Annotated in this window: 87 protein-coding genes and 2 tRNA genes (1 of these 89 only partly in view); 45 read left to right on the forward strand and 44 right to left on the reverse strand. The window is 68.9% G+C overall.

Going from position 1 to position 115343, the window contains the following annotated elements:
• Positions 1–122: 122 nt before the first annotated feature.
• Positions 123–1850 (forward strand): M28 family peptidase, encoded by a 1728-nt coding sequence (locus tag ABJF88_00625; GenBank protein MEP0545415.1) that lies wholly within the window; start codon positions 123–125, stop codon positions 1848–1850.
• A gap of 76 nt (positions 1851–1926) precedes the next feature.
• Here ABJF88_00625 and ABJF88_00630 read toward each other — a convergent pair whose 3' ends face one another.
• The 4 genes from ABJF88_00630 to ABJF88_00645 form a co-directional block, all read right to left on the reverse strand.
• Complete coding sequence (locus ABJF88_00630) at positions 1927–2871, reverse strand: L,D-transpeptidase (protein MEP0545416.1); 945 nt, start codon at positions 2869–2871, stop codon at positions 1927–1929.
• A gap of 125 nt (positions 2872–2996) precedes the next feature.
• Positions 2997–4091, reverse strand: coding sequence for an endonuclease/exonuclease/phosphatase family protein (locus ABJF88_00635; protein MEP0545417.1), 1095 nt, complete (start codon positions 4089–4091; stop codon positions 2997–2999).
• A 71-nt stretch (positions 4092–4162) separates the two neighbouring features.
• Positions 4163–5140 (reverse strand): rhomboid family intramembrane serine protease, encoded by a 978-nt coding sequence (locus tag ABJF88_00640; GenBank protein ID MEP0545418.1) that lies wholly within the window; start codon positions 5138–5140, stop codon positions 4163–4165.
• Positions 5141–5260: 120 nt separating this feature from the next.
• Positions 5261–5971 carry a rhomboid family intramembrane serine protease gene (locus ABJF88_00645; protein MEP0545419.1) on the reverse strand — a complete coding sequence of 237 codons (711 nt, stop codon included), beginning with the start codon at positions 5969–5971 and terminating at the stop codon, positions 5261–5263.
• Between the two features lie 279 nt (positions 5972–6250).
• Between ABJF88_00645 and ABJF88_00650 the strand changes: the two genes are divergently transcribed.
• Positions 6251–7027, forward strand: a complete 777-nt coding sequence (locus tag ABJF88_00650) for a UDP-2,3-diacylglucosamine diphosphatase (protein MEP0545420.1) — start codon at positions 6251–6253, stop codon at positions 7025–7027.
• Positions 7028–7220: 193 nt separating this feature from the next.
• Positions 7221–9572, forward strand: coding sequence for a PBP1A family penicillin-binding protein (locus ABJF88_00655; protein ID MEP0545421.1), 2352 nt, complete (start codon positions 7221–7223; stop codon positions 9570–9572).
• 34 nt (positions 9573–9606) lie between these two features.
• On the opposite strand, the gene ABJF88_00660 is transcribed toward ABJF88_00655, so the two are convergent.
• Complete coding sequence (locus ABJF88_00660) at positions 9607–9963, reverse strand: four helix bundle protein (GenBank protein MEP0545422.1); 357 nt, start codon at positions 9961–9963, stop codon at positions 9607–9609.
• 69 nt (positions 9964–10032) lie between these two features.
• Here ABJF88_00660 and ABJF88_00665 point away from each other — a divergent pair, with 69 nt between their 5' ends.
• Positions 10033–11280, forward strand: a complete 1248-nt coding sequence (locus tag ABJF88_00665) for an exonuclease SbcCD subunit D (protein ID MEP0545423.1) — start codon at positions 10033–10035, stop codon at positions 11278–11280.
• On the opposite strand, the gene ABJF88_00670 is transcribed toward ABJF88_00665, so the two are convergent.
• Positions 11277–12113, reverse strand: coding sequence for a 4-(cytidine 5'-diphospho)-2-C-methyl-D-erythritol kinase (locus ABJF88_00670; GenBank protein MEP0545424.1), 837 nt, complete (start codon positions 12111–12113; stop codon positions 11277–11279). The genes ABJF88_00665 and ABJF88_00670 overlap by 4 nt on opposite strands.
• Positions 12114–12241: 128 nt before the next feature.
• On the opposite strand from ABJF88_00670, the gene ABJF88_00675 reads away from it, so the two are divergent.
• The 8 genes from ABJF88_00675 (at position 12242) to ABJF88_00710 (ending at position 23759) form a co-directional block, all read left to right on the forward strand.
• Complete coding sequence (locus ABJF88_00675; GenBank protein ID MEP0545425.1) at positions 12242–14083, forward strand: SLBB domain-containing protein; 1842 nt, start codon at positions 12242–12244, stop codon at positions 14081–14083.
• 32 nt (positions 14084–14115) lie between these two features.
• The gene (locus ABJF88_00680) at positions 14116–15339 is read left to right on the forward strand and encodes a Wzz/FepE/Etk N-terminal domain-containing protein (GenBank protein MEP0545426.1); all 1224 of its coding nucleotides are present in this window, start codon (positions 14116–14118) and stop codon (positions 15337–15339) included.
• A gap of 64 nt (positions 15340–15403) precedes the next feature.
• Positions 15404–16831 (forward strand): O-antigen ligase family protein, encoded by a 1428-nt coding sequence (locus tag ABJF88_00685; GenBank protein ID MEP0545427.1) that lies wholly within the window; start codon positions 15404–15406, stop codon positions 16829–16831.
• Between the two features lie 434 nt (positions 16832–17265).
• Positions 17266–18666: an oligosaccharide flippase family protein gene (locus ABJF88_00690; protein ID MEP0545428.1), complete on the forward strand. Its 1401-nt coding sequence runs from the start codon at positions 17266–17268 to the stop codon at positions 18664–18666.
• A 78-nt stretch (positions 18667–18744) separates the two neighbouring features.
• Positions 18745–19512, forward strand: coding sequence for a methyltransferase domain-containing protein (locus ABJF88_00695; protein ID MEP0545429.1), 768 nt, complete (start codon positions 18745–18747; stop codon positions 19510–19512).
• 46 nt (positions 19513–19558) lie between these two features.
• Entirely contained in the window at positions 19559–20800 is a 1242-nt protein-coding gene (locus tag ABJF88_00700) for a glycosyltransferase (GenBank protein ID MEP0545430.1), read from the forward strand.
• 888 nt (positions 20801–21688) lie between these two features.
• Entirely contained in the window at positions 21689–22879 is a 1191-nt protein-coding gene (locus ABJF88_00705) for a glycosyltransferase family 4 protein (protein MEP0545431.1), read from the forward strand.
• 85 nt (positions 22880–22964) lie between these two features.
• Positions 22965–23759, forward strand: coding sequence for a class I SAM-dependent methyltransferase (locus ABJF88_00710; protein ID MEP0545432.1), 795 nt, complete (start codon positions 22965–22967; stop codon positions 23757–23759).
• A gap of 20 nt (positions 23760–23779) precedes the next feature.
• Here ABJF88_00710 and dut read toward each other — a convergent pair whose 3' ends face one another.
• The 3 genes from dut to meaB all read right to left on the reverse strand — a co-directional run bounded on the left by dut (position 23780) and on the right by meaB (position 27012).
• Complete coding sequence (gene dut, locus ABJF88_00715) at positions 23780–24235, reverse strand: dUTP diphosphatase (GenBank protein MEP0545433.1); 456 nt, start codon at positions 24233–24235, stop codon at positions 23780–23782.
• A 64-nt stretch (positions 24236–24299) separates the two neighbouring features.
• Complete coding sequence (locus ABJF88_00720) at positions 24300–25910, reverse strand: peptide MFS transporter (protein ID MEP0545434.1); 1611 nt, start codon at positions 25908–25910, stop codon at positions 24300–24302.
• 148 nt (positions 25911–26058) lie between these two features.
• Positions 26059–27012, reverse strand: a complete 954-nt coding sequence (meaB, locus tag ABJF88_00725; protein MEP0545435.1) for a methylmalonyl Co-A mutase-associated GTPase MeaB — start codon at positions 27010–27012, stop codon at positions 26059–26061.
• A 263-nt stretch (positions 27013–27275) separates the two neighbouring features.
• Between meaB and aspS the strand changes: the two genes are divergently transcribed.
• Positions 27276–29138, forward strand: coding sequence for an aspartate--tRNA ligase (aspS, locus tag ABJF88_00730; GenBank protein MEP0545436.1), 1863 nt, complete (start codon positions 27276–27278; stop codon positions 29136–29138).
• A gap of 159 nt (positions 29139–29297) precedes the next feature.
• Here the strand turns inward: aspS and ABJF88_00735 are convergent, their stop codons facing one another.
• The 3 genes from ABJF88_00735 to ABJF88_00745 all read right to left on the reverse strand — a co-directional run bounded on the left by ABJF88_00735 (position 29298) and on the right by ABJF88_00745 (position 36635).
• The gene (locus ABJF88_00735; protein MEP0545437.1) at positions 29298–32498 is read right to left on the reverse strand and encodes a S8 family serine peptidase; all 3201 of its coding nucleotides are present in this window, start codon (positions 32496–32498) and stop codon (positions 29298–29300) included.
• A 151-nt stretch (positions 32499–32649) separates the two neighbouring features.
• Entirely contained in the window at positions 32650–35187 is a 2538-nt protein-coding gene (locus ABJF88_00740) for a YCF48-related protein (protein ID MEP0545438.1), read from the reverse strand.
• Positions 35188–35291: 104 nt separating this feature from the next.
• The gene (locus ABJF88_00745) at positions 35292–36635 is read right to left on the reverse strand and encodes a choice-of-anchor B family protein (GenBank protein ID MEP0545439.1); all 1344 of its coding nucleotides are present in this window, start codon (positions 36633–36635) and stop codon (positions 35292–35294) included.
• A 369-nt stretch (positions 36636–37004) separates the two neighbouring features.
• Between ABJF88_00745 and ABJF88_00750 the strand changes: the two genes are divergently transcribed.
• From ABJF88_00750 to ABJF88_00760, 3 genes are all read left to right on the forward strand, one after another.
• A tRNA-Lys gene (locus ABJF88_00750) sits at positions 37005–37080 on the forward strand.
• Positions 37081–37115: 35 nt separating this feature from the next.
• Positions 37116–37199: transfer RNA gene (locus ABJF88_00755), tRNA-Leu, on the forward strand.
• A 216-nt stretch (positions 37200–37415) separates the two neighbouring features.
• Positions 37416–38465 carry a cytochrome c family protein gene (locus ABJF88_00760; GenBank protein MEP0545440.1) on the forward strand — a complete coding sequence of 350 codons (1050 nt, stop codon included), beginning with the start codon at positions 37416–37418 and terminating at the stop codon, positions 38463–38465.
• A gap of 230 nt (positions 38466–38695) precedes the next feature.
• Here the strand turns inward: ABJF88_00760 and ABJF88_00765 are convergent, their stop codons facing one another.
• Positions 38696–42676, reverse strand: coding sequence for a CHAT domain-containing protein (locus ABJF88_00765; protein MEP0545441.1), 3981 nt, complete (start codon positions 42674–42676; stop codon positions 38696–38698).
• Between the two features lie 201 nt (positions 42677–42877).
• On the opposite strand from ABJF88_00765, the gene ABJF88_00770 reads away from it, so the two are divergent.
• The 3 genes from ABJF88_00770 (at position 42878) to tesB (ending at position 48083) form a co-directional block, all read left to right on the forward strand.
• A complete protein-coding gene (locus ABJF88_00770) occupies positions 42878–44101 on the forward strand; it encodes a beta-ketoacyl-[acyl-carrier-protein] synthase family protein (GenBank protein MEP0545442.1) in 1224 nt (407 codons plus the stop codon).
• A 126-nt stretch (positions 44102–44227) separates the two neighbouring features.
• Complete coding sequence (locus ABJF88_00775; protein ID MEP0545443.1) at positions 44228–47092, forward strand: AMP-binding protein; 2865 nt, start codon at positions 44228–44230, stop codon at positions 47090–47092.
• A 121-nt stretch (positions 47093–47213) separates the two neighbouring features.
• Positions 47214–48083 carry an acyl-CoA thioesterase II gene (tesB, locus tag ABJF88_00780; protein ID MEP0545444.1) on the forward strand — a complete coding sequence of 290 codons (870 nt, stop codon included), beginning with the start codon at positions 47214–47216 and terminating at the stop codon, positions 48081–48083.
• Between the two features lie 32 nt (positions 48084–48115).
• Here tesB and queF read toward each other — a convergent pair whose 3' ends face one another.
• Positions 48116–48658 carry a preQ(1) synthase gene (gene queF, locus ABJF88_00785; protein MEP0545445.1) on the reverse strand — a complete coding sequence of 181 codons (543 nt, stop codon included), beginning with the start codon at positions 48656–48658 and terminating at the stop codon, positions 48116–48118.
• 155 nt (positions 48659–48813) lie between these two features.
• Here queF and queC point away from each other — a divergent pair, with 155 nt between their 5' ends.
• From queC to ABJF88_00800, 3 genes are read left to right on the forward strand one after another with little or no spacing between them, the layout of a single operon-like run.
• Positions 48814–49542 (forward strand): 7-cyano-7-deazaguanine synthase QueC, encoded by a 729-nt coding sequence (gene queC, locus ABJF88_00790; protein ID MEP0545446.1) that lies wholly within the window; start codon positions 48814–48816, stop codon positions 49540–49542.
• A complete protein-coding gene (locus ABJF88_00795; GenBank protein MEP0545447.1) occupies positions 49533–50267 on the forward strand; it encodes a 7-carboxy-7-deazaguanine synthase QueE in 735 nt (244 codons plus the stop codon). The genes queC and ABJF88_00795 overlap by 10 nt, the downstream gene beginning before the upstream one ends.
• A gap of 1 nt (position 50268) precedes the next feature.
• Positions 50269–51249 carry a zinc-dependent alcohol dehydrogenase family protein gene (locus tag ABJF88_00800; GenBank protein ID MEP0545448.1) on the forward strand — a complete coding sequence of 327 codons (981 nt, stop codon included), beginning with the start codon at positions 50269–50271 and terminating at the stop codon, positions 51247–51249.
• Between the two features lie 53 nt (positions 51250–51302).
• On the opposite strand, the gene ABJF88_00805 is transcribed toward ABJF88_00800, so the two are convergent.
• From ABJF88_00805 to ABJF88_00830, 6 genes are all read right to left on the reverse strand, one after another.
• Positions 51303–52850 carry an acyl-CoA dehydrogenase family protein gene (locus tag ABJF88_00805; GenBank protein ID MEP0545449.1) on the reverse strand — a complete coding sequence of 516 codons (1548 nt, stop codon included), beginning with the start codon at positions 52848–52850 and terminating at the stop codon, positions 51303–51305.
• Positions 52851–52948: 98 nt separating this feature from the next.
• The gene (locus ABJF88_00810; GenBank protein ID MEP0545450.1) at positions 52949–55534 is read right to left on the reverse strand and encodes a transglycosylase domain-containing protein; all 2586 of its coding nucleotides are present in this window, start codon (positions 55532–55534) and stop codon (positions 52949–52951) included.
• Between the two features lie 243 nt (positions 55535–55777).
• Entirely contained in the window at positions 55778–56179 is a 402-nt protein-coding gene (locus ABJF88_00815) for a hypothetical protein (protein MEP0545451.1), read from the reverse strand.
• A 109-nt stretch (positions 56180–56288) separates the two neighbouring features.
• Positions 56289–57473 (reverse strand): hypothetical protein, encoded by a 1185-nt coding sequence (locus ABJF88_00820; GenBank protein MEP0545452.1) that lies wholly within the window; start codon positions 57471–57473, stop codon positions 56289–56291.
• Between the two features lie 97 nt (positions 57474–57570).
• Positions 57571–58449, reverse strand: coding sequence for a hypothetical protein (locus ABJF88_00825; protein MEP0545453.1), 879 nt, complete (start codon positions 58447–58449; stop codon positions 57571–57573).
• Positions 58450–58558: 109 nt separating this feature from the next.
• Complete coding sequence (locus ABJF88_00830; protein MEP0545454.1) at positions 58559–59278, reverse strand: response regulator transcription factor; 720 nt, start codon at positions 59276–59278, stop codon at positions 58559–58561.
• Positions 59279–59441: 163 nt separating this feature from the next.
• On the opposite strand from ABJF88_00830, the gene ABJF88_00835 reads away from it, so the two are divergent.
• Both ABJF88_00835 and ABJF88_00840 read left to right on the forward strand, forming a co-directional pair.
• Positions 59442–60605, forward strand: a complete 1164-nt coding sequence (locus tag ABJF88_00835) for a helix-turn-helix transcriptional regulator (protein MEP0545455.1) — start codon at positions 59442–59444, stop codon at positions 60603–60605.
• Positions 60606–60676: 71 nt separating this feature from the next.
• The gene (locus tag ABJF88_00840) at positions 60677–61756 is read left to right on the forward strand and encodes a hypothetical protein (protein ID MEP0545456.1); all 1080 of its coding nucleotides are present in this window, start codon (positions 60677–60679) and stop codon (positions 61754–61756) included.
• A gap of 152 nt (positions 61757–61908) precedes the next feature.
• Here ABJF88_00840 and ABJF88_00845 read toward each other — a convergent pair whose 3' ends face one another.
• The 7 genes from ABJF88_00845 to ABJF88_00875 all read right to left on the reverse strand — a co-directional run bounded on the left by ABJF88_00845 (position 61909) and on the right by ABJF88_00875 (position 69564).
• Positions 61909–63888: a von Willebrand factor type A domain-containing protein gene (locus tag ABJF88_00845; protein ID MEP0545457.1), complete on the reverse strand. Its 1980-nt coding sequence runs from the start codon at positions 63886–63888 to the stop codon at positions 61909–61911.
• Positions 63889–64097: 209 nt separating this feature from the next.
• On the reverse strand, positions 64098–64616 hold the full coding sequence (locus tag ABJF88_00850; GenBank protein ID MEP0545458.1) for a GNAT family N-acetyltransferase: 519 nt from the start codon (positions 64614–64616) through the stop codon (positions 64098–64100).
• A gap of 4 nt (positions 64617–64620) precedes the next feature.
• On the reverse strand, positions 64621–65520 hold the full coding sequence (locus ABJF88_00855) for a DUF4097 family beta strand repeat-containing protein (GenBank protein ID MEP0545459.1): 900 nt from the start codon (positions 65518–65520) through the stop codon (positions 64621–64623).
• Between the two features lie 14 nt (positions 65521–65534).
• Positions 65535–66416 (reverse strand): ABC transporter permease, encoded by an 882-nt coding sequence (locus ABJF88_00860; protein MEP0545460.1) that lies wholly within the window; start codon positions 66414–66416, stop codon positions 65535–65537.
• 121 nt (positions 66417–66537) lie between these two features.
• The gene (locus tag ABJF88_00865; GenBank protein MEP0545461.1) at positions 66538–67374 is read right to left on the reverse strand and encodes a prephenate dehydratase domain-containing protein; all 837 of its coding nucleotides are present in this window, start codon (positions 67372–67374) and stop codon (positions 66538–66540) included.
• Positions 67375–67449: 75 nt separating this feature from the next.
• The gene (gene argS, locus ABJF88_00870) at positions 67450–69192 is read right to left on the reverse strand and encodes an arginine--tRNA ligase (GenBank protein MEP0545462.1); all 1743 of its coding nucleotides are present in this window, start codon (positions 69190–69192) and stop codon (positions 67450–67452) included.
• Between the two features lie 141 nt (positions 69193–69333).
• Positions 69334–69564: a hypothetical protein gene (locus tag ABJF88_00875; GenBank protein MEP0545463.1), complete on the reverse strand. Its 231-nt coding sequence runs from the start codon at positions 69562–69564 to the stop codon at positions 69334–69336.
• A gap of 208 nt (positions 69565–69772) precedes the next feature.
• On the opposite strand from ABJF88_00875, the gene ABJF88_00880 reads away from it, so the two are divergent.
• The gene (locus ABJF88_00880) at positions 69773–70204 is read left to right on the forward strand and encodes a hypothetical protein (GenBank protein ID MEP0545464.1); all 432 of its coding nucleotides are present in this window, start codon (positions 69773–69775) and stop codon (positions 70202–70204) included.
• Positions 70205–70258: 54 nt separating this feature from the next.
• Here ABJF88_00880 and ABJF88_00885 read toward each other — a convergent pair whose 3' ends face one another.
• Entirely contained in the window at positions 70259–71527 is a 1269-nt protein-coding gene (locus tag ABJF88_00885) for an FtsW/RodA/SpoVE family cell cycle protein (protein MEP0545465.1), read from the reverse strand.
• A gap of 64 nt (positions 71528–71591) precedes the next feature.
• Positions 71592–73445, reverse strand: a complete 1854-nt coding sequence (mrdA, locus tag ABJF88_00890) for a penicillin-binding protein 2 (protein MEP0545466.1) — start codon at positions 73443–73445, stop codon at positions 71592–71594.
• Between the two features lie 449 nt (positions 73446–73894).
• On the opposite strand from mrdA, the gene ABJF88_00895 reads away from it, so the two are divergent.
• The 3 genes from ABJF88_00895 (at position 73895) to ABJF88_00905 (ending at position 79155) form a co-directional block, all read left to right on the forward strand.
• Positions 73895–77131, forward strand: a complete 3237-nt coding sequence (locus ABJF88_00895) for a peptidase S9 (protein ID MEP0545467.1) — start codon at positions 73895–73897, stop codon at positions 77129–77131.
• Positions 77132–77214: 83 nt separating this feature from the next.
• A complete protein-coding gene (locus ABJF88_00900; protein MEP0545468.1) occupies positions 77215–78303 on the forward strand; it encodes a quinone-dependent dihydroorotate dehydrogenase in 1089 nt (362 codons plus the stop codon).
• A gap of 63 nt (positions 78304–78366) precedes the next feature.
• A complete protein-coding gene (locus ABJF88_00905) occupies positions 78367–79155 on the forward strand; it encodes a CPBP family intramembrane glutamic endopeptidase (GenBank protein ID MEP0545469.1) in 789 nt (262 codons plus the stop codon).
• A gap of 31 nt (positions 79156–79186) precedes the next feature.
• Here ABJF88_00905 and ABJF88_00910 read toward each other — a convergent pair whose 3' ends face one another.
• Positions 79187–81469 carry a sodium transporter gene (locus ABJF88_00910; GenBank protein MEP0545470.1) on the reverse strand — a complete coding sequence of 761 codons (2283 nt, stop codon included), beginning with the start codon at positions 81467–81469 and terminating at the stop codon, positions 79187–79189.
• A gap of 388 nt (positions 81470–81857) precedes the next feature.
• On the opposite strand from ABJF88_00910, the gene ABJF88_00915 reads away from it, so the two are divergent.
• The gene (locus ABJF88_00915; protein MEP0545471.1) at positions 81858–82808 is read left to right on the forward strand and encodes a T9SS type A sorting domain-containing protein; all 951 of its coding nucleotides are present in this window, start codon (positions 81858–81860) and stop codon (positions 82806–82808) included.
• A 6-nt stretch (positions 82809–82814) separates the two neighbouring features.
• Here the strand turns inward: ABJF88_00915 and ABJF88_00920 are convergent, their stop codons facing one another.
• The 7 genes from ABJF88_00920 to coaD form a co-directional block, all read right to left on the reverse strand.
• Positions 82815–85016: a T9SS type A sorting domain-containing protein gene (locus tag ABJF88_00920; GenBank protein ID MEP0545472.1), complete on the reverse strand. Its 2202-nt coding sequence runs from the start codon at positions 85014–85016 to the stop codon at positions 82815–82817.
• Between the two features lie 96 nt (positions 85017–85112).
• Positions 85113–86132 carry a hypothetical protein gene (locus tag ABJF88_00925; GenBank protein ID MEP0545473.1) on the reverse strand — a complete coding sequence of 340 codons (1020 nt, stop codon included), beginning with the start codon at positions 86130–86132 and terminating at the stop codon, positions 85113–85115.
• 159 nt (positions 86133–86291) lie between these two features.
• On the reverse strand, positions 86292–88055 hold the full coding sequence (locus ABJF88_00930) for a hypothetical protein (GenBank protein MEP0545474.1): 1764 nt from the start codon (positions 88053–88055) through the stop codon (positions 86292–86294).
• Positions 88052–88831, reverse strand: coding sequence for a hypothetical protein (locus ABJF88_00935; protein ID MEP0545475.1), 780 nt, complete (start codon positions 88829–88831; stop codon positions 88052–88054). Before ABJF88_00935 ends, ABJF88_00930 begins: the two co-directional genes overlap by 4 nt.
• A 287-nt stretch (positions 88832–89118) precedes the next feature.
• On the reverse strand, positions 89119–90378 hold the full coding sequence (locus tag ABJF88_00940) for a site-2 protease family protein (GenBank protein ID MEP0545476.1): 1260 nt from the start codon (positions 90376–90378) through the stop codon (positions 89119–89121).
• Positions 90379–90465: 87 nt separating this feature from the next.
• Positions 90466–91680, reverse strand: coding sequence for a pyridoxal phosphate-dependent aminotransferase (locus ABJF88_00945; protein MEP0545477.1), 1215 nt, complete (start codon positions 91678–91680; stop codon positions 90466–90468).
• Between the two features lie 435 nt (positions 91681–92115).
• Complete coding sequence (gene coaD / locus ABJF88_00950; GenBank protein MEP0545478.1) at positions 92116–92610, reverse strand: pantetheine-phosphate adenylyltransferase; 495 nt, start codon at positions 92608–92610, stop codon at positions 92116–92118.
• 238 nt (positions 92611–92848) lie between these two features.
• Here coaD and infC point away from each other — a divergent pair, with 238 nt between their 5' ends.
• The 11 genes from infC (at position 92849) to ccsA (ending at position 105638) form a co-directional block, all read left to right on the forward strand.
• Positions 92849–93364, forward strand: coding sequence for a translation initiation factor IF-3 (gene infC, locus ABJF88_00955; GenBank protein ID MEP0545479.1), 516 nt, complete (start codon positions 92849–92851; stop codon positions 93362–93364).
• A 201-nt stretch (positions 93365–93565) separates the two neighbouring features.
• A complete protein-coding gene (rpmI, locus tag ABJF88_00960; protein MEP0545480.1) occupies positions 93566–93766 on the forward strand; it encodes a 50S ribosomal protein L35 in 201 nt (66 codons plus the stop codon).
• A 48-nt stretch (positions 93767–93814) separates the two neighbouring features.
• A complete protein-coding gene (rplT, locus tag ABJF88_00965) occupies positions 93815–94162 on the forward strand; it encodes a 50S ribosomal protein L20 (GenBank protein ID MEP0545481.1) in 348 nt (115 codons plus the stop codon).
• 80 nt (positions 94163–94242) lie between these two features.
• Positions 94243–95307, forward strand: coding sequence for a phenylalanine--tRNA ligase subunit alpha (pheS, locus tag ABJF88_00970; protein ID MEP0545482.1), 1065 nt, complete (start codon positions 94243–94245; stop codon positions 95305–95307).
• 84 nt (positions 95308–95391) lie between these two features.
• Positions 95392–97923, forward strand: a complete 2532-nt coding sequence (pheT, locus tag ABJF88_00975) for a phenylalanine--tRNA ligase subunit beta (protein ID MEP0545483.1) — start codon at positions 95392–95394, stop codon at positions 97921–97923.
• A 68-nt stretch (positions 97924–97991) separates the two neighbouring features.
• On the forward strand, positions 97992–98354 hold the full coding sequence (locus ABJF88_00980) for a hypothetical protein (GenBank protein MEP0545484.1): 363 nt from the start codon (positions 97992–97994) through the stop codon (positions 98352–98354).
• Between the two features lie 25 nt (positions 98355–98379).
• Entirely contained in the window at positions 98380–98676 is a 297-nt protein-coding gene (locus ABJF88_00985) for a cell division protein ZapA (GenBank protein MEP0545485.1), read from the forward strand.
• Positions 98677–99114: 438 nt separating this feature from the next.
• The gene (gene rny, locus ABJF88_00990; GenBank protein MEP0545486.1) at positions 99115–100809 is read left to right on the forward strand and encodes a ribonuclease Y; all 1695 of its coding nucleotides are present in this window, start codon (positions 99115–99117) and stop codon (positions 100807–100809) included.
• Between the two features lie 130 nt (positions 100810–100939).
• On the forward strand, positions 100940–102274 hold the full coding sequence (locus tag ABJF88_00995; GenBank protein ID MEP0545487.1) for a hypothetical protein: 1335 nt from the start codon (positions 100940–100942) through the stop codon (positions 102272–102274).
• On the forward strand, positions 102271–102897 hold the full coding sequence (locus tag ABJF88_01000) for a glycerol-3-phosphate acyltransferase (protein ID MEP0545488.1): 627 nt from the start codon (positions 102271–102273) through the stop codon (positions 102895–102897). The genes ABJF88_00995 and ABJF88_01000 overlap by 4 nt, the downstream gene beginning before the upstream one ends.
• 254 nt (positions 102898–103151) lie before the next feature.
• Entirely contained in the window at positions 103152–105638 is a 2487-nt protein-coding gene (ccsA, locus tag ABJF88_01005; protein ID MEP0545489.1) for a cytochrome c biogenesis protein CcsA, read from the forward strand.
• Positions 105639–105691: 53 nt separating this feature from the next.
• Here ccsA and ABJF88_01010 read toward each other — a convergent pair whose 3' ends face one another.
• The 6 genes from ABJF88_01010 to ABJF88_01035 all read right to left on the reverse strand — a co-directional run bounded on the left by ABJF88_01010 (position 105692) and on the right by ABJF88_01035 (position 110959).
• Positions 105692–106141: a hypothetical protein gene (locus ABJF88_01010; protein MEP0545490.1), complete on the reverse strand. Its 450-nt coding sequence runs from the start codon at positions 106139–106141 to the stop codon at positions 105692–105694.
• Between the two features lie 114 nt (positions 106142–106255).
• On the reverse strand, positions 106256–107365 hold the full coding sequence (locus ABJF88_01015) for a metal ABC transporter permease (GenBank protein ID MEP0545491.1): 1110 nt from the start codon (positions 107363–107365) through the stop codon (positions 106256–106258).
• A complete protein-coding gene (locus tag ABJF88_01020; protein MEP0545492.1) occupies positions 107362–108564 on the reverse strand; it encodes a metal ABC transporter permease in 1203 nt (400 codons plus the stop codon). Before ABJF88_01020 ends, ABJF88_01015 begins: the two co-directional genes overlap by 4 nt.
• A 33-nt stretch (positions 108565–108597) precedes the next feature.
• Positions 108598–109350: a metal ABC transporter ATP-binding protein gene (locus ABJF88_01025; GenBank protein MEP0545493.1), complete on the reverse strand. Its 753-nt coding sequence runs from the start codon at positions 109348–109350 to the stop codon at positions 108598–108600.
• Positions 109347–110300 (reverse strand): zinc ABC transporter substrate-binding protein, encoded by a 954-nt coding sequence (locus tag ABJF88_01030; protein MEP0545494.1) that lies wholly within the window; start codon positions 110298–110300, stop codon positions 109347–109349. The genes ABJF88_01025 and ABJF88_01030 overlap by 4 nt, the downstream gene beginning before the upstream one ends.
• Positions 110297–110959, reverse strand: a complete 663-nt coding sequence (locus ABJF88_01035; GenBank protein ID MEP0545495.1) for a metal-dependent transcriptional regulator — start codon at positions 110957–110959, stop codon at positions 110297–110299. Before ABJF88_01035 ends, ABJF88_01030 begins: the two co-directional genes overlap by 4 nt.
• Positions 110960–111045: 86 nt before the next feature.
• Here ABJF88_01035 and ABJF88_01040 point away from each other — a divergent pair, with 86 nt between their 5' ends.
• Positions 111046–111789 carry a transporter gene (locus tag ABJF88_01040; protein ID MEP0545496.1) on the forward strand — a complete coding sequence of 248 codons (744 nt, stop codon included), beginning with the start codon at positions 111046–111048 and terminating at the stop codon, positions 111787–111789.
• Here the strand turns inward: ABJF88_01040 and ABJF88_01045 are convergent.
• Complete coding sequence (locus ABJF88_01045) at positions 111773–112957, reverse strand: hypothetical protein (GenBank protein MEP0545497.1); 1185 nt, start codon at positions 112955–112957, stop codon at positions 111773–111775. The genes ABJF88_01040 and ABJF88_01045 overlap by 17 nt on opposite strands.
• A 130-nt stretch (positions 112958–113087) precedes the next feature.
• Between ABJF88_01045 and ABJF88_01050 the strand changes: the two genes are divergently transcribed.
• The 4 genes from ABJF88_01050 to ABJF88_01065 form a co-directional block, all read left to right on the forward strand.
• Positions 113088–113897, forward strand: a complete 810-nt coding sequence (locus tag ABJF88_01050) for a tetratricopeptide repeat protein (protein MEP0545498.1) — start codon at positions 113088–113090, stop codon at positions 113895–113897.
• Positions 113898–113907: 10 nt separating this feature from the next.
• Positions 113908–114318, forward strand: coding sequence for a thioesterase family protein (locus ABJF88_01055; protein ID MEP0545499.1), 411 nt, complete (start codon positions 113908–113910; stop codon positions 114316–114318).
• Positions 114318–114773: a MaoC family dehydratase gene (locus tag ABJF88_01060; protein ID MEP0545500.1), complete on the forward strand. Its 456-nt coding sequence runs from the start codon at positions 114318–114320 to the stop codon at positions 114771–114773. Before ABJF88_01055 ends, ABJF88_01060 begins: the two co-directional genes overlap by 1 nt.
• 131 nt (positions 114774–114904) lie before the next feature.
• A protein-coding gene (locus ABJF88_01065; protein ID MEP0545501.1) for an SDR family oxidoreductase crosses the window boundary here: on the forward strand, positions 114905–115343 show its 5' portion. Its footprint extends 389 nt past the window's final position; only the first 439 of its 828 coding nucleotides appear in the window; it begins with the start codon at positions 114905–114907; its stop codon lies off the right edge, out of view.

The raw sequence follows: 115343 nt of genomic DNA on the forward strand, positions 1-115343 counted from the left end.
ACGGGCTCGGGGGCCGAGCCGTCCACCTCGTCACGCCGTAGGCCGTCCCGCCACACGGCCCGCGACGCCCGACTCGTCGGCGACTACCTTTGCCCGATTCCACGCCAACCCTCCGACTCCGCATGAACCCCCGTCCTGCTCTCCTGCTCGTCGCGCTCGCGCTCGCTAGCTCCGCCGCGTGCGCGCAGCCCGTCCCCACGCTCGACGCCGACCCCGAACTCGCCGTCCGCTACGCCGAGACGATCACGCCGTCCGACCTCGCCGCCCACCTCTACGTCTTCGCCTCCGACTACTTCGAGGGCCGCGAGACGGCGACGCGCGGACAGAAGCTCGCCGCGCAGTACCTCGCCGGACAGTACCGCAAGATCGGCGTGTCGCCGAAGGGCACGGCCGCGACGGACGACCCGCTGAGCCCGGCGGCCTACTTCCAGCCCTTCGCGCTCACCGAAGCCTACGTCGCGAGCGCCGGGCTCACGGTGCAGCGCGGCGGCGAGACCGTCGCCACGAGCACGTTCACGCCCGAGCGGCAGGACGGCCTCGCCTACCTCCGCAGCGGCGGCGACGGTAGCATGACTGGCGGCGTGGTCTTCGCCGGCTACGGCATCGGCGGCAACGAGGCGTACGACGACCTCGCCGCGCTCCGCGACGCGGGCCTCTCCGTCGCTGGCAAATGGGTCCTCGTCCTCGGCGACGAGCCGCTCTCGGCCGAGGGCCGCAGCCTCCTCACCGAGGACGGCGTGCCGACGGACTTTTCGACGTCGTGGTACCGGAAAGCGCTCGGCTTCCTCCGCAGCGACCTCGGCGCGCCCGCCGGCTTCCTCGTCGTCGCCGACACGAGCCCGCTCCAGCCCCTCGGCGTCGCCGAGCAGGCCGCGGCGACGGCGCAGAGGCTCGGCTCCCTCTCGCTCGCCGGATCGGAGAGCGGCGGCGGCAGCCGGTTCCCCGCGATGTTTAACGTCTCGTCGGACTTCGCGAACGCTATTCTTGCCTCGTCGGGCCGCACCGTCGCCGAGTTGCAGCGGGCCATCGACAGCAGCCTGATACCCGTCGTGTTCGCCGTGGACGACGTGAACGTGGAGGCCGCGGTCGAGCGCGCGACGCGGACGGTCGAGAGCGAGAACGTGCTCGCGTTCATTGAGGGCTCCGACCCCGTGCTCAAAGACGAAATCGTCGTCCTCTCATCGCACTACGACCACGTCGGCATGGACCCGCTCGCGATTGGCGACGGGATCTACAACGGGGCCGACGACGACGGCTCGGGCACGGTTACGATCCTCGAAATCGCCGAGGCGTTCGAGCAGGCGCGGCGCGACGGCCACGGCCCCCGCCGCTCCGTCCTCTTCCTCAACGTCTCCGGCGAAGAGAAGGGCCTCCTCGGCTCGGCCTACTACGCCGACACCGAGCCCGTCTTCCCACTCGAAAACACCGTCGCGAACCTTAACATCGACATGATCGGGCGGTACGACCCCGAGCTCGACGGCGCGACGAACTACGTCTACCTCATCGGCTCGAAGATCGTCTCCGACGACCTCGACCGGATCTCGACGGCAGCGAATGCCCTCGTCGGCGGCGGGCTCGAACTCAACGACCGCTTCAACACGAAGGACGACCCGAACCAGTTCTACCGCCGCAGCGACCACTGGAACTTCGGCAAGCACCGCATCCCGTTCGTGTTCTACTTCACCGGCACGCACGAGGACTACCACGGCGTCGGCGACGAAGCGCACAAGATCGACTACGAGCGGATGGCGCGGATCGGCCGGCTGATCTTCGCGACGACGTGGCAAATCGCCAACCAGGACGCGCGCCCGGCGATCTCCGGCGCGGGCTTCTGGGACGGCGAGGGCTGAGCGAGAACTGGCACTGCGCTCGGGCGGAGGTAGAGACGCAGCATGCTGCGTCTCTACGGCGGGGTCGGCGCTGGGTTTACGATTTCGAGGCGCGGAGGCGGTCGAAGTGGACCTGCTGGTCGGTGCCGGGCGGGACGCTGAACGGGTCGGCGGGGAGGTCGGCGAGGTTCGGGCGCGGGCCGGCGGGGGTGTGGACGAAGCGCTGCGGGCGGCCGTCGGGCTCCTCGCCGTCGCCGAGCACGAGGACCGTCGTGCCCTGCTCGACGACGCGGCCGGCGCTGTCGCGCTTCCAGCCGTCGGCCCAGTCGTAGATCCACTTCGCGTCGGCGGCGATGAGGCGGACGCAGCCGTGGCTGGCGGGCGCACCCGTCGGCATCGTGTACTGGTGGATGTGGAAGCCGCGCGGGGCGTGGAAGTTGAACACCCACTTCATCAGCCACTCCTCACCTTCCGGGCTCTCGGACGAGATGCGCTCGGGCTCCTGCCAGTTGAAGTTGTACCGGCCGCCCGGCGTGCGCGAGCCCTCCGCGCCCGTGTTCACGACGCCCCACCGCTGGAGCCGGCCGTACTCGTAGGCCGCCCACGCCTGCACCTTCTTATCGATGACGAACAGCTTGTCGAAGTCCGCCGCGCCTTCATAAAAACGGGGGAACGGGGCATACGCGCGGATGTCGAGGTCCGCCCGGCTCGGGACGATCAGCGTGTCGCCAACGCTGAGCTCGGGCACGCGGACGTAGTTGATGAACTCGATGAGCGGGAGGTGCTCGCGGCCCGCGCGGGCGTCGCCCTCGCCGAGCTCTTTGTAGAGCCGGTGGCGGGCCCACACCGAGTTGCCCTCGGGGTCGCTGAGCACCGCGTAGCGGTACGTCACCTCCGGCAATGCGTCGAGGTCGCCGTGCCGAGCGTAGAGGAGCGCTTCGAGGTCTTGCTGGTCGTAGTAGCGCTGGTACGAGCCCTGCGCGGCGGCCGGCGCGGCGAGTGCCGTGCAGCCGAGCACCAACAAGAGAAGGGGACGAAACACGAGCGGACGCATTATGAGCAGGGGAATGATTGCAGAAGGGGGCATACTACGGCGGAGCCGGGAGCAGGCTCCGGCGTCCTGCGGTTTCTGGCCTTGTGCCGTACAAGATTCCCGCCAACTTCCCGCTAGCCGCCGTCGCGCCAGCGGAGGCGGACGACGAGCGGGCGGTGGTCCGAGAACGTGACGGCGGGGACGTGGGCCTCGACGACCTCCCACGCGGGGTCCACGAGCACGTGGTCGATGCGGACGACGGGGAAGTCGGCGCGGTACGTCCCGCCCCAGCCCGAGCCGGCGACGGCGAAGGCATCGGTCCGGCCCTCGGCGAGGCGGTGGTAGCCCCAGTTGTTCGCCGTCGCGTTGAAGTCGCCCGCGACGATGACGGGGAGCGTCTCCGCCTCGATCTCGCGGACGATCTCCTCGACCTCGGCGGCGCGGCGGCGGTACGCCTCGCGGTAGCGGCGGACGAACGGGAGCCACGTGCCCGGCTGGAGGAGGCGGACGTCCTCCTCCCACGGCTTCTCCTGCCCGAAGTAGCGGAGGTGGACATTGTAGTGGACGCCCTCGCGCCCCTGCCACCGGAACCGGGTGCGGACGTACTGCGACGCGCCCCGGTCCTCCGGCCCCGTCTCCAGCGTCCGCTGCAACTGCTGAACAACGACGAGCCCGCCCGGCGCGTCGGGCCGGATCAGGACGGGCTGGTGCGTCACCCAGTCTGGCGGGATCGCGAGTAAGTACCCCAGCGAATCCACGGCGGGGCTGACGTACGACGCGATCGTCGGTCGGTACGGTGGCTGCGTGCGGTGGCGCGCGACGGTCTCCTGGAGCCCCACGAACACGGGCCGCTCCGCCACGAGCAGATCGAACACGTCGGCCGCCAGTTGCTCGGCGCTCGGGCCGAAGCGCGGGACGTTCAGCGTCATCACCACGAGGTCATCGTCGGCGGCGGGGCCGGCCTGTTGGAGCCGCTCGAACGGGACGAGCCGGAGCGCGAGCACGACGAGCGCCACGACGTGGAGCGCCACCCAGCCCCACCGTTTCATCGCCACGGGCACGGCCGTCAGCACGAGGAGGGCGACGGCGAACGCCGGGAGCGCGACGGCGAGCAGTTCACTCCACCAGAACGTCCGAGGGTCGACGTGGACGGCGGCGTAGCCCGTCGCTGCGGCGAGCAGGACGAGCCCGTCGAGCAGCACGAACAGGGCCCAGAAGAAACGGCGCACGAGGGAAGGGGATGACGGTGGGAAGGTGGAGGATACCGCCGTATCGCCTCGCCCTGCCACGCCGCGCCCGTTCAATCGTTCTGGCTCGCTTCGTAGAGCGCGCGCTTTTCCTCTTCGGTGAGCGCGTCGTACCCCCGCTCGTTGATCTTGTCGAGGATGCGGTCGATGTCCGCTGGGCCTACGACCTCGACGTCTTTCTTGGGCACCCGTTTCATGCGGCGCCCCGTGTCCGACTTCCCGGACGAGGCGGCGCGGCGCGGCGCGTCCTCGTCGCCTTTCCGGCCGGCCAGCCAGCGGTCGAGCCGGGCGAGCACGCCGCCCTTCTCCTCGCCGCGCGCCGGGGCGCTGTAACCGCCGTAGGCAGAGCGTTGTGGGAAAAACGCCTGCGCCCACGCCGCGAGGTCGGTGCCGCGCTGCTGCGCCCAGCCGAAGAGGAAGCCGATGCCCGCACCGCCGAGGTACGTCAGGAGCAGCGCGGGATGGCCGAGCGTGAACAGGACCGAGAGCAGGAGGAAGCCACCCGCCAGCCACTTCAGCGGGACGACGCCGATGATGAACAGCCCGATGCCGCGGTTCGGGTAGAGCGCCGCCACGCAGAAGAGCACGCCGAAGACGGGCGCCATCGCCCCGTCCACCGGGAACAGCCGGCCGTCGGGGATCACCGCGCCGAGGAGCACGGCGAGGAGCGCGCCACCGATCGCGGCGAGCACGTAAAGCCCGAAGAGCCGGTGGCTGCCGTAGGTCTCCTCGAAGTCCCGGCCCATCCAGTAGAGCCAGAGCATGTTGAACCCGAACGAGATCAGCCCCCAGAACCCGACTTGCAAATGGACGACGCTGTACGTCAGGAGCTGCCACGGCCGGAACAGCGGCGTCGGCAGCGCCGGGTTCAGCGCGAGGTACTCCACGACGAACGTCGCCGCCGGCCCCGAGAGGCGGACGAAGAACCACGCGACGTAGATCACCGTGTTCACGGTGAGCAGGAGGCGCAGCGCCGGCGGCAGCAGGCGGTACCACCGCTGAAATCGGTCCAGGGGAGATTCTCCGGTCATAAAGCCGCGGGGAGACCCGCTATCAATCCGACGGTCCGGCGGGGAAGGCTCGCAGGGCCCCTCCCGTCCCCGGATGATACCACGCGCGCAACGACGCGCCGAGGCAGCAAGCGGAAAAGTTTAGTACCCAGCGCGGCGCGGTTGCGGCCCAATCGGGAGCTTCCCGCGCCAGTACTGGATGAGGAGGAAGCCGGCGAGCGCGCCGCCGAGGTGGGCGAAGTTCGCCACGCCCGCCTGCGTGCCCGTGACGCCGGCGTAGAGCTGGAGCACCATCAGCCCCGTCACAAACCACTTCGCTTTGATCGGGATCGGGGGAATGAGCAGCATCACGCGCTCCTCGGGGTACATCATCCCGAAGGCGAGGAGCACGCCGAACACGCCGCCCGAGGCCCCGACCGTCGGCACGATCACCGGGTCGCCGATGCCGAAGAGGAACGGCGACGAGGTCACGAGGAGCTGGAGCAGGCTAGCTCCGATCACGCAGAAAAAGTAGAAAAACAGGAAGCGCTGGCTCCCCCACGTGTTCTCGATCCGCATCCCGAACATCCAGAGGCCGAACATATTGAAGAAGATGTGGCCGAGCCCGCCGTGGAGGAACGCCGTCGTGACGAGCTGCCACGGGTAGAACTGCGGAACCGCGTTCACCTGCCCGAACCGGCTCGGCGCGACGTCGGGCGTCCCCGCCGGCCACAGCGCGAACCACTGGAAGAGGAAAGCCTGCATCTGAGGCGCGACGGTGGCGAAGTACACGAGCCCGTTGATGATCAGGAGGTTCTTGATCACCGGTGGCATTACGCTCCACGTCGGCGGCTGGTACGCGGTCTGGTTCATTGACTAAAACAGGGGTGACGGAGTAGGGGTAGAACGGGGCCCCCGATGCGGGGGTTGCGTCGAACGAGCCGAGCCGGGGAAGGTTGCGAACGGTCGGATAAGGGGAAAGGGTGAGGGGAAAAGGGTAAAATGAGCGCATCTGCCGGGACCGCATTACGCTCCCCGTGCGCTCGCCCGTACCGACTCGACGGTGCCGTACCGACTCGGCTGTGCCGCTTCAATGGCTTAATCCGATCTCCCCTCTTTACCCTTCACCCTTTTCCCTTTTCCCCTTCGACTGTGTACCTCTTCCTCTCCGACCTCCACCTCGGGCGCGGCACCGCTGCCGAGAGCCGCGCCGCCGAACGCGACGCGCTCGCCCTCCTCCGCGCGCACGAATCAGACGTGCGGCCTGCCGGGGGCGACGGCGGCCTCTTCCTCGTCGGCGACGTGTTCGACCAGTTCATCGAGTACCGCCGCCTCGTCCCGAAGGGGTTCGTCCGGCTCCAAGGCCTCCTCGCCGAATGGACGGACGCGGGCGTCCCCGTCACGTATGTCGTCGGCAACCGCGACCCGTGGCACCTCGACTACTTCGAGCGCGAACTCGGCGTGCGCGTCGTGCCCGACGGCGTGGCGGCGAGGCTGGCGGGGCGCGAAACGTATATTGCCCACGGCGACGGGCTCGTCCCGACGGAGCAGGCGTACAACCGGCTGAAGCCGCTGCTGCGCCACCCCGTGCCCTACCGGCTCTACCGGAACCTCTTCCCCGGCGACTGGGGCTACCGCCTCGCCCGGCACATCGCCCGCCGGGGCAGCGGCGCGCCCGACGCCCCCACCGTGGACGCCCTCCGCGACGCCGCCCGACGCCGCCTCACCGGCCCCACCGACCTCGTCGTGTTCGGCCACGGCCACCGCGCCGAACGGATCGACGGGCCCGGCGGGACCTACCTCAACCCCGGATACTGGTTCGCCGACCGCACCTTCGCCCGCCTCGACGCCGCCGGCCCGGCCCTTCTCCGCTGGACGGCCGGCGAAGCCCGACCGCTCGACGCGACCGAATACGCACGCCACGAATAAAGAGTAAAGCACAAAACGAGCGGGAGCCCGGCCCAACCCGCTCCCGTAGACCCGCCGCATCGTAGGTTTACCGGAGTTCACTCCCGCAGCCTGTCCCACAGGGCATGCGTAATAACCCCGCGCGCCCGGCCGTTTCCCCACCGGCCCTCCCCTTGAATCCAGGCGGTTTTACCGCTCGCCGATCCCGCCACGCATGCCCAGCGATCCCTACTCCGAAGACGAGTTGCAGCGCTACTTCGACGACCCCGAGGCGCGCCGCACCGCCACGTCCGACGCCGAGGTCAAGCGCCGTTCGTTCACCGCGCTCAAGTGGGTGACCCTCGGCATCGGGGGCATCGCCCTGCTCTTCGTCCTCTGGCTCGTCATCCTCTCCTTCACGCTCCCGCCGACGGAGTTGATCGAGAACCCCGAGCACCTCGAATCGACCGTGGCCTACACTGCCGACGGCGTCGAGCTCGCGCGGTACTACCTCGGCCAAAACCGAACGTGGGTCGCCTCGAACGAGATCTCGCCGACGATGACCGAGGCGCTCGTGGCGATGGAGGACCGGCGGTTCTACGACCACTGGGGCGTGGACATGCGCGGGTTCGCCGCCGTCGCCTACGGCGCGCTCACCGGCCAGGGCGTCCGCGGCGCGAGCACGATCACGATGCAGCTCGCGCGTAACCTCTACGAACAGATAGGCTTCGACCGCTCCGTCACGCGGAAGGTGAAGGAGATCCTCACCGCGATCCAGCTCGAACGGCGCTACACGAAGGACGAGATCGTCGAGATGTACCTCAACACCGTCGCGTGGGGGAACAACGCGTTCGGCGTCGAGGCCGCGGCTCAGACCTACTTCGACAAGTCCGCCGCCGAACTCGACGTCGAGGAGTCCGCCGTGCTCGTCGCGATGCTCGCGGCGACGACGCGCTACAACCCCGTCCGCAACCCCGAGGCCGCGATGCGCCGGCGCAACCTCGTCCTCGCTGAGATGGTCGAGAACGGCTCACTCGACCGCACCCGCTACGACGAACTCAAGGCCGACTCCATCGCGCTCACGTTCCGGCCGTACTCCCACACCGACAACCTCGCGCCGCACTTCGCCGAGATCCTCCGCGCCGAGCTGAAGAAGTGGGGCAAAGAGAACGGGTACGACATCTACACCGACGGCCTCGTCGTCCACACGACGATCGACAGCCGGATCCAGCAGATGGCGCAGGCCGCCGTCGACGCGCAGACCGACAAGCTCCAGGCCGTCGTCGACGTGGAGTGGAGCGCGCGCAACTCGTACCGCTCGCAGCGAGAGGACGACTACGTCCGCTACGCCGCCGCGAACGACTACGAGCCGTGGGGCTACTTCTGGAACAGCCAGACCCGCCTCGTCGATGCCTTCATCCGCGACACCGACCGCTGGCGCCGCCTCCGGGACGAGGGCGCGAGCCGTGAAGAGGCCGTGGCCCAACTGCGCGGGGACGAGGCCTTCATGGACTCGCTCAAGACGGACAAGACCCACCTCGAAGCCGGCTTCCTCGCGATGGACCCCAACACCGGCTACGTCCGCGCGTGGGTCGGCGGGCGCGACTTCGTCGCCGACAAGTTCGACCACGTGAAGACGGCGCGGCGCCAGCCCGGCTCCACGTTCAAGCCCTTCGTCTACATCGCCGCCATCGACAACGGGTACTCGCCGTACTACCGCCTCATGGACTCGTCGTTCGTGTGGCGCCAACCCGGCCTCCCGGACTGGCGGCCGACGAACTCCGGCGGCACGAGCGGGAGCTACGTCACGCTCCGCACGGCCCTCGGCCAGAGCAAAAACATCCCGACGGCGCGACTCACCAAGGAAGTCGGCCCGGCGACGGTCGCGACCTACGCCCGCCGCCTCGGCGTCGAGAGTGACATCGACGCCGTCCCGTCGATCGGCCTCGGCGTGAGCGACGTGACGCTCCTCGAGATGGTCTCGGCTTACGCCACGCTCGCCGACGGCGGCGTCCATCACGAGCCGCAGTTCATCCTGCGCATCGAGGACCGCCAGGGGAACGTGATCGCCAACTTCGAGCCGCAGGGCCGCGAGGCGCTCAGCGCGTCGACGGCCTACACCGTCGTCGACATGATGCGCGAGGTGATCGACAGCGGCACGGGCAACCGCATCCGCTGGAAGTTCGGCCTCCGCGACGCCGACTTCGCGGGCAAGACCGGGACGACGCAGGAGAGCGCCGACGGCTGGTTCATGCTGATGCACCCCGACCTCGTCGCCGGCGCGTGGGTCGGCTGGAACGACCGCCGCGTCGCCTTCCGCACGAGTTGGTGGGGGCAGGGCGCGCACAACGCGCTCCACATCGTCGGCGACTTCGCCACGCGCGTCGCGAAAGCCGAAGACCTCCCGCTCGCCCGGCAGCTTGCCACGAACCGCTTCGAGCCGCCGAGCGGGTACGTCCCCCCCGCCGCCCCGCCGCCGCCCGAGGACGTGGACGGTCGCACGCCCGTCCAGCGCCTCTTCGACCGCTGGGAGAACCGCGACAACCCGCGCCGCGACGAGGAGAACCGAGGCCGCATCGGCTGGTGAGCTGAGCGACGACGTACGAGTGACGAGCAACGAGTCAGGAGCGACGACGTAGCGTTTTAATGGAGGCGACGGTCATTGCCAGGATCTCGTCGGTCTCGCTCATGAGGTCGTTCAGCCTCGTCACCTCTACCAGTTCCGCTTCGACGAGCAGTTCCAACCAGTAGAGCGTTTCATCCGCTTCCTCTTCGACGATCTTTAGCTTGGCAATCATGTCAGCCGTCGAGCGACCACGGGAGGCCGCCCGGTAGTTCGCTCCGACCGAGGTGCCCGAGCGCAAAAGCTGCCGGCCTATGACGCGGGCCGCCTCGCTGCGCGGCAGGGCCCCGACCAAATGGATCACTCGGAGCGCCAGCCGCTTCGTCCGAGTCCTGAGGTGTCGTTCAGCTTCCATAACTTGGGGCTTTATGCCTCAGACGCCTGTGGAACCCATTCGTAACTCGTCCTTCGTATTTCGTCACTCGTGAAAATTCTCCACACCGCCGACATCCACCTCGGCTACGAGACGCACGGCCGGCTCAACCCCGAGACCGGGCTGAACTCGCGCCTCCACGACTTCGCCCGGAGCTTCCGCTTCCTCGTGGACCGCGCCCTCGCCGAGGACGTCGACCTCTTCCTCTTCTGCGGGGACGCCTACCGCACGGCCGACCCCACGCCGACGCAGCAGAAGCTCTTCGCCGAGTGCCTCCGTCCCATCGCCGACGCGGGCATCCCGATCGCGATGATCGTCGGCAACCACGACCACCCCGTCTCGTTCGGGAAGGCCTCGTCCGTGGACATCTTCGGCTACTTATCGGGGAACGTCCGCGTCTATCGGACGCCGACCGTGGACCGGATCGACACGAAAGCGGGGCCGCTCCAACTCATCGCCCTGCCGTGGCCGATCCGCTCGATGCTGCTCTCGAAGGAGGAGCACCGGAAGAAGAAGCCCGAGGAGATCCGCACCTTCATCGAGGAGCTCTACACCGGCTTCGTGCAGCAGGCGGCCACCGAGCTCGACCCGTCGCTCCCGGCCGTGCTCGCCGGGCACTTCACCGTGCAGGGCGCGGAGGTCGGCGGGAGCGAGCGGACGAGCCTCATCGCGCACGAGCCGAAGTTCACCGTCGGCCAGCTCACGCCGAACGGCATCGACTACGTCGCGCTCGGGCACATCCACAAGTATCAGGACCGCAACCTCGCCGCCTACGAGCGCGGCGAAGGCCCGCCCGTCGTCTATCCGTCCTCGCTCGAACGCATCTCGTTCAAGGAGCACGACGCCGAGAAAGGCTTCGTCCTCGTCGATATCACGACGGACAGCGGCGAGAAAAAGACGACGTACGAGTTCGTCCCCACGCCCGCGCGCCGCTTCCTCCCAATCGAAGTCGACGCCCGTGATACGGCCGACCCGACGGGTAAGATCGTCGGCCGGATCAAGCTCGAAGACGTGCGCGACGCCGTCGTCCGCATCCGCTACCGGATCGAAGAGGCGCAGGTGCCGCTCGTCGACGGGCGCGCGATCCGCGACGCACTCGCCGAGGCCGACACCGTCGCCGCGATCGAGCGCGTCGTGGACCCGGCCGAGCGCAAGCGCACAACGGTCGTGCAGCGGGACGCGACGCTGAAGGTCGCGCTCGGACAGTACATCGCCCAGCACGAGAGCCTCGCGTCAATGGAGGACGCCCTCATCGCCGCCGCGCTCGAAATCGAGCGTGAGGTAGACGGGAAGGGCTAGCGCCGCGCACTCGTCCACGCCCGGTGCCCGGCCGCTTCTGCCTCGGTCGCCGCGTCTCGCGCATTGGCCGTCTGCTCAAAGACGCCAAACACGGCGGCGCCGGATCCGGAGAGCGCCGCGTATCCCGCGCCCGCATCGAGCAGCCGCTGCCGCGCCGCGCGGATCTCCGGGTATCGAGCGAGGATCGGCGCTTCGAAGTCGTTCACGAGATCGCGCCGCCACCGTTCGAGGTCGTTGGAGCGCACGAGGTCACGGAGGTCGGGGCGACCCTCCACCTTCGGCTCGACGAGGCTGTACGCCGCCGCCGTCGCCACCTGCACGGATGGCATCACGACGGTGAGGGCGTAGGGCAGTCGGTACGGCTCGTCAGCCAACGGCTCCAGCACTTCCCCCCGGCCCGTAGCGAGCATGGCCTCGTCGTGAAGGAAGAACGGGACATCAGAGCCGAGGTCGGCTGCGAGGCGGTGGAGGACGGGCGCGGGGAGGTCGAGGCCCCAGAACTCGGCGAGGAGGCGGAGCGTGTGGGCGGCATCGCTGGAGCCACCGCCCAGCCCGGCCCCGTGCGGCACCTGCTTCCCGAGGTAGAGCGCGCCGTTCGGCTCGATCCCTGCCTCCCCCGCCAGGGCTCGGGCGGCGCGCACGCAGAGGTTCCGCTCGTCGGCCGGGAGCGCCGGGTCGGAGCAGGTGAACCGGAAGTCCTCGGCCGGCTCCACCGTCAGCGTATCGTGCCAACCGAAGGGCAGCAGGACCGTTTCGATGGCGTGGTACCCGTCCGCGCGACGGCGCAGGACGTGAAGACCGAGATTGATTTTTGCAGGGGCGAGGTGGGGCAATGGAATCGGAGGGTGCTCGTTTTAGGAGAAGACCGGAGACGAGAGGATAAGGGCCCCAGCGGCGGTATTGCGCCGGGTCAGCCATGCCCTTAGTTTGCGGCGCCAATTTCGGACCCAACCGCCATCGAATGCTCTTTCCGAATCGTCTAGCGACAACTGGGGTTTGTTGTCTGCTGCTCTGCCTGCTCATCGTGGGGCCCCTCCCCGTTCAAGCGCAGACAAGCCCCTCCGCCCTCTCGCTGGCCGAGCAGCAGGCTCTCATGGCGCAGCAGGCCCGCCAGCAGGTCAATGACCGGATCCTAGCCGCAGGGGGCGTTCCTCTCGAAGGCGCCCTTGACCCAGCCGCGTACATCGTGGGACCGGGCGACGTGTTCAGCATTACTACGGGCGGGGCGATCCCGCTCCAGATTGCCCCTTCGGTGACGGCCGACGGCGTCCTGGTGGTCCCCTCACTCGGGAGCTTTCCCGTCGCTGGCCTCAGCTTGACAGAAGCCCGCGCGCGCGTCATCACCGCGCTCCAGCGGTCCTATCGCAACGTGCCAATCGAGGTGGCCCTTGCACAGCCCCGCCAGTTCTACGTGCACGTCTCTGGAGAGGTCGCCCGTCCCGGCCGTCACGTGGCCGTGCCCGTGGCCCGCGTCGAAGACGCTCTCGCCGCTGCGATGGAGGACAACAATCCGCTCCAAGCGCTGGAGAGGCAGCGGCGCGAATACTGGAACTACGACGGCCTCCCGGCCCTGCGCAACGTGATGGTGGAGCGGCAGACGGGCGAGCGGATCCCTGTAGACCTGATGCGCTATTACGCGACCGGAGATACCCAGTACAACCCGTACCTCCGCGACGGCGACCGCCTCTATGTACCGACCTACACGAGCGATGGAGACGCGGTCTTCGTCGAGTACAAGAACCGGGAGATTCTCAACCGGATGACCACGAACGGGACGACCCGGACTAACGTGGACGCTTACGACTTCCGCCCCGGCGATACCGTCACCGATCTCCTGCTCGTCGCTGGAGGCCCGTCACTGCTCAACGAAACGAGCACGATCCGCCTCATGCGGAACGTCGGTGGTGCACTCGACGTGCGCTCGGTCGATGTGCAGGCCATCATCGCCGGGACCGAACCCGACGTTTCGCTCCAACCTCGCGACAGGCTCCTCATCCCCGATGCCTTGGCTCGTACCGGGGTCGCCGAAGTCGACGGTTTAGTCGTCTACCCGGGGACGTACCCTATCGTCGCTGGCGAGACAACCCTCCGCGACCTCGTGGTCGCCGCAGGAGGCGTCCTCCCCGAGGGGCTGCTGCGGGCGGCGTACCTCGAACGCCGTGGGGCCGCCGAGTCCGCGGATCGCACGCAGTCGCTCGAGTCTGTCGAGAACCCTGCCGCGCGCGATGCCCTCATCCAGCAAGAGATCTTCAAGCAGGCCCGGCTCACGGACCTCTCCTTCGTCAGCCGGCAATACCTGACCCGTGAACTCCTCCAGTTCCAACGGGTCTCCCTCGAACTCGGCGACGACGTGGCCTCCATTCCCGAGGTCCCACTCCGCGACGGGGACCGGTTCGTCGTACCGCGTGACCCCGATGCCGTGCTCGTCATCGGCCAGGTCCAGAACCCTGGATACGTTCCTTTTCGCGCTAGCGCCGATGCGGCGTACTACATCGAGCAAGCCGGAGGCCAAGGTCCGGCTGCCGCCGAGGTCTACCTCCGCGAAGCCGGGAGCGGCGCGCTCCGCTCCCCTGCGAATGCTCCTATTCGCTCAGGTGACGCACTCTTCGTCGATCGCGAGCCGATGGCTGACACGGAATCCTTGCAGGCGCTGGCACTCCAGGAGCGCCAGCTAGATTTCCAGCGCTTGCAAGAGCGCTCGAACCGCCGCTTCCAATACATCCAGACGGGGCTCGCCATCGTGGGCACCGCCGTCGGCCTCGTCACGACGTACCTCCTCATCCAGAGTGAGACGTCGAATTAGCGTTCGGCCCTATTCCACCAGTCTGCTCGCGCATGGAAATCAAAACCCAAGAGACCACGCACGGCGATGGCCTCGCTCTCGAGGATGAGGCACGCCGGGAGCAAGCTTCCCAAACCCTCTGGACCGGGCTCGCCATTCTCTGGCAGCGTCGCCGGTTCATCGCGGGCGTTACGGCCCTGGCCGCCATCGTCAGCATCGTCGTTGCCCTGCTGATGCCGAAGTGGTATGCAGGCGAGGCGCGCGTGCTACGCTCAGAGGGCGGGATGTCGATCATGGGCATGATGGACCGCGCCTCCGGCGGCCTCAGCCGCCTGCTCGGAGCCGGCGGCGGTGACTACGTCCGCTATCTCGCCATCCTCACGAGCCGGTCTATGCTGGAGTCCGTGGTGGAGGAGTTCGACCTCGTGCGCGTATATGACATTGAAGCCGATGATGACGAGAACCCGCTCGATATGGCTGTCGAAGAGCTGACAGACAATGTAGAGTTCGATGTGGACGTCGAGTTCGACTACCTCGCTGTACGCGCCTACGACAAGGATCCAGAGCAGGCTGCAGCGATGGCGAATTTCATCGTAGCGCAGCTGAATGAGGCGAATGCGCGCCTCACCTCGCAGAGCGCACGCGAGTCGCGCATTTTCATTGAGCAGCGACTCCGCAAAGCGGAATCCGACCTGGACTCCGTGCGGGGCGAACTCCAGCAGTTCCAAGAGGCAAATGGCTTCGTCGAGCTCGAATCCCAAGCTCAAGCGTTCATAACCTCCATGGCGACACTGAAGGGCCAAGTCGCCGAAGCAGAGGTCCGCTACCAGACGCTGGCCCAGCAGTATGGACCGGACAACCCGCAGGTGCAGGCGGCTCGCACCGCGTTGCAAGCCGCCCGCCGCCAAGTCAACGCGGCCCTCGGCGGACAAGACGCGATGCTTCCCGTTTCTATGCAAGAGTTGCCCTCGATGAGCCGACGCTATGCGGAGCTGATGCAAGACCAGCTCATTCAGGCAGAGGTCATCGAGAACATCTACCCGCTCTACGAGCAGTCCCTCTTCCAAGAGCGCAGTGAAGCCTCGGCGGTGCAGGTGGTGGACGAGGCCGTCCCGCCGATGCGAGCGGCCAAGCCTTCGCGGCGGATGATCGTGGTTGTCGTCACGCTCAGCGCCTTCATGCTGGCCTGCCTCTTCGCATTCGCACACGCGTGGCTGTGGCAAAACAGAGCACAGCTCGCTCATCGCCTGCACGCAGCCAGCCGCCGGGTGGCCTGAGCCATTGGGCAACGAACCTTCCGCTGCAATCGAGGGCGCTCCGCTTGCGTTTCTGGAGGCGGTCGTGGTTTGGGGCACGCGTGCGCTCGCGGCGACGCTCGTGGGCATCCTCGTCGCCTTGCTCAGTCTAGCCTGGTACGCGCCCGAAGCTCTCCCCTTCCTGCCGCTCGCCCTCGTCGGTCTCTGCGGCATCGCGGTGCTGTCCCGCTACCCCTTAGCGAACTTAGGCGTCGTACTCGCCGGCTTCGTCTTTGCGGTCAACTCCGACGAGGGCCTCCAGATATCGGAGGTCGTCTACGGCCTGTACCTCTACGCGTACGTGTTTTTCTGGTACGCGCGCCGACTCCTCCGTGGCGACAAGATCCTTTTCAGCGCAACGGATCGGGCCGCCCTCCTCTTCATCGTTGGAGGGGCCTTCCTGGGCGTAGCGATGGCCCTCGTATTCGGCGCCTCGCTCAGCGACTTGCGCTCCGACCTCACGGCGTTCCTCGTCCTCGCCCTCTACTTTCCTGTCAAGGAAGCCTGCCGCTGTGCACCGCGCGGTCCCGATGTCATCGTGTATGTGCTGATCGGCCTTGGGATTTTCCTCGGCATCCAGAACTTCATCGTCTTCCGGTCGATCATCTCTTCGGCTACGCTGGCATGGCAGGTGGCCGACGCCCGATTCGCCGCTACGGAAGCTCTGATCATGATCAGCTCATCCGGGGTGTTGTTCCTCCTGCTCGACGCCGAACGGTGGCGTCATCGGCTAGGGTTGCTCGTGCTGCTCCTGTTCATGCTGGCTTCCCTCATACTGACGAAGGGCCGGACGTTCTGGATGGCCTTCGCCTTCGGGACCGTCCTCTCGCTTCTCTTCCTCGGGGGTCGCCAGCGGTTCCGCTTGATCTTCCTTACGACCGTAGGCTCCGCCGTGCTCGTCCTCATCACGGTGACGTTCTTCGGTCAGCTCGCCGACCTCGTGTTTAGCGGAACGCTGAGGCGACTCGCCACTCTACAGGACGCTTCGTCGCAGGACTTGTCGCTGATCGCCCGATTCATCGAGTGGAACGCGCTATGGGACTACATCGTGCGGAACCCTGTTCTGGGCTACGGCTTCGGCACCACCTACCAGTTCTACGACATCATGGATGTGGGGACCGTGGACCGGACGTTTACGCATAATGGGTACCTCGGCGCGTGGTTCAAGCTCGGCATCTTCGGCCTTCTCGTGCTCCTCTTTCTATGGGTCAGTGGGATTTGGGATGCCGTCGTGGTCTACCGAACCCGTTTGCTCTCCGAGCGCTACCGCACCTATGCGCTGCTCTCAATCGTGTCGCTCGCGGCGCTCGCGCTCGCGGCCAACGCGTCCATCTTCTTCATCTATATGAACCAGCTCTTCCCCTTCGCGCTCCTGACCGGGATGGCGAGTGGGCTCCGGCAGCGAAATCTCTCTCTCGTGGGACAAAGCCGAGCGGCGGCCGTCCAAGCTCACACGGCTGGCTCGGCGCTGTGAGCGCGGGGCACCAGACCCTGAAGAACGCTCGCTCGCTCGCGTGTGGCGTGACGGCCATCATTGCCCGCGATGCGGCCCGCGTCGGCTCCCACCCCGCGTCGGCTCCCACCCCGGTTCGGGGGCTGTAGCGTCCCAGCATCGCTGTCTTACAGGACGTAGTGTGAGGGCAGGTTGCTCGAAAGCTCTCCTTGTCCTTCGCCCTGATGGGGCGAGAGGACGTACCCCATACCGCCGGCGACCTTCAAGGGCAGACCATCGGGGTCCACGTTCTTGCCCCACAGGGGAGCGATGCCCGGCACGACAGAGAAGGGGTGCATAGGCTACGGCTCTCGAGCAACGCGGCGGGACACTAGCTGCCCCAGCCGTCACATCCGGCGGCGTATTCCCTTGACTTTGGTATCCTAATGAGTGCAGGTAGGCAGATTGCCAAAAACATGGGGGCGCTGACCCTAGCACGCGGGGTAACTGCGCTGCTCAGCCTCGGAACCTTCGCACATCTTACACGGGCGCTCGGGCCAGACCGGTTCGGGATTTTGAGCTGGGGTCTCGCCCTACTCCTTTACTTTTCACTTATCGTCGACCTTGGCCTGGGGGTCCTTGGGACTCGTGAGGTAGCCCGAGACACCAGTCGCGTTCGACGTCTGGCCGAGGAGATACTGACGCTGCGCTTGGTGCTTTTAGCGGTTGCCCTGAGCGGCTTCGCCCTCATCGTACTCCTCCTCGACAAGCCTCCGTTGTTCAAGTATGTTATCGCCGTAGAGGGTCTGGCGCTCGTTGGCCACGCATTTGCGTTTGACTGGGTGTATCAGGGAGTCCAGAGGATGGGCATCATCGCCCTTCGAAATGTGACGAGCGCACTCCTGACATTCGTCGGGGCTATCCTCATCGTTCGATCACCCGACGATGTGGTCTTAGCAGCCGTCATCACTACATCAGCCCTCCTACTCAGTAACGGCTGGATGGCCGTGACGTATTGGCGTGAGTTCGGCCCCCTTAGGCTACGCGTAGAGTGGACAGCTTGGAAACGCCTGGCCCGCCCGGCTTTCCCAATTGCCGCCTCCCTGCTCATGATCTACGTATACACGACGGTAGATCAGCTCATGCTGGGCTTGCTCCGCTCAGATACCGAAGTCGGATGGTATGCGGTCTCTTTCCGGATTCTGACGGCTGCCCTCATTGCGAGCGACGTCATCAACCAAGCCTTCCTCCCCGCTCTCTCTGAAGCCTATGGCAATCCGATGGCGATGCTCCACAGGGCTCGCACCTTCGCGACCGCTTTGTTCGCCCTCGGTCTCCCGATCGCTGTAGGCGGAGCTGCTATGGCTCCCGAGATCGTCGTCCTCTTTGCGGGTGATGACTTCGCGCCTGCTACGGTATCGCTAACGCTCCTCATGATCAATGTCGGCCTCGTTTACATCGGCAAGGCATTCGGCGACTCGCTCATTGCTTGGGATCGCGAGCGGGCCTTCCTGTGGATCGCCACGGCTGGAGCCTTACTCAACATCGCGCTGAACGCCATACTGATCCCGGCTTTTGGCCTGAACGGCGCGGCTGTGGCGACGGTCATATGTGGCGGCGGTGTCACCGTGGGGCTTGCCGTGACATACTACCGTGCCTTCGGGACCCTCTTCCTTCCCGAGTTAGCACGCACCGCGCTCGCTACCGCAGTATGCGTCGGGGTTCCGGTATGGCTCGGCCGTGCTTGGGAATGGCCCCTCCTCGTCATCGTTCCAGTGTGCGTGCTACTCTACGGAGGGGGGCTCGTGATTTTCCGTGTCATCCGCCCGAGCACGCTCGCCGTTCTTCGAAGGACGGCTCCAACAGAGTCAACTTGACAGAGCACAGTGAGCCCGTAGATTCTGTTGGTATCACTCCATCCTCCGCCCCACCCAATACGGGATTCGCTGCACGACATGCCTAAAGTCGCCCCCCCGCTGGACATATTCCCTGCTTACGACAAGCGCCGTGCAGAAAGCACGGGGCTCCGCAGGTGGATCTACAAGCTTTCCCCGATTCCGCTGCACACCCTCACGCCCCTCGTGTTCGAATTGCGGTTATCCGTCCTGCGCATGCTCACTCGACGGGTGCCTCGACAGTTTCAGGGGATGCGTGACCTGCTCGTCAACATTGGGCCGGGACCGTACGGCAAACCTGGCTGGGTGAACGTAGACATTTTTAAGGCGGAGGGTATTGACTGCGTGTACGACTGCCGCAAGCATTTGCCCTTCCCGGACCACGCTGTCCGCGCCCTGTTTTGCGAGCACGTCTTCGAGCACATCGACTACACCGAGGAGGCCCCGCACTTCCTCGCCGAATGTTATCGAGTACTACAACCGGGAGGCGTCGTCCGAATCATCGTGCCGGACGCCGAGGCATACCTCCGGGCCTATTGCGAGAGTGGCTGGGAGCGGCTCGCCGAGGTCCGACAACTCGGCGAGAACCGCTACGATCCCCATCACGGTGGTCACTACCGTACGAAGATGGAGCTCATCAACGTCCTATTCCGACAAGGCTTTGAACACAAGTTCCTGTACGATTACGAAACCCTGGCGCTGTTACTGAAGGACGCCGGGTTTTCGCAGGTGAACCGCGGGACCTTCGGAGAGTCCGTGCTGGATGAACTCAAGATTGACAAGCCCGAGCGCGCTTCCGAGAGTCTTTACGTTGAGGCCATCAAATAGCCTCAACGTAGACGAGACTCTTGAAACCTCCGATTTCGCCAAGTTGATGTCCGATCCGTATCGTCACCGCCTCATGCTGTTCGAGCCGAACAGCGGGGGGCACCACGCTGGGTACATCGCCCACGTCCTCCAGGCATGGCGCAACCTCACCCTTCCGGGCCGCATCGCGGCGGTCGTCTCGCCGCGGCTTTTTGACGAGCACCCTACGCTGCGGGACCTCGCGTTCGACGATGGGCACGGTGCAGCGGAGTTTGTGGAAATGCCCGAGGCTCCGGCGCTGAAGGGGCGCTCTCTTCTGGCGAAGGGGATCGGAGAGCGGCGTCTGCTCAAGGAGTACACCGAGCGGCTGCGGCCCGAACACGTCGTCCACATGTTCATGGACCACGGCCAGTTTGCCCTCGCCACCGGCCTCCGGTTCTCGTACCCCGTCGAGATCTCCGGCCTTTTCCTCCGCATCTCCCACCAACGTGCGCTCCCCGACGAGACCATGCACGAGCGCGTCGTTCGGCTACGGAAGCGGTGGCTGCTATGGGCCGCCCTCCGCAACCCCCACATGGGCGTCGTCTTCTCGGCGGACCCGACTGTCGCTCCAGCCGTCCGCGCGCTCGATCCCAGTGCACGGACCGCAACGCTTCCCGACCCGGTGCCCCTCCCGTCTGGGAATGCCGAGCCGGTCGAGACACGGATGGCCTATGGGGTGGAGCCGGACCGGCAACTCGTCCTGCTCTTCGGCGTGCTCGCCGAGCGGAAAGGGGTCTTCAAAATGCTGGAGGCGCTTCGCCGACTGCCCGACGCGGTCTGCGCCCGCCTCTGCGTCCTCTTCGCTGGACCGGTGGAAACGGGGCTCGAAGGGCGGCTACACTCTGCTATGGATGCTGTGCGGCGCGAGCATCCGGTCCAACTCCTCCTCCACGAAGCCTACCTCCACGAGCCCGAGATCAACGCGCTCTTGGGCGCTGCCGACCTCGCCCTTCTTCCCTACCAGGGGCACTCCGGAACAAGCTCCGTCCTCATCCGAGCGTCCGGGACACAGCGCCCTGTCTTGAGCCAGAGCTATGGCCTGATGGGCGAGCAGGTCCGCGAGCACGCGCTCGGCCAAGCCGTCGACGCCTCCGATCCGCAAGCCATCGCTGATGGGCTCATTCGCTTTCTCGAAAACCCAACGGTAGGATTCGATCCGGCCCGAGCCCGAGCCTTCGCCGAGATGCACACGCCCCACGCATACGCCGAGGCCATGCTCGCCCACCTCGACCTGCTGACTTCCCGCTCCGGCGTCCCGTCGCCGTGAGGGCAGCGGTCGCAACATCCACGCGGCCCCTCCTGCTCCGGCAACCCTGCCTCGGCCTGGCGAACACTGACACATTCAGCCTGCGCTTGCCGACTCGTGCCATCTGAAGCGAGTTCCTCGAGCTGGATGCCCCGTCTATCTCCCCCCGCGTGACGGTCTCCATCTTCACTATCACGTACTTCCGAGTGACGAGGAACCGCTTGATAAGACGTACCGCATCCTCGCAGACCGCTATCTCTTCTCAACTCGCCCGCCCTCTCCATCAACGATCGAATCGGAATTGCTGACGCTTTTCAGGCTCGTGGAATGCGATGCGTGAACACAGCGGACAATCCCAAAGTAGAGGAGCCAGCCACAGAAATGTCTTCATACCGCTGAGATCCTTGACCTCCGAACTGACCTATGGAGAGGAAGGGGACCACCCGTTCCTCAATCCGAAGACACTACATTCATCACCACGTACCGTTATCGATGGGTAGGAATGGAAGACCCGGACCCTGGACAGTCGGGTGCGCTCCTAGTATTGCCCTTCGCGCACCCTGTCGCTATTCTGGGATCGAGCTTGAGGGTTTCTTGCTGGGCTATTGGTTTCCGAACGGAACCGGTGCGCCAGACAACCACCGTACCATAACGCGCCGCAGCGTCTCAACCTGCGCCTTCTCCACTAGCGACGCCCCTGCCGTACCGCGCAGACGTAGTGATCGATGGAAGCGAATCCTTGACCAGGTCGCTGCCTCGCACACCATAAGCCACGCCTCGCGTAATGAGACCGTTGTTTCTCGGCAACGCACTCCATAATCAGATCACTTCCTCACGACCGCTTTGCCCACTCCGATTCGTCGCGTTTGCATTCAATGGCCTAGGCTTGGGCCGCTGCATCTCAACAGGTTGCGTGCCGCTCACGAGGTGCTTGGCCGCCACGGTATCGAGGTCGTTGCGCTGGAGATCGCAAGCAACGACGCCATCTACGACTGGCGCGAGGAGCAGGCTCCGACACCGTATCCCCGCGAGACGTTGTTCCCCGGTCGCAATTACGACAACCTGACGCCGGAGCAACTCCATACGGTCACCACGGAGGCCCTCGACAAGCTCAACCCTGACGCCGTCCACATCCACAGCTATGCGACGCCCGATGCCAGGGCATGCCTTGCTTGGTGCCGTCGCCATCGCCGTGTTGCTGTATGCATGGCCGAGAGCAAAGAGAGCGATGCCCCACGGATATGGTGGCGCGAGAGACTCAAACACGTCATTGCTTCGGAGTTCGACGCTGCTCAAGCTTCCGGCTCCCCAGGAACTCGCTACGCAGTCAAACTGGGGATCCCTGCCTCTCGCATCTTCATTGGCTATAGCGTCGTCGATAACGAGTACTTCGCGGAGCATGCGCTGATCGCTCAGAACGATCCCTCGGGAGTCCGCCATCTGCCAGGCCTCGGCGATCCGACTCCCTTTTTCTTTGCCTCGGCCAGATTCATAGAGCGCAAGAACCTTCCAGCGCTCCTGCACGCCTACGCCCGCTACCGCCGCGAGAGCCCTGAACCTTGGCGGCTTGTGCTCATCGGAGATGGCCCGCTCCGTCCTCAGCTCGAACAAATCATTGCCGATGAGCAGATAGAGGGCATAACGCTGGCCGGATGGATGCAGATCGAGCACCTCCCCTCGTACTACGGGCTCGCGTCCGCTTTCGTCCATACTGCTGAGGTCGACCAGTGGGGTCTCGTGGTGAACGAGGCCATGGCTGCCGGCCTCCCCGTCATCGTTTCCACCGGAACCGGGTGCTCCGAGGACCTCGTCCACGACGGCGAGAACGGGTTCACGTTCCGGCCCGACGATATCGCCACGCTTGCTCGCCACCTCTACGCTGTGGCGCACGAGGTCGATCGCGATGGCTTCGCCCAGCGATCCCGCGAGATCATCGCGGAGTGGCCGCTGGAACGATTTGGAACCAGCCTCCACCAAGCTGTCGAGGCCGGAGCGGAGGTGGCTGACCGGCGGGGCTTTAGCCTGCTTGCGCGCGCCGCCCTGTGGGCTTTGCGGAAGGCGTCACGGTCAATCACGTCGTTCCATAGCATTGCGAGGTAGCAACCGCTCGGCTCTCACGCGCTTATTCTTAACTCCAGCCGCCCTCCCTCCTTCGCTCGTTTACCTAGCTAGTAACCCCGTCGCTATGACTGCCCCCAACTCTCTCCAAGACCGTGTCGAGCGCGAACGCGCCGCGCACACCGAGGACGACGTGCTGGGCCGGAGTGCCCAACTCAAGGACCGGTTCAGCCACATCTGGCGCTACCCCGCCCTCCGCCGACTCCTCGACACCCTCGAAGGCCATCTCTCCAACCTCGACGGGAAGCGCGTTCTCGACCTCGGCTGCGGGCGTGGCGAGCGGAGCCTGACGCTGCTCGAACGAGGCGCCACCGTCGACGGCATCGACATTTCCCCTGTCTACATCGGACAGGCCGAGGACGAAGCCCGCGCCGCCGGCTTCCCCGACGCCCGCTTCACGTTCATCGCCGGCGACGCGCACCACCTCCCGTACGACGACGCCTCGTTCGACCTCGTCGTCGGCGACGGCATCCTTCACCACCTCGACCTCGACGCAGCGCTCGGCGAGGTCCACCGCGTCCTGAAGCCGGGCGGACGGGCGCTCTTTCGCGAGCCACTCCTCGACAACCCCCTCCTCAAACTCTTCCGCGCCCTCACGCCGAAGGCACGCACCGAGGACGAGCTCCCGCTCAGCACGTCGGACCTCCAGCAAATCGAGGCCTCGGACCGGTGGAACGTCGAGAGCTCGTACTGCGGCCTCCTCAGCGCCCCGGTTGCCGTGGTGACATCGTTCGTGCTGCGCCCCTTCCCGAACAACGTCTTCCTCCGTGCCGCCGACCGGGTGGAGCAGGCCTTGGCTAGCCGGAAATCGCTCCACGCGAAGCATCAGTACGTCCTGCTCAATCTCGTGCGTCGCGCCTGACCCCGTAGGCGCAGCCGGGGCTAGCCCCGGCCGGTGTGGCCGAAGCCACCCGTTCCACGCGCCGTCTCCTCTAGCTCGGCTTCGGGCACGAGTTCCACACGTTCGACGCGGGCTACGACGAGCTGGGCGATGCGCTCGCCGCGCTCGACGGTGAACGTCTCGAGCCCGTGGTTGATGAGGATGACCTTCACCTCGCCCCGGTAGTCGGCGTCGATCGTGCCGGGGCTGTTGAGGACGGTGACGCCGTGCTTCGCGGCGAGGCCGCTTCGGGGACGGACCTGCCCTTCGGTGCCGAGCGGGAGCGCGAGCTTGAGCCCGGTCGGGAGGAGGGCGTGCGTGCCGGGGGCGAGCGCGACGGGCTCGGTGACGGCGGCGCGGAGGTCGAGCCCGGCGGAGCCTACGGTGGCCTGCGCGGGGAGGTCGAGCCCTTCGCCGTGGGGGAGGACCTGGACGGGGACGCGGATGGGGTCGGACATGGACTGGGGAAATGCGTAGGGGCGACCGGCCGGCCGCCCCTACGGGTCGGGATGGGAACGAGCGTCAGTGTGAGATGGCGGCGGCCTCTTCCGAGCGCGCCATCATCCGCTTGAACGGACCGGCGATGAAGAAGAACACGACGCCTGCCGCAATCGCGATCGACGCGACGAGGCCCATGAACGAGGGAAGTTCGAGGACTTCGTAGAACGACGCGATGTAGCCGGCGATGAAGTTGCCGACGGAGGCGCCGAGGAACCACACCCCCATCATCAGCGACGAGACGCGGGCCGGGGCCAACTTCGTCATCGCGCTCAGCCCGACGGGCGAGAGCGTGAGCTCGCCGAGGGTGTGGAGGAGGTACGTCAGTACGAGCCACATCGGCGAGACTTCGGCGCCGCCGGCTGCGGCGGCCCCGGCCCCGATCATCACGACGAACCCGAGCCCGAGGAGCACGAGGCCGACGCCGAACTTCGTCGGGCTCGACGGGTCCTTCCCGCGCCGCCCGAGCCACACCCACAGCGCGGCCACGACGGGCGCGATCGTGAAGATGAACAGGGCATTGAGCGACTGGAACCACGCCGCCGGAATCACGCCGGTGCCGAGCCCCGGGATCCACTGCAGCCAGTCGCCGACGGTGCGGTCGGTGGACTCCTGCGCGAAGAGGTTGAGGCTGGAGCCGGCCTGCTCGAACGCCGCCCAGAAGACGGCCGCGCCGAGGAAGAGGAGCCCGATGAGGTAGAGCCGCTTCCGCTCGGCGTCGGTCCAGTAGTCGCGTGTGAAGAGCCATCCGAAGAGGCCGAAGACGATGACGAGCAAGATCACGGTGTAGATCGTCGTGATCGTCTCGGCCGTGGAGGCGATCACGCCCGCCGCCATCAGCCCGCCGAGGACCGCGATGAGCACGGCGAAGCCGCCGAGCCCTTTGAAGAACGCGCCGCGCGCCGTCGCCTTCTCTCGCTGCGCCTCAGCGGTGAGCGCGCCGACGTTGCCGAGTTGCTTCCCGAAGAGCACGTAAACGATCATCCCGACCGTCATGCCGACGCCGGCCGCAGCGAAGCCGTAGTGCCAACCGTAGTTGATCGCGAGCGCGCCGCAGACGAGCGGGGCCGCGAAGGCGCCCATGTTGATCCCCATGTAGAAGATCGTGAAACCGGCGTCGCGCCGGGCGTCCTCGGCCGGGTAGAGCTGCCCGACCATCACCGAGATGTTCGGCTTCAAGAGGCCCGTCCCGATCACGATGAGGCCTAGGCCGGAGAAGAAGAAGATCGTCGACGGGATCGCCATCGTGAAGTGGCCGAGGGCGATGATGATGCCGCCGACGAGGACGGAGCGCCGCTGCCCGAGGATCCGGTCGGCGATCCAGCCGCCGGGGAGGTTCACGAGGTAGACGAGCGAGGTGTAGAGCCCGTAGATCAGGGCCGAGGTCGCCACGTCGTAGCCCAGCCCGCCGTCGACCGTCGCCGCGGTCATGAACAGGACGAGGAGGGCGCGCATCCCGTAGTACGAGAAGCGCTCGAAGAGCTCGGTGAAGAAGAGATTCGAGAGCCCGAGCGGGTGCCCGAAGAAGCGCGTGTCGTTCGCGCCAATCGCGCCAGAGGCGACGCCTCCGCCGGCAGCGGCGATTTCATGCGCGGCGAGGTCCGTCGAGGCCTCAGCGTTGGGATCTTTTGCCATAGGGGTCTACTCGGTGGGAAGAGGAAGACAGCGAAGAGGAGACGTCGCCAAGCGAACGGGCAGAAGATAGGAAGAATCCACAGGCCGTGCAGGGCGATCCGGCGTTCCTCCCGGATAGGCCGCCGGTCTGTCCAGCGAGGTCACACCCTCACGCAGCCCCATCGAGCAGTTGGAGCGCGAGGGCGTGCGGGGCGAGAGCGTCGGCACCGAACGCATCGAGCGCATCGTCGAGCGCGGCCTGCCGCTCAGTTGTCCAGAACCGCCGCTGCCAGTCGGCTTGCACGAGGCGGCGGACGCGGCGGCGCAGCCGGGCTGCCCGCTTCGCCTCCCACCGGCCGTCGGCGGCCAGCCAGTCGCGGTGTTGCTGCATGGCGTCGGTGAGCGCGTCCAGCCCCTCCGTCTGCGTGGCGACGGTCTTCACGACGGGGGGCATCCACGTCGCCTCGTCGTGCGCACGCAGCCGCAGCGTCGAGCGGAGCGCGCCGACGAGCGCGTTGGCGTCGGGGTGGTCGGCCTTGTTGACGCAGAACACGTCGGCGATCTCCATCAGCCCGGCCTTCATCGCCTGGATCGCGTCGCCGCTCTCGGGCACGAGCACGACGACGACGGTGTCGGCGGCCTCGGCCACATCGAGTTCGCCCTGCCCCACGCCGACGGTCTCGATGAGCACGCGGTCGAAGCCGGCGGCGTCGAGCACGTCGCACGCCGCCTCGGTCGCTTCGGAGAGCCCGCCGCCCGCGCCGCGCGCCGCGAGCGAGCGGAAGAACACGCCGTCGTCGCCGAGCCGCTCGCTGAGGCGGACGCGGTCGCCGAGGAGCGCGCCCCCCGTGAACGGACTCGACGGGTCGACGGCGACGACGCCGATTGTCTGCCCGGCCTCGCGGACGTGCCCGATGAGCCGGTCGGTAAGCGTGGACTTCCCCGCGCCGGGCGGCCCCGTGATGCCAACGCGCCACGCGCCGCCGGTGTGCGGGTAGAGCGCGTCTACGAGGTCATCGGCCCCTTCAAGGCCGTTCTCGACGCGCGTGATGGCGCGGGCGACGGCGCGGCGGTGGCCCGCGAGGACGGCATCGGCGAGGGCGTGAGGGTCGGTGAGGTTCATGGGAGGAAGATGACGCACGCGGCGCGCTCCGTGCCCGGCATCGCCATTATCAATCGCAAATTTTCATTTCTTCCCCGCTGCCGCCCCGACCTTAGCAAGCTCGTTACCTCCCCATTGTCATTGCGAGAAGCGAAGCGACGAAGCAATCTCCCTAGGGAAGCAGGCCGGAAGACCTCTAGAAGTCCTTCGGAGATTGCCGCGTCGGCCTTCGGCCTCCTCGCAATGACAACGGGGGATTCTCCTTCGCTCTCCTGGCACTCCCCATGTCCGAACACGCCCCCCGCACGCACACGAACGGCGCGCTCCGCGATGAGCACGTCGGCCAGACGGTCACGCTCAAAGGCTGGGTCGACACCCGGCGCGACCTCGGCGGTCTCATCTTCATCGACCTCCGCGACCGCTACGGGCTGACGCAGGTGGTCTTCTCACCCCAAGTCGCGCAGGCGGCGTACGAGAACGCAGAGAAGCTCCGCACCGAGGCCGTGATCTCCGTCCGCGGCGAGGTCCGCCGGCGCGACGCCGACCAGGTCAACCCGAAGCTCGCGACGGGCGAGATCGAGGTGTGGGTGGACGACGTGGAAATCCTCAACACGGCCGAGCCGCTCCCCTTCGTCGTGACGGCGCACGAGGAGAAGCAGCAGAACACGAACGAGGAGCTCCGCCTCCAGTACCGCTACCTCGATCTCCGGCGGCCCGCACTCCAACAGAACCTCCTCCTCCGCTCGAAGCTCTACCAGAGCGTCCGCCGCTACTTCGACGGGCACGACTTCGTCGAGGTCGAGACGCCGGTGCTGATGAAGTCGACGCCGGAGGGCGCGCGCGACTACCTCGTGCCGAGCCGCGTCCACCCCGGCCAGTTCTACGCGCTCCCGCAATCGCCGCAGACGTACAAGCAGATCCTCATGGTCGCGGGGCTCGACCGCTACTTCCAGATCGTGAAGTGCTTCCGCGACGAGGACCTCCGCGCCGACCGCCAGCCGGAGTTCACGCAGATCGACGTCGAGATGACGTTCGCGACGGAGGAGGGGATCTACGAGATGATGGAGGGCCTGATGGCGCAGGTCTGGCGCGAGCTGAAGGGGACGGAGTTGGAGACGCCGTTCCAGCGGATGCCGTACGCCGAGGCGATCCGCCGCTACGGCTCCGACAAGCCCGACCTCCGCTTCGGCCTCGAACTCCACGACGTGTCAGCCGCCTTCGCCGACACCCCGTTCCGCGTGTTCAGCAACGTCGTCGACGCGGGCGGCGCGATCGTCGCGATCCGCGTGCCGGGCGAGGGCGACCGCGGGCGCGGCGCGATGGACCGGCTCGACAAAGACGTCGTCCGCAAGCGGATCGGCGCGGGCGGGCTCGTCTACTTCAAGCTCCCGAGCGACGGCAGCGAGACGTTCTCCTCCGTGAAGTCGGAGGTCCTCCCGACCGAGTACGTCGACCGCGCGATCGAAGCCGTCGGTGCCGAAGCCGGCGACCTCGTGCTCGTGCTCGCCGGGCCGCAACCGAAAGTGTTCGAGCAGGCCGGCACGCTCCGCCTCCACCTCGCCGACGAGCTCGGCCTCCTCCCCGACGGTGCCGACGGCCCGTGGCGCTTCCTGTGGGTGACGGACTTCCCGCTCCTCGAACACGACGCCGACGAGGACCGGTTCTACGCCATGCACCACCCGTTCACGAGCCCGAAGGCCGAGGACATGGCGAAGCTCGACACCGACCCCGGCGCAGTCCGGGCGCGGGCGTACGACCTCGTCCTCAACGGCTCCGAACTCGGTGGGGGCTCGATCCGGATCCACCGTCGCGAGGTGCAGCAGCAGATGTTCCGCGCCCTCGGCATCGAGGCGGAGGAGGCGCAGGAGCGATTCGGCTTCCTCCTCGACGCCTTCCGCTACGGCGCGCCGCCCCACGGCGGCATCGCCTTCGGCCTCGACCGGATCGTGATGCACCTCACCGGCGCATCGTCGCTGCGAGACGTGATCGCGTTTCCGAAAACGCAGGCGGCGTCGGAGTTGATGAGCCACACGCCGGACGCCGTCGACGACCGCCAGCTCCGCGACCTCCACATCCGCACCGTCCTCCCCGACGCCAAAGCGGGCGACGGCTCGGACAAGACGAAGGCGGTGAAGCAGCCGTCGTAGGCTCGCGACCCCCTGCCGCGCTCACGGTCACTCGCTACGCTCGTTCCCCACTTTGCGCGGCTGTCCCCCTCGGCGAGGGGGACAGCCCGGTGCGCCCTGAGCAAGCGTAGGGACTCGTCCCGGAGCGACTGATGGCGCACCGGGCGGGGGTCCGCTCCGCTATCGCAGCAGCGTCATCCGCCGCGTCGCCACCACGCCGTCCGCCGAGAACCGCGCGACGTAGACGCCACTGGCGAGCCCGCGCGCATCCCACGTCGCGGTGTGCGACCCGGCCTCGAAGCGCCCCTCGGCCAGCACCGCCACGCGGCGGCCGAGCGCGTCGAACACCTCCAGCCGCACGTCCGAAGCGCGCGGCAGCGCGTACCGGAGCGTGGTCGACGGCGCGAACGGGTTGGGGTAGTTCGCCTCCAGCGCGGCCTGATCGGGAATCCCGCTCTCGCTCTCATTCGCGACCGCGTTCCCCATCAGCGCCTCGACCCACATGTGCCAGCCGTCGTCGGCGTTCTGGAACCACGCCTGCGACATGTTATGCCACGTGTTATCGCTCCACAGCTCCCACTCGAACGGTGAGGGGGCGCCGAGCGACTGCGTGGCGGCGATCGTGAAGTCGTTCGTGCCGTACGGCGCGGCGTACTCGACGGACACGAAGAACGAGGCCGGGACGGCGACCGGGGCGAACCGGAGTTCCGTGGCCGGCGATGGCGTGGCCGGATCGCCATCGACCTGCGCATCAGCCAGGGTGTAGGTCTGCGAGAACAGCGGACTGCCCTGCGGGCCCGTCGCTGCCGTGCCGCCGTAGACCCGGAGCGTGTACGACACGAGCGCCGGGGTCGGCGCGCGCGCGCTGAGGTAGACGTCGACGCCTTCGAGCAGGCCGCCGCCCGGCACCTCGAACGCGACGGCCTTGCCGAGGTCGGTGAATTCGTTCGTGCCGTGGACGAACCCGCCGCCCTGCGTCGTGAAGGCGTTCTGCGTGTCCGTGTCCGTGAGGTGCGTAAGCGTCCCGCCGCCCGTTCCGCCTCCCTCGACGGTGAGTGTGACGGGCACCGTGAAGGTCGCCTCGTCCGGGTCGTTCGAGGTGATGACGACGGTGCCGGTGTACGTCCCGGCCTGCAATCCGACCGCGCTCAGTCCGACGGTCACCGTGCTGCTCGCGCCGGGTGTCGTCGTGCCCGAGCCCGGCGTGACGGCGATCCACGAGGCCCCGCCGCCCGTGTTGAGCGCCGCGTCGAGCTGGAGACGCGGCCGGGTAAGGCCGTTGCGGGAATCCGTGACGGGGACGCCCGTCGAGGCGATGGCGTCGAGGATTTCGGTGACGCTGGCCTGCGGGCGCTGGCCCTTCATCACGGCCCACGCCCCGGCGACGTGCGGGGCGGCCATCGAGGTGCCGCTCAGTTCGCCGAAGACGCCGCCGGGCATCGACGACGTGATGGTCTGGCCGGGCGCGAGCAGGTGGAGGCCGGCCGAGCTGTTCGAGAACGGGGAGATCGCATCGACGATCGTCCCGCCGGAGCCGTCCTGCGTGGAGCCGACGCTGACGGCCGTCGAGATGCAGGCCGGCGCGCCCATGGCGTTCGTGAAGCTCTCGTTCCCCGACGCGATGACGGTCGCGATCCCCGCCGCCCGGAGGTTGTCGATGACGGGCTTGAGCGGGTTGTCGTCGCAGGCGCTCGTGAACTGGCCGCCCCCGAGGCTCATGTTGGCCGAGGCAATAGCGAACGTGTTGCGCTGGCCGTAGACGTACTCGAGCCCGCGCATCTGGTCCGAGGTCGCGGTGAGGGTGCAGGGAGCCTGGCCGCCGCAGATCTGCGCGTCGAGGATGGTGGTGAAGACCTGCACGGCGATGAGGCTCGCGTCCCGCCCCACGCCGGAGAACGCGGGGCCACGGCCCACGGCGATCCCGGCGACGTGCGTGCCGTGGTTGCATCCGTCGACCCCGCACGGGGCCGCTGCGCCGGGCCCGGTCTGCTGGGTCTGCCCGTTCGGGCAGTTGGACACGGCCACGCCGGCCTGCGACGATGAGAAGCACGCCTCGGCGACGGCCCGCCCGCCGAAGAACGGGTGCCCCGTGTCGGTGCCCGTGTCGAGCACGGCGACGGCCTGCCCCGCGCCGGAGAACCCCTGCTGCCACGCCGCGGGCGCCCCGACGATCGCCGTGCTCTCCGCCAGCGACGTGGGGTAGAGCACGTCCTCGTGTACGTCGTACACGCCGGGGTCGGCGGCGAGGGCGTCGAGCCCGGCGACGTCCACGGTCATCGCGACGTAGGGCACGGTCTCGAAGGTCTTGACGGAGCGCACGTCGTAGGCGGCGAGCCGGTCCAGCAGGGCCTCCCGCGCCGAGGCGATCCCTGTCCGCTGCCGGTCCACCGCATCGTTCCGGCCCAACTCCCCTTCGGGCCGGAACGCCGTGTTCAGCCCGACGATCACGGCGACCGAGCCGGTCCGCCGCGCGGTTTCGCGGAGCGCGGCGAAGTCCGAGACCGCCGGAGCCGTGCCGTAGCGCTCCGCCACCGGCGGCTCAAGCCCGGCAGGCCGATTGGCGGTGGCCGACGCATTCCATGAGAGCGACCCCGCTCCGGTGTTGCCGATCGTCAGGTTCAGCGTCGTGGTCGCTCCAGCCGCCAGCGTTGCGCCGAGGCTGGCCGGCGTCACCGCGATGTCCGGCACGTTGCCGCCACCGCCGCCCGAATCGCCGAGGGCGCGGATCACGAACGCGTCTTGTTGCCCGTTCCCGAGGATGTCCCCGAGCGCGGTCCAGTCGTTCGGCGCACTCGTCCCGCTGAAGAAGCAGCGGCCGGCGTAGTTGCCGGTGCCCTCGTCGTCCGTGCCCATCGGGAACGGGACGTCGAGGAAGCCGACGACGATGAAGAACGATTCCCCCGCCTGGAAGGTCGGCGGCGCCGGGTCGAAGCTGACCGCGAGGAGTTGGCCGTTGGGCGCGGGCGCGCTCCCCGAGCCGAAGAACAGGAGGTTGCCGCCGGTGGGGCTGTTCGGCCCGGCCGCATCGTCGTACACGGCGATCGCGAGGTCCTGCGTCCCCGACTCCGTCCGGTATGCGAAGCGGGTGCCCGTAAGCGTGAAGGCCGAGGACGTCGTGAACCGCGTCGCCGCGTAGAACTCCGTCGCCGCGCCGAAGCCGAGGTAGTCGTCCGGCGTCGCGTTCCGGTCGTCGTAGACGATGGAGTCCGGGGCGAAGCTGGAGGGCGGCGGGGCGGCGAACGCCTTGGTCAGCGGGATGCTGGCATCTGCCGCCCGGATCGACGGCGCCTCCGCGACGTGGTGCTGTGCGCTAGCGCGGGGAACGAGCGTGAGTAGGAGCGCGAGAGCGACCCCGAGGGCGCGGGCGGTGAGACCGGACATGGCAGCGACACGTTGTGATAGAGGAATCCGAGGCCCGAGCCCCGCTTCTCTATCAGGAACGTGAAGCCGCGCTGCGCCGGATCATCCGGCCTCGCTCGTCCCACCATCCACTTCTGGCGTACGGCTCGATGACATCGCGCCCGGTGTTTGGTTACCGCACCAGCGTCATCTGCCGCGTCGCGACGGATCCGCCCGCGCTGAGCCGCGCGAAGTAGACCCCGCTCGCGAGCCCGTCGGCGTCCCACGCGACGGTGTGCGAGCCGGCGGCGCGGCGGCCCTCGGCGAGCGTCGCCACGCGACGGCCGGCGGCGTCGAAGACCTCCAGCCGCACGTCGCCCGGCCGGTCGAGCTCGAACCCGAGCGTCGTGCGATCGCGGAACGGGTTCGGCGCGTTCTGGCTGAGGCGGAAGCCGGTCGGGGCCGTGTCGGACTCGGCGGCCACGGGGTTGAGGACGAGCGGGCGGCGGTAGACCCCGTTCCCGTGCGTCGCCACGCGGAGCGTCCGGTCGCCAGCCGCCACGAGGTCCATCACGAGCACGGCCTCGGGCAGCCCATCGCTGAACGCCTCCCACGTCGCGCCCGCGTCGCGCGTGACGAACACGCCCACGTCGTTCCCGACGAACACGGTGTCGGGCGCGAGCGGGTCGAAGGCGACGGCGTTCGTCGGGGCGTCGGGGAGCGGGCCGGTGACGTCAGTCCACGTCGCGCCAGAGTCCTCGGTTTTAAAGACGTGCGGCGTGCCGAAGCCGCCCATCGTCACCCACACGGTGGCGTCGTCGGTCGGGTGGACGGCGATGTCGACGACGAAGCGGTCGGGCAGGCCGAGCGTGATGTCGGTCCATGCGTCGCCCCCATCGCGGGTCACGAAGAGGCGCGGCGGGCCGGGATTGTCGACGGGATCGCGGAGGAGCGGAGCCGTCGCGACGTAGACGACATCCTCGTCGACGGGCGAAACGGCGAGGGCGAGCGGCGGATTCCCGTTCGGGTCCACGTTAGCGCCCCCGTTCGTCGCCGTCCAATTGGTCCCTCGGTTCGTCGATTTATAGACAATGCTGCGCCCGGCGTAGAGCGTGCTCGGCGCGCTCGGCGCGACGGCATAGGGCGCGATGAACGCGGTCTCGTCGGAGAACGGCGGCGCAATGCCAGCGGTAAACGAGAAGCCCCCATCGCTTGAGCGGCGGAGGTTGAGGCCCTGCGACGAAGCGTAGGCAATGTCGGGATCGCTCGGGTCGATGGCCGTCCACGTCCCGTCGCCGCCGAAGACATGGTCCCACGCCTCGCCCTCTTCCATGCGGACGGTGCCGTTGTCCTGCAGCCCGCCGAGCATGTACGCTCCGTCCGCGGAGACCGACGTGCCGTTGTAGAACTGCGCCGTCCGCATCCCGAACTCGAGGTTCTCGATCGTGTCGCCGCCGTCCGTCGTGCGGTAGACGCCGCCGTCGCCGGCGAGGTACACGATGTCGGGGTCCGTCGGGTGGAACGCGACGGCGTGGTTGTCGGCGTGGATCGGGTTGAGCTGGGTGATGTTCTGCCCCTCGCCGTTGGAGCGGTACATGTTGACGCCACCGAGGTAGAGCACGTCGGGGTCGAGCGGGTTGACGCCGACGTAGTGGGCGAACCAGCCCTGGAAGCGGGCATAGTCGAACGTGCTGAGGGTCTCCCACGAATCGCCGCCGTCGGTCGTGCGGACGAGGTAGGTCTGTGTCCCGCCCGAGCTGAAGATGCCGTCGCCGATGCTGGCGTAGATCGTCTCCGCCTCGGTCGGGTGGCGGCTGAGGAGCACCTTCCCGATGTAACTCGTGGGGAGCCCGTCGGTGACCTGCGCCCACGTCTCGCCGCCGTCGGTCGTCCGGTAGAACCCGTAGTCCGGCGACTCCTGGTTGCCGCAGACGGCGAGGACGTCGTCGGGGTTGGCGGGGTTCACCGTCACGTCGGTCCCCATCACCACGTCGAGCGACAGCGTCCACGTCGCGCCGGCGTCGCGGGTGACGTAGATGCCCTCGGTCGTCGCGGCCCACAGCGTGGCGTCGTCGGTCGGGTCGAAGCGGAGCATCTGCACGCCGCGCTCCTGGTTCCGCGACCAGTCGAGGCTCGTCGCCCACGTCGCGCCGCCGTCCGTCGATTTGAGGATGCCCATGCCGTAGCTCCCGCGCGTCGGCCGGTAGACCACGCCCCCCGTCGACTCGCCGTAGCGGTAGACCTCGCCGGTGCCGAGGTAGACCGTGCTCGTGTCGCCGGGCGCGATCACGACGGCCGAGGCCGCCGTCACGCCGAAGCCGGTCGGGACGCGCTCCCACGCCGCGCCGGTGCCGCCGGTGTACGAACGCCAGAGCCCGCCGCCCGCCGAGCCGGCCCACACCGACTCCGGCCGCTCGGGGTTGATCGCGAGCGCGAGCGTCCGCCCGCCCACGTTGTCCGGCCCGATGGATTCCCACACCTCGTCGCCGCCGCCCCGGCTCTCGGCTTCGAGCGCGCGGCGCACGGCCAGCGCCTCGGCCACCCCCTCCGACGGGAGTTCCGTCCCCGGATACGCCCGCTGCATCGTCCACATCACGAGGGCTTCGTACGCCCCGGACACCGGCGGACGGGCCGGGTCCTTCTCTTCGGAGTCGGGGCGGAGCAGCCAGAGGGCCGCCGCGAGGAGAGCGACGATGAGGACGGCGAGCGTGATTCGGGGTGCGTTCGGCATCGAGCGGCGGGGTTGATATCTCCAGGGCGAGGTGGAGTTTACGGCGCGCCCCCGTCGGTCGCCACCCCTTCTCGCGTGCCCGTGCCCGCTACGGCGTGCGATCGCTACGGCACCCGTGAAAGCTGGATCGTCTGCGTCGTCTCGCCCGCTTCGATCCGCAGGAAGTACGCCCCCGGCGGGAGCGCGGTGGCGTCCCACCCCAGCGTGTGCGCTCCGGCCGAGCGGTCGCCCTCCGCGAGCACCATCACCTCGCGGCCGAGCACGTCGTAGACGGCCGCCCGCATCGGCCCTGGCTCGGCGAGGTCGAACCGCACCGTCGCGCCCGCACGGGACGGGTTAGGGTACACCTCGGCGCGCAGCGTTGGCGCGGGCGCGGCCTCGGCCGACGTCGCCGCATTCGTCATGCGCAGCACGGTCAGCTTCCCGTCGAAGTCGCTCGCGTAGACGTAGCCGCCCGCCGTGTACGGGAACGCGCCCCACGTCCCGATGAACTCGTCGTCGTCGGTGTCCGGCGTCGTGTCGTAGCGGGCGACCTCGACGGGGTTGGCCGGGTCCGAGATGTCGACGACGGTGACGCCCGCGCTGTAGTGCGAGAGCACGACGAGGTCGCCCATCACGTGCGCGTTGTGCGCCAGCCCGTTCGCGCCGAGGTACTCCCCGACGAGTTCGATGTCGCCGAGGTCGCTGATGTCCCACACCTTCACCGTACGCCCCCGCGTCTCCTCCGTCGTGACGACGTAGCGGCCGTCGCCGCTCGGCCAGATGTTGTGCATGTAGCCGCCGTTCGGGACGGGCTGCCGGGCGAGGAGTTGGGGGTCCTGCTTGTCCGAGACATCCCATATCGAGAACGAGGGGTAGAACCCCTCCGCCACGTAGAGCGTGTCGCCGCGCGCGTGCATGTCGTGGCCGTTGGGGAGCGGGACGAGGCCGACTTCCTGCGGGTCGAGCGGGTCGGCGAGGTCGAGGATGCGGACGCCGCGATACCGCTGGGAGAGCACGTAGGCGTAGCCCGTGACGGCGTCGACGTCCATGTTGTGCGAGCGGACGTCCTCCGCAGTCGTGAACGCCATCACGAGGTCGGCGCTCTCGGGCAGCCCGCTCAGGTCGACCACCTGCACGCCCTCGTTCGTCCCCCGCATCTCGGCCACGACGTAGAGCGTCGAGCCGTAGACGACCATGTCGCGGTGGAAGTAGTAGTCGTTCTGCGCCGGCCCCGGAATCGTGTGGAGGATCTCGAGGTCGGGCACCGAGACGATGGCCGTCCCGTCGGGCACGCCGACGATGGCGTACTCCGCCCCGTCGGGCGCCGTGTAGCCCCACACGTCCGACGTGCCGTTGCCGCCCGCCGTGACCGGGAATGACACCGTGCCGACGAGGTCGAGCGCGAGATCCTGCGCCACACACGGCAGCGCAGCGGCGAACGCAAGGAGGCAGACGAGGCGTCTCACGGGTCGTGTGCGAAGTTCGGAGGGGGAGGGAACGCAAAGTAAGGCGTCATAACACGATCCGGTTGAGGCGTTGTGGTTGGGAGGGAGGAAAGACAGGTGGGGGCTCCGTCTTCGCCGCTCTCCGAAGGTCACCGGGGTCGTGCTCACGACCGGCCACGGACTACGGACCACGGGCGCCGAATCCGGCTCCGGCGTCGAGGCAGACGCTTACGGGCTACCGGATTCGGGACCATTTTGGTTTTGCCTAAACTTCGCAGGAGCGCGCGGGCGCCCCCCCATCGGAGCGCCGTATACTTGGCCTCCTCACCGGCGAACGCGGCCGGTCTGATTGACACCGGTAGCCTCGGCTTCGTACCTTTCGGGCTCGCTGACTCCGTAGCTCAGTTGGTAGAGCAGCTGGCTTTTAACCAGCGGGTCGTAGGTTCGAGCCCTACCGGAGTCACCACGGCAGACGCCTCGCGGCGTCGGTCGTCCCCATCCGCCCGGGTGGTGGAATTGGTAGACACGCACGCTTGAGGGGCGTGTGCCCGAAAGGGCGTGCTGGTTCGACTCCAGTCCCGGGCACCTCAGCCGGCGCCGATAGCTTCGAAGCTATCGGCGCCGGCTTTTTTTGTGGCCCGTCCCCTCTTGCCCGAGCGCACGCAGGTGCACCTCTACAGTAAAATCGAGCGCCGCCTTGATTCTTTCTAGCTGCCGTATACCTTTGCAGTTGCCGCCCGCTCAAACCCTTCCCGGCGGGGCGCCCTCCCTCCCCTAGCCCCTCCCGCGTCGAGATTCGCCATGAGACATCCGCTCATACTCCATTCGTGGTGGATCGCGCCGCTCGCGCTGCTGTTCGGCCTCGCCCTCACGATGCCCTTCGCGCCCGGCCCTCCCCCCGACGACTCGCCGTACCTCCGCATCGACCCGGAGAAGATCGTCCTCAACCCGAGGAACGACCGGCAGCCGTGTGGCGAGTGCCACCTGCTCGAGTACGAGGTGTGGCAGGGGACGCCCCACGCCACCACCTTCGACGAGCTCCACAGGACGGAGCAGGCGCGCGCTATTCTGGACCGAATGGGGCTGCGCCTCGCCAAGCGCGAGAGCCTCTGCCTCCGCTGCCACTACACCACGAAGATCGTAGACGAGCAGCCGCGAGCGATCGCCGGCGTCTCGTGCGAGAGCTGCCACGGGGCCGCACGCGACTGGCTCGACATCCACAACAACTTCGGCGGCGCGACCCGCCAGACCGAGACGGCCGAGCACCGCGCGGTGCGGGTGGCGCAGAGCCGCGAGGCCGGGATGCTGCGCCCGTCGGACGACCTCTACGCCGTCGCGGCCAACTGCTTCGAGTGCCACACGGTCCCCAACGAGCAGCTCGTCAACGTCGGCGGCCACCTCCCCGGCAGCGCGTTCGAACTCCTCGACTGGTCGGCCGAGATCCGACACAACTTCGTGGACTCCCAGGGCAGCACCGACCAGACCAACCGGGCGCCCACTCCCGAGCGCAGGCGGATGATGTACGTGCTGGGCCGCGCGCTCGACTACGAGTACAGCCTCCGGGCGCTAGCGAAGGCGACGACGGAGGGCCTCTTCGCTCAGGCGATGGCGCAGCGCGTGCAGCGGGCCGGGCGTGAGATCGACCGGATCCTCGACGTGGCTGACGTGCCGGCGCTGCAGGAAGCGCGGGCGCTCGGAGAGGCCGTGGCGCTCGGACCCGGCAACGGCGAGGCGCTCGGCGGGGCCGCCGGCCAGATCGGAGAGGTCATGCGCGCCTTTGCCCGGGCGCACGACGGGTCCACGCTCGAAGCCATCGATCCACTCCTCGCTTCTTCCGGGGATGATGGGTAGTGCTCCGACCGTCTCACTTTGTCATCCTGAGCGGAACGGAGTCGAAGAACCCTAAGGCTCGGCGAAGCCCATCTCTTCGGGCATGGCTCCAACGGGCTGGCGGGGCTCCCCCCGGAGAGATCCTTCGACTGCGGCCTGCGGCCTTCGCTCAGGATGACAGGACAAGGTGAGGCGGCGTTCGCCCACGGGCTCCCGTAGCAACGGGCTCCCCGAGCACGACGAATATTGTTCTACGGCCCCTCCCGCCGCAGCGCCGCGTGCGGGTGGCCGTAGACGGCGTAGGCCAGCCACGAGGCATCCTCGAACCGCGCCTTCTCGCGCGCCTTCCGCGTCGCCTCCGCGAGCGTGTCGCCGTCGCCGAGCGCGTCGTAGAGCGCTTCGGTGAACGCCCGCGCCGGCGCGTCGCCCACCGACCACAGCGTGCCGACGAACGCGCCCGCCCCGGCCTGCAGGAACGCCTGCGCGAACCCGCCGATCTTCGTCAGCGAGAACCCGAGCCGCCCGGCCTGACACGCGTTGACGACGACGAGCGGGCGGTTGCCGTCCTCGCCGACGAGGTTGCCGTGCTCGGCGACGGTCGTGGCGCTGAGGTAAGCAGGGATCACCGCCCCGTTCTCAACGCGGCCCTCCAGCTTCAGGCTCGCGAGCGTGATGTTGTCGTGCTCGGCCTCGCCGTGGCAGGCGAAGTGGAGCAGGTCGAACGCGCCGGGCGTGCGGAGCAGCTTGCGGATGGACTGCTGATCCGCATCGACGCGCTGGGCGCCGAAAGCGTGTTCGAGGTAGCCCGCTTCTTCCTGCGCTTCGGGCAGCACGTCGTCGGGGTGCGGGTAATCGGGGATGACGAAGCGGGCGCGGCCGGGCCGAAGCCGGAGCGCCTCGGGCGGCCACCCCTCGATGTACGGCGGGAGCCCGTCGTGGAGCCAGCGGACGAGGCCGAACTGCGCGAGGAAGAGGGTCTCATCGGGGAGCCCGGGCGCGCCGGGCGGCTTGAGGTGGACGAGCTCCCACGGGATGAACGGCTCCGTCGAGAGCACCTGAATGCTCCCGAGCCGATCGCGGTACTTCCAGAGCAGGCCCTGCAGCTCGTCCGGGAAGAGCCGCGTGAAGAGCGACGCGCCGAGCGCCCGCAGCTCCTCCGTGAAGTCGTCGAGGTCCTGCCCCCCGCCCAGCCACCGGTCCTCGATCTCCCGGTAGAGGTTGTCGACGTACTCGCGCCGGTCCATCTTTAACGGCGCGCTCACGAACCGCTTCAGCACGGCGCCGGGGATTTCGAGGTCGAACTCGTAGTAGCTCTCGCCACCCACGTCGCGCTCGTCGATGCGGAGCTGGTTGAGCGGCTCGGCGAGCGGCGGGGCCGACACGCCGACGCCCTCGGCGCGCACCGGCCGCGCCCCGTCGTCGGGCACGGCGGCGGTGATCTCGACGAGCAGCTTGAGCTTGACGAGGGGCACCTGCCCCTGCCGCGCCGTGATGTGGACCTCGCCCTCCCCCACGTCCACGGCCCGGAGGTCGAAGTACAGCTCGGCCGGGTCGTTCGGGTTCGGAGGGGGGATCGTCGCTCGTAGGTCGCCGACGGCTTCGAACCCGCGCCGGGGCCGCACGTCGAGGATGATCGGGCGCTCGGGGTCGACGGCGTCCGACTGCCCGCTCGCCGTCGCCTGCCCGACGGCTACCGCAATGGCTTCGCGCGCGACGGCGACCATGAGCGTCGCGTCGTGCCCTGCCTGCACGCGCTGCGGCATCTCGGCGTAGAAATGACAGGCCACAGGCGCGGGGTCGGCGTGGGGCACGTCGCCAGGGGCCGAAGCGGACTCTTCGTAGTCCCACACTCCGCCGTCATCCAGCGGCGCCATCTCCTCTTCCCATGCCCCGCCGTCGTCGGCCGAAGCCATCTCCTCTTCGTATCCCGCTTGTTGCTGCTGTTGCTGCTGTTGCTGCTGTTGCTGCTGTTGCTGCTGTTGCTGCTGTTGCTGCTGTTGCTGCTGTTGCTGCTGTTGCTGCTGAGGATACGCGACACCCGCCCCCGCGCCCGGATTTCTGCCTCGACGGGTCCCTCCTCGCGTCGTGCGAGGCGGCGGTGCCGGAGCCGGCGCGGACGGTGCTGACGGAACCGGTGGCGGCGCACTCTCGGCCATCTTCGGCGGCGCGGCACGCTCGGCCAGTTCCCGGCTCGACAGCGCCGCCGGACGCTCGGCGAGCACCCCGACGGGTCGCCCCTCGTCCAGCACGACGACGCGGCCCGTCGTCGGCCCCGCCGTGTAGTCGGGCACGTCGGGCAGCGACTGCCCCGCCCGCGCGCTCGGCGACTCTTGAAACTCGTGCATCCCGAGCGCATCGAGCAGCGCTGCATCGGGCGGCGCATCGCCCGCCATCTCCCGCACTTCCTCGGCCCGGTAGGCGTAGTTCAGCACTCGGTCGCCGTACCCCCGCCGCACGACGACGTAGTCCGCGGGCTCGGCGTCGAGTTGGTCGAGGACTTCGCCGGCCGTCGTGTCCGACGTCGTCGTGAGGATCGCGGTGTTCACGGCGACGGGCAGGTCCCGCGTCGCGCCCCGGCGCGACGAGCGGCGGCGCGGCGCACTCGCCGCGAGCGACGGCTCGGGCAGCGCCAGCCACCGCGCGAGCGCCGCGACGACCTCGGGCCGCGTGAAGTAGTTCGTGTGGTAGACGTGCGGGTTCTTCCCAAGGTCGAGGTGGTCTTTCACGAAGCGCCCCGCGTCGACGTCGATGGCCGTCATTGACGCGGTGTTCACGACGAGGTCGCTGTCGTCGCGGAAGAGGGCGTCGGTGACGCGGTCGCCGAGGGCGGCGAGGAGGCGAGCGGGAAGCTCGTGCGGCTCGTGATCGCCCGTCAGTTGCGCGTGGAAGTTGGAGGTGATGGCGCAGTAGCTCGTCCAATCCCGCTCGGGCTGACCGGGCTGCACCTCATTCAGCGTGCGGAGGAACGGGCCGTCCGGCTGCATCGCGGCGAGGCCGGGCACGGCCCCCTCCGTCACGACTTCCGTCGCGAGATATTTCATGAGCGCGCCGAGGCCCTGCACCAGTTCTTTGAGCAGCGTCGCCACGAACGTCGCGGCCGGGACGAGACTGACGGCGCGGAAGACGCCGACGGCGATGTTCGTGTAGAGGTCGACGAACGTGTGCCAGTTCTCGGGGTCGGCGAGGCCCGTCCCCGCGTTCGGCGTGCCGACGAAGACGACGCGGCCGAACGTCGGCCGCCACGCTTCGCCGGGGAGGACGAGTTCGACGAGGCTCCGGTACACGAGCCCGCCCCGGCTGTGCGTCACGACGTCAATCTGGGGCGGGTGCTCGCCCACCGTGCGGAGGCGGCGCAGCAGGTCCTGCGCGTTCGCCTTCGGATCGACGCTCAGCGTGGGGTGGTCGAAGCCGAGCACGGCGTCGTACGTCCGCTCCGCTTCGCGGAGGAGGTGCCGCCCCCACGGATACGCGGCGAGCGCTCCGTACGCGCCGGCCGTGCTGCTGAACGTGCCGTGGATGAAGAGCAGCAACCGCGCCGGTCGATCCGTCGGCAGCCCGAGCCCGCCGAGCCCATCGAGCCGCCGCCACTGCGTCGGGTCGCCGCCGTCCATCACGAGGAGGCCCGGCCGGACGTGCTGCTCCAGCGTGCTCATCGCCTTCGCCGCCGCCTTTTTCGCGACGAACCGGAGGACGTAGAGCTTGGCCTTGTCGAGAATTTTGTCGAGGACGAGGTCTTTGATGAACCCGCGCGTCGCGCGCTCCGGCGGCCCACCCGCAGCCGGCGAGAGTTCGATCGTGAACCGTACTTCGCGCGGTCCCGAGCCTCCGCTGCGGCGGCGCGGCCCTGCCGGGGTCGGCGGCGCGTCCGGCAGCTTCCACGCATAGACCCCGTCCTGCTCGACGAGAACGACGGCCTCCTCCTCTCCGCCGAGTGGCACGTCGACGGCCACGCTCTGCGGCCCCGCCGGACTCGGTCCGCGCCGCGTCGTCGACGGGCGGGCGGCGGGGAGGTCCATGCTCGTCACGGTGAAGCCCTGCTCTTCGAACGCGGCAGCGACGGCGCTCGCCTCGGCCCCATCGTCGCCCGCGGCGCCGGCCACGCCCGGCAGCGGGCGGGGAGCGTAGCGATCGCCGCGGCCTCCACCGCGGCGGGTGGGCGGAGCGGCGGGCGCTTCGTAGTCCGAGGGAAGGGTGATGCGGATGCCGCTCTCGTGCTCGATGATGCTGGACATGGGTTCCCGGGTTCAGAATGGACGGTCCGATGAGGTCACTCATCATTCTATTTTACAAAAGACTACCCCACTACCGCCGCGTAACCTTCATTCTTTGCCCACACCCCCACGAAGCGCGATGACCGCGCCGCTATATTGGCGCGCGGTCCTCTCTCCTTTGTCCGAACGTCCCTCTCCACTCCTCCTATTCGAACCCCGTCTATGCGCCCTGTCATTACGGGAATCGGGATGATCAGCGCCTTAGGACCGGAGCGCGATCCCATATGGGAGATGTTGTTGGCGGGCAGGCCGCGCATGGGCGCCATCTCGGCGTTCGAGGCCGCATCGCACGGCATGGAAAACTGCGTCGTCTCCGAGATCGCGGATCAGGACCTGGAGGCCCGGCTCGATCAGCTGCGCGCGCGCTCGATCACGACGAAGCGGGGCCGGTTCCGCTCGCTCGCGCTGGCCGCAGCGGCCGAAGCGCTCGACGACGCCGGCTTGCCCGGCGAGGACCCGGAGGACCGCGCCTCGGCCGGCATCGTGATGGGCACGCTCTCCGCCGGCGCCGCCGAAGTCGAACGCATCGCGCACGCCACGTTCAGCGGCGGGAAACCGAGTGTTGCCGACAACCTGGGCAAGCGGACCAGCATCGTGCTCCAGGATATCGCCCGGGCCTTCGACCTGAGCGGTCCCGCCCTCGGCGTCGACGCGGCGTGCGCCAGCGGCGCCGTGGCCCTCACGCACGCCTGCCGCCTTGTCGCCACCGGCGCGCCCTGGTGCCTGGCGGGCGGCGTCGAAGCGTCCATCGTCGCGTCCAACGTCAAGCTGGCCCACGTCCTCGGCATCGTCCCGACCTCGTTCATCGACGAGCCCCACCGCTCGTCGCGCCCCTTCGATCTCCGACGCGAAGGCTACGTCCCGGCCGAGGGCGCGTGCTTCCTCGTCCTCGAAGACGAAGCGCACGCCCGCCGGCGCGGAGCCCGCATCTACGCCCGCATCACTGGGTTCGCCGAGCAGACGTACACGGGCCACCCGACGCAGCTCTGTGACACGTTCGCGGAGGCGTTGATGCACAAAGCTCTCCGCCGCGCCGACGTTCGTGCGGACCAACTGGGCTGGATCAACGCGCACGCCACGTCGACACGCCAGGGCGATATCGCCGAAGCCACGGCCATCGGCCGGATGGGCGAGGCGGTGTTGTGCTCCGCTCCGAAGTCCGTCACGGGCCACCTGCTCGGCGCGAGCGGGGCCTTCGAAGCGGCGTTCTCGGCCCTGTCCCTGCACGACCAGGTCATCCCGCCCACCGTCAACCTCGACGACCAGGACGCGCTGTGCCCCGTCCGCTGCGTCCGGGAACGGACCGACGCGGCCTTCGACTACGTACTCTCGAACTCGCTCGGGTTCGGCGGGATGAGCTGCTCCATCGTCTTCGGACGCGCCTGACCCTCCCGGCACCCGCGACACCATCGTGCCGCTCCGTAGCCGTGCGAGCCCTCGTTTCCCATGCTGCCCCTCCAAGCGCACCCTCTCCGACCCCCGCCGGGCGTAGGCGTCCTGCCGGGGCGCTCGATGGTCGAGGTCTTCCTGAACCGGGTGGAGCAGGCGCCGCAGTACCGTCCGCTCCTCTTCTTGCAGGAGGACGGCACGACGGAGTCCACCCCTCTCGGCCAGCTTCACGAGGAGGCCCTGCACTACGCCCGGAGCCTGCGTGCCCGAGGCGTCGCGCGGGGCGACCTGGTCATCCTCGTGTTCCCTCACTCGGGCGACCTCATCACGGCCTTCTTGGCCACGCTGTACCTAGGCGCGCTCCCGGCCATCGCCCCGTATTTCAACCCGCAGGCGCCCCTCGACGTGTACCAGGGGCAGGTCCAGAAGCTGGTAGCCTCCGTGGGCGCGCGTGCCGTCGCAACCTCGGCCGCGCTCGAACGAACCCTGATCCCGTTCCTCGCCGAGACCGGCTGCGAGGTGGTGGGACTCGCTGGGGAGCAGACGCCTGCGGACCCCGCGCCGCTCCACCCATACCTCGCCGCCGGACACGAGACCGCATACGTGCAATTCTCCAGCGGGACGACCAGCCTGCCCAAAGGGGTGATGCTGTCCCACGAGGCCGTGCTGGAGTACTTGCGCACCTCGTGTGACACGTTCGCCTATACCGAGGACGACGTCACCGTGGGCTGGCTCCCGCTGTACCACGACATGGGGCTGGTCACCCAGGTTCTGACACCGCTGCTGTCGGGCGTGCCCTCGGTGCTCATCTCGCCGTTCCACTGGATGCGCCGTCCCGAAGCCCTGCTGTCGGCCATCGACCGGTTCCGGGGCACGATCAGCTGGATGCCCAACTTCGCCTTCAGCTACTGCGTGCGGCGTACGCAGCGGCGCGACCTGACAGGCTTGGACCTCAGCAGCTGGCGCATCCTGGGCTGCGGCTCCGAGCCCATCCAAGCCGAGAGCCTGCACCGCTTCGCCGATCGGTTTGCGCCCTTCGGGTTCCGGCGCTCCGCGCTCCTGGCGGGATACGGGATGGCGGAGAACGTCGCCGGCATCACCTTCTCCCCGCTCGACCGGGAGCCGGACGTGGAGTGGGTCTCCGTGCCCGCTCTGCAGCAGCAACGAGCGGTTCCGGCCACGCGAGGCGGGGGCGACACCGTGGCCCTCGTCGGATGCGGGTACCCCAAACCCGGCATCACGCTGCGCATCACGGACGAAGCCGGTCAGCCTGTGCCGGAGCGCCAAGTCGGGGAAGTGTTCGTCCAGAGTCCGTGCCTCTTCGAGGGCTATCTCCGGCAGCCGGACGTGACGGAGGCTGCCTTCCACGGGGACTGGTTTCGCACGGGGGACCTGGGATATCTCGCTGAGGGGCAGCTCTTCCTGTGCGGACGCAAGAAGGACCTGATCATCGTGGGCGGCAGTAACGTGCACCCCGAGCACATCGAAGCCGCCGCGCGCGCGGCCCTGGGCGCGCAGGCGGGCCGGCTGGTCGCCTTCGGCGTGCCGGACGAGCGGGCTGGCACCGAGCGGCCCGTTCTGGTGTGCGAGGCGGCACAGCGCCTTCCCGATGCCGAGCGCGACGCGTTGGCGCAGCGGGTGCGCCAGCGGGCGTTCGACGAGCTAACGATCGCGCTGGGCGAGGTCTGCTTCGTCGACAAGGGCTGGATCGCCAAGACGACGAGCGGGAAGCTGGCGCGCGCGGCCAGCCGGCAGAAGTACCTCGGGCTGCGAGAGGATCGCGACGTCTCCCGATCCGAAGGGCCGCTCGACACGGCGCCGGCCGGGTCGCCGCAGGTGCTCGAACGGCAGCTGCAAACGCTGTTCGAAACCCAGCTCGGCGTCCACCCCATCGACCCCAGCGACAACCTCTTCACCGTCGGCGGCGACTCGATCCAGATCATGAGTGCGCTGGCGGAGATCGAGGCCCGCACGGGCCGGGACGTGCCACTCGAAGCCTGGATGCAGGACCCTACGATCGCGCACTTGGTGACGCTGCTCCGGCAGCAGTCCCTCATCGATCCCGCTTCCCCCGACGGTCCGGCGTCACCCGGTGATGCCCTTCCCGCTCATCCGCCCAGGCATCTCAAAGAGTTCGCTCGCCGGGTGATCGTGGCCTGTCTGCCGTACCCGGTCGGTGCCCGGCTCGTCGCGCGCTTCTTCGGCCAGCCGATGGTGCAACGGCTCCTGTTTCGTGACGAGGTGCGATTCCTGCGTCAGTTCTACCAGTTGATCGAGCAGCCGCTCGTGGACGAGGCCGCGTTCATCCACCAGGCCCTCACGTTCCGGAGGGGCCGTCTCTGGCGCATCGCTGGCCGCGTCCGGGCTACGCCGGAGGACATGAACCGCTGGGGCGAGGTCGTGGGGTGGCCCCGCTTCCAGCGCGCCTACGAGCAGGGGCGCGGGGTCGTGCTCGTGCATGCCCACACGCTCTCCCTCTCCTTCGCGCGGCGTGTTCTCGAGCGACTGATGCCCTCCGATCTCCGCGCGCTCGTCAGCGTGGCCGTGGCGGAGGGCGATCTGACCGACGTAGAGCGGGAGGCCGCCCTGCAGCAGCGCTACGTAGAGCAACTGTACACGTGTCAGAAAACGCTGGAGCGGGGCGGCATCGTCAGCATCGCGGGGGACGATCGCTATGGGGCGAGCCGAGGCGTGACCGTGCCCTTCCACGGCCGGCAGCGCGCGTTCAAAACGGGCTTCGCCCATCTCGCCGTGGCGACGGGCGCGCCGGTCCTCCCCGTCTTCTCATCCTCCGACCTGACGGGGAGGACGACGATCGAATTCGGCGAGCCGCTGGCCTACGCCGATCAGGCTCCCGACGAGCAGGTCGACGCTCTGGTCAGGGCCTACGCAGCCTATCTCAAAGAGAAGTGGAGGGGAGGCGCCGCGAACGTTCCCCCTGCCAAGATGCGCTACCACCAGGCGCTTCCCCCCTCGGCGGCTCCGTGAGGAGACGGCTGCCCCGCCCGCCGGTCCCTTTTGCCCGCATCTCCACGGAGCGCAGCGACCCCGCCGCGCCGCGCCGCGTAGCTTCGGTTCGCATCCTCTTCCCGGCCCGTTCTCCTCTCTTATGCGCCCCGCTCTCCGCGACCTGCTCGACCTCCTCGACCTCGAAAAGATCGAAGAGAACATCTTCCGTGGCTTCAACCGCAACCTCGGCTCGAAGCGCGTCTTCGGCGGGCAGGTGCTCGCGCAGGCGCTCGTCGCGGCGGCCCGGACGGTCGAGCCGGACCGCGTGGCGCACTCGCTCCACGCCTACTTCATCCTCCCCGGTGACATCGAGGCCCCGCTCGTCTACGACGTGGACCGCATCCGCGACGGCGGCTCCTTCACGACGCGGCGCATCCGCGCGGTGCAGCACGGCCGGCCGATCTTCAACATGTCGGCCTCGTTCCAGCGCGTCGAGGACGGGCACGAGCACCAGACGACGATGCCCGACGTGCCCGGACCCGACGGCCTCGCCTCGGAGATCTCCCTCATCCGCGCGATTGCCGACCGCATCCCGGAGCCCCTCCGCGCGACCTACACCCAGGACCGCCCGTTCGAGTTCAGGCCCGTCGATCCGGTGAACCCCTTCGCCCCCGAGCAGCGCCCGGCCGAGCACGCCGTGTGGTTCCGCGCCGTCGACGCCCTGCCGGACGACCTCGCCGTCCACCAGAGCCTCCTCGCCTACGCCTCCGACCACGGCCTCCTGCCCACGGCACTCCGCCCGCACAGCCTCTCGTGGCTCCAGCCCGACCTCCAGATCGCCAGCCTCGACCACGCGATGTGGTTCCACCGCCCCTTCCGCGCCGACGAGTGGCTGCTCTACGTGACGGAGAGCCCAACGGCGTCCGGCGCGCGCGGCTTCACGCGCGGCTCGGTCTACACCCAGGCGGGCGCGCTCGTCGCCACCGTGACGCAAGAAGGGCTGATGCGCCTGCGTGAACCGAAGGGATAACCATCCCCAGGCAGGGCGAACGCCATTCGCCCCTACGCGCGCTTTCCCTCTTCCGCTCTTCCGCTCTTCGGTTCTTCGTTTCCCTGCTCCCGGCTGTCGACGGTGCACGTCGTGTTGATGCCGCCGCGCACGTTGTAGACCGTCGTCACGACGAGGCGCTCGGGGTCGCCGAGCCAGCGGTGGAGGTCTTCGTACATCAGCGCCGTGATGTCCTCCTGCGCCGCGCCGATGTTGCGCCACGAGATGAGGTAGTACTTCAGGCTCTTCAGCTCCAGCAGCCACGAGCCGGGCACGTACTCGATGCGGAGCGTGCCGAAGTCGGGCAGGCCGGAGAACGGGCAGAGCGCGCTGAACTCGCCCATCTCCGTCTCGTACACGACGACCTGTCGCGCGGCGTGCTCGTACGGCATCCGGTGGATCTCGCTCTGCCGCGCCTCGGGCGGGAGGAAGAGGCCGACCTGCCCCTCGGGCCGGATCCCGTAGCGGGCCATGTGTTCGAGCGACTGCTCAGTGTGGTGGAGGGCGCGCTCGCGCGCTTCGGCGAGGCGTTCGGCGATGTCGGGCGAGTCGTTCATGGCGTTCGTGCGGATGGTCGGAGCGGCGCTGCAACGGGCGGACCGGGGGCCGGTTCGTCGGTCGCTGCGAATTTAGCAGAATATCGCCGGGGCGCGGTTGCCCCCGGCGCGTTCGCGTCGCACCTTCGTTGTCCACCGCGATATCCACGATGTGCATGACTGGCTCTCCCACTTCTTCGACACCCTCAGGGCAGGCGCTCGTCCTGTTCTCCGGCGGGCAGGACTCCACGATCTGCCTCTTCTGGGCCAAGCATCCCGACTTCGGCGGCTTCGCGCGCGTCGAGGCGCTCGGATTCCGCTACGGGCAGAAGCACGCCGTGGAACTGGAGCAGGCGCAGCGGATCGCGGACCTCGCGAATGTCCCGTTCACCGTGCTCGACCTCACCGGACTCCTCTCGGGCAGCGCCCTCACCGAGCACGACAAGGACGTCAGCGGCCCGCACGAGCGCGCGCCCGACCTTCCCGCATCGTTCGTCCCCGGCCGCAACGCGCTCTTCCTCGCCGTCGCCGCGAGCGTCGGCTACACGCGCGGCATCACCGACCTCGTCGGCGGGATGTGCCAGACGGATTACGCGGGCTACCCCGACTGCCGACTCGATTTTGTCGAGGCCCAGCAGCGTGCCCTCGGGCTCGCGCTCGACGCCGACCTCCGGATTCACACCCCGCTGATGCACCGGACGAAAGCCGAAACGTGGAAGCTCGCCGCCGACCTCGGCACCGTCGATGGCGTGGACGTGCTCGACGCCGTCCGCGAACTCAGCCACACCGACTACAACGGCGACCGCTCCGAGCGCCATGCGTGGGGCTACGGCCGGCTCGACAACCCGGCGTCGATCCTCCGGGCGAAGGGCTACGAAGAGGCGGAGGCGAAGGGATGGCTGTAACCGCGCCGGAACCGACGAAACGACGGGCGAAGCAGTACGCGGTCAAGGCCGTGTGGACAACGCTCCAAGGCGAGGGCGCGTGGGCAGGCCGCCCTGCCGTGTTCGTCCGCCTCGTCGGCTGCAACCTGTGGTCGGGCTACGCGCAGGACCGCGACCGCGACGCCGCCCGCACCGGCGCCGACTGCCCGCAGTGGTGCGACACCGACTTCACGAAGGAGGGCGCCGTCCGCCTCTCCGCCGACGCCCTGGCCGACCGCGTCCGCCGCACCGGCGGCGATATCCGATTCTGCGTGCTCACCGGCGGCGAGCCCCTGCTCCAAGTCGACGCCGCCCTCGTCCGCGCACTCCACGCCGTCGGCTTCGAAGTCGCCGTCGAGACGAACGGAACGGTGGCCCTCGCCGACGCCTGCACCGACGGCGCAGGCGAAATCGTCCCGCCGGACTGGATCGTGTGCAGCCCGAAGCTGCCCGAGGACCGGCTGAAGTTGGAGACGTGCGACGAACTCAAGCTCGTCGTGCCCGACTACCGGCCCACCGCGTACGCCGCCTTCGCCGAGCGTGTCCGCCCGCACGTCGTCGGCGGGCGCGAGCGGCGCTACCTCTGGCTCCAGCCCGAGGACGGCCCCCGCCTCGCCGATGCGACGCACCTCGCCGTCGAAACGGCCCTCGCGCACCCGACGTGGCGCGTCTCCGTGCAGACCCACAAAGTCCTCGACATCGACTGACATGCGCGCCCTCCGCTACCACGCCTTCGGCAAGCCCGCCGACGTCCTCCAACTCGACGACGTGCCGACGCCCGAGCCGGGACCGGGCGAGGTCCGCGTCCGGATGACGCACCGCTCCATCAATCCGGCCGACCTGCACACCGTCCTCGGCCACTACGGGAATCTGCCGGACCTCCCCGCCGTCGGCGGGCACGAAGGCGTCGGCCGCGTCGACGCGCTCGGCGACGGCGTGACGGGCGTGGAGATCGGGCAGCGCGTCGTCCCGCTCGGCGTCGAAGGGACGTGGCGTGAGCACGTCGTCGTCGGAACCGATGATCTGTTCGTTGTACCGGCGGGCGTGGCGGACGAGGCGGCGGCGCAGCTCTTCGTCAACCCGCTGACGGCGTGGCTGATGCTGGAGCACCTCGATTTGCAAGAGGGCGACTGGCTCGTACAGACGGCGGCGACCTCGCAGGTCGGCCGCCTCGTGATCCAGCTCGCCCGGCGTCGCGGCCTCCGCACCGTCAACCTCGTCCGACGCGAAGACGCCCGCGCCGAACTCACCGCGCTCGGTGCCGACGACGTGCTCGTGACGGAGGGCGAAGAAGACAGCGTGCGCGAGCGGATTCTCGACGTGACGGCGGGCGGCGCGGCAGGCGCGCTCGACGGCGTGGGCGGCGCGGTCGGAAGCCTCGTGGCGCGGTGCCTCGGCGACGAGGGGACGATGCTCGTCTACGGCCGGCTCAGCGGCGAGCCCCTCACCGTCGATGGCGGCATGCTGATCTTCCGGCGCGCGACTGTGCGCGGGTTCTGGCGCACGCGCTGGTTCGAGCTCGCCCCGCGCGACGAAACGCGGGCAGCGCTCACGCACCTCGCCACGCTCATCGCCGGCGGCGCCCTCCTCCTCCCCGTCGACGCGACGTACGATCTCGCCGACTTCGCCGGGGCCGTCGCCCTCAGCCGCGCGTCCGGCCGTACGGGGAAGGTGCTGTTGACGGGATAGAAAAGGGCGGCGAGCCGAAGCCCGCCGCCCTCATGCTCTGTCGGCCGCTGGTGCTACGCCGTCTTCGGTGCGACGAAGGGGAGCCAGCCGCCGTCCTCTTTGTAGCCCTCGACGACTTCGGCGAGCCGGCTGCTGCGATACGTAGTCACGATGGCATCGACGTCCTGCTTCAGGACGGTCAGCGCGTTCGAGATGAGGTCGCCGCGGAAGCCGCGCGTGCCGAGCTCGATCGTGAGGTCCATCGACACGATCCGGCTGAGGGCCTGGCCGAGTTCGACGAGCTTCCGCTGCGGCATCTGCATGTCGATGTCGAAGTCGAGCGTGTCCTTGAAGTAGTCGGCGGCGCGGGCGGTGAGGTCGTCCTTCTTGAGGTACTGGTAGAGGTTCGTCTCCTTCATCCGGCGCATCCCCTTCACCACGGCCTCGGTGACCTGCTGGTAGAGGATGTCGTTCGAGCCCTCGAAGATCTGGAACGGGCGGCTGTCGACGATCCCGCGCCCGGCGACGTTGTCGAGCGTGTAGCCCTTCGCGCCGAGGAGTTGGACGAGTGACTGCGACGCGCTCTGCATCATGTCCGTGCAGACGGTCTTGATGGCGTTCGCCGGGACCGACGCCTTCGAGAGGTCGTTCTCGATGCCGGCGTTCTCGCTGGCGTAGAGGCACATCGCCGAAACCGTCGTGAACTCGGCCTGCATCCGGGCGATGCGCGCGCGGACCTGGTCGTAGTCGAAGAGCGGCTGGTTGCCGACGAGGCGATCCTTCGCGTGGGCGAGGGCCTCGTCGAGCATCCGCTTGATGAAGCCCATCCCCATGCCGGGGAACTGCGTCCGGCTGCGGTGGAGGAGGTCGAGCATCATCTTGATGCCGGTCGAGTGCGGGACGAGCCGGTGCGCCTTCGGCACGCGCGCGTCGACGCGGTTGCGGCCGTAGCGGATCATGTAGAGCCCGAGGTTCTCGTAGAACTCCTCGACGGTGATGCCCTGCGCGGCGTCGTTCTCGTCGACGATGAAGAAGTCGATGTCGCGGGCGAGGTCGCCCTGCGCGTCGCGCTGGCGGGCGGTGACGAGCCAGTAGTCGGCCCAGCCGGTGAGGCCGGCCCAGTGCTTGGTCCCTTCGAGGTGGTAGTGGTCGTCGCGCTCGGCGTACGACGTCTTCATGTTGAGCGCGTCGGAGCCGTAATCGGGCTCCGTGATCATCAGCCCGCCGAGCGCTTTCTGGTGGAGGAAGCGGTCGAAGACGGTCGGCTTGACGGACTCCTCGCCGTACTTCGCGACGGGCTGGAGGAAGAGCGCCCCGTTGATGCCGACGGTGAGCGAGAGCGCGAGCGACTCGTACGACGACGCTTCGAGGATGCTCTGGCCCTCGCGGACTTCGCCGCCGCGCCCGCCGTACTCCTTCGGGATGAAGACGGAGAGCGGGTCGCACGCGAAGATGTCCCGCATGATGAAGCCGGGGAAGCCGCGTTGCAGCCCCATCGCGTCGATGTCGGCGCGGCGGTGGAACATGCGCTGGAGCGTCTCGCGGTAGTTCTGCAGAAAGTCGGGCAGCGGGAGGCTGACGGGCGAGGCGGTGAGATCGGACACGGCGGTCGGCGCGTTCATGAGCAGGTACGGGGGATGAAGATCGGGCGGAAGGTACGTCGGAACGGAGCCGGGCGGGGCGACGGAATCCGGGTGCCACCAGCCGCGCGTCGGGGCCTTTATTCGTCGCCGTTTACTGCACTACTGTCAGCCTGCGGCTCGGGATCCGGCGCGCCCTGCCCCACGGCCGGCGGCGGTTCCTCATCGAGCCGGTCGTAGAGCCGCTGCACGGCCGTCTTCGGCGCCTCGTCGTCGGCCGCGGCCTCCTCGGCGTCGTCTCCTTCGTCCGTTTCGATGTCCCCCTCGTCGGTCCCGTCGAAGTCGGAGTCGAAGTCGTCGTAGTCGGAGTAGAGCGAGTCGCTGCCGTAGGGCGATTCGTAGCTGTAGCGCGACGTGTCGGCGGTGGCGAACGAGTCGGCCCAGGCGTCGTCCTCGGGGTCGTAGCGGTCGGTGCGAGCGAAGATGGAGCCGGGCTCGCGGTAGCGGAACGGCGTGTCGAACTCGACGTCCGGGAGCGTCGGCTCGGCCGCGCGGAAGAAGTCGCCGACGACGAGGAGCGCGTTGTGCGCGCCCTGCCCCCACCAGTCCGAGCGGAACGCGACGGCCGGCTCCTCGAAGCCGACCCACGCGCCCGCCACGAGCGTGGGGTGCATGAGGAGGAACCACCCGTCGGCGCCGTTCTGCGTCGTCCCGGTCTTGCCCGCCACATCCGCCGTGATGCCGAACTGGCTGCGGATGCGGCGGCCCGTGCCCTGGTCGATCACGCCGCGCATCATGTGGACGACGGTCTGCGCCACGTCGCGCGGGATCGCCCGCTCCGACGCCCCGCCGAACTCGGCGAGGATGCGCCCGCTCGCCGTCTCGACGCGCGTCACGGGGATCGGCTCGCGGTAGCCGCCGCCGTTCGCGAGCGTGGCGTACGCCGTCGCCATCTCGAGGAGCGTCACGTCGCTCGTGCCGAGGGCGAGGGCGGGCACCGGGTCGAGCGGGCTCTCGCGGACGCCGAGGTGGCGGGCGAGCGAGACCACGTTCGCCGGGCCGACCTCCATCATGAGCTGCGCCGTGATCGTGTTCTTCGACTGCACCAGGCCCTCCGTCAGCGTGAGGTCGCGGCCGGAGTAGCCGCCCGCGTTCGCCGGCCGCCACGTCTGCCGCCCGTTGTCGATGGGGATTGCGACGGCCTCGTCGGGGAACGTGTCACCGGGGAGCCAGCCGCGTTCGAGCGCGGCGGCGTAGACGAACGGCTTGAACGTGGAGCCGGGCTGCCGCCGGGCCTGGTAGACGTGGTCGTAGGCGACCACGTCGAAGTCGCGACTGCCGACCCACGCGCGGAGGTAGCCCGTGCCCGGCTCGACGGCGACGAAGCCCGCTTCGAGCCGGGTCTTCACCGTGCGCAGCGAGTCCATGAACGCGGCGTCGGCGCGGAGGCTGTCGAGCGCGGCGGCCTCGCTCGCCCCGCCTGCGACGAGCTGCTCGAACCGGCCCGTGCTGCGGACGAAGCGCGTGACGAGCTTCGGCTTCGAGCGCCAGAAGTAGTCGAACGGCGTGATGCCGGCGCGGTAGCCCTCGTACGCCGAGAGCCCGCCGCCGAGGCTCGGCATCGACGCCCGGCTCCACTCGACGTCGGCGACGGCTTGCAGCCCCTCGGCCTGGGCGCGGACGGCCGACTCGGCCATCCGCTGCAGGCGGAAGTCGAGCGTGGTGTGGATGACGAGGCCGTCCTCGAAGAGGTTGTAGCCGCGCTCGTCAGCCCAGCTCGTGAGCCACTCGCGGACGTAGCGGGTGAAGTGGGGCGCACGGCTGTCGGGCCCGCTCTGCCGCTCGAAGTCGAGCCCGAGCGGCTGCGTCTTGAGCGAGTCGCGGGCGGCGTCGGTGAGCGCGCCGGCCTTGACCATCTGCCCGAGCACGACGTTCCGCCGCTCGACGGCGCGCTCGGGGTTGCGGACGGGGTTGTAGTAGCTCGTCCCCTTCAGCATGCCGACGAGCGTGGCGGCTTCGAGCACGCTGAGGTCGTAGGCGCGCTTGCCGTAGTACGTCCGCGCCGCCATCTCGACGCCGCGCGCGTTGTAGAGGAACGGGACCGTGTTGAGGTAGGCTTCGAGGATGTCGGCCTTCTCGTACTGCCGCTCGATCTTGAGCGCCGTGATGATCTCGCGGAGCTTGCGGTTGACCGTAAACGAGCGGCCGACCTCGTCGGGGTAGAGGTTGCGCGCGAGCTGCTGCGTGATCGTCGAGCCGCCCTGCCGGTCGCCCGTGACGGTCCGCACCGTCGCCGTCGCGAGCCGCTGCACGTCGATGCCGCCGTGGTCGTAGAACCGCCGGTCCTCGGTGGCGATGAGGGCGTCGATGACGTGGGTCGAGATGGAGTCGAGCGGCAGCCACTCGCGGTTGGAACGCTCGAACTGCGCGAGCTCCTCGCCGTCGGCCGAGACGACGATGCTCGGGCGGACCTCGGCCACGCGGCGTAGCTCGGCCGTGGACGGCGTCGAGGGGATGAGGAACAGGGCGTAGACGACGAGCGCGAGCACGAACGCGAGGCCGAGCGCGATGGGCCCGCCGAGGCCGACGGCGATCCGCTTGGGCCACGGCTGCTCCGGGTCCCGCACGACGGCGGCGTATCGACGGAACGGGGTGGCGGCCCATCGGCCGGCGGCGCGCAAACGAGCGGAGGCGCTCGACGAGCGGGAGGAGGAGCGAGAGGACATAGGGAGACGTGGGCGAGACGAGAGAGGCACCCCCTCCAACTAGGCCCCGCTCGTTTGGTTCAACGCCTCTGCAAAGCCCGCAAAACGAACGGGGGGCAGAGCGCGAGCCCTACCCCCCGTCGGTGTAGGGGCCGTCTGACGGGAGCGCCTTCAGGGGTTAGCCGGGCACTCGGGGGCCATCGACTCGGGCACCCGGCCGCTCCGGGTGAGTGTGATCGTGACGTAGCCCTTCTGCTGCGCGCTTTACTGCCGACGGAGGACGACATCGAAGGCTTCCGCCTCCCCTCCCTCGGTGATGGTCGTGATCGTAATCGTATCCCGGTCGTCGCTCACTGTCCCTCCGATCGTCTCTTGACCGAATTCGTCCTCGATCGTGAGCGCGAGGTTCGGATGATTGTAGGTCCCTGTGCCCGTGTAGCTACTCGTCGTCGGATTCGGTCTGTCGGTATGCAGGGTCGAAGTGCCAGTGAACGCGAAAGAGCCGCTCGCTGTGTCCGGTATTTCGAGGGCGATGAGGGTGTTATCGTTGGGATCGATGTAGCGGCCTTCGTACGTCCCACCGAAGGTGGCGTTGCCGTTCTCGTCTTCATCGTCTGTGGAGTCACAGCCGGTGAGGGCGAGGGCGGGGACGAGGAGGAGCGCCAAGAGCGCGCGGCGGCAAGAGAAGCAGGATGTGTTCATGAGGTTGCGTTTGGTGGTAGTGAGGGCTGGACGGGTGAGTCGGTGCGACGGAATCGGCCCCGGCCGGCGGAGGTCAGCGGCCGATGCGGACTTGGAGGAAATGGGCGTACGTAGCCCCGTCGCTCGCTGAGGCGAGCCCTTCCTGCTGCGCGTAGAGCGCGTAGTCGAGCCGGAGCACGAGGAGGTCCAGCCCCGCCCCGACCGACGGGTAGCCCTGCCCGAATCCGCCCCGGAGCCGGATCGGCCCAAACCCGGCCTCCGCCCCCAACCGGAGCTTTCGAAACAGCCCCTGCCCGTCCTCCGTCGTCGAGGAACTCAGCCAGTCCGCCATCACGGCGGCGCGCCCGAAGCCGCCGAGGCGCTCTGCCGGGACCTGGTAGGCCGCGCCCAGCCGTAGGCTCGGGCCGCCCCGGTCTTCGAGCGCCTCCCGCGCCTGCTCCTCCACATCGGAATCGGCGTCGACGTCACCGAGAAGCCCGTAGAAGTCGGTCCGGCTGTAGGACATCCCGCCCCCGACGAGGTCGTAGACGGCGAGCCCCGCCGTCAGCCCCGGCACCTTCGTTTGGTAGAGCGCGCCGACGTCGAAGGCCAGCGTCGAGCCGCGGAGGAGGGGCGGCGTGTCGAAGTCGTCGATCTCCTCGCGGTAGGCCGAGACGTGGCGCTGGACGTAGCGGCCGGAGACCCCGAGCGTGAGGGGCGTGCCGACTACAGGCGCGCCGGCCGCGAGCGCGACGATCCCGTCGACCTGACCGAACACGGCCGCCTCCGGGTAGCGCGCGCCGGTGTCGACGGCCTGCGCGCGGGCCGTCTGCTGCACGAACGCGCCGAACCCGACGCCAACGCTCCCGGCGCGGAAGCTGAACGAGGGGAGGTGGACCGTCGAGCGGAGCGTGATCGGGGAGCCGAGGAGGTCGTAGGCCCGGTCCTCCACCTCTTCCAACTCCGAATCCGAGAGGTCGTCGGCGTTCGCCAGCTCGTTCTCGTAGAAGTCGATCGCGTCGAGCACACTCGAGCTGGAACCGATGGAGAGGCCGGTGATCGTGACGTGGGCCCCCGTCGCCTGCCCGAGGTGAGCCGGGTTGTAGAACAGCGCCGTGGCGCGGTCGGGGAGGGCGACCCCGGCGTCGCCGCGGGCGAGCATGAGGGGCGACGGCACGGCGGCGCGGGCGTCGGCGGCGCTCTGCGCGCGGACCGGCAGGGACACGGCGAGCAGGAGGAAGAGCGCCGCGAGCGTGCTTCGGAAGAGGCGTTGGAGCATAGTTATTGAGGACAAGAATGGGCGAGCGATGGGCAGGAGCACGAAAGCGAGGAGGCGAGCGGGGCCCCACCACGAACCCCCGCCCGCCTCTTCGCGCTCACCGGACCGGGGTGAGCCGCCGCTTCGCGGCGAAGTCGTCGCCATCGATGCGGCGGTAAGTAAGCTCAAGTGGCTCCGGCCCAAGCTCCGGATGGCGGAGCGTAACCGCTACACCCATCGCCGTGGGACGGCCTGTGGCCGAGGCGCCGGGGTAGTTGGTGCTCGTGTATTCGTCGGGGAGAATCTGAAAAGCTCCAGCGCTCGACGTGATTGAGATCGTCCCGCTCACCCCGTACCCCCCTGCGCTGCTGCCGTTCGGGAACGTCTGAATCACACTGGCCCGCACATCCGAGTAGTCACTGTCCAGGTAGGCCTCCCCCTGGCTCACGACGAATTGGTGGGTCTGGCCCGTAGAGCCCGTAGCCGTGTAGCTGTAGGGGAGCGCCTCGCCGTCGATGCTCTCGAGCTCGTAATCGTCCCGCAGGTTGAAAGCACATGCGTTCACGTCCTGGGTCCACCGCGTGTACGTCTCCGTATAGACGTCGCCGTCGTCTTCGTCAACGATAGTCATCCGGTTGCCGTCGACGGTGATAGTAACCTCGTCTCGGTCGATGCTGCCATCGGAGTTGCGCTCAACGATGGCGTAGCGGTCGCCGCCGAGCGGCTCGATGCGAATTTCCTCGTCGTCCTCTACGTCCTCGAAGCAAGCGAACGGCCCCATGTAGCGAATGGGGAAACCGACTATGCGACCATCAGCAGCGATCTCGACGTAGGTCCCGAGATCCTCATCGGAACCCCACAGGCCGGTCAGGCTGGAGGGAAAGCCGCCATTGTCCCCCCCTTCGTCTGCGGAGTCGGAGTCGCAGCCGGTGAGGGCGAAGGCCGGGAGGAGCAGCGTGAGGAATGCGAAGCGAACGGAGTAACGGAGCAGGTTCATAGAGACACGAGTGGTTAGTGAAGGATGGAGGGCTATAGGCGTCGAGGGCGAGACGATAGGGATTTGCCCGCGCCCCGCGCCTGTGGCATTTGTCACGGATCGGACGTCTTCATCGGCGCTCGACATCCGGAGCGGGCGGGAGGTCGATGAGGCCGTAGCGCCACGCCCACACCACGGCCTCGCCGCGCGTCCGCGCGCCGAGCTTGGCGTAGGCGGCCGAGAGGTGGTTGCGCACCGTCCCCGGCGCGAGGCCGAGTTCGTCCGCGATGCGGGCGTTGGGATAGCCGAGCGCGGCGCACGCGAGCACCTCGCGCTCGCGCGGCGTTAGCGGATCCTCACCTTCGTCGATGTCCTCGCTGCGCCGCCTACCCGGCGGGGCCAGCCGCGCCGCCACGCGGGGGCTGAGGTAGACCTCACCGCCCTGCGCCACCACGCACACCGCCTCCAGTACCGTCTCGGCATCGTCCCGCGTCGAGACGAACCCGGCCACGCCGTCGTCGAGGAGGGCGAGGACGCGGCGTCGCACCGGCTCCGCCTCATCCACGAGGGCGACGACGCGAACGGCCAGTTCGTCGAAAGCCTCCCCGGTAGCCCCCTCGGAGGAGGAATCAGGCTGGGTCCCCCGCTCGTCTTTGTCGAGGAAATGAGGGTGAGAGAGGATCACGTCCGGCGCGAGGCGCTCCCTGAGGTGGCGGAGCGCCCCGGCCTCGGACGCCTCCCCCACGAGGACGACGGCGGGGTGCTGCTCTAGCAGGCAGGCGAGCCCGTCGCGCAGCAACGGAAACGGCTCGGCGAGGACGACGCGGACGGGGGTGGGCGGGGTGGACATGGCGGAAGCGGTGGTTAGGGGAGCACAATTTTGGCCCCGACACCGGGGTCCCGCATAGGACAGATGCCCTAATTTCCCTTCACACTCCGGCCGAAAGGTTCACCGGCACGGCCCCGTTCGTTCTCCTCCCACGAGGGCGCTGGCCCGGCCCCCACCCGCTACGATGGAGCCCCTCTCGTCCGCCCACCTCGCCAGCCTCGCCGGCGCCCAGCAGCTCCTCCTCGCCCCCCTCACGCATCCCTCGCCGGAGGTGTGGATGGCGGCCGTCAACGCCGAACTCAAGACGCTCTTTGGCGCCGAGGGGGCCATATTCATTCTCACCCTCCCCACCGGCCCCCGCGTCATCACCGACCTCGACGCCGGCGTGATGGCCTCCTACTTCGCGCACTTCGCCGCCACCGACGAGGCCCCCGCGATGCTCGAGCAGTTCGGGGGAGCCTGGGCGCTGGAAGAGGACACCCAGCACGTCCCCCTCCACACCCAATACGTCAAAGGGGAAGCGTTCAACGATTGGTACCGCCCGCTGGGGATGAACCGGACCATCAGCCTTCGCGCCTACGGCCGCCCGACCGGCGTGCCCTCGCTGGCGATGGGGTTCTCGGACACGCTCACGGCCGACATCGTCCTCGGCGGCTCGGCGGCGGCGCAAGGGCCGAAGACCGGCCCGGCGCGGACGCTCCTCGCCCTGCTCCAGCCGGCTCTCTCCGCCGGCGTCAACATGCTCCAGCAGACGCTCGGACACCCTGCGTCCGAGCGGCCCAGCGGCTTCGCTTCCCCGCACGTCGCGGCCGTCCTCGACGGGATGGCGACGGCGGTGTGGCTCTTCGACGAGGCCGGCCGCTTCCTCCACCATTCGGCCGCAGCCACGCGCCTCGTCCTCGGCCTTGTGGAAGGGAGCGTGCTGCACGCGGCGGCGGAGCAGCATGCACGGGCGCTGCTGCGGGGCTACCACCAGGGAACGCCGGTCTCGCCCTCCTGCACCGTCGAGGTCGGCGGGGAACGGGTGCGGCTGGTCGGGGCGTACCTCCGCCCGCCGTCGTCGCGGTCGCCTGCCGTACTCGTGCGGGCCGAGGGGGCCCACGTCGTCCTGCCGAGTGAGGAGACGGTGCGAGCGCGGTTCGATCTCACGCCGCAGGAGGCCCGCGTCGCGCACCTCCGGGCGCGGGGCGTGGAGACGGCCGCCATCGCCGATCGGCTCAGCGTGTCGGTCCACACGGTGCGGCGTCACACGGAGCGCGTACTCACGAAGCTCGACGTCCGCCGGGCCGCCGAGATCGGCCCGCTGCTCCTGGCGATGAGCGGCAACGGGGCCGCGCAGTCGTCGTAGCGCCCACGCTGGGCGGCGCGGGCGCACTGCGGCGACGGCGTATACTTCTCGATTCCCGACTTCCCGCCGCCATGCCGCTCCCCCCTCGCTGGACGCTCGTGCTCCTCGCCGCCCTCCTCGCCGCATGCACTGATGTGCCGGCAGAAACGCCGTCGCCGCCCTCATCCGAAGCACGGCCGGCGGCCCTCGCGGAAACCGTCCGCCTGCAGGGCGTCACGCTCGACGCCCGCCAGCCGCCGCCGCCGTCGCTGATGCCGGAGATCGCCGCGCTCGGCGCCACGCACGTCGCCGTCATCCCCTTCGGCTTCCAGCGCCGCACCGACGACCCCGGCTTTCGCACGAACTACGACGCCGACTGGTACACCGAGGGCGACCGCGGCATCCGCGCCCTCGCCCGGCAGGCCGACACGCTCGGCCTCCGCCTCGTCCTCAAGCCGCAGGTCTGGATCGGCAGCCACGACCCCGAGCAGTGGTCGGCGAACATCGGGTTTGAGACGGAGGCCGACTGGGCTGCGTGGGAAGCGAGCTACCGCGACTTCGCGCTGCACTACGCCCGGCTCTCCGCCGAGATCGACGCGCCCCTCCTCGTGATCGGGACCGAGTTGGCGCGCGCCGTGCGCGAGCGTGAGGCGTTCTGGCGTGGCCTCATCGCCGAGATCCGCGCGGTCTACGACGGGCAGATCACGTACGCCGCCAACTGGTACGACGACTTCGAGCACGTGCCGTTCTGGGACGCGCTCGACGCGATCGGCATCCAGGCCTACTTCCCGCTCACCGAGGCCGACGCCCCCACGGTCGCCGACCTCCGCGCGGGCTGGGAGCAGCACGAGCGCGCGATCGAGGCCGTCCACCGCCGCACCGGCAAGCCTGTGCTCTTCACCGAAGTCGGCTACCGCGATGTGCCCTTCGCCGCCGCCCGGCCGTGGGAGTGGCCCGACCGCCACACGCCGACGCTGGAGCCGGACGAGGCGTTGCAGGCCCGGCTCTACGAGGCCTTTTTCGAGGAGGTCTGGCCCGAGCCGTGGATGGCCGGGGCGATCCTCTGGAAGTGGCACCCGCCCTCCGACCGCAGCCGCGTCGGCGACTTCACGCCGCAGGGCAAGCCCGCCGAGGCCGTCATCCGGCGGGAGTTCGGAGGCGGAGCAGACTGACGCCTTTGACCCCCTGCCCGTCGCGCCATCGCAGAGGCTTCGCCTCCGCTCAGGACGCAACGGGCTGTCCCCCTCATCGAGGGGGACAGCCGCGCGAAGCCGGGAGTGAAGACTCGCAGAGTCGGAACGACCGCGAGCGCGGCTGGGGGTCGCTACCGCGTCGCCACCTCCGCCCGCGTCAGCGCGTCGGCCGCGTCGATGAGGCGGACGAACTCGGCGCGGTAGCCGTGCGGGTCTTCACCGCGCGCGCCCTCGGCGAGCATCTTCGCGTTCTCGAAGCTCGCCCGGCCCTTATGCGCCGAGTCCCGCAGCAGCAGCCCGAACTCGGCCACCGACGCGGCGAAGCGGAACGACTCGGACGACGCGACGAGCGGCGTGCCGGCATCGGCGAGCGTCGCTTCGAGCAGGCGGCTCGTGTCGCCGTCCGGCCGCTTGTAGCGGAGCTTCACCGTCAGCAGTTCGGGGTTCGTTGCGGCGTCGCCGCGCACGCGGTGGGCCTGATACTTCAGCTCGTCGACGCTCCCCATCGCCGGAGACTCCACGCCGACGGGCACGATCTCGTAGAGCGCCGTCACGGAGTGGCCCGCGCCGAGTTCGCCCGCGTCCTTCGTGTCGTCGTTGAAGTCCTCGTCGGCGAGCAAGCGGTTCTCGTAGCCGACGAGGCGGTAGGCCGCGACGTGCGCCGGGTTGAACTCGACCTGGAGCTTCACGTCTTTGGCGATCGTGACGAGCGTGCCGCCCATCTCGTTGACGAGCACCTTCCGCGCCTCCGAGATCGAGTCGATGTAGGCGTAGTGCCCGTTGCCGTGGTCGGCGATCGTCTCCATCTTCGAGTCCTGCAGGTTGCCCGTCCCGAAGCCGAGCACGGAGAGGAAGACGCCCGACTGGCGCTCGCGCTCGATGAGCCGCATCATCTCAGCGTCGGACGACGCGCCGACGTTGAAGTCGCCGTCGGTAGCGAGGATGACGCGGTTGTTCTTCTCGGCGTCGAAGTGCTTGCGAGCGAGGTCGTAGGCGAGCTTGATGCCTTCGCCGCCCGCCGTCGAGCCGCCGGCTTCGAGCCGGCCGAGCGCGTCGAGAATCGCCTGCCGGTCGCTCGTCGGTTCGAGCACGACGCCCGCGGCCCCGGCGTAGACGACGATGCCGACGCGGTCCTGCTCGCGGAGGTTGTCGGTGAGGAGCGCGAACGCCTGCTTGAGCAGCGGCAGCTTGTCGGGGCTGTTCATCGAGCCCGACACATCCATCAGGAAGACGAGGTTGCTCGGCGGGAGGTCGGCCGTGTCGATCCGCTCGCCCTGCAGGCCGATGTGGACGAGCCGGTGGTCCGGCGCCCACGGGCACTCCGAGACTTCGGTGACGACGGCGAACGGGTGCTCGCCCGTCGGATCGGCGTAATCGTAGTCGAAGTAGTTGACGAGCTCTTCGATGCGGACGGCGTCGGTGACGGGAAGCGCACCGCCGTCGAGGAAGCGGCGGACGTTGGCGTAGCTCGCCGCGTCCACATCGATCGAGAACGTCGAGAGCGGCGCGTCCGTCGGCCGCTTGAAGTCGTTCTCAACGATCGCGGCGTAACCCTCGCGGTCGACGGGCGGCGGGTTGTTCGTCTGTATGCCGGGGATGAGTTCCAGCGCTCGCGCGTTCGGGCGGCCCGGCGCGGCGGCGTCGGCCGTTGCCTCAGCCGCGCCCGTGACGCCGCGGATCGGGAGGTTGCTCATCTCCTCGCCCAAGAGCACGCGCGGCGCGCCGATGGCGTCTTTCTGGATGATCGGCCGCTCGTAGACGACGGTGATCTCGCCGAGCGACTGCGGGCCGAGCTCGAAGTTCAGTTCCGTCGTGTAACCGTTTCGGACGGGCACCTTCTCGACGGACTGCGGCTGATAGCCGACGAACGAAGCCGTGACGGTGTACTCGCCGACGGGGACGCCGATGATGAAGTAGTTGCCGTCGATGTCGGTCGACGCGCCGAGTTGAGTGCCGTCGACGACGACGTTCGCGCCCGGGAGCGGGTCGCCGAGGTCGTCGACCACCGTGCCGGCGAGCTTCCCGGTTGCGGGGTTGGGCTCGGAGTTGGGGATGAGCCCGGCGACGGCGAGCAGGACGAGGGGGAGCAGGAATAAGCGGATGCGATGCATCACGGCCTCCGTGGGTTGGGTGAGTGAACAGGAAGGCACGCCGGCGAGCGAACCCCGCCCTAACGAAACCCCGGCTGGCGGAAAGGCTCAACGCCAATCGCAGCCCCGGCATCGCGCCGTGCCCTGCACCCTCTTCACCTTTTCTCAACGGAGGCTCCGCCCGGCTTATTGCCGAAACGTCCTCTGTGCGCTCCAATCGACCTTTTCCGCTACGCCCCGGCGCGGTAAAGCTCGTACCCCAGCGTCTCCCCCTTCGCGAGGCAGGCATTCGGAAGTGCCTCGGCCGGGAGCGCGACGGGCACGAACCCCGCCTTCTCCAGCACGCGCCCCGACGCCGGGTTGTGCGCGAGCACGTGCGCGTAGAGCCGCCGCAACCCGATCTCTTCGAAGGCGAACGCGACGATACGCCGCACCGCTTCGCTCGCATAGCCCCGCCCCCAATACGGCCGCCCGATCCAGTACCCGATCTCCGCTTCGCCCCGCGCGCGGTCCACGTTTTTGACGCTGATGTGCCCGACAACCTCGCCGCCCGCTACGATCACGAAGGCATACTGCGTCCCGGCGGCGCGGCCGGGCAGCACGAGGTCTTCGACGAAGCGGACGGCGCCGTCGTCGGGATACGGATGAGGAACGAGGGTCGTCGCGGCGACGTCCGGGTGGGACGCGAGGCGCTGGATCGCGGGCGCGTGCTCCAGCGCGGTGGGGACGATGGCAACGCGTGCGCTCATTCGGCTACTGCGTCGGGGCGACGGGCGCGCCGGACGGCACGACCGTCGTGTCGTCGCGCGGGGTGAAGAGGTCGAGGACGAGGCCGTCGAGTTCGCGGGCGTGCCCGTCGCGCAGCGTAATCGTGCCGACCTCGGTGGTAGCGCGGATCTTCGCGCCGCCCTGCCCGAGCCGACCCCGGAACCGCTGGCTCACGCCGTCCTCGTCGAGGTTCCGGTCGGTGAACCCGAGGCCCTGCACGGAGATCGAGCCCGTCTGCGTTCTCGCGTCCACGGTAGCATTTGCCTCGGCCGGCAGCGCGAGGAGGACGGCGCCGTTCTCCGTTTCGAGCCGCACGTCGGCCTCGGTGGAGAGCGCGGCGAAGCCCGCCTCGACGTTCCCGAGCGTCGTCCGGAGGTCGACCTGCTGCCCGGCGAGCCCGGCGGCCTCGATCGACCCGTTCTCGGCTTCGACTCCAATGTTTCCGGCGGTGCCGGAGAGCCGGACACTGCCGTTCTCGAGCCCGATCTGGAGCGGCGTCGCCCTCGGCACGCGCGCCTCGATGTTCACTTGCGTGCCCTCCGCGTCGTCCGTCCGCACGACGTATTGGTAGATCTCGCCGTCGCCCGCCTCCTCAATCGACATCCGGTCCAGCTTCTTCTGCGCCGTCGTGGCCGACGAGCCGCGCGCGACCTGCTCGAAGCGAAGCTCCGCCTCCTCGCCGTCCGTCCCGACGACGGTGATCGAGCCCACTTCGGCGTCGATGACGAGCGTGCGCGCCCCGAGCCGGACGGAGCGTTCGACGACGGTCCGGGCCTCCTCGCTGCCGAGTTGGAGCCGTCCCTCCTCCCCCCGCGTCACGTTATCGTCCGAGCCGCACCCGGTGAGGAAAAGGAGGGCGAGGGAGCAGAGAACGAGTCGTAGCATGCGAAGAGGAGGAATCACGAAAGCTGGACGTGTTTGATAAACCGGCGCACCGCGAGCCACGACCCGAGCCACCCGAGCGCGGCCCCGACGACGAAGACGAGCGACAGGACGACGAGCGGCGTGCCGCCCGGCCACCCCTGCGCCTGCGGCACCGCGCGGAGCAGCAGCCCGTAGAGCGGCCACACGAGGGCGCCCGCGATGAGCCCCGCCACGACGCCCTGCGCCAAGCCTTCGACGAGGAACGGACGCCGGATGAACGAGTCCGTCGCCCCGACGAGCTTCATCGTGCGGATGAGCATGCGGCGGGCGTAGATCGTCAGCCGCACCGTGTTGCCGACGAGGAAGAGCGCGGCGGCGACGACGACGAAGCCGAGCCCGAGCGCGATCGGCGTGAACACGCGGAGGTTGCGCTGGACTTTGGCGAGCAGCGGCTGGTTGTAGATCACCTCGTCGACGCGGTTGAGCCCGGCGAACGTCGCGGCGATGGCGTCGAGGCTGTCGGCGTTCGCGTAGTCGGGGTCGAGTTGGATGCGGAACGAGGCCGGGAGGAAGTCGGCGTCGGGGAGGGCGCCGGCCTCGTCGCCGAACTCGCGGCGGAACTCGGCGGCGGCCTCTTCGCGCGAGATGAACACGACCTCGTCCACGCCGACGGTGGCTTCGAGCCGGAGACGGAGCGCGTTCGTCGCCTGTGCGTCGGCCGCGTTCGCGACGAAGACCTGCACCTCGCCGATGCGCTGCTTGAGCCAGCGCGTGACCTGCGATCCCTGCCACGCGAGCAGTCCGAAGACGGCGATGAGCACGAGCGCGACGGTGAGGGCGCTCGTGGCCGTGAACGCGGCGAACTTCGCCCGCCGGAAGCCGGCGAGCCCTTCGCGGACGGTGTAGCTAATAGGCACGGGGGCGGCGGTTCGGTGGACTGTGGAAGATGTACAGCAAAATAGCGAAGCGCGCGCCGTAGAGACGCAACATGTTGCGTCTCGCGTTGCCCTTACGCCGCCGGCCACCCCAAAGAGCGGGTCAGCCGGGGATCTCCCCCGCCGGGTACGAGCCGAGCACCCGCACGGCGTCGTTGAGCGCGGGGAGGTCGGCGAGCGCGGACTTCAGCGGCTCAGCCTCGGCGTCGCCCTCGACATCGACGAGGTAGCGGTACGCGCCCGGCGTGTCGGGGCGCGGGCGCGGTTCCACCTTCCACACCCGGAGCCGCCGCCCGACGAATGCGGTGAGACTGCGGAAGAGCGCGTTCGGCACGGCGAGGCCCGGCGTGAGCGCGAGCATCGTCTTCATCGCCCCGCCGCGCTCGGGCTCCACGTTGTCCCGTGCGATGACGAGGAAGCGCGTCACGTTCGACCGCTCGCTCTCGACGTGCTCGGCGAGCACGTGCAGCCCGTACAGCTCGGCCGCCCGCGCGCTCGCAATCGCGGCGACGCCCGCGAGCTTGTCTTGGGCGATCTGTCGCGCCGCGCCCGCCGTGTCGAACGCCTCCACGAGTTCGGCCTGCGGCAACCGGTTGCGGAGCGAGGCCGCGCACTGCCGCAGCGCCTGCGGGTGCGAACGCACCTCACGGACGTCCTCCAGCGCCGTCCCCTCCACTGCGAGGAGGGCGTGCGCGATCCGGTCCCAGCGCTCCCCCACAATCCGAAGGCCACCGACCTCCAGCAGCCCGTCCAGCACCGCCACGATGCTCCCGCCGATGCTGTTCTCGACCGGCACCACGCCGCGCGCGGCCTCGCCCGATGCCACCGCGTCGAACACGCGCCGGAACGTCGGCAAGCCGGAGAGGCGCGCGTCGGGGAAGTCGGCGAGCGCGGCGGCTTCGCTGTACGCGCCGGGCTCGCCCTGGTACACAATCGTCATAGGTCGTGGCGTAGGGCACACCCGCGTGTGTGCCCGCATTCGGGCTGCAAAAAGGGCGGACACGCGGGTCCGCCCCTACATCTGTTCCGGCGCGGAGATCCCGAGCGCCGCGAGGCCGTTGCCGAGGACGGTCCGCGTGGCGCGGGCGAGGGCGAGCCGCGCCGCCGCGAGCGCCGGCTCCTCGCCGACGATGTGGCAGTCGCGGTAGAACTGGTTGAACGCCGTCGCCACGTCGCGGAGGTAGGTCGCCAGCCGGTGCGGCTCCATCGCCTCCGCCGCCGACGCGATCTGCTCGGGCAGGCGGAGCAGCTCTTTCATCAGCGCCGTCTCGCTCTCGTGACTCAGCAGCTCCCACTCCGGGCTGTCCGTCACCTCGACGCCGACCTCCTCCGCCTTCCGCTCAATCGAGCAGATACGGGCGTGAGCGTACTGGAGGTAAAAGACCGGGTTCTTCTCGCCCGCCTCCTTCGCGAGGTCGAGATCGAAGTTGAGGTGCGTGCCGGGGCTGAGCATGAGGAAGAAGAACCGCACCACGTCCGGGCCGACCTCGTCCACGAGGTCGTCGAGCGTGACGAAGTTGGCCTTGCGCGTGCTCATCTTCACCGGCTCGCCGCCGCGCACGAGCGTCACGAACTGGTAGATCAGCACGTCGATCTTCGACGCGTCGCCGCCGAGCGCTTCGACGCCGCGCACCACGTCGGGGTACGTCGCGATGTGGTCGGCGCCGAAGACGTCGACGATCCGGTCGAAGCCGCGATTCAGCTTGTCGAGGTGGTAGGCGATGTCGGGCAGGCGGTACGTCGGCTCGCCGGAGGACTTGACGAGCACCTCGTCCTTCTCCTCTTCCTCCCCGCTCTCCTTCGTCGTGACGGTCTTGCCGAGCCGGCCGGTCCTGAACCACACGGCACCGTCTTTGTCGTAGGCGAGGTCCTGCTCGCGCAGTCCGTCCACGACGCGCCACACGGCGTCGGAGTCGTAGAGCGAACGCTCGTTGAAGTACGTGTCCATCTCGATGCCGAGCCGCTGCATCGACGCTTCGATGTCGGCGAAGATGGCCTCCTGCGCGGCCTGCTGGAACGGGCCGGTGTCGTCGGAGCGGACGGCGTCCGTGAGGGCATCGCCGCGCTCGTCGTAGAGGCCGCGCGCGATGTCGGTGATGTAACCGCCGAGGTAGCCGTCGTCGGGGAACGTCTCGGGCACGGTCACCGCGTCGTCGCCGGTGCCGAGCGTCTTCGTCGGCATGTCGGGGCGGACGAGGTGCTCGTAGCGGGCGCGGACGCTCTCGCCGAGAATCCGCATCTGCCGGCCGGCGTCGTTGAAGTAGTACTCGCGCGTGACGGCGTAGCCCGTCCAATCGAGCAGGTTCGCGACGGTGTCGCCGAGCACGGCGTTGCGGCCGTGCCCCACCGTCAGCGGCCCCGTCGGGTTCGCCGAGACGTACTCGACGATCGCCGTCCGGCCGGCGCCCTCGTCGGTCCGCCCGTAGTCCGCGCCCTGCGCCAGCACGTCGGCGACGCCGCGCGCGAGGTAGGCGTCGGCGAAGCGGAAATTGATAAAGCCGGGCCCCGCGATCTCCACGCCCGCGATCCGGTCGGGGTCCACGTCGAGCACGTCCACGAGCGCCTCGGCGACCTTCCGGGGGTTCTGCTTCAGCGGGCGCGCGAGCTGGAGCGCCGCGTTCGTGGCGAGGTCGCCGTGCTCGGGCCGCGCCGGCGTCTGGAACTCGACGTCGAACGTGGCCGGGTCGAAGCCGTCGTCGGAACCGTCCGTGATCTGGGCGAGGGCGAGGCGGAGCTGCCGGGCGAGATAGGCTTTCATACGAGACTCGGGCGTTGGGGGGCTCGTATGATAGGCATCCCCGACCGAGCGGTTCGGCCCCGGCGCACCGTCGCGGCGCATGATTCGATGAATTTGCGCCCTCAGCCCCGGTCGGCGATCGACCGGGTTTCCGCCCGGTGGTTACGCGCGCTGAGGATCGAGCGGGCCGAGGCCGATCCGCCGGTCCACCTCGTCCACGAAGGCGCGCGCAGCCTCGAACGCGGCCCGCTCCGTGCGGAAGCCGTCGGGCGAGCGGATGACGGTGCCGCCCCGCCCTCCGATCTCGTACCCGAAATGGATGATGTCGCGGGATACGACCCGGACGTCGAATCCCTTGTACCGTTGAGAGGAATTGCTAGCGAATGACGACACGGCGCTTATGTGTGTAAATACAGAGCGAACCTAACTATTTCGCACGCGAACTACAACAGGGTGGAAAACTTAGACCCTGCAATCTCCTAACCTGTAACCATAAAGGAGAATTTTTCTGCCCTGCCGCGCTCGGACCCCGCCCCCCCCAACCTGTCGGAACCGGCGCCGTCGTCCCCGCCGTTTCACGGTCCACCCACCTCGTACCGCCATGCGCTCCCTGCCGCTCGCCCTGCTCCTCGCCGTCCCCTTCGCCGGTTGTGCCGCCACCTCCCCCACCGGAACGCCCGGCGGCGACCCGATGGAGCGCGAGGAGATCGTCGAGCGCGACGTGATCGTCGACGGCGTCTCGATCCTCGGCGTGTGGAACGCCGTCGGCGCCCTCGACGAGCCCGACGTGGACAACGACCTCCGCAGCGGGATGCTCACCGAAACGCTCGTCATCAACCCGCGTGGCCGGGCCACGCTCTCCGGCGAAGACCGCCGCACCGACGCCGGCCGCCAGAGCTTCGACGGGCGCGTCGAAGGCAACGAGCTCGCCTTCGACGACCTCCCCGGCCGGGCCACGATCGACGTCCGCAACGACGGGCGGATCGTCGTCACCGACCCGCGCGGGCGACGGACGGTGTACGAGCGGGACTAGCGACGTGTGGAGGTTTGGAGGCACGAACGTCCACACGCCCACACAACAGGATCCTCACGCTCTGTAGATCGAGAACTCGTCGCGGCGGGCGTAGAGGTTCACGGCGATCGCGATGAGCGCCGTGTTCGCCAAGAGCGCCGAGCCGCCGTAGGAGACGAGGGGGAGCGGGATCCCGATCACCGGCATCAGCCCGATCGTCATGCCCATGTTGATGAGGAGGTGGGTCAGGAAGATGCCGGCGGTCCCGGCGGCGAACACCTTCGGGAACGGGTGCGCCGCCCAGCTCCCGAGGCTGGAGAGCCGGATCAGGAGGTAGCCGAAGATCACCAGGAGGACAGCGGCCCCGATGAAGCCCCACTCCTCGCCGATGATCGTGAACACGAAGTCGGTAGACTGCTCGGGGATGAACGCGAGCTGGGTCTGCGTCCCCTGCATGAACCCCTTCCCGAAGAGCCCGCCCGAGCCCACGGCCGCCTTCGACTGGATCACGTGGAAGCCCGTCGTGAGCCGGAATGCCTCGGGGTTCGTGAACGCCACGATACGGTCGATCTGGTGCGGCTGGAGCACCTTCGATAGCCCGATCCACGCGGCAATCGCCGCGCCTGCGCTGAACGCGAACGCCGACGACGTCAGCCACTTGTCGCGCGTCGCCACGAGCATGGCGGCCGTAAAGAGGAGTGCGAAGATGAGGGCGTACGTCGGGAAGTCCGGGTTCTGGACGACGGCGAGGTAACCCGCCACGACGGGCGAGACGAGGAGCGCCATCAGCGGGAGCGGGACGCCGCCCCAGAACAGCACGACGGGGATCGCCGCGACGAAGACGAGCGCCGTCCCCGTGTCGTTCTGTAGCACGATGATGGCGGCCGGGATGAGGAGGATGGCGACAGCGACGAGCGCATAGCGGAGCCGGCCGGAGCGAGCCTCGGGCGAAGCCATAAACTTCGCCACGGCCAGCAACGTGCCCACCTTGGCGACCTCCCCAACCTGGAGTCCGAAGGAGCCGATGTAGAGCCACGCCTTCGCCCCGTTCACCTCACGCCCGAACAGGAGCGTCGCCACGAGCAGGCCGAGGACGGCGACGTAGACGAGGTACGTGCTCTTCTCGATCACGCGTGCCGGGATGAGGAGGATCGCGACGAGGGCGGCGGCCGAAACGCCGAAAAACATCAGCTGCCGGTCGAAGTTGCGCTGCACCGACTCCAGCAGAAACTCCGCCGCTGGGCCGTGGGTGGAGCTGTAGATCGCCGTGAGGCCGATGCAGACGAGCGCGGCCCAGGCCAGCAGGACCGTCCAGTCGATGTGTTTATACCACGCGCGGTTCATGCGGAAGCGGTTGGAGGTGCGGTTGGATGTGGTGTAGGGGCTTGATGCATCAAGCCCCTACCCCTCAATTTCCATCGGTCTCGATCGGAGCGGAGCGCTGAGCCTGGGTGAACGTGATCAGCTCGGGCCGCTTGATCTCGCCCGTGAGGTACTGCTCGATCATCAGGCTCGCGATTGGAGCCGCGGCCGTCGAGCCGTACCCGGCGTTCTCGATGATCACGCCGACGGCGATCTGCGGGTTGTCGGCCGGGGCGTAGGCGATGAACACCGAGTGGTCCTTGCCCTGCGGGTTCTCAGCCGTGCCCGTCTTACCGGCAACCGAAATGCCCTCGATCTGCGCACGCCGCGCCGTCCCGGCCTCGACCACGAGTTCCATCCCACGCCTCACGATCTCGAAGTTCTGCTCCGATATCGGGATCTGGCGGACGCGGTGGTTCGGCTTGACGATCTCGCCCGTGTCGGTGTTCACCTGGTAGTCGACGAGGTGGGGCGTGGCGAGCTTGCCGTTCGTGGCAATGGCGGCGGTGTGACGGGCGAGTTGGAGCGGCGTCGCACCCATGTTGCCCTGGCCGATGCCGAGGTTGATGGTGTAGCCCGGTCCCCAGCCAGCGGGGAAGACGCGGTCGAAGTACGACGAGTCCGGGATGAGGCCGGGGCTCTGGTCCGGGAAGTCGAGCGGGGCGAGCGTGCCGAAGCCGAAGCGGTGCCCCCAGTTGCTCCACGTCGTGAGGTCCATCCGCTTGCCGTTGATGCGGTCGTTCATCAGGCGGAAGAAGAACGTGTTGCACGAGACCTGGATGGCGCGCTTGACGGAGATGTTGCCGTGGGAGCCGCCGTGGCATTTGAAGAGGCGCCCGCCGAGGACGTAGCCGCCGCCGCAGTACAGGTTCGTCTCCTCCGTGATCATCCCCTCTTCGAGTGCGATCGCCGCCATGAACGGCTTCCACGTCGAGCCCGGCGGCTGGTACATCTGGGTCGCGCGGTTGAAGAGCGGCTTGGCCTGGTTGCGGTAGATGTAGTCGACGAACTCCTGGTCGAGCTTGCCGGCGAACTTCGTCGGGTCGTAGTCCGGGGCGCTCACCATCGCGATGATGCCGCCGGTGTTGACGTCGAGGGCGACGGCGCCGCCGCGCATGTTCACCATCAGGCTCTCGGCGAGGGCCTGCACGTTCGCGTCGAGCGTGAGGTGGAGCTCGTAGCCGCTCTGCGGGTCGATGTCCTCGGTGCCCTGCTGGTACGGAGCGACCTCCATCCCGTGCACGTTCACCATCACGAAGTCGCGGCCAGGCCGCCCGCGCAGGACGGTCTCGTACTCCTTCTCGACGCCGGCCTGCCCGATCACGTCTCCGAGCTTGTAGCCCTGCTGCGCCATCTGGTCGAGCTGGCCCTCGGTGATCTCGCGGACGTAGCCGAGGGCGTGGGAGGCGTCGGCCTCGGTGTGGAACCGCCGCTTCTGACCGATCTCGAACCCGACACCGGGGAGCTGCCAGCTCTCCTCCTTCAGACGGGCGAACGCGTCGAACGGCACCTCCTTGAAGAGGATCGAAGTCTTGTAGGGCGAGTACGCCACGATCTCGCGGTACTTCGCCTCGGCGAGGGAGTCGGGCACGCCGAGGAGTCCGGCGAGGAGGCCGAGCTTCTCGCGCTCGAAGTAGCGCGGCGTGAGCGTGACGGTATACGTCGGCTGGTTGTCGACGAGGAGCGTGCCGTGGCGGTCGTAGATCAGCCCGCGCGCCGGGCCGACGACCTTCTGCTCGACGGAGTTGGCGATCGCCTCGTCGCTGTACTGCGCCCGGTCGAGGAGCTGCATCTGCACGAGGCGGACCGTGAGCAGGCCGATGACGAAGAGGATGGCCCCGACGAAGATCGTGAGGCGGAGGCCGCTGCGCTCCTGGGGCTGTGTGTTTTCTAGCTTCATTGCGAACTCGGATCAGTCGGGCGGACGGTGCGAGGGCATAACGCGCCCGTCCTGCGTTTTAGTAGCGGCGTTTACACGCGGACCGCGCCGCACGGATTCTGCGTTACACATATTTGACTCGATCATCGATACGCCTCGCTGCCCCTCTCCCGTTCCCCCTCCGCCCCCCTGTCCACCCGCCGTTCCCCGTCCGCTCCCGACCGTCCACTCGGCCCTCCGAACCGGCGGCGCGATTTGGGAACGGCCGAAAGAACCAGCGCGGGGATATTGGGTACACCGTAATCCGGCGCGGTCCGCCTCGCGGCTCCGCATCTGGATTTCCACCCCGCCTCGGAGGGCGCTTCTCGATCCCTTTTGTTACCACCGACCGGCCCCGGTCGGCTCTTCGGTACACTCCTTCCACGCGGCCGCGCTCGCCCCGAGCCGGCCGCGCTGACCGCTGCGTACGCATGACACTCGCCCTCCGCTTCGCCCTCCGCCTCCTCCCGGCCCTCCTCGTCGGCGCCGTCCTCTTCGCCCTCACGCCCGCCGCGCAGGCGCAGTACTTCGGGCGCAACAAGGTGCAGTACGACGACTTCGACTTCCGCGTGCTCAAGACCGAGCACTTCGACATCTACTACTATCCCGAGGAGGAGCAGGGCGTCCGCGACGCCGCGCGCATGGCCGAGCGCTGGTACGAACGGCTCTCGACGATCCTCGACCACGAGTTCGACGAGCGGAAGGCGATCATCCTCTACGCCGATGACGCCGACTTCCAGCAGACGAACGTGATCGGCGGGCAGATCGGGCAGGGCACGGGCGGCGTGACGGAGGGGTTCAAGCAGCGGATCGTGATGCCGCTCACGGGCTCCTACGAGGACACCGACCACGTCCTCGGCCACGAGCTCGTCCACCAGTTCCAGTACGACCTCTCGACGCGCGGCGGCACGTTCGCCAACTTCGTCCGCCTCCCGCTGTGGATCGTCGAGGGCTTCGCCGAATACCTCTCCGTCGGACGCGAGGACGCGCACACGGCGATGTGGCTCCGCGATGCCGTCCTCCGCAGCGACTTCCCCACGCTCGACCAGCTCACGCGCGACCCGCGCTACTTCCCCTACCGCTACGGCCAGGCGTTCTGGGCGTGGGTCGGCGGAACGTATGGCGACGAGGGCGCCGTAAACCTCTTCAAGACCTCGCTCTCGATGCCGCTCGACTCGGCGATCGTGGCGGTGACGGGGCTCACGCCGGACTCGCTCAGCGCGCGGTGGGGCCGGCAGGTGGCCGACACCTACGCCCCGCTGATGGCCGGGATGACCTCACCGCCGTACCTCGCGGAGCAGAAAGCCGACGACGCGATTCTCCTCGCCGACAGCCTCAACCTGCCGTCGCTGGAAGGCCGCCGCGTCCTCGCCCGCGAGCTCGACGGCGGCGACGTGAACATCGCCCCCGCCGTCAGCCCCGACGGCCGCTACGTCGCGTTCCTCTCCGAGCGCGACCTCTTCGGGATCGACCTCTTCCTCGCCGACGCCCAGACGGGCGAGGTGCTCAAGAAGCTCGGCGACGTCAACAGCGACCGCCACCTCGACGCCCTCCGCTTCATCAACTCGGCCGGGACGTGGAGCCCCGACGGCGAGAAGTTCGCCTTCGTCGTCTACGTCGAGGGCGACAACGAGATCGCCATCCTCGACGTGGGCACGCGCGAGATCGAGCGGCGCATCCGCGTCGGCGACATCGGCGCGCTGAAGGACCCGGCGTGGAGCCCGGACGGGCGTCAGATCGCCTTCGCCGGGATCAACGGTGGCATCTCCGACCTCTACCTCGTCGACGTCACGAACGGCACGGCGCGCCAGCTCACGAACGACCGCGAGATGGACCTCCAGCCTGCGTGGAGCCCCGACGGGAAGACGCTCGCCTTCGCCTCCGACCGCGGCCCCGGCACCTCGTTCGAGCGGCTCACGACGGCGCAGCCCCGCCTCGCCCTCTTCGACCTCGAGACGAGCGAGATCCGCCTGCTCTCGCTTTTCGAGCGGGCCAAGCACATCAACCCGCAGTACAGCCCCGACGGCGAGAGCCTCTACTTCCTCGCCGACCGCGGCGGGTTCTCGAACATCTACCGCACCGATCTGGGGACGGGCGAGGTCTTCCAGGTGACGAACATCGCGACGGGCGTCAGCGGCATCACGTCCCTCGCGCCGGCCCTCTCGGTCGCGGCGCAGACCGGCCTCCTGATGTACTCTGTCTTCGAGGCGCAGAACTACAACATCTACGCCCTCTCGCAGGACGAGGCGCAGGGCACCTCCGTCAACGCCGACGTGCCGCCGGAGACGATCCAGGAGGACGGCGTGGCCGAGGCCGGTATCCTCCCGCCCGTCGATGCGCTCGGCCGCAGCGTCGTCGAGGAGTACCTCGCCGACAAGGACACCGGGCTCCCCGACACGCGGGCGTTCCCCGACGAGCCGTACTCGGCCCGCCTCGGGCTCGACTTCGTGAGCCAGCCCTCCATCGGCGCGGGCTACGACCCGTACTACGGCTTCGGCGTGGGCGGCGGCGTGGCGATGCGCTTCTCCGACGTCCTCGGCAACAACATCCTCGGCGTGACGGTGCAGGCGAACGGCTCGTTCAAGGACATCGGCGGGCAGGTGTTATACCTCAACCAGCGCCAGCGGCTCAACTGGGGCGGGACCGTCTCCCACATCCCGTTCCTTCAGGTCGGCATCGCCAATAATCCCGACATCCCAGGCCCCGGCGAGGAGGGCGAGTGCGACGCGAACAACGACCGACAGCTCGATCCCGGGGCCAGCCCGCAGTGCCAGTTCCCCATCACACGGGTCTACCAGCGGATCTACCTCTCGCAGGTTGCTGGCATCGCGGCGTATCCGCTTTCGCAGACGCGGCGGTTCGAGGGTAGCCTCGGCTATCGCCGCATCGGGTACGGATTCGAGTACGACGCCGTCGTCGTCGACGGCAACTCGGTTCGGGGGGACCGGCGCGGCATCGACCCCGAGGAGTTCGGCTACCGCGGCGACGCCCTCCACCTCGCAGAAGTCGGCGGCGCCTTCGTCGGTGACTACTCGTTCTTCGGGTTCACGTCGCCCGTGCGCGGCGGGCGCTACCGCTTCGGCGTCGACGGGACGGCGGGCTCGCTGAACTACGTCACCGCCACGGCCGACTACCGCCGCTACCTCTTCGCCAAGCCCGTGACGCTCGCCGCGCGCGTCCTCCACTACGGTCGCTACGGCCCCGACGCCGAGAGCGGTGACCTCTTCCCGCTCTACCTCGGCTACGGCACGCTCGTGCGCGGCTACCGCGCCGGCTCGTTCGAGACCCAGACGGAGTTCCGCGCGATCGAGGGCCAGCTCTCTGGCAGTCGCATCGGTGTGGCGAGCGCCGAGGTCCGCCTCCCGTTTCTCGGAACGAGCGAGTTCGGACTCATCGACTTCCCCTACTTCCCGACGGAGCTCACCCTCTTCGCCGACGCCGGCGTGGCGTGGGGCGAAACAGGCCGAACCTTGAGCATCAATCAGTTGACGGGCGAGCGCGAAATCCTCGGCCGGCCTTTCGATGAGGCGAAACCGATTTACAGCGTCGGCACCGCCGCGCGCGTGAACATCCTCGGCGCGCTCATCCTCGAGTTCTACTACGCTTTCCCGTTCTCGCGCGACGACCGTAGCGGCGTCTTCGGCGTGAACCTCTCGCCGGGTTGGTGAGTCGAGCAGCGAGTTTCGAGCGACGAGCGACGAGTGGTAGCTTCGGCCTATCCTCGTCGCTCGTCATTCGTCATTCGTAGCTCGTGTATCCCCTCCTCCGCCCCCTCCTCTTCCGCCTCGACGCCGAGACCGCGCACCACGCGGCGCTGCGGACGGCGCGGCTCGCGCAAACGGTGCCGGGCCTGCTGCGGCCGCTCTTCCAGTTCGAGCACGACGCGCTCCACCAGCGGCTCTGGGGACTCGACTTCGCTAACCCGGTCGGGCTCGCGGCGGGCTTCGACAAGAACGCCGAGTTCGTGCGGTTCTGGCGAATGCTCGGCTTCGGGTTCGCCGAGGTCGGCTCGGTGACGGCGAACCCGAGCGCGGGCAACCCGAGGCCGCGCGCGTTCCGGCTGCCCGACGACCGCGCGCTCGTCAACCGGATGGGGCTGAACAACGTCGGCGCGGATGCCGTCGCGGAGCGGCTGCGAACGGCGGAGCGAACGCTCCCGCTCGGCATCAACCTCGCCAAGACCCACGACCCGGCCATTCTCGGCGACGCGGCGACCGACGACTTCCTCCAAAGCTTCCGCCGCCTCGCGCCCCTCGCCGACTACGTCGCCCTCAACGTCTCGTGCCCGAACACGGCCGAGGGCAAGACTTTCGAGTCGCCCGATGCGTTCGACGGCCTGCTCGCCGCCGTGATGTCGCTGCGCGCCGACCTCGGGCTCACCGTCCCCGTCCTCGTCAAGCTCTCGCCGCCACCCGCCGCCGCCTTCGATCCCGGCCCCGTCGATGACCTCGTCGACCTCGCGCTCGGCCACAGCATCGCCGGGTTCATCGCCACGAATACGGCCTCGGACCGCGACGGGCTGACGACGACGACGGCTCGGCTCGACGAGATCGGTCGGGGCGGGCTGAGCGGGGTGCCGCTGGCAGAGCGGGCGACGGCGCTCATCCGCCACCTTTCCCGTCGCACCGAGGGCAGCGTCCCGATCATCGGCGTCGGCGGCGTGGACTCAGCGGAGGCGGCGTACCGGAAGATCCGCGCCGGGGCCTCACTCGTCGAGGTCTACACGGGGCTCGTGTACGAAGGGCCGGGGCTCGTCGGGCGGATCAATCGGGGCCTCGTCGGCCTACTGGAGCGCGACGGGTTCGCGTCGGTGACGGAGGCCGTAGGGACCGAAGCGTAGGGGCACAGCTCATCGCTCCGCCGTATTTTCGGCCACTCCGCTCACCTGCTCCCCGCCCCCCCCATGCGTGACCGCCTTCGCCGCGAGTGGCTCGCCTTCCGGCAGATCTTCGCCGCGATGGACCGGCAGGCCACCGTCGTGCTCGTCGCGGCGACGGTGCTCGTGCTGCTGCAACTGCAAATCGGGAGCCGGCGCTTTTTCCGGACGGAGCTAGCGGGCGGGTTCGACCCCGCCGACGTGCCCCTCCTCTCGTGGGCGTGGTGGTTCGGGGTACAGGGCGTGCTCGGGTTCGTGATCCCCGTGCTGCTCCTCGTGCTCGTCTTCAAGCGGAAGCCGTCCGAGATCGGGCTCGGGCTCGGGGACTGGCGGCTGGCGTCGCTCATCGCCGGACTCTACCTCCCGCTCGTGGCCGTCGGGACGTGGTATTTCTCGGCAGACCCGGCGTTTCAGGCGCAGTATCCGCACCTCCCGAGCGCGGCCCAGAGCTGGGAGGTGTTCGTGATTTACGAGCTGCTGTTCCTCTTCTACTGGGTCGGCTGGGAGTATCTGTGGCGCGGGTTCGTCCTCTTCGGCACGGCGCCGGCGTTCGGGCCGCTCGCGATCGTCGTGCAGACGGTGCCGTTCGCGATCCTCCACGCGACGAAGCCGCCGGCCGAAGCGTACCTCTCGATCCTCGGCGGGCTCGCGCTCGGCGCGCTCGTGTGGCGGTGCCGGAGCTTCTGGATCGCCGTCCCGATCCACGCCGCGCAGATGCTGCTGATCGACTTCTTCTGCGCCCTCCGCATCCGCACCGGCACCACCGGCTACGGCCCCGCCGCCTTCCTCGACGCGCTCCGCGGCCTCGGCGGCTGACTCCCCGCCAGATGCTGACACGCGCCCGAGGCTAGGCGAGGGCGTTTTCGTGACCGGAGGAGCCGCAGAAGAGGCAGGCACTCCGCGTGGCCCGCACCATCTCCGCGACGAACTCGAGGTCCGGCCCCGCCCCATCCCGCCGCAGCCCCATCACGTCGATGTCCGACTGCGGCGCTCGCGCCACGCATGCCTCGAACGTCCCCACCATCACCTCCGCGTGCGCCGAGTCCGGAATCCGGGCGAGGTCGCGCAACTCGGCGAGGTGGAGGTAGGCGCGCCCCACGTCCCGCTGATCGTCCACGACGGTGAGCAGGTTCAGCTCGGCCTCCCAGGCCCGCGCGAGCCGGAGCGCAGTCAGGATGCCGAGGTTGAGGTCCGAGCGGTCGAGGTAGTCCTGGAAGGCGAGCGCGCCGAGGCGCGGGCGGACCCAGAGGTTGACCGTCTTGCTCATCCCCAGCCCGGCCTCCGCGTGCAGGGCCAGCAGCATCACGCCGACGCCCAGCCGGCTCGTCTCCTTCACGATCGTGCGGAGCTCCTCGTGGCGCTCGACGTGGCGCGGGAGGTTCAGGAAGAGGACGTTCGGGGCGAAGAACGCGCTCCGCAGCGCCTGCACGCCGGTCACCACGCCGGTCGCGAACCCCGCCGAGTCGATGACCGAGCTCGTCGTGAGCACGCCGTTCTTGCGGAGCGTCCGCGCGAGCCGCTCGATGCGCGGGGTGAGGTCGGCCACGGTCTCCGTCGTCGCGACCCCGAGGAGCTTGATGGAGCCTTCGGGCCGGCACACGTCGATGAGCAGGCGGAGCTCGCCGCGGAGCGTGGCCGGGTCGAGGACGGGGACGAGCAGGCTCGGCTTCCACGCCCGGCTTGCCGTCATCTCGAGGGCGATGACCTTGCCGGCGGCCCACTCGGCGAAGGCGGCGAAGATGCCGCTGCGGACGGTGCCCGTGCGCGGGGCGATGCCGCGCCACGTGATCCAGAAGTAGATCCCCACGACGACGCCCACGGCGACGAGCCCGAACGTCGGGTTCACGATGAACATGGCGAACACGCAGCCGAGCGCGCCGAAGAGCGGGACGATGCGGGGGAGCTGGAACGTCGGGCGGAAGCTCATCAGCCCCAGGCTCGCCTCGGCCAGCATCACCACGTTGATGACGGCGTACGTGATGAGGAAGAACATCGTGATCATGGGAGCGATCACGTTGAGGTCGCGCAGCAGGAGGGCTGCCAGGACGATCACGCCGGTGACGACCATGGCGCGGCGTGGCTCGCCGCCGCTCGTCCGCGCCAGCCACGCCCCCCCCGGCACGAGGCGGTCCTTGCCGAGCGCCTGGATGATCCGTGGGGCGCCGACGAGCGAAGTCAGCGCCGAAGAAAACGTGGCCCCGAGCAGCCCGGCGAGGACGACCGGCCCCCACGCCGCCTTGTCGATCATCACGGTGTAGTTCGAGACGAGTTCTTCCGGCGTGGCGGCGCGCACCGTCCACACCATAAGCAGGACGTAGATCACGAGCGAGACGCCGATCGCCGAGAGTGTGCCGAGCGGGATGCTCTTGCGCGGGTTCTTCAGCTCGCCCGACATGTTGGCCCCGGCCATCACGCCCGTCGCAGCGGGGAAGAAGACGGCGAAGACGAGCCAGAAGTTGGTGCCCTGAAAGCCGTCCTCGGGCGCGCCGGGGTAGCTCCCCCAGAGCTGCACCTCGCCGCCCACACCCCGGAGGAAGTCCGGCGCGGCGAAGATCGAGACGAGCGAGAGCGCGATCACGGCCATCACCACGTACTGGATCTTGAAGGCGAGGCTCGCCGAGAGGTAGGCGATCACGAAGACGACGCCGAAGATCACGAGGTCCACGAGGAGCGCCGGGTGGTCGGGGAAGACCCACGTCCAGCCCTCGCGGAAGCCGAAGACGTACATCGCCACGGCGAGCCCCTGCGAGAGGTAGAGCGGCACGCCCACGCTCCCGCCGACCTCGAACCCGAGCGACTTCGAGATGATGGCGTACGGCCCACCCGCGCCGAGCCGCGTGTTCGTGGCGATGCTGGAGAGCGAGAGGCCCGTGCAGAGCGTGATCCCGTTCGCGAGCGCGATGATGAGCAGCCCCCCGAGCAGGCCGGCATTCCCGACGACCCACCCGAGCCGGAGGTACATGATCACGCCGAGGATCGTCAGCAGCGTCGGCGTGAAGACCCCGGCGAAGGTGCCGAAGAGCTTTGGACTGTCCACGATCTCGGCGACTTCTTCCTCCGGCACACCGCCCTGGGCCTCGCCTCCTCCGGGAGCCAGCAGCAGATCTGCATCGGCCGAACCCGGCCTCACCACGGGGCCGGAGGCCTCAGGAGGAAGGGGAGCGCTGGAGTCCGTCATCGGCGTGGCCTAGAGGTAGATGCAGGAGATACCGCTTCCTCCGCACATGCTCAGCCCGTTCAGCGGCTTGAGCGCTATCGGATAATACGGAACCGACCTGCGATGCGTACGGGCGCCCGCCGTGCTCGGGGTGACGCTCGCGCCGGGAATCCGATAGGCCGCCGCTACAGGTCGGAGTGGACGGGGACGAGGTGCATCACGCCTTGCCCGTAGGGCTCGAGCACAGCCGTGTGTCGACGCGCTACGCGGGCTGGGCGGGTGGGCATTTGTGGGTTTTGATAAACGCCCTGCTCGTTTAATTTGGAGGTATGGCTCCACTCACGGTCTGCGGAGGTACCCCATGTCGAGACTGCTACTCCTCTCCCTCCTTCTCACCCCCACCGCGCTCGCACAGGACGGCATCGTCTCTTCGATTGAGACGGACAGGGCTGAATACGCCTACGGCGAGACAATAGTGGTGCGCTACACGCTCGCAAACCAAAGCGACGAGCCCGTCACGATCGAATCGTCAGGCGTCGGGAGCGACTGCACTGCACGCCTCAGGTTTGATCCCGGCATCGTTCCCCACGTCTGTGTCCTCGACGACATCGCCCGGATCGATTTCGACCCTCACTCGTCGGTGACATTTGTGTGGGATGTCCTCCCGAGCGAGCAGGGCCTTCCGGCTGTGACAGGTGAGCAGAACGTCACAGGCTTCTTCAGTAATAGCGACTACTCTGCTACCACATCGTTTTCTGCTCCGCAATACCTCGGCGGTCGGCTTGAGGTGGTGCTCGCGGACGGTCTCACCCTCAGCGACGTCCGAGACGTCATGAAGGCGCTCGACGCCGTCGTCACCGACTCGGTAGTCATTGGATCTATAGGCATAACCTACTACTATTGGCAGATCTCGGGGACGACGCTCGAAGAGGCCCGAGCGACCTACCGGTCAGATCCTCGCTTTAGGCGAATCTTTCCGTTGCGAGGTCTTCACCGCCCGATTCGCATCTACACCGTCAACGCCGAGGATGAAGCCACTCCGTCCGGCTCGCCCGTCCTCACGACGGCGTACCCCAACCCGTTCACGGCCTCCACTTCGTTCGCGCTGACGGTTCCAGCGTCCGGCCCCGCGCGCGTCGAGGTGTTCGACCTGCTCGGGCGGCGCGTGGCGGTGCTCCACGACGGGCCGCTCGCGGCGGGCGCCGAGCACCACTTCACGTTCCACGCGGCCAGCCTTCCGAGCGGGCTCTACGTCGTCCGCGCCACGGGCGAGGGCTTCACCGAGACGCGCCGCGTGACGCTCGCGCGGTGAGCCCCGTCAGCGGAGGACGGTGATCGGCCGCGTCTCCGTGCGGCCTCCCGCTTCGAGGCGGACGAAGTAGACGCCGTTCGGGAGCGACGCGACCGGGAGCTGCACCTCCGTTCGGCCGGCGGGTCGGCGAGCATCGGAGAGCGTGGCGACCTCGCGCCCGAGCACGTCGAAGACGCGGAGCGCGACGTGATCCTCGCGCTGGAGGTGGAACGCGGCCGTGGCGAAGCCGATCGCGGGATTGGGGTATACCGCCAGGTGCACGCGCTCTCGCTCCGGCTCGGGCGCGCTCGCCGTGCCGAGGCCCGGGGCCCCTTGATTCTCGAAATACACCGTTGGGAGATACAGGTCGACGTCTCCATCCCCGTCGAGATCGACGAGGTGAGCCCTCGTAGTAGAACTCATAGCCTCTTCGAACCCGACAAGCACCTCGGTGTGGTCCACGAAGCGATGGGGCGACTCCTGAACGAGAAGCGTGACTGTTTCGTAATTGTTGAGCACGACGTCGAGACGGCCGTCGCCGTCGAAGTCAGCGGCGTCGGCGCTGAACGAGGGGATTTCGAGAGCGGGTACGGAGACGGAGGAGAAACGCAGGTCCCCGTTGTTGCGGAGGAGGACGGAAGAGGCTGCACCCGGCCGCGAGAACAGCAGGTCGGCGTCGCCATCGCCGTCGTAATCGAAGGGGAGCACGGCGCGGCCGCCCACGCTGCCCCACAGGCCAAACGCACGCGTGAACCCCGCCGCCCCGTCGTTGACGAACACGGCCGAGGGCGCATTCGAGTTCGCGAGCACGATATCGGCGTCGCCGTCTCGGTCGAGGTCTGCGACCCGCACGTCTTGGGTGGCGGCCTCGTCGTTGAGCCGCATGGACTCTACGAAATGCCCGCTTCCGTCGTTGAGGAGGATGGGCTCTCGACCCTGAGATTGAAAAACGAGGTCGAGGTCTCTATCCCCGTCGAAGTCCGCGGCTTCCGCGCGATATTGCCCGATCACATCGGCAAGACCAGCTTCGGTTGTGATGTCTGCGAACGAACCGCCGCCGTTGCCCTGGAGGAGCACCGGCGGATTCTCGAAGTAGACGAGCAGGAGATCAGAGACACTATCACCCGTGAAGTCGCCAGCCAAAGCGTGGCGCGGATGCGGTGGGAGGGTGAGGTCCGTCGGCGTGATCTCCACGAAGGCCCCGTCGTCCTGCTGCTCCCAAAGCCCGGTCCGACTCGTGACGAGGTCGACGTCGCCATCGCCGTCGAAGTCGAGGGGGAACCCGTTGAGTGGGACGTCTCCTCGGGAGAAGTAAGAGGACACGGGACGGAAGACCGGAAGCGGCGTGGTCTCGACCGACCGTTCCTGCGCGTTGTTACCGGGAGCGTCGTCGGCTTGAGGATCCGCCGGGAAAAAGCGGAAGGTGAGCGTGGCGTCCCCATCGAGCACGAGCGGCGGGAGCACAACCTCCGCCGTCTCACCGGAGCCGAGCGCGAGGGGCCCCTCGTAGACAATGCTCCCACCAACTTCCAGCACGAGCCGACCGCTATCGGCCTCGCTTCCGAAGTTGTGCAGGCGCACCTCCGGCTCGAACGGGTGCCCGTCCGTCACGAGCGGCCCCGGCCACGCGACATCTACGACGGCGAGGTCACGCACGTCGGGCCGGGTGTAGGCCACGACGAGCCACTCGGCCGTGGACGGGTCCGCCACCCCCTCGGTGTAGAAGTGCTCGAACACGACGACCTCCACCGGCCCTTCCACCGCGAGGGCGCGGGCCGGCTCCGTTCCCGCCACGGCGTCCCACGCCGCCTGCGCCTCGGCTGCGCTGCCGTATCCGAACGAGAGCACCGCCGCCACCGTGTCGGCCGCGACGGGCGGGCCGGGCTCTCCGAAGTCGGTCGAGCCGTTGGCCGGAAACTCAAACTGGCCTGACCCGGCCCATACCGTCGATGCGTGCACCACCCGCTGCCCGGTGAGCGCGCTGTGGACTTCCAGGTAGCCGAAGTCCGAGGGCTCCTCGAAGTCGTAGTGGAGGTTCACCACGCTTCGATAGCCGTCTGGCGGCGGCGACCCCAGAGCGGGGTGTGCCGACGCGTAATAGGCCTCGGGCTGGAGGCTGAGGAAGTCCACGCGGAAGACGACGGTCTCGACCTCCAGTGCCTCCTGAGCGCGGACGACTCCCGGTGTGACGAGGAGGAGGGCGAGGCAGAGCGAGAGGAGCGGTCGCATGGCAGAATAACCCCGAAGAGGCTAGCCGTTCGGACGGTAGGCTCCTCCAGTATAACCGCTCCCGCTCTCCCTCACAACTCCGTTCCCGCCGCCCCGCTACAGGTCGAGGTGGACGGCGACGAGGTGCATCACGCCCTGCCCGTAGGGCTCGAGCACGGCCGTGTAGTCGACGCGGGCGGCGATCTCGCCGAGGGGCTGGCGCACGGCGAAGCCGGCGGCCGGCGACGCGCCCTCGAACCCGTTCGCCCCGAAGCGGTCCACGCCGACACGCAGCGCGAAGGGCTGGGCGAGCCAGACCTCGCCGCCGAGCCGGAACCGCGCCTCGCTGAGCCGGAAGTCCTCGCTCCGGGTGAAGATCGTCGGGACGCCCTCGATCTCGCTCACGCGCTCGGTCCGCCGCTCGACGTTCGCGATCTGCGACTCGACCTCGGCGGTGATCGTGCCACGCCCGCCGGCGAGCCGGTACGCCCCGCCGAACTGCACGCGGACGGGGAAGCGGTCCGTCGTCTGCTTCCCGTTCTGGCCGAAGGCGTCGGACGTGTCCCACTGGTAGCGGGCGAGGAGGTCGTTCACGGCGAAGCCGAAGGCGAGGTTCTCGGAGACCTGCGCCGCGAGGCCGAGCGAGAGCCCGAGGCTAACCACGGGGTCGACGCCCTCGAAGAGGTCGGCGTGGTAAAAGCGGAGGCCGACGCCGCCGGAGACGCGGCTGCTCAGCCTCGCGCCGAAGGCGGCGAAGATGGCGTACTCCTGCGTCGAGAGGTCGTCGGTGTGGTAGCCCGCGTTGTCGCGCCCGTCAATGTTGTCGACGCCGGAGCGGATGATGCCGACGGCGGCCCCGGCGCGGGGTGGGAGCGGGAAGGCGAACTGGAGGTACTGGAGGCTCCGGTCAAACGAGAGGAAGCCGGCGGCGGCGTCGAGCCCCTGCCGCTCGACGCGCGGCGCGAGCGCGGGGTTGTAGTACGGGCTCGCGCCCGAGAACACGTCACCGACGAGCCCGCCGCCCATCGCGATGCCGCGCGCGCCGAAGCCGAGGCGGGCGTACGACCCGGCGTACTGCGCCGAGGCGGGCGCGGCCGCGAGGAGCAGGAAGAGGGCCAACCAGAGGGTGCGTTTCATAGGGTCACAACCGTGCACGAGATCGGACGAGGGGGTAGGCATAGCCTCCGAAAGGTGTCATCCCGAGCGAAGCCGAGGGATCTTTACCGACACCTCCGTAGAGATCCCTCGGCTCCGCTCGGGATGACAGGATCGAACGGTGTCGTTCGGTCTCACGCATCATTCGAGAACCAGAATCTTGCCGGTGAGCGAGTCGCCGCCCGTGGCCACTTCGTAGAAATAGACGCCATTCGCGACGCGGTTGCCGTCCTCGTCGTAGCCGTCCCACACCTGCTCGACGGGCGCGGCGTCGGGGATCGTGCGGACGAGGTTCATGCCGAAGTCGAAGATGCGGATCGAGGCGGGGTCCGTCCGGTCGTAGCGGATGCGGACGTAGCGGTCGGCGTTCGGGGAGAACGGGTTGGGGTAGGCGTAGGCCTCGACGTCGGGGACGCGGTCGCTCGGCGTTTCGGGGTTCGTCGGGACGTCGGCGCGGAAGAGGGTCCACGTCGCGCCGCCGTCGTCGCTCTTGAGCAGGCCGTCGCCGGTGCCGACCCATAGCGCACTCGTCGTGGTGGCGACGGCGAAGACGTTCGCGTCGCGGCGGACGAAGCGGCCCCGGCGGTCGCGGTCGGGGAAGTCGCGGATGCTCCGCCACGTGTCGCCGTCGTCTTCGGAGACGAAGAGGCCGTCGGCCCCGGCAGCGTAGACCGTGCTCGGCGAGCAGAAGCCCGCGCCGTCGGGGCAGAAGGCGAAGTCGTAGAACCGGTTGCCGCCGACGAGCGCGGGCTCGAACGTCTCGCCGCCGTCGCGCGTCACGACGAGGGCGAACTGCTCCTGCTGCTCGCGCGCGCGCCACACGGCCATCCACACCGGGTTGCGCGGGTTTTCCGGCGTCCCCACGGCGAAGTTTTCGTCACCGACGGGCTGCTCCTCGATCGAGATCACCCAGTTGCCGGGCAGCCCGGCGCTCGTCCCGTCGAAGCCGGTGCGCTGCCACGCCCGCTCTTCCAGCGTGTCCGTCGGCACCGTGCCCGTCCGGTCGAACACGACGAGTTCGATCACGTCCTCAGGCCGCGAGCGGTTGACGCCGGCGACGGTCCCGGCCCACACCGTCCCCGTCTCGTCCACGAGCACGGAGAAGCCGAGGAAGTTGTTGCCCTCCTCGGCGTCCTGGATTTCGGGCGCGTAGAGGAAGTTGTACGGCAGCGTCGGGTCGATGGCGTCGAGCGTATCGGGCGGGAGGACGACGCGCTGGAAGTCGCGGGCGTAGCGGTCCTCGTCCTCCAGCCACTCCAGCCGGCGGATGCCGCTGGCCCAGCCCGCCACCCACACGTCGCGCGTGATCGGATCGAAGTCGATGTCGAACGGCGGGCTCTGCTGCGGGACGATGACGGGGAGCGCCGGGAGCTGGAACGACAGCGTCTCGCCCCCCGTCGGGCCGCAGCCGAGGATCGGGACGATGTCTTCGGGCTCGGCGTCGGGCGCGAAGTAGTTGCAGCCGTAGACCTGAAGCGTGTCTTCGGGCGCGTCGAGCTGGGGGAACTGGTAGCGCCACGACTGGCCGCCGTCCTCGGAGTAGGCGAAGCCCGCCGCGCTCTGCGGGCGGCTCGCGATCGCCGGATCGCTGAAGCCGAGCCCGACCCAGATGATGTCGTCCTCGACGTCGATCGAGAACACGATCGCGGTCGGGGCGATCGCCGGCGTGAGCACGTCGTCGTCCACGAACGCCCACGTCTGGCCTCCGTCCGCGGTGAAAATGAGCTGCTGCCCGGCCCAGAGCGTGTCGCCCTCGGCGTGGAGGTTGTCGACGATGTTGCGGAGCGGGCCGCTGACGGCGACGAGGTCACGCACCCGCTCCGCGTCGTAGCCGTCGGCGACTTGGGCGAACGCGGCGGGGGCGACGAGCAGGAGGACGAGAAAGAGGGGAAAGCGCCGGCTCATTCGAGAATCGTGATCGTGAAGGGGACGTCGGCGCTCGCGAGCCCGTCGCGGTCGAAGGCGCGGAACGTCACGGTGACCGGGCCGGGCGGCGCGGTGTCGATGCCGAAGGTGACGGTGTAGCGACCGTCGCCGGCCTCGGCGTCGCCCGAGGCCGCGCTGCCGTCGTCGGCGAGGGCGAAGACGCCGTTGAACGGGGCGGGGAAAGCGACCTCGACGCGGGCGATGTCGGAGAGCCCATCGGGGTCGGAGACGACGGCGATGAGTTGGAGCGTGCCCGGCGGGTCGAACTCCGCCGGCGCCTCCACCGCGTCGATCACGGGCGGCCCGAGGCCGAGACCGGTCAGCTCGAACAGGCCGCGCACCTCGTTGCTCAGTAGCCCGTCGCTGTCCACGGCGTAGACGAGCACGGTGTAGCGCCCGCGCTGCCCGCGCCCGAGCCGAAGCGGAACCGTCGCCGCGTACTGCCCGTCGCCTGCGTCCGCGAGCATCCCCTCAGCAATCGTCCCCTCGAACTGCCCGCGCACGACGTAGGCGACGCGGTCGATGGAGCCGCCGTCCGGGTCGCTGGCGCGCACGCTGAGCGCGAGGTCAACGGCGGCGCTATCGCCGGAAGCCACGACGTCATCGAAGAAGACGCTGTCCGGGGAGAACGAGAAATCCGAGACGAGGGGCGGACGGCCTTCGAGCGGCTGCGGGCCGAGGGCGGTGTCGCACCCGACGAGGGCGCCGACGAGGGCGACGAGCGCAAACGCGCCGAGGAAACGAGAACCGGGCATCGAGAGGGAGCGGGGGAATCGGGGCAACCCCGGCGGAGGGCCGGAGCGGCGGGAAGATAGCGTCTCTCGTAGCGAAGGGGCGGGCGGCGTGGCGGCGGGTTCTCGGAAGCGGCCCCGAACCTACGACGCCCGGACGAGCGGGCGCAAGCCTGCGCCGGGTGGTGCGTCGTAATTGCCCCGTGTTCAGAGGTCGGGGGTCGGATTGTACTCACGCTTACCGCAGGCACCCGTAGGGGCAGACCTCTGTGTCTGCCCTGGTCGGGATTGGCACCCGGCCTCCGCCTGCCTCACGCGATATAGAGCGGCTTGAAGCTGAAGCAGAGCACGAACAGGACGAGCGCGAAGATGCCGAGCGCGCGGCGGCCCGGCGTCAGCGGCTCGGGATGCATGACCGGCGGGTGGTCCACTTTGATCAGTGTCACGATCAGTAAGCACCAGAAGAACCACCCCGAGTAGCCTATCGACTCCGCGATCCCACCGATGCGGAGCGCGACCGCCGCCGCCGCGACGGTGACGAACAGCCCGGCGACCACGGCCCGCTGGTCATCGAACAGCCGACCGAAGAAGAAGTAGAGCAGCGCCGCCGCGATCACCCACAGCCCCGCCGCCCCGAGCCCCGCCGGGTAGCCGTTCTGCGTCGCGAGCTCGGCCATGAGCGGCCCCGTGTCGGCCATCAGCCCGAGCGTCGCCGAGAACAGCAGGACGATGACGAAGAGCCGCGCGATGCGGCCGTGCCATTTCGGCCCGGCGAGGGCGTAGAGGATGTGCCCGCCGTCGAGCTGGCCCACGGGCAGCATGTTGAGCGCGGTGAAAAACAGGCCGAGCCACCCCGCGAAGAGCACCGGGTAGTGGTACATCTCGTACATCGGCGGGACGTTTGGGAAGAACTGCGAGAGCGCCCAGTAGAGCGGCGTATTCCCGATCGTCAGCCGGCCGATCATCCCCGGCTCGGGAAGCGGCTGCCCGGGGAACGCGCCGAACCGGTCCACGAACAGCTTGAGCGACTCGTGCCCGCCGAGCCCGAACACGTACTCCGGCGGCGGCAGCGTGGCGAGCGCGTAGACGAGCACGCCGAGCGCGACGACGAACCCCGCGAGCGGCCCCGCCGCGCCGATGTCGAAGAGCTGACTCGTCCGCCGCAGCGGCTCCCGAATCCGGATCACCGCCCCGAACGTGCCGATGTTCGGCTGGAGGAAGGGAAACGGGAACGGGATGTAGTACGGCAGCGAGACATCGATGCCGCGGATGCGCGCGGCGAAGTAGTGGCCGAACTCGTGGACCGTGAGGAAGAGGAGGAGGGGGAACGCGTAGCGGAGCCCGTCCCAGATGAACGCCCGCAGGCCGAACTCGGCGTAGACCAGTTCGCGGCCGACGAGCGTGCCGCCCGCCCACACCGTCGTCCCCACCGTGAGCAGGAAGAGCACGAGGTGGAGCCAGCGGCGCTCCGGCGGCGGGCTCGTGTCGATGAGCAGGCTGTCGTACGCCTCGGGCGCACGGGGCAGCGGTTCGTCGGCGCGGTAGGTCGGCGGCGGAAGCGGGGAATCCAACGAGTTGGGGGTCGGTCAGCGGCGAAAAGGAGGGGCACCTACGCACCGACCCTCCCGAAGTTCAGTGGTCCGGCCCCGCACCGTCGGTCACGCCTGCAGCGCGCCGAGGCCGGCCGAGATCCGCCGCATCGCCTCGCGCAGGTCGTCCGTCGAGGCCGCGTACGAGAGGCGGATGCCGTAGGGCGCGCCGAACGCATCGCCCGGGACGAGCGCCACGTCGTGCTCTTCGAGGAGGTAGAAACAGAGGTCCTCGCTATTCGCCACGGCCCGGCCGCTCGGGGCCGTCCGGCCGAAGTACGCCGATACGTCGGGGAAGACGTAGAACGCGCCCTCGGGCGTCGGGCATTGGACGCCGGGGATCGCCGTGAGCGCGCCGAGCACGAAGTCGCGGCGCTCGCGGAAGGCGCGGACCATCTGCCGGATCGGCTCGGGGTCCATCGCGAGCGCGGCAATCCCCGCCTGCTGCGTGATCGCCGACGGCGCCGACGTGAACTGCCCCTGCATCGTCGACGCGGCCTCGACGATCCACGCGGGCGCGGCGAGGTAGCCCAGCCGCCAGCCCGTCATCGCATATGCCTTCGAGAAGCCGTTGACCGTCACCGTCCGCTCGCGCATCCCGTCGAGCGCGGCGAAGGAGACGTGCTCGGCGTCGTAGATCACGCGCTCGTAGATCTCGTCGGAGACCACGAACACGTCGTCCCGGCCGCGCAGCACCTCGGCGAGCGCTTCGAGCTCGGCGCGGGAATAGACCGCGCCCGTCGGGTTCGAGGGCGAGTTGAGCACGACGATCCGCGTCCGCTCGGTGAGCGCCGCCGCCAGCTCGTCCGGCCCCATCCGGTAGCCGCTCTCCGGCGTCGTCTCCACGATGACGGACTCGCCGCCCGCCAGCTGTACCATCTCGGGATACGACACCCAGTACGGCGCGGGGATCACGACCTCGTCGCCGGGGCGGCAGAGGACGAAGATGGCCTGCGCGACGGATTGCTTCGCGCCGTTCGAGCACAGGATCTCGGCCGGGGAATACGTCAGCCCGTTGTCGTCGCGGAGCTTGCGGACGATGGCTTCACGGAGCGCGGGCGTGCCGGCGTTCGCCGTGTAGCGGGTGTGGCCTTCGTCGATGGCGCGGCGGCCGGCCTCGCAGATCGGCGCGGGCGTGTCGAAGTCGGGCTCGCCGGCCGAGAGCTCGATGACGGGCTTGCCGGCGCGCACGAGGGCCTTCGCGCGGGCCGACATGGCGAGCGTCGCCGACGGCTGCATCGCGGCCACGCGGGGGTTGAGTTCGGGGTCGGTAACGGAGGGCATGGCGGGCCGAAGTTGGGGAGAGGGGCGACGCCGCCAAAGGTACGAAGGCAAGCGCAACGCCGAGCCTACGTCTCAGCGTGCGTTTATGAAGTCACTGGAAGCTCCGATTGGAGTCCTCCCCCTAGTCAGGGGGAGTCCCCGAAGGGGGAGGGGGTAGACGAGCCGTGGCATCTTCCCTCCGTCTATCGCCCCGTCCTACGGACACCCCTCCTGTCTAGGAGGGGGATTCCAGTCCAGCCTCACAGACCCGTTCTTGCTCTGTTGAGAAGCTGGAATGGATGTCATCCTGAGCGGAGGCCGCCGGCCGCAGCCGAAGGATCTCTCCGGGGGAGCCCGCAACAGACTGTTGAACCTGTGCCCGAAAAGATCCCTCGGCTCCACGCTGTTTCGCTCGGGATGAAAGACAATCCAGCTTCTCAACAGAGCAACCCGTTCTCAGCCTTTCTCCGCCCGCAGTCGCTCCAGCACCGGCGGCGGGACGAACGACGATACATCGCCGCCGAAGCGGTGGATCTCGCGGACGAGCGACGAGCTCGTGAACGCCTGCTCCTCGCTCGGCGTGAGGAAAACGGTGACGGCCTCGGCGTTGAGCCGCTGGTTCGCGATCGCCATGCGGAGCTCGTAGTCGAAGTCCGTCACCTGCCGGATGCCGCGCACGAGGGCGACGGCCCCGCGCTCGGCCGCGCGGTCGGCGATGAGCCCCTCGTACAGCGCCACGTCGATGCGGTCGCGCTCGGCGGCGGGCCAGTCGGCGACGGAGGCTTCGACGAGCGCCACGCGCTCCTCGTCCGAGAGGAGCATCTTCTTCGCCGCGTTGACGGCGATCGTCACCTCGACGCGGTCGAAGAGGCGGAGGGCGCGGCGAAGCACGTCGAGGTGGCCGAGCGTGACGGGGTCGAAGGAGCCGGGATAGAGGGCGAGGCGGGCCATGCGTGGGACGTTGGGGAGGGAGCGTTGGGGGGAGGAACTGTGAAAGTAGCGTACGTTCGTATCTTGCGGCAGGCTGACGCGCGCGCGAAGACGGAATCCGGAAACCTCCTCCCCGCCTTCGCCTTTACAATTACGTCCGGGCCCGCAATGCCGCAGGCCCACCCCGATCACCAGAAGGAGACGACCCATCGCTAGACGATACTCCCGGCCGGTACAACAACGCGGCCCCCGCACTCGCATCAATGACCAGATCCGCACCGAGCGCGTGCGCGTCGTGGACCCCGAGGGCGAGCACGGCATCTACGAAATTAGCGCGGCCCTCGAACTCGCCCAGCGGCGCGGCCTCGACCTCGTCGAGGTGGCCCCCGATGCGGACCCGCCCGTAGCCAAGATCATGGACTTCGGGAAGTTCCGCTACGAGCAGCAGAAGAAGGAGAAGGAGCAGCGCAAGAAGGCCCACAAGGTCGAGCTCAAAGAGGTCCGCTTCCGCCCCAACACGGACGACCACGACTTCGACTTCAAGGCGAAGCACGCCCGCGGCTTCCTCGAAGACGGCAACCAGGTCAAGGCGTGGGTGCAGTTCCGCGGCCGCGACATCATCTACAAGGACCGCGGCGCCGACCTCCTCGGCCGGTTCATCGAAGAGCTCGCGGACATCTCGCGCGTCGAGCAGCTCCCGAAGATGGAAGGCCGCCGGATGACGGTGATGCTTACGCCCGACAAGTCCGGCAAGAAGGACAAGAGCGGTTCGTGAGTGCGGAGGGGTGGGAATGCGGACGTGGTTTCGCCGCTCCCTTCCCTACATCCCCGACACGTTTTACGCTCGCTCTTCAAACTCCGCCGTTGCAGCGCCCGACCGTGCACTGCTATCTTGCAGGTTCTGCCAGAAGAGGCGACCCGTCACGGAGCGCCTCTTTTTTTGGCCTCACCGCAGGAAAACTCCTCGAGGAGCCCTATGCCGAAGATGAAGTCCAACAGCGGCGCCAAAAAGCGCTTCGCTCGGACCGGGACCGGCAAACTCAAGCGCAAGAAGGCGTTTGCGAGCCACATCCTGACGAAGAAGTCGCCGAAGCGGAAGAGCGATCTCCGCAAGACGACGCTCGTCGATCAGGCCGACGAGAAGCGCATGAAGCGCCTCATCGTCGGGACCAAATAAGTCCCTCGTCCTCCCTCATTCCCTCTACCCTTTTAACGGAGCAACCAAATGCCACGCGCCCGTAACACCGTGGCTTCCCGTCGCCGCCGCAAGAAGATTCTGAAGCTTGCGAAGGGCTACTGGGGTCGCCGAGGCAACGTCTACACCGTTGCCAAGCACTCCGTCGAGAAGGGGCTGCAGTACGCGTACCGAGACCGCCGCCAACGGAAGCGGCAGTTCCGGCGCCTGTGGATCGCCCGTATCAACGCCGCCGCGCGGCTCAACGGCACCACGTACTCGCGCCTCATCTCCGACCTCCGCAAGGCGGATATCCCGCTGAACCGGAAAGTGCTGGCCGACCTCGCCATGCACGACGCGGAAGCCTTTACGAAAGTCGTCGAGCAAGCCACGGCGTAGTCCGCCAGGCCCCGCTCGACCCCCGTTCCCGCCTGGCCGCCGTGCCCGGCGGGAATTTTTGTTCGCTAGCCATCGCTGCCATGTCCGCCGACACGACCACGCTCCACGACGAGATCGACGCGCTCACCCGCGAGATCGACGACGCCCGGCTCTCGACGCCCGACGAGATCGAGGCCTTCCGCATCCGCATGCTCGGCCGGAAGAGCGGCGTCGTCACGGCCCTCTTCGGGCGGATCACCGAGGTCGAGCCCGCCGAGCGCGGGCGGGCGGGGCAGGCGCTCAACGCCCTCCGGCAGAAGGCCGAGGCCGCCATCGAGACGGCGCAGGCCGCGCTCGCCGGCAGCACCGGCGCCGAGCGGACCGACCTCGACCTCACGCTCCCCGGCCGCATCCCGGCGCCCGTCGTGGGACCCGACGGCGTCGGCAGCCTCCACCCGCTGACGCAGACGCTCCGCGAGATCGAGCAGATCTTCGCCCGCTTCGGGTTCGACATCGCGGGAGGCCCGGAGATCGAGGACGACTGGCACAATTTCACCGCGCTGAACTTCCCGCCGGACCACCCCGCGCGGGATATGCAGGACACGCTCTTCCTCGAACCGCCCGCGCCCGAGGGCCGCGGCATCGTGATGCGGACGCACACCTCGCCGGCGCAGATCCGCGTGCTGGAGCGCGCGGTGGAGGACGGCTCCGGCCCGCCCGTCCGTGTGATCGTCCCCGGCCGCGTCTACCGCAACGAGGCGATCTCGTACAAGAGCTACTGCCTGTTCCACCAGGTCGAGGGCCTCGTCGTGGACGAAGGGATCACCTTCGCCGACCTCAAGGAGATGCTCCACGTCTTCGCCCAGACCCTCTTCGGCGACGACGTGCGGATGCGGTTCCGCCCCAGCTTCTTCCCCTTCACCGAGCCCTCGGCCGAGGTCGACATCTGGTGGGCGGACGAGAGCGGGGACGGCGGGCGCTGGCTCGAAATCCTCGGCTGCGGCATGGTGGACCCGAACGTGCTCGAAGCCGTCCAGATCGACCCCGAGCGCTACACCGGCTACGCGTGGGGCATGGGCGTCGAGCGGATGGCGATGCTGAAGTACGGCGTCGACGACATCCGCCTCTTCTACGAGAACGACGCGCGCTTCCTCAAGCAGTTTTAGCTGCGCGAACGCCCCGTACCGTACAGACGCGACATGTCGCGTCTCTACCTCGAAGCCGACTCGACCCCCGAATCATCCTCCCCCATGAACATCTCTTACAACTGGCTCTCCGACTACGTCGACCACGGCCTCGCGCCCGACGAACTCGCCGACGTGCTGACGATGGTCGGGCTCGAAGTCGAGTCCGTCGAGGGGCGCGGGCGCGACCTCTCGGGCGTCGTCGTCGGGCATGTCCTCGCGACGCGGCCCCACCCGAACGCTGACCGGCTGACGCTATGCGACGTGGACCTCGGGAGCGGCGGCCCGGTGCAGATCGTCTGCGGCGCGCCGAACGTCGCGGCAGCGCAGAAGGTCGCAGTGGCGACGGTCGGGACGACGCTGCTGCTGCCCTCGCGGAAGACGGGCGAGCTGGAGCCGGTGACGCTCGGGCAGGTGAAGCTGCGCGGCGAGGAGTCGAACGGAATGATCTGCGCCGAGGACGAGCTCGGGCTCGGCACCGACCACGCAGGGATTATGGTACTGGACGAGGATGCCCCCGTCGGACAGCCGTTCGAGCGCTACCTCCGCGAGCGCGGCGTGCCGGTGCGCGACGTGACGATCGACGTCGCGATCACGCCGAACCGGCCGGACGCGACGAGCCACCTCGGCGTGGCGCGCGACGTGGCGGCCGTGACGGAGAAGCCGCTGATGAAGCCCGAGGTCGACGTGCCGGAGGGCGGCGGGAAAGCGGCGAAGGCGTTCGAGGTCGAGATCGAGGCCCCGGCCGTGTGCGGGCGCTACGTCGGGATGCTCGTGCGCGGCGTCACCGTCGGCGAGTCGCCGGCGTGGCTCAAGGCGCGGCTCGAAGCGGTGGGCCTCCGCCCGCGCAACAACGTCGTCGACGTCACGAACTACGTGATGCACGAGGTCGGGCAGCCGCTCCACGCCTTCGACTTCCAGACCCTCGCCGGGGCGAAGATCGTCGTCCGGCAGACGGAGGGCGAGACAACGTTCACCACGCTCGACAGCGTGGAGCGCACGCTCCCGGCCGGAACCCTGATGATCTGCGACGCCGAGACGCCGGTGGCGATCGGCGGCGTGATGGGCGGCGAGAACTCCGAGGTCACCGACACGACGACCGACGTGCTCATCGAGAGCGCATACTTCGACCCGACCTCGATCCGCAAGACGGCGAAGGCGCTCAACATCCAGACCGACGCCTCGTACCGCTTCGAGCGCGGCGTGGACCCGGCCGGGCAGGCGTGGGCGGCGGCGCGCGCGGCCCACCTCATCGTGCAGCTCGGCGGCGGCGAGATCGTGCCCGGGATTGTGGACGAGCGGCCCGTCACGCCGGAGACGCGCGAGATCACGCTCCGCCCGAAGCGGCTCGCTCACGTCCTCGGCGCCGAGATCCCGCTCGACGAGATCAAGCGGCTGCTCACCGCCATCGGCTTCGAAGTCGGCGACCCCGGCGTCGCCGGGTCGATGTTGGGCCGCGCCCTCCGCTCGGGCGTTGTCGAAGGCGAGGAGGCGAAGATCGGGATGACGTGCGTCGTCCCGACGTTCCGGCCGGACGTGGAACGCGAGATCGACGTGATCGAGGAGGTCGCCCGACTGTGGGGCTTCGACCGGATCCCGACACCGCCGCGCACGGCGATCCCGTTCACCCCGCCCCGGCCCGACCGCGAGGCGCAGCTCCGACAGCGGGCCGAGGGGCAGCTCGTCGGGCTCGGCTTCCGCGAGCTGTACACGAACAGCCTCCTCCCCGTCCGCGTCGCCGAAGCGTTCGACGCGGCGGAGCTCGTCGGCGTCGAGATGGCGCCGGCCGTCACCGTCAACGCGATCAGTCGGGAGATGGCGGCGCTCCGGCCGAGCCTGCTGCCGGGCTTGCTCGGCGCCCTCGCCTACAACCAGAACCGCGACGGCGGGCCGCTCCGCTTCTTCGAGTTCGGCCACGTCTACGGCCGCGCCGACGACCCGACGAACCCGGTCGAGGGCTACCACGAGCACCCGTCGATGATCCTCGGGATGAGCGGCCCGGCCCAACTCGCCGGACCGGACCGGGACGAGCGGGCGGTGGATTTCTACGACTTGAAAGGCGTCGTCGAACTCTTGCTCCGCGCGCTCGGGATCGACGGCGTCGAAGAAGTCGCTGCGCCGGAGGCGAACGAGCGGACGGCGTACCGCCTCTTCCTCGAACACGACGGGCAGCGGCTCGGCGTGCTCGCGCGCACGTCGGACGCGCTCGCCGAGCGGTCCGATCTCCAGGAGCCGGTCTACTTCGCCGAGTTGAACTGGGAGACGATCGCCGCCGCGGCCACGGCCCGGCCGCCGACGCGCTACGTGCCGATCTCGCGGGCGCCCGCCGTGGACCGCGACCTCGCCGTGACGGTGGACGCCGATACTCCCGTCGGCCCGCTCCTCGCGACGATCCGCGCGGCCGGCGGCGGCCTCCTCCGCGACGTCCGCGTGTTCGACCTCTACGCCGGCGACCGCATCGAGGCCGGGAAGAAGAGCGTGGCGTTCGCGCTCCGCTTCGGCGCCGAGCAGACGCTGACGGACAAGGTCGTGGACAAACGCGTGCGCGCGATCGTGGACCGGCTCGGCCGCGAGCACCGCGCCGAACTTCGGCAGTAATCGCCCCCGCTGCGCCGCCGCCGTGTCGGCGTCACCTGTATATTTCGGCTCGCCCACTCCCTCTCGCCATGAGCACTCCTCCCTCCTCCGACCCGGCTGCCACCGCCTCGTCCGACGCCGGGCTTCCCGCGTTGGAGCGGCTGCGCGGGCGGATCGAAGCGGCGGCGGCGGAGATCGAGCGACTGCGCTCGGCGAATGCTGCGCTCTCCGATCGCGTGCAGGAGCTCGCCGCGGCCGACGTCGCGCGCACGGACGGCGACGCCCTCCCCACGCTCACGCTCGAAGGCGACCCGGCCGAGCTCCGCAAGAAGGTCGAGAGCTTCATCGAAGCCATTGACCGGATGCTGGCCGAGCCCGCCACCCGCGACACGCCCGCCGAGACCGAGGCCGCCGAAGCCAACGGCGAGCCGTCGCCGGAATCCGCCGGCTGATCTTTCCCCACCTTTCGATCCCTTTATGTCTTTGAAGTCGCTTCGCGTCGAGATCCTCGACCACGAGTACCCGCTGCGCGTAACGGAGCAGGACGAGGCGTTCACGAAGCGGCTCGCCGCGTACGTCGACGGACGGATGCGCCAGGTTCAGGGCGAGATCAGCGGCGTATCGGACCTGACGTACGCCGTGCTCGGGGCACTCGCGATCGCCGAAGAGCTGCACCTCGTCCGCGACGAGCTGCAGCAGCTCCGCGCCTCCATCGGCACCGATGCCGACGCCCTCGCCGACCGGCTCGACGCTGTGCTCGACGCCGACGTGTGACGAGCGCCGGTCCTCACCCTCCTTCAACGAATCCCAAAGGAGTCGCCGGAACTCCCGGCCGTCTCTTCTCTATATAAGGCCGTGCTCGCCGATGGCCGCTGACGGGGCTCCTTGATCCCGGCTCCGGCGAGCCCCCATCACCGGTCTGCAGCCCTGTTATAAGAGCCTGACACCTAGAAAAATGGGAGCCACCCTTCGGGTCTGACCTCCAGGCCACCCCCCGATTCGTCGGGGCGCCCGCGTTCGCGCGAGCACCGTGGAAGGAAAGAGGGCCCGAGCGGCACCCACTGTGTACTGAAGAGGCTTCTTCATACACCGCGCTGTAGGCTGGTGTCCTTTTCGCCGCGCCGTCCCGATTCGGGGCCTGCCGGCACTGCACCACGCGCCCCGGAAGCGAGACCGCTCGTCCGGGGCGTTTTTATAAGGCCTCCTCACGCTATGGACTCTGCCGTCCTCCTCTCCCTCGCTGCGGCCCTCGTCGCGCTCGGCCTCGGCTTCGTGCTCGGCCGGCTGACGTGGGTCGGGCGCGCCGGGCGACGGCTCGATGAGGCGGCGCGTGAGGCCGAGGCCCTCATCGAGCAGGCGCAGCAAGAGGCCGAGACGTTCCGCCAGCAGCACGTCGTCACGGCGCGGGATGCGCTCGAAGCCGAGCGGCACCGGCTGGCGACCGAGGCGCAGGAGCAGAAGTCCAAGTTCCGCCGTATCCGCCACAAGCTCGACGCCCGGCAGGAGAAGCTCGCCCGCCGCCTCAAACGGATCGGCCAGCGCGAGGACGCCGTCCAGAAGGCGCTCGACGCCGTGGACGCGCTCCGCGCCGAGGCCGACCACCGCAACACCGAGGCCGAAGAGCTGCGGGCGAGCGTGCAGAAGCTCGCCAAAGCCGTCGGCAGCCGGCAGCAGGAAGTCGCCGCCCGCGAGCGCGACGCCGAGGCGCTGCGCGAGTCGCTCGCCGCCAAGCACGTCCGCCTCGACCGCCTCGTCGGCGAGCACATCCGCAAGCTCGAAGCCGTGACGGGCATCTCGAAGCAGGAAGCGCTCGAGCGGCTCATCGAGGAGCTGGAAAACGAGGCCAAGCTCGAAGCCGCCGCCGCCATCAAAGAGATCCGCGACGAGGCGAAGATGACGGCCAACCGCGAGGCGCGGAAGGTCGTCCTCACGGCGATCCAGCGCACGGCCTCCACCCACACCATCGAGCACACCGTCTCCGTCGTCCAGCTCACGAGCGACGACATGAAGGGGCGGATCATCGGGCGCGAGGGCCGCAACATCCGCGCGTTCGAGGCCGCCACTGGCATTGAAGTCGTCGTGGACGACACGCCCGAGGCCGTGCTCCTCTCCGGGTTCGACCCCGTGCGCCGCGAGATCGCGAAGGTGGCGATGGAGCGGCTCGTGCAGGACGGCCGCATCCACCCCGCCCGCATCGAGGAGATCGTCGAGAAGACGCGGGCGGAAATCGAGGAGGACGTGATCGAGGCGGGCGAGCAGGCCGTGATCGAGCTCGGCCTCCACGGACTGCACCCCGAGCTGGTTCGGCTCGTCGGCCGGATGAAGTTCCGCTTCTCCTACGGGCAGAACCTCCTCGCGCACTCGATGGAGGTCGCCCAGCTCGCCTCGCTGATGGCGGCCGAACTCGACCTCGACCCGCGCAAAGCCCGCCGCGCCGGGCTGCTACACGACATCGGGAAGGTCGTGGAGGGCGAGTTGGAGAGCCCGCATGCGATCGTCGGGATGGAGTGGGCGCAGCGTTACAAAGAGCACCCCGAGGTCTGCAACGCCGTCGGCGCGCACCACGACGAGATCGAGATGACGTCGGCGCTCTCCCCCATCGTGCAGGCCGCCGACTCGATCAGCGGCGCGCGGCCCGGCGCGCGGCGCGAGGGGCTGGAGAACTACGTCCAGCGGCTGAAGGCGCTCGAAGAGGTCGCCCGCGGGTTCGACGGCGTGCAGCGGGTCTACGCGATCCAGGCCGGCCGCGAAGTCCGCGTGATCGTCAACCACGACCTCGTCTCCGACGCCCGCGCCGACCAGATGGCGCGGGAGATCTCGAAGAAGATCGAGCACGACCTCCAGTACCCCGGCCAGGTCAAGATCACCGTGATCCGCGAAGTCCGCGCCGTCGCTTACGCGAAGTAGGCAGGGACGGCGGGGCAGACAGAGGGCATGGCGCGCCGCGTTATTTTCCCCGGCGTCTCCGCTATCTTGCGACGGACCCGAGCCGCCCCGGCGTCGCGGTCGCCCGTCTCGTCCCCGTCCGAACGTCGCCATGCCCCACGCCGACCCTGCCGGCGCTCCCGAGCAGGCCGCCTCCGAGGCGGCCGGACTGTACTTCGGCACCCCGCGCGCGCTCGGGGCTCAGGGGCAGCGCATCCTCTGCAACACGGCCGCGCGGTTCTTCAACGCCGAGGCGGACCTGCTCCGGGCCGACGCCCTCGGCGACGCCCTCGCCTCGCTCCCGTCGGACATCGCGGATGACTTCCGGGACGGCCATCTCTCCAGTCTCCTCCTCAGCGACGACACCGCCCTCCTCGCCGGCCCCGCCAGCGATTCGCCGTTCGCGCTCCGCCTCCGCAAGCCCCGCATCGCCGACACCGCCCGCGTGTTCGATGCCTTCGCCGAGGCCATGCGCGTCGGCGTCGCCGAGAGCCGGCGGCGCGGGTTCACCGACGCCACGCGGACGCTCGGCGACGGGCTCATCGGGCTCGCCGTCGCGGGCTACCTCGCCGAAGACGCCTACGCCGAGGCCGCTGTGCTCTACCTCCTCGACCTCTTCGGCAAGCTCCGCTCGGCCACGTTCGAGGGCGAGCCGTTCACGACGGGCCTCCTCTTCGTCGGCTCCTCCGGCGCCCACGCCGAGCGGGAGCCGACGGCGACGCCACTCACGCGGCCCCTCGCGCTCTACGACGCCCAAGGCATCGACAAGCGGTTCTGGTTCATGGTCGACGGGCGGGGGACGTACTACGTCTGCGACCGCAGCCTCCGCGTCAGCCACGCCTTCGCTGTGCCGCCCGGCTCGGGCGCGGCGCGGCAGTGGCTGGAGCACCGGCTCAGCGCGGGCGAGGCCCTCTTCCGCGTCACGAGCCGCAGCGAGTTCTGCGTCAGCACCCCCGACGGGCTCGACTTCTCGTACCACAACGACACGTGGCGCCTCCGCGACTACCGCGCGATCTACGGCGCCGTCATCGGCCGGCTCGGCTGCTCGCGCACCTTCCTCGACGCCCTCCTCCCCTTCGTCCTCAAGCTCTCGAACCGCCACCTCAGCGCCCTCGTGTGGATCCCGGCGGAGGGCGGGCTGGAGCGCGTCCACCTCAAAACGCGCAACCGGCTGCTCACCGAGCCGGTCTCCCTCTTCGACGCCGCGCGGCGGTCGTTCCTCACGCGGCAGCTCACGAGCGATGGGGCTACGATCATCGCGACGACGGGCGACGTGCTGGGCTACGGCTGTATCGTCGACACGGGGCGGGAAGCGATCCAGGGCGTCTACGGGACGGGCGAGTTGACGGCCCGCCACCTCAGCCGGTTCGGCGTCGCCATAAAAGTCTCGCGCGACGGGCAGGTGCAGATCTACACGCAGCCCGACGCCCCGGCGGTGCAGCTATGACGCTACTCGCCTCCGTCCTCGTCGGCTGGCTGATCGGCTCGATCCCGACGGCCTACCTCGTCGTCAAGCGCCGCCACGGGCTCGACGTCCACCTCGAGGGCTCGGCGAACGTCGGGGCGAACAACGCCTACCGGACGACGGGGTCGAAGCGTATCGGAGCGCTCGTGCTCGCGCTCGACGCGCTGAAAGGGATCGCCGCCGCCGCCGCAGGTTGGGCCGTGGCGACCGCGCTCGGGGCATCGGATCCGTACTGGTCGAAGAGCGTGGCCCTCCTAGGCGCGATTGCTGGGCACAACTACAACCTGTGGCTCTCGCTCTCGTCGGGCCGGCTCGCGGGCGGCAAAGGGCTGGCGACAGCGGCGGGCGGCTTCCTCCTCGTGACGCCGCTCCTCGTGCCGGCGTGGGGCCTGCTGTTCCTCGTCGGCCGGTGGGCGTTCGCGACGTGGCGCGGTGTGCGGGACACGATCTTCGGCAACGTCGTCGCCACCGTGCTCGTGCCGTTCGCGGCCTGGGGCCTCTACGGCGCGGCGGGCTTCGTCGTCGTGCTCGCTTTCGCCGCGCTCGTCCTGCCGAAGCACGTCGGGCAAGTGCGCGCGTTGTGGTATTCGGGAGCCGAGACCTGACGGGCACGACCTCCCCCGCTTCACCCGTTTACCTCGCGCCCCCCCTCGGATCCCCGGCCCGCTAACCCCCCGCTCCACCAGGAGCGCGCAAAAAACGATGAATCCGGCAGATATACCCAGATTTTTTCGTATGCTAGCGGTCCCCCGGCGCGGGGATAGGAACGGCTCGATTCCCGTGAGGTATCCGCTGCCGGACGGACGCTGGCCCCCGGGCCGTCCGCCCCGTCGCTCGCTCAACGTCATCGCCTAGAGTCATGATTGGAACGGTTGGAAGCCTCTTCATCCTCGTCGCTCTCGTGGCGACCGTCCTCGCCGGCGTCGCCTACTTCAAAGTCGCCCAGGGAACGGCCGACGAGGCGTGGTGGAAACGCATCGGGCGGCAGGCATGGTTCGTCTCGCTCGGCACGAGCGTCGTCGCGTTCGGGCTGTTGGTGTACCTCTTCGGGACGCACCAGTACCAGTACGCCTACGTCTACGCGAACTCGTCGAACGACCTCCCGACGTACTTCACGCTCTCGGCGACGTGGGCCGGGCAGGAGGGCTCGTTCCTGCTGTGGATCGTCTACACCGCCGTCCTCGGCGCGCTCCTCATCCGTTGGGGCTCGCGCCCGGCCGAGGGCCGCGACCTCGAACTCCGTCGGACGTTCGAAGCGCCCGTCCTCGCCGTCTTCGCGCTCTGCCAGGGCTTCCTCCTCTCGATGGTCGCCGGCGTCGACTTCGGCGCGTTCGCGATCGGCGTTTCCCCGTTCCAGACCCTCGCCGCGAAATTCCCCGAGGCGCCCGTGCTCCAGCAGGCTGGCTACGTCCCGCCCGACGGCAACGGCCTCAACGACCTCCTCCAGAACTACTGGATGACGATCCACCCGCCGACGCTCTTCACGGGCTTCGCGGCGATGACCGTGCCGTTCGCCTTCGCCGTTGCCGCGCTGTGGAAGAAGCAGTACACGCAGTGGGTCCGGCCCGCGCTGCCGTGGACGCTCTACGCCGTGCTCGTGCTCGGCGTCGGGATCGTGATGGGCGGGTACTGGGCGTACGAGACGCTCTCGTTCGGCGGCTACTGGGCGTGGGACCCCGTCGAGAACTCCAGCCTCGTGCCGTGGCTCTTCGGGATCGCAGCGATCCACTCGATGATCGTGCAGAAGAAGAGTTCGGCTGGGCACAAGAGCGCGCTCATCCTCTGCATCGCCTCGTTCATGTTCGTCGTCTACTCGACGTTCCTCACGCGCAGCGGCATCCTCGGCGACGTGTCAGTCCACTCCTTCGTCGACCTCGGGCTCTACAACCAGCTCCTCCTCTGGATCCTCTCGATGGGCGTCGTCGGCTTCGGGCTCTTCGCGTACCGCTACCGGGAGCTGCCGGTGCCGCGCACGCCGCCCGCTACGCTCAGCCGCGAGTCGATGATCTTCACGGGCGCGCTCACGCTCTGCCTGATGGGCCTCGTCATCATCGTCGGCACGAGCGCGCCGATCCTCGGGCGCATCTTCCGCGACAACCCGGCGGGCGTGGCGATCTCGTTCTACAACACGTGGACGCTCCCGCTCGCCGTCATCGTCGCCTCGCTCGCGGGCCTCGGGCAGCTTTTCTGGTGGAAGAAGATGACGGTCGAGAACGTGAACCGCGCGCTCCTCAAGCCGCTCGCGCTGACGGTCGTCTCCGTCGCCGCCGTGCTCGTGCTGACGCCGTTCGTGCCGATTACAACGCCCGCGCCCACCGCCGTCGCGGCGGCCCCGGCGGCGGCCATCGAGGCCGGGATCGGCGGCGGCGTCGAGGGATTCTGGGCCGGCTACGGGCAGAGCTTGCTGCTCCTGCTTCTCATCTTCGCCGCGTTCTTCGCCTTCTACGGCAACGCCGCCGTGCTCTGGCGCATCGCGCGAGGCAACCTCAAGCTCGCCGGCGGCTCTATCACCCACGTAGGCTTCGCGCTGATGCTCCTCGGCATCGTCGCCTCGACCGTCTTCAACGACCCGATCTCGGACGGGCAGGGCGCCGACATCCGCGGCGACCGCGACAACTTCATCCTCCAGCAGGGTGAGGCGCGCAACATCGAAGGCTACACCGTCCGCTACGACGGCAAGCACTTCAACGACCGCGGCCGGACCGTCTACACGCTCGACTTCACGACGCCCAACGGCCGGCAGTTTCAAGCAGAGAACGTGGTCTACCACAGCACGAGCGAGCAGTGGATTCAGCACCCCCACGTCGAGAACTTCGCGGAGCAGGACATCTACGTCGCCCTCTTCCCGAGCGCGATGATGGACAGCGGCGGGAGCGAGAACGCCACACCCGGCCAGCTCCTCCTCCGCCGCGGCGACACCGCCCCGCTCAGCGACGGCGCCTACACCGTCGAGTTCGTCCGCTACGATCTCGAGCCGACCGTTGAAGGCATCCCGACCGACTCGCTGGACCTCGCCGTCGGCGCGGAGCTGAAGGTGACGAACACGGCGACAGGCGAGGCGCGCACGATCTCCCCGGTCTACCTCATCCTCGCCGACCGCAGCCAGCAGTACGTCCAGAACTCGATCCCTGACTGGGGCTTGGGCTTCTCGTTCACCGGGATGCGCGTGGAAGACGACGCCGTCCAGCTCACGATCGAGGGGGCCGACACGGCGCCGACCGACTGGGTGGTGGTGCAGGCGTACCGTAAGCCGTTCATCAGCCTGCTCTGGCTCGGGACGATCGTCCTCGCCATCGGCTTCACGCTCTCGATTGTCCGCCGCGCACAGGAAGGACGAGGCCGCTAGCGAACAGGCAGGGCTGCGTTAGCCCACGGACGCGTTAGCTCAGAGGTAGCGGTTCAGGCGGTAGCCTGGAACGTCCCGGACGGAGCGTTGTCGTCGGTCAACAGGCCGACGGTGCGTTGCAGCACGTCGCGGAGCGACACGATCTCACTCTTGAGCCGGTCGAGGCGGCGGCTCATTTCCTCGGCTCCGCAGAACTTCCACATCGCCCGTCCTTTCCCGGTCAGCCACACGCTGCGGCCCTCTTTCGAGGCGATGCGCGTGACCAGTTCCTTCTGCTCCAGGGCGTCGAGCGCATCCTCGATGTGATCCGCGTGGAGCCGCTCGGCGATGCCGGGCTCCGATACGCCGTCGGAAGTCCAGAGCATCAGGAGCACACGGCGCTCGTCCGCGCTCAAGCTGACGTCGTCCATCTGCGGGCACAGCGTAGCGACGAGGTCGTTCGAGGCCGAGAGGGCTGTTCCGAGGTATTCGTCTAGTAGGGCGACCTGGGCGGGATCACTCATGGCGGCGGGATCAATTACAGGAATCGTTCGGGGAAAGCATAGCGTGTATAGGGACTAAATCTAAAAAAGTGACAAGCCCTCTACTATCAGGGATTTCCCCAGACCCCACTACCGTCAATCCACCATGGATTCCCGTGCGTACGCGCGCCCTTCCGCAGTGAGGGCAAGGCGATCTACCCTGCGAACGACGTAGCCATCGCGCACGGCGGCCTCAACGGCGAGCTTCGCGAGGTCGGGCGTCCAGCGGAGGTGTTCTTGCAAATGCGGCACCCGGCACTCGCGATCCTCCTGCGGCGTGCCCTCGTGGTGGAGCAGGTGGACGGCTAGCATTTTCTCGGCGAAGGCCCGCCGCCGCGTCCGCCGCCGCCGCGCGAGGGCCACGAGCCCGCGCTCGGGCGCAAACGCGAACGTGAGCGCGAACGCGAGCCCCGCAGCGGTCGCCATCGAGCCGGCTATTGACGAATCCAGCCCACGGGCCATCCAGTAGCCCGCGACGGCGCAGAGCACGCCGAGGCCCGCGCTGAGGCCGAGCATCACCGTCAGCCGGTCCGTCAGCAGGTACGCCGTCGCCGGCGGCGCAATCATGAGCGCGACGACGAGGATCGACCCGACGGCGTCGAACGCACCGACGGCGGTGACGGAGACGAGCGTCATCAGGCCGTAATGGAGCGCGACCGGGGCGAAGCCGAGCGCGGCGGCTAGCCCGGCATCGAACGTGGAGAGCTTGAGCTCTTTGAAGAAGGCCACGATGAACCCCAAGTTGAGCAGGAGGACCGGCCCCATCACCCACAGCGCTTGTGGGCCGAGATCGGTCCCACCGACGACGAAGCGGTTGAAGGGCGCGAACGCGAGTTCGCCGAGGAGCACGGCGTCGACGTCGAGGTGGACATCGGAAGCGAAGCGGGCGATGAGGACGACGCCAAGGGAGAAGAGCACGGGGAAGACGAGCCCGATCGCGGCGTCCTCCTTCACGCGCCCCGTCCGGCTCAGCGCCTCGATCAGCACGACGGTCAGCACGCCCGTCGCGGCGGCGGCGACGATGAGGAGCGGGCTCGCGAGGTCTTCCGTGACGAAGAAGGCGAGGACGAGACCCGGCAGGATCGCGTGGCTGATGGCATCGCTCATGAGCGACACGCGGCGGAGCACGAGGAAGACGCCCGGTAGAGCGCAGGCCGCAGCCGTAACGGCGGCGATCAATTGGATTTCGAGTTGACCCTGTGTCATGGGGGTAGTCCGTGGTCCGTGGTCCGTGGTCCGTGGCCCGTGGTTCTCCGCCCGCTGCCCTCTGCTTTCTGCCCGCTGCCCTCTGGAATCCGGGCGAAGGCGCGGGCCGCGCTCAATCCCTGCTCGGTGAGCGTCCAGCCCCGGTCATCGTGGGAGGCGACGAGGCCGCGCGCAGCGAGCGCTTCGAGCCCCGGCACGACGCTCTCCGGCCGCGCCGTCATCGTTTGCAACGTGGCGACGGGGTGCGGGTGGTGCGGGTTCTCGGCGTGCTGGAGCGCGAGGGTGTACAAATCTTCGAGCACGCCGATCTCGCGGAGGTTCGTCCGGTTGCGCCGGGCGCGCAGCCACGCGGCGATCAGCCCCCGGCGCGGCGCGAACGCGAGGGAGACGACGACGAGCACGCTCGCGCAGAGCACGATCGTCGGGCCCGTCGGGAGCTGTGTCGTCGTGGCGCTGATCACGGCCCCGCTCGCCCCGGCGAGCGCGCCGAAGAACGCCGCGAGCCCCATCATCACCCCGAGCCGGTCCGTCCACTGCCGCGCCGCCGCCGCCGGCGCGATCAGCATCGCGCTCATCAGCACGACGCCGACCGTCTGCAATCCGATTACAATCGCGATGACGATGAGCGTTGTGAGGGCCACGTCGAGCCGCCGCATCGGGAGGCCGAGCGTGGAGCCGAACGCCGTGTCGAAGGCGAGCAGCTTGAACTCCTTCCAGAACGCCAGCGTGACGACGAGTGCCGCTGCCCCGAGCGCCGCCATTACGACGACGTCGCGCGTGACGAGCGCCGCCGCCTGCCCGAACAGGAACGAGTCGAGCCCGGCCTGATTCCCCGCCGGCTGCCGCTGAATCACGACGAGGAGCACGAGCCCGAAGCCGAAGAACACGGAGAGCACGATTCCGAGCGCCGCGTCGAACGGAATCCGCGAGCGCCGCACGACGCCCATCACCGCGAGCGTCCCGACCCACCCCGCGAGCGCCGCGCCGATGACGAGCACGAGCGGGGCCTTGCTGCCGGTGAGCAGGAACGCGAGCGCGATGCCGGGCAGCGCCGCGTGGCTGACGGCGTCGCCGAGGAGCGACTGCCCGCGCAGCACGGCGTACGTCCCGAGGGACCCGCTCACGATCCCGAGCGTCGCCGCGCCGAGCGCGACGGTGCGGAGCGTGTAGTCGAAGAGGAGGTCGTGGAGGAGGTCCATCGGTTCACGGTAGGGGCACGGCGTGCTGTGCCTCTACGGTTCGGCCACCGCCGCGGCTTTGATGAACGGGACGCGCCCGCCGTAGGTCAGCCGGAGGTTCGCCTCGGTGAACACCTCGTCGACGGGCCCGGCGGCGATGCGGCGGACGTTGAGCAACAGCGCCCAATCGAAATATTCCGGCACGGTCTGCAGGTCGTGGTGGACGACGACGAGGGTCTTGCCCGCCTGCCGCAACTCTTGCAAGAGCGTCACGATCGCCCGCTCCGTCGTCGCGTCGACGCCCTGGAACGGCTCGTCCATGAAGTAGACCTGCGCGTCCTGCACGAGCGCGCGGGCGAGGAAGACACGCTGCTGCTGCCCGCCGGAGAGCTGCGAGATCTGCCGATCCGCGAAGTCCTGCATTCCAACTTTTTCGAGTGCCGCGAGCGCCTGCCCACGCTCCCGTTTTCCTGGGCGGCGGAGCCAGCCGAGCCGGCCGTAGAGCCCCATCATCACCACGTCGAGCACACTCGTCGGGAAGTCCCAGTCGACGGAGCCGCGCTGCGGGACGTACGCGACGAGCTGCCGCTGCCGGGCGTAGGACTCGCCGTAGATCAGCGTCTGCCCCGCCGCCACGTCCGTCAGCCCGAGCATCGCTTTGATGAGCGTCGTCTTCCCCGCCCCGTTCGGCCCGACAATCGCGAGCAGCACGCCTTCGGGCACGGTGAGATCCACGTCCCACAGCACGGGCGCATCGCGGTAGGCGACGGTGAGGTCGGTGACTTCGATCGCGGGCGTCGTCGTCATCGCTGCGCCACGGGCTCACCGACGAGCGCGTCGACGATCGTGCTCACGTTGTGGCGGATCATCCCGACGTAGTCCTCGGCCCCGGAGCCTGTGCCGCCGAGCGCATCCGAGTACAGGTTGCCGCCGATCTCGACGTCGTGCCCGCGCGCGCGGACCGCCTCGCGGACCGCCTCAATCGAGCGCGCCGGGACCGACGACTCGACGAAGAGCGCCGGGACTTCCCGCTCGGCGACGAACGCGGCGAGGTTTTGCACATCCGCCGTGCCCGCCTCCGTCGCCGTCGAGATACCCTGCAAACCGTGCACGTCGAAGCCGTAGGCGCGGCCGAAGTAGCCGAACGCATCATGCGCGGTGACGAGGATGCGCTGCTCGGCGGGCAGGCGCTCCACCTCACTGCGGACCCACGCATCGAGGCTGTCGAGCCGCTGTTCGTACGTGGCGGCGCGAGCGCGATAGCTGTCCGCGTGCGCCGTATCGAGCGCGGCGAGGCGTTCGGCGACGGTCCCGACGGCGTCGCGCCACATCGACACGTCCATCCACACGTGCGGATCGTAGTTGCCGGCGAACGCGGGCGGCGACGTGAGTTGGCTCCGGTCGATGTCGTCGGTCACGGCAGCGGCGCGGTCGCCGAGCCGTTCGAGCACGTCGACCATCTTGCCTTCGAGGTGGAGGCCGTTGTAGAGGATGAGGTCGGCGGCGGCCATCCGGCCCACGTCGCCCTCGCTCGCTTTGTAGAGGTGCGGGTCGACGCCGGCCCCCATGAGCCCGACGACCTCGACGCGGTCGCCACCGACTTCCCTCGCGAGGTCGGCGACCATCGACGTGGTCGCGACGATGCGGACGGGCCGCTCGCTGAGGGAACGCGACGTGCTCGCATCGGGGCCGCACCCGGCGAACGAGGCGGCGAGCGGGGCGATGAGCGCGAGCAGGAGGAAGCGGAGCAATGTCATGCGAGTTGGAGGTCGGTAACGAGGATGAAGCGGGCGGCTTTGCGCCCCACGGTCCGCTCGGCCCCGCCGACGCGGATGGTGAGCGGGCCGTCGAACGGGGCGACGGCGAGGACTTCGAGCGGCGTCTGCGGATAGAGGCCGAGGTCGCCGACGTAGCGCAGCAAGTCAGCGTCGTGGTCGCTCACCTCGGCGACGATGCCCTGCGTTCCCGCTTCGAGTTCGGCGAGCGGGACGGTGACGATTTCGGCGATTTCGAGGTCGAGCGTCGGGATCGGCGCGCCGTGCGGGTCGACGGTCGGGTGGCCGAGGGCGGCGTCCATCCGCGCTTCGAGGTCTTCGGAGAGCACGTGCTCGATCCGCTCGGCCTCGGCGTGGACGCGGTCCCACGGGACGCCGAGCGCCTCGTGCAAATACGTCTCGATGAGGCGGTGGTGGCGGATGACTTCGAGGGCGATCCGCTCGCCGGCAGGCGTGAGCGCGACGCCGCGGTAGGGCTCGTGCGTGACGAGGTTCATCCCCGCCAACTTCTTCACCATCCCCGTCACCGACGCCGCCGTGACGTCGAGCCGCTCGGCGAGGGCCGAGGTCGTGACGGCGGCCTCAACCCGGCCGAGGTCGTAGATCGTCTTGAGGTAGTCCTCGACCGCTTGCGTGTGCATGGGAGCGCGAAAGTTGATCGGGGCCAATTTCAAGTTTAGCTTTGCCTAAATCAAGTCTTCGCCTCCCCAACACTCCGACAGCGCCAATGTTCCGCCTCCTCGTACTCGCACTCCTGTGCGGCTCGGCTGCCGCCGCCCAGCCCCTCCCTGACCTCGTCACTGACCGGCCGGACTTCACCGAGAGCGCCGTCGTCGTCCCGCTCGGCTACGTGCAAGCCGAGGCCGGCGTGAGCTTCATCGACAATGGTCCCATCGACAGCTTCAGCGGCCCGGAACTGCTCGTCCGGTGGACGCCACTCTCCCGCGTCGAACTCCGCTTCGGTGCACCGGACTACATCGCCACGGACGACGCCGACGGTTTCGGCGACCCGTCGCTCGGGACGAAGGTGCAGTTCGGCCCGTTCGCGCAGTGGGACCTCGCGGTGATTGCGACGGCCTCGCTCCCCGTCGGCGACGACGCCTTCAGCAGCGGCACGATCGATCCCGACGTGATCGTGACGACCGCGCTCGCGGCGAGCGACTACCTCGCATACGGCGGACAGGTCGGCGTGGGCCGCGACGGCGCGGCCGACCTGTGGCTCTTCGATGCCACCCTCGTGCAGAGCGCGAGCTTCCCAGAAGACGCTCCCCTTTTCTTCAACGAACGGTGGGGCGCTTTCATCGAGCTTGCCCTGACCGTGCCCGAGCGGGGCGGGGCCGCCCTCCTCCAGCATATGGGCGGCACGTACGCGCTCTCCCCCAACACCCAACTCGACTTCCACTTCGGAACGGGCCTGACGAACGCCGCGCCGACGAGCCTGTTCGGTGTGGGACTTACGGTGCGGAAGTAGCCGACGGGTCGATGGTTTGGAACGTCGAGTCGACGGCCTCGGGCGTGTCGATCCAGTCGGCGACGAAAATATTCGTGTCGCGGCTCGGCGTGCGCGTCGCGTTGCGGTTCGAGGCGAAGACGAGGCGGTCGCCGCTGAACGAGAACATCGGGAACGCATCGAACGTGCCGCTGTGCGTGACCTGCTGCAGCCCCGTCCCGTCGAGGTTGACGAGGAAGAGGTCGAAGAGCCGGCCGCTCTCGGTGTGGTGGTTCGAGGCGAAGATGATGCGCTCGCCGGAGGGGTGGAAGAACGGCGCCCAGTTCGCGCCGGGCAGGTCGGTCACGCGGACGGCGTTCTGCCCGTTGGCGTCAGCGACGTAGAGGTCGAGCTGCGACGGCTCGACGAGGTCGCGGCTGAGGAGGTCGCGGTACTTCTGCGCGGCCTCGCCCTCGGGCCGGCTCGCGCGCCAGACGATCTGCGAGCCGTCGGGCGAGAAGAACGCGCCGCCGTCGTAGCCGAGCGTGTTCGTGAGTTGGATCGTCTCCCCGGTCTCCATGTCGTAGCGCCAGAGATCGAGGTCGCCAGAGCGCGTCGAGGTGAAGATGACGTAGCGGCCGTCGGGGCTGACGGTGGCCTCGGCGTCGTAGCCCTCGCCGCCAATGAGCACCTCGCGGTTCGAGCCGTCGGGGTCGGCGACGTAGATGTCGAAGTCGGGGTAGATGGCCCACGCGTAAACGCCGGGTGCGGTCTCCGGCGGAGCGGGGCACGCGGGGTCGCCTGCGACCGTGGACGCGTAGACGATGCGGTCGTCGGGGAAGAAGTAGCCGCACGTCGTCCGGCCCTGCCCGGAGGAGACGAGGGCGTACTGCGTGCTGTCGCCGAGCGCGGTGCCGTCGGCGTTCATCACAAACTGCTGGTCGCAGCCCTGCGGGTTGATCGCGCTCCAGTCGCTCTGGAAGATGAGCTGATCGTTGTCGAAGCTCCAGTACGCCTCGGCGTTGTTGCCGCCGAAGGTGAGCTGCCGGATGTTGCGGAGGTGCACTTCGCCGGCGAAGCGGAGCGTGTCCGCCGCCGGGTCGTAGACCTCAGCGTCGGCATCGACGCGTTCGACCTCGCAACCGGTACCGAAAGCGAGCGGGAGCAGGAGTACGACGAGAGCGAGGGGAACGTGGCGAAGCAAGCCCATAGGGGTAAACTTTGGAGGGAAGGCGGGGTACAAGTCCGGGCCTCAACGCGGCCCCGGCCGCGGAAGTTGCGGCACACGCCCCCTCCCCCGCCACCTCTCATTCGCATATTCTCCGGCCCTTCTTCCGCCCATGCAGTCCTCGCACGAACAAGCCGTTATCGACTTCGACCGCGACGTCCTCCACGCCAGCCGCGAGCGCCCCGTCCTCGTCGATTTCTGGGCCGCGTGGTGCGGCCCCTGCCGCGTCCTCGGCCCGGTGCTCGAAAAGCTCGACGCCGAGGCGGGCAATGCGTGGACGCTCGTAAAAATCGACACGGAGGCGAACCCGGAGATCGCGGCGCACATGGGGATTCGCGGCATCCCGGCCGTGAAGCTGTTCGTCGATGGGGGCGTCGTCGCCGAGTTCACGGGCGCGCTCCCCGAGGCCGCCGTCCGCCGCTGGCTCGACGAGCACCTCCCGAGCCCGCAGCGCGAGCAGTTCGCCCGTGCCGAGGCGCTCCTCGCGGAGGGGGACGAGGCCGAAGCCCGCGCCCTCCTCGAATCGGTTCTCCGCGACGCACCCGACGACGAAGCGACCCGCGCCCTCCTCGCCCGGCTCCTCGTGTTCGACGAGCCGGAGCGCGCGGCCGACTTCGTTAACGGGCTGTACACCCCCGAGGCCGATGCCGTCCGCACGCTCGCCCGCTTCCTCGTCCTCCCTGACGATCCGACCGCGCTCGACGACGCGCCCGTACGCACCGACTACCTCGCCGCCGCGTCCACCCTCCGCGACGGCGACGCGGACGCGGCGCTCGACCGGCTCATCGCGATCGTTCAGCGTGACCGTAGCTTCGACGACGACGGCGCGCGGAAGGCGGCCGTCGCCCTCTTCGTCCTCCTCGGTGACGAGGACCCCGTCGTGCAGCGGCACCGGCCCGTGTTCAACCGCTCCCTCTACTAACCCCCGCCCCGTGCCCGCTCTCCTCCACACCACCCGCCTCCCCGTCCGCTGGGGCGATCAGGACGCCCTCGGCCACGTCAACAACGCGACGTACTTCACCTACTTCGAGCAGGCCCGCATCGAAGCGCTCGACCGCGTCTTTCCCGACGGCTGGGCTGACGGCGGCCCCATCCTCGCCGCCATCAGCTGCGATTTCAAGCGGCCGATCCACTACCCGGCGACCGTCGTCGTCCGCGTCTACGGCGGCGAACCCGGCAGGACCTCGTTCCCCAACTCGTACGAGTTGACCGTCGAGGGCGACGACGAGACGGTCGTCGCGACGGCCGAGGCGCGGCTCGTATGGGTCTCGCAGGAAACGGGCCGTCCCGTGCCGATTCCCGACGCCCTCCGCGACGCGCTCACCGCCGAGTCCCCCGCCTGATGACGGACTACACGCTCGCCACCCTCTCCGATTTCGTCGGCCGCGAACTCGGCGTCTCCGACTGGCTGACCGTCGATCAGGCCCGGATCGACGCCTTCGCGGAGTGCACGGGCGACCGGCAGTGGATCCACGTCGACCCGGAGCGCGCGCGCGAAGGCCCGTTCGGCACGACGATCGCGCACGGCTTCCTCACGCTCTCGCTCCTCCCCACCCTGCGCGGGCAGATCGGCGTCGCGCCCGAGGGCGTGGCGCAGGTGCTCAACTACGGCGCGGACCGCGTGCGCTTCCTGACGCCGGTGAAAGCGGGCGCCCGCATCCGCGTCCGCGTCACGCTCGTCTCCGTCGAGCCGAAGGGGCCGGGCCGCACGCTCGTCAAAACCGAAAACACCGTCGAGATCGACGGCGAGGACCGGCCGGCGCTCGTCGCCGACACCCTCGCGCTGATGATCGCGTAAACGGGCGTGTCGGGCGCGGTGCTCGTCCCAATCAGGGCAGACACAGAGGTCTGCCCCTACGGGTGCCCGGGATGTGGCGTATGCCGTAGCTTCGTCGATCTCTTCCCCCTCCACCCTCCCTCCCGCCCCCCATGCTCTTCGAGAATCAGGTCGTCGTCATCACCGGAGCGGGGCGCGGGATCGGGGCCGCGGCCGCACGCGGGTTCGCGCGCGAGGGCGCGTCCGTCGTCGTCAACGACCTCGACGCGGAGCCGGCCGAGGCCGTCGTGCGCGAGATCGAAGCGGCGGGCGGGGCGGCGCTCGCCGTGCCCGGCAGCGTCACCGACGACGGCTTCCCCGAAGCCCTCCTCGAACGCGCCGTCGAACGCTTCGGCAAGCTCAACGTGCTCGTCAACAACGCCGGATTTCTGTGGGACGGCATGCTCCACACGATGACCGACGAGCAGTGGCACGCCGTGCTCGCGGTCCACACGTTCGCGCCGTTTCGGATGATCCGCGCCGCGGCGCCGTACCTCCGCGAGCCGGGCAAACAAGCGCTGGCTGCGGGAGAGCCGATCTCCGAGAACCGCT

It is taken from the genome of Rhodothermales bacterium (assembly GCA_039944855.1).
Lineage (GTDB): Bacteria > Bacteroidota > Rhodothermia > Rhodothermales > JANQRZ01 > JBBSMX01.

Bases quoted from the DNA above. Each gene is read 5' to 3' on its own strand.
- ABJF88_00760 (MEP0545440.1), top strand. From the start codon at position 37,416: ATGAGACATCCGCTCATACTCCATTCGTGGTGGATCGCGCCGCTCGCG.
- ABJF88_00625 (MEP0545415.1), top strand. From the start codon at position 123: ATGAACCCCCGTCCTGCTCTCCTGCTCGTCGCGCTCGCGCTCGCTAGC.
- ABJF88_01030 (MEP0545494.1), bottom strand. From the start codon at position 110,300: ATGACATTGCTCCGCTTCCTCCTGCTCGCGCTCATCGCCCCGCTCGCC.
- ABJF88_00840 (MEP0545456.1), top strand. From the start codon at position 60,677: ATGCCGCTCCCCCCTCGCTGGACGCTCGTGCTCCTCGCCGCCCTCCTC.
- ABJF88_00735 (MEP0545437.1), bottom strand. From the start codon at position 32,498: ATGTCCGGTCTCACCGCCCGCGCCCTCGGGGTCGCTCTCGCGCTCCTA.
- rpmI (MEP0545480.1), top strand. From the start codon at position 93,566: ATGCCGAAGATGAAGTCCAACAGCGGCGCCAAAAAGCGCTTCGCTCGG.
- ABJF88_00820 (MEP0545452.1), bottom strand. From the start codon at position 57,473: ATGCTCCAACGCCTCTTCCGAAGCACGCTCGCGGCGCTCTTCCTCCTG.
- ABJF88_01045 (MEP0545497.1), bottom strand. From the start codon at position 112,957: ATGGGCTTGCTTCGCCACGTTCCCCTCGCTCTCGTCGTACTCCTGCTC.
- ABJF88_00845 (MEP0545457.1), bottom strand. From the start codon at position 63,888: ATGCATCGCATCCGCTTATTCCTGCTCCCCCTCGTCCTGCTCGCCGTC.
- ABJF88_00660 (MEP0545422.1), bottom strand. From the start codon at position 9,963: ATGGAAGCTGAACGACACCTCAGGACTCGGACGAAGCGGCTGGCGCTC.
- queC (MEP0545446.1), top strand. From the start codon at position 48,814: ATGACTGGCTCTCCCACTTCTTCGACACCCTCAGGGCAGGCGCTCGTC.
- aspS (MEP0545436.1), top strand. From the start codon at position 27,276: ATGTCCGAACACGCCCCCCGCACGCACACGAACGGCGCGCTCCGCGAT.
- ABJF88_00710 (MEP0545432.1), top strand. From the start codon at position 22,965: ATGACTGCCCCCAACTCTCTCCAAGACCGTGTCGAGCGCGAACGCGCC.
- ABJF88_00985 (MEP0545485.1), top strand. From the start codon at position 98,380: ATGTCTTTGAAGTCGCTTCGCGTCGAGATCCTCGACCACGAGTACCCG.
- ABJF88_00775 (MEP0545443.1), top strand. From the start codon at position 44,228: ATGGTCGAGGTCTTCCTGAACCGGGTGGAGCAGGCGCCGCAGTACCGT.
- ABJF88_00830 (MEP0545454.1), bottom strand. From the start codon at position 59,278: ATGTCCACCCCGCCCACCCCCGTCCGCGTCGTCCTCGCCGAGCCGTTT.
- argS (MEP0545462.1), bottom strand. From the start codon at position 69,192: ATGAAAGCCTATCTCGCCCGGCAGCTCCGCCTCGCCCTCGCCCAGATC.
- ABJF88_01060 (MEP0545500.1), top strand. From the start codon at position 114,318: ATGACGGACTACACGCTCGCCACCCTCTCCGATTTCGTCGGCCGCGAA.
- ABJF88_00885 (MEP0545465.1), bottom strand. From the start codon at position 71,527: ATGAACCGCGCGTGGTATAAACACATCGACTGGACGGTCCTGCTGGCC.
- ABJF88_00995 (MEP0545487.1), top strand. From the start codon at position 100,940: ATGCCCCACGCCGACCCTGCCGGCGCTCCCGAGCAGGCCGCCTCCGAG.
- ABJF88_00805 (MEP0545449.1), bottom strand. From the start codon at position 52,850: ATGAACGCGCCGACCGCCGTGTCCGATCTCACCGCCTCGCCCGTCAGC.
- queF (MEP0545445.1), bottom strand. From the start codon at position 48,658: ATGAACGACTCGCCCGACATCGCCGAACGCCTCGCCGAAGCGCGCGAG.
- mrdA (MEP0545466.1), bottom strand. From the start codon at position 73,445: ATGAAGCTAGAAAACACACAGCCCCAGGAGCGCAGCGGCCTCCGCCTC.
- rny (MEP0545486.1), top strand. From the start codon at position 99,115: ATGGACTCTGCCGTCCTCCTCTCCCTCGCTGCGGCCCTCGTCGCGCTC.
- ABJF88_00655 (MEP0545421.1), top strand. From the start codon at position 7,221: ATGCCCAGCGATCCCTACTCCGAAGACGAGTTGCAGCGCTACTTCGAC.
- ABJF88_00690 (MEP0545428.1), top strand. From the start codon at position 17,266: ATGGGGGCGCTGACCCTAGCACGCGGGGTAACTGCGCTGCTCAGCCTC.
- ABJF88_00740 (MEP0545438.1), bottom strand. From the start codon at position 35,187: ATGCCGAACGCACCCCGAATCACGCTCGCCGTCCTCATCGTCGCTCTC.
- ABJF88_00640 (MEP0545418.1), bottom strand. From the start codon at position 5,140: ATGACCGGAGAATCTCCCCTGGACCGATTTCAGCGGTGGTACCGCCTG.
- ABJF88_00930 (MEP0545474.1), bottom strand. From the start codon at position 88,055: ATGAGCCGGCGCTTTCCCCTCTTTCTCGTCCTCCTGCTCGTCGCCCCC.
- ABJF88_01020 (MEP0545492.1), bottom strand. From the start codon at position 108,564: ATGGACCTCCTCCACGACCTCCTCTTCGACTACACGCTCCGCACCGTC.
- ABJF88_00835 (MEP0545455.1), top strand. From the start codon at position 59,442: ATGGAGCCCCTCTCGTCCGCCCACCTCGCCAGCCTCGCCGGCGCCCAG.
- ABJF88_00800 (MEP0545448.1), top strand. From the start codon at position 50,269: ATGCGCGCCCTCCGCTACCACGCCTTCGGCAAGCCCGCCGACGTCCTC.
- ABJF88_01025 (MEP0545493.1), bottom strand. From the start codon at position 109,350: ATGACGACGACGCCCGCGATCGAAGTCACCGACCTCACCGTCGCCTAC.
- ABJF88_00915 (MEP0545471.1), top strand. From the start codon at position 81,858: ATGTCGAGACTGCTACTCCTCTCCCTCCTTCTCACCCCCACCGCGCTC.
- ABJF88_00855 (MEP0545459.1), bottom strand. From the start codon at position 65,520: ATGCTACGACTCGTTCTCTGCTCCCTCGCCCTCCTTTTCCTCACCGGG.
- ABJF88_01035 (MEP0545495.1), bottom strand. From the start codon at position 110,959: ATGCACACGCAAGCGGTCGAGGACTACCTCAAGACGATCTACGACCTC.
- ABJF88_00945 (MEP0545477.1), bottom strand. From the start codon at position 91,680: ATGCCCTCCGTTACCGACCCCGAACTCAACCCCCGCGTGGCCGCGATG.
- pheT (MEP0545483.1), top strand. From the start codon at position 95,392: ATGAACATCTCTTACAACTGGCTCTCCGACTACGTCGACCACGGCCTC.
- coaD (MEP0545478.1), bottom strand. From the start codon at position 92,610: ATGGCCCGCCTCGCCCTCTATCCCGGCTCCTTCGACCCCGTCACGCTC.
- ABJF88_00895 (MEP0545467.1), top strand. From the start codon at position 73,895: ATGACACTCGCCCTCCGCTTCGCCCTCCGCCTCCTCCCGGCCCTCCTC.
- ABJF88_01015 (MEP0545491.1), bottom strand. From the start codon at position 107,365: ATGACACAGGGTCAACTCGAAATCCAATTGATCGCCGCCGTTACGGCT.
- ABJF88_00935 (MEP0545475.1), bottom strand. From the start codon at position 88,831: ATGCCCGGTTCTCGTTTCCTCGGCGCGTTTGCGCTCGTCGCCCTCGTC.
- ABJF88_00765 (MEP0545441.1), bottom strand. From the start codon at position 42,676: ATGTCCAGCATCATCGAGCACGAGAGCGGCATCCGCATCACCCTTCCC.
- ABJF88_01010 (MEP0545490.1), bottom strand. From the start codon at position 106,141: ATGAGTGATCCCGCCCAGGTCGCCCTACTAGACGAATACCTCGGAACA.
- pheS (MEP0545482.1), top strand. From the start codon at position 94,243: ATGTCCGCCGACACGACCACGCTCCACGACGAGATCGACGCGCTCACC.
- ABJF88_00905 (MEP0545469.1), top strand. From the start codon at position 78,367: ATGCGTGACCGCCTTCGCCGCGAGTGGCTCGCCTTCCGGCAGATCTTC.
- ABJF88_00850 (MEP0545458.1), bottom strand. From the start codon at position 64,616: ATGAGCGCACGCGTTGCCATCGTCCCCACCGCGCTGGAGCACGCGCCC.
- ABJF88_00645 (MEP0545419.1), bottom strand. From the start codon at position 5,971: ATGAACCAGACCGCGTACCAGCCGCCGACGTGGAGCGTAATGCCACCG.
- ABJF88_00825 (MEP0545453.1), bottom strand. From the start codon at position 58,449: ATGAACCTGCTCCGTTACTCCGTTCGCTTCGCATTCCTCACGCTGCTC.
- ABJF88_00700 (MEP0545430.1), top strand. From the start codon at position 19,559: ATGTCCGATCCGTATCGTCACCGCCTCATGCTGTTCGAGCCGAACAGC.
- ABJF88_00810 (MEP0545450.1), bottom strand. From the start codon at position 55,534: ATGTCCTCTCGCTCCTCCTCCCGCTCGTCGAGCGCCTCCGCTCGTTTG.
- ABJF88_00675 (MEP0545425.1), top strand. From the start codon at position 12,242: ATGCTCTTTCCGAATCGTCTAGCGACAACTGGGGTTTGTTGTCTGCTG.
- meaB (MEP0545435.1), bottom strand. From the start codon at position 27,012: ATGAACCTCACCGACCCTCACGCCCTCGCCGATGCCGTCCTCGCGGGC.
- ccsA (MEP0545489.1), top strand. From the start codon at position 103,152: ATGATTGGAACGGTTGGAAGCCTCTTCATCCTCGTCGCTCTCGTGGCG.
- rplT (MEP0545481.1), top strand. From the start codon at position 93,815: ATGCCACGCGCCCGTAACACCGTGGCTTCCCGTCGCCGCCGCAAGAAG.
- ABJF88_00695 (MEP0545429.1), top strand. From the start codon at position 18,745: ATGCCTAAAGTCGCCCCCCCGCTGGACATATTCCCTGCTTACGACAAG.
- ABJF88_00795 (MEP0545447.1), top strand. From the start codon at position 49,533: ATGGCTGTAACCGCGCCGGAACCGACGAAACGACGGGCGAAGCAGTAC.
- ABJF88_00925 (MEP0545473.1), bottom strand. From the start codon at position 86,132: ATGAAACGCACCCTCTGGTTGGCCCTCTTCCTGCTCCTCGCGGCCGCG.
- tesB (MEP0545444.1), top strand. From the start codon at position 47,214: ATGCGCCCCGCTCTCCGCGACCTGCTCGACCTCCTCGACCTCGAAAAG.
- ABJF88_00920 (MEP0545472.1), bottom strand. From the start codon at position 85,016: ATGCGACCGCTCCTCTCGCTCTGCCTCGCCCTCCTCCTCGTCACACCG.
- ABJF88_00880 (MEP0545464.1), top strand. From the start codon at position 69,773: ATGCGCTCCCTGCCGCTCGCCCTGCTCCTCGCCGTCCCCTTCGCCGGT.
- ABJF88_00980 (MEP0545484.1), top strand. From the start codon at position 97,992: ATGAGCACTCCTCCCTCCTCCGACCCGGCTGCCACCGCCTCGTCCGAC.
- ABJF88_00865 (MEP0545461.1), bottom strand. From the start codon at position 67,374: ATGACGATTGTGTACCAGGGCGAGCCCGGCGCGTACAGCGAAGCCGCC.
- ABJF88_00680 (MEP0545426.1), top strand. From the start codon at position 14,116: ATGGAAATCAAAACCCAAGAGACCACGCACGGCGATGGCCTCGCTCTC.
- ABJF88_01040 (MEP0545496.1), top strand. From the start codon at position 111,046: ATGTTCCGCCTCCTCGTACTCGCACTCCTGTGCGGCTCGGCTGCCGCC.
- dut (MEP0545433.1), bottom strand. From the start codon at position 24,235: ATGTCCGACCCCATCCGCGTCCCCGTCCAGGTCCTCCCCCACGGCGAA.
- ABJF88_00770 (MEP0545442.1), top strand. From the start codon at position 42,878: ATGCGCCCTGTCATTACGGGAATCGGGATGATCAGCGCCTTAGGACCG.
- ABJF88_00720 (MEP0545434.1), bottom strand. From the start codon at position 25,910: ATGGCAAAAGATCCCAACGCTGAGGCCTCGACGGACCTCGCCGCGCAT.
- ABJF88_01000 (MEP0545488.1), top strand. From the start codon at position 102,271: ATGACGCTACTCGCCTCCGTCCTCGTCGGCTGGCTGATCGGCTCGATC.
- ABJF88_01050 (MEP0545498.1), top strand. From the start codon at position 113,088: ATGCAGTCCTCGCACGAACAAGCCGTTATCGACTTCGACCGCGACGTC.